Source organism: Flavobacterium beibuense F44-8, from assembly GCF_000769915.1.
Lineage (GTDB): Bacteria > Bacteroidota > Bacteroidia > Flavobacteriales > Flavobacteriaceae > Flavobacterium > Flavobacterium beibuense.
On the sequence record NZ_JRLV01000007.1, the window covers coordinates 115343 to 220361 of the forward strand.

The window sequence follows — 105019 nt, forward strand, 5'->3', positions numbered from 1 at the left end:
TCACCTTCGTTTTAACGACCCTATAGGCGGTTCGCTTGAATTTGCCCTGCCAACAACAGGTTTTGAAGACATAATGGTAAAGTTTGCTACCCGCCGTTCGGGTTCGGGAGCTGGTACACAAAACTGGTACTACTCTACCGATGGCACTACCTTTATCCTACTTACCACAGTAGCACCTAATAACGGAGACCCTGCATTAGCTACTTTAGACCTTACAACAATCACTGCTGCTAACGATAATGCTAACTTTAAACTTAAAGTAGAGTTTGAACAGGGCGACGGAGGTACAGGCGGTAACAACCGTTTTGATAACTTCACTGCCGAAGGTAACGTAGTAGGTGGCGGAGATCCAATTGCTCCGGTTGCTACAATTACTCCAGCTAACGATGCGGTAAACATAACAGTAGCTACCCTACCTACCATTTCGTTTAATGAGGATGTAAGGCTAGCGAATAACACTGCTATAACAAATACAAATATTGATGCTGTAGTAGAGCTTAGGTTAAACAACGAGTCGGGAACAGCAGTTCCGTTTGATGCTACCTTTGCCGATAACACCATCACCATCACTCCTGCTGTTGCATTATTAAACAGTCAGCAGTACTATGTTGCGCTTCTTGCCAACACTATTGAGGATATGAGCGACAATGCCATAACCGAAACACAGTCTTCTACCTTTACTACTATATCTCTACAAACAGAGTTTACTGCCGGAGATATGGCTTTTGTAGCCTACAGGATGAATGCCAGCGGTACAGAGGATGAAGTAGCCCTTATGACTTTTGTAGATATCGCAGCGGGTACATTTATCACCCTTACCGATTCTAAATATACAACTAACGCACAACCACAATGTACCGACGGTGTTGTATGGACAGCTACAAGCTGCGTTCCGGCAGGTTCGGTTATAACCATACAAACCTCTACCCTTGTTAGCAACACTGGTACTGTAACAGGTGGTGATTTCGGACTAAGCTCCGGCGGTGACCAGGTAATTGTTTATGCCGGTACTACAGAAGCTCCAAACTACATTACTGCCATGTCGTCTAACCAATGGCTTACAGAAAATACAAGCTGTGGTGGTAGCAACTCTATGCTTCCTGCCGGTTTAACAGACGGTACAAGCTCAATTAACTTAAGCACTGCACCGGGTAATGATGCCGGTAATACTGCTAATGCTTACTATAACGGTACTCAGGAAGGTACTCCTGCCGAACTTAAAGCTGCGATACTTAACCCTGCTAACTGGGTGGGTGCTGCTGCCGGAACCGATGCTCAGGAATGGCCTACATGGGGCTTCCCTAGCTCGCCAACAGTTCAAAACGTAACTGTGGTAAACGCAACAACCATTGAACTTACTTTCAACCATGAGCTTAATGCTACAAGCGCGGCATTAATAACAAACTATACAGGTATTAGCGGACTGACAACTGCTGTTGCAGAGGGTAACATGGTAACGCTTACTTATGCTACTGCTTTTGAAGCCGGTATGGAATACACTCTTATGGTTAATGGTATTGCCGATGTGAATGATGTGGTAATGACATGTGAGTACACTTACACTTTTACATACAATACACTTATATCTTTTGATGAGACATTTATGGTAGTAAACGAAGATGCAGGCACATTAGACCTTGTACTTAATCTTGAAGGCCCTGCTACTGCTTCGGTTGACTTAGTGGTTAAAGCGGCTCCGTTTAGCACTGCCGATGAAAACGACTTTACCTTTACTACTCAAACCCTGAACTTTACAGGCACTAGCGATCTTACTCAGGTAATCTCAATCGCTATTACAGATGATAGTATTGAAGAACAGGCTGCCGAGTATTTTGTACTTAGCCTGGAAAATCCTGTGGGTATAGAAATTACAGGAGATAGTTTTACTACTATCTATATTAAAGATAACGACAGAATGGCTCCTGTGCCTAACCATAGCATTGAGCTTGACTATATAGGAAGTTTTGATCCTTCAGGAACTAACGAAAGTACTTGCGAAATTGTAGTACACGACCCTGAAACACAAAGATTATTCACAACAAGTGCTGCTGCAGGTTTCCTTGACATTGTGAATTTTTCAGACCCTACTACCCCATCGGTAGTATCATCTATAGATATGAACTCTTATGGTGGAGTAACAAGTGTAGCAGTACACGACGGTATTGTAGCCGTAGCTTCTCCAAATGCTGAAGAACACCTTGACGGTAGCGTAGTGTTTTTTGATACCGATGGTACCTTTATCGCTCAGGTAACTGTAGGCGCTTTACCTGATAATATTTCTTTCACTCCGGATGGTACTAAAGTACTTACGGCAAACGAAGGTCAGCCAAAAAGCGATTACTCTGTAGACCCGGAAGGTTCGGTAAGTGTTATTGATATCTCTGGCGGAGTTGAGTCGGTTTCACAAACTAACGTGACTACACTTTACTTTACTGATTATAACGCTCAGGAAGCTGAACTTTTAGCAACAGGTGTTAGAAAAGTATATACAGGCAGCACACTATCTCAGGATCTTGAGCCGGAATATATCACATCAAGCGCTGATTCTCAAAAGGCATGGGTTTCCCTACAGGAAAACAATGCAATTGCAGAGATTGATCTTGTTAATATCGCTGTAGCAGATATATGGTCACTGGGTACTAAAGACCTTAGCATTCCTGGTAATGGTTTTGATATTTCTGATAATAACGATGAAATACTTATTGCCAACTGGCCAATACAGGCATATTACATTCCTGATGCTGTGGCAAACTACAATGTAAACGGTGTAAACTATATCATCACTGCAAACGAAGGTGATGAGAAAGAGTACGACAACTTTGAGGAAAGAACAACAATAGGTAACAGTGGCTACAATCTTGATGCTACTGCATACCCACAGGCAGAAATGCTTAAAAAGAGCTTCAACGCAGGTCGTATGAGAGTAACCAATGCAAATGGTAATCTTGATGAGGATACAGAATTCGAACAGATATACTGCCTTGGTGCACGTTCGTTCTCAATATTCAATGCCGATACTAAAGCAATTGTTTTTGATAGTGGTGACGATTTTGAAATGTATACTTCTACAGATGCTTCAATAAGTGCCCTGTTTAACTCAGACAGTGAGGAAAACGAACTTAAAGGAAGAAGCCGTGCTAAAGGTCCGGAGCCGGAAGGTGTAACAGTTGCACAAATTCAGGACAGAACATTTGCCTTTATAGGTTTGGAGCGTATAGGTGGTGTTATGGTTTATGATATAACCGACCCTAACGATGTAAAATTTACAGATTATAAAAACAGCCGTAGCCTTACAGCTTATGAAGGTGACCACGGACCGGAAGGTATAACTTACATTAGTGAAACCAACAGCCCTGACGGAAAAGGTTATGTGATTATTGCTAACGAGATAAGCGGTACATTAAGTATATATGAGGTAAATGCCGAAGCTCTTGGAACAGGTGATTTCACTTTAGCACCAAAAACCTTTGTGGTATTCCCTAACCCGGTTGCCGATGGTACAGCCTACTTTAACCGTGCTGCTGATATTGAGGTGTATGACCTTAACGGAAAACTGATACATTCTGCCAAACAGGCATTAAAGATAGATACAACAAAAATGACGTCGGGTATATATATCGTGAAAACATCCGAAGGCATTGTAAAGAAACTGGTAGTTAAGTAGTGTTAAGTAGCAGTTAAGTAGTTTCGTGTTTTTTTTCAAAAAAAAATCCTGCCGGTGGGCAGGATTTTTTATTAGTAGTAAACACAATTAATTAAATACCTATTTCTACCTGAAAACGTACTAACCAAATTTGTCTTGAATCACCATTATAGTAATTAAGGTCGTCCATTGAAACTTCCATTTGGGCTTTAAATGTATGCTCCCAAATATATTTTGTTACACCAACGCTGTACTGGTTAATGTTTGGTGTAAACGTTTCAATATCCTTATGTACCTTTTGTGTAGAGAAACGACCTATAAGCTCATAGTCAGACGGGAAAAGGTAGCTTAACTGATAGTCAAGTCCGTGTCCTGTAAACACATATTTAAAGTCGGTTATATCATCAGGATTGTAAGTCACAGGATCTTTAGCTGTTCTTTGCATATAAGCCGTTTGGAACGACCATCCGTCATACTTAAACATAGCGTCTAAAAGTAACGACTGCATATCCCTTTTCTCAAACAGGTAGTTACCTAACTGTCCCTGTGTTTTTCTTGCTTTGTTATTAAACTGGTAAGCCCCAGAAACCATTACTTTTGGTTTGTCCTCTCTTTTAAGGTCACCTTCAAAAAAGGTTCCGTTGTTTTTAAAGGCACCAAACGGATAAAGCTCTACTTTACCTGTATAGGCAAGTCCGTTATCAGGTTCTTTGGTAGAGTTCCTACCCTCACCCATACTTATAGCTCCTTTAAAGTTGTATGAAAATTTATCAAGGTATTCGTTTAGGTTGTGCACCTGAAAACCGAAATCCCTGTCTATTGTAAATCGTGCATTGTTTATAGTACGGTCTGTTAACTGTAACGCTCCCGATGAGTTAATACGCTGGCGGTTACCCGGTAGTTTTGTTTGACCAAAACCGATATTCCAGTGTTTGTTAGGACGGTAAAATACAATCGCATCACGTATAATATTTACGTTTTCACCTTCGTGCGCCTGGCCCACATCGCCCGGAGCAAATGAAAGCTGAATAGCATAAAGGAATTTAGGATCCCCCACATAACCGTCAAAACGAAGCCTTAACCTACGAATCTGTCCGTCAATGGTACTCTCTCCTTCAGATTCTACATAAGACATCCTGTTTTGCATCCTGAAACGGATATTAAACTGGAAAAGACTATCGGGCGTAGTTAAACCTACTCCCTTACCATAACTATAGTATGGAAGAGCCGAAAGCTTTAGGTCATTATTATTTTTGGTCTTTTCGATTGTCACCTGTGCCGAAGCCGCAAGACCTACAAATAATAAAAGTGTGATTAATGTTTTTTTCATTTCTGTGTTTCGTGTGTATTTTTTCGTGTTTTTCTTAACTTTACATTAATGCAGATTTTGCTTTTTTATCAGCAAACATTTGGTAATTTTAGCGCTAATTCACTACCATAAGGCACCTTTGTAAAGTTTGCGCAAACTTAATATTAATTATCACTGCCTTATGTTATGTTAATGTTACCTTTGCGGAAAATTAAAGTTATGTCAAACATATATATAGGTTATCATTTTTCGGTTGAACCGAAAGAAACCGGAACAGAAATTTTATTAGCCGAACTTGGCGAAACTCCCTTTGAAAGCTTTATAGAGACTGAGGAAGGCCTTTCGGCTTATATCCAGAAACAGTACTGGAACGAGAACGTTCTTGATGACATATTCATCTTAAAATCACCTGAGTTTAAAATTGAATATACTTTTGAAGAGATTGAACAGGTGAACTGGAACGAGGAATGGGAGAAGAATTTTGAGCCAATTGAAGTAGGTAATTCCTGCTATGTGAGAGCTCCTTTCCACGAGAAAACAAACGCTCAATATGATATTGTAATTGAGCCAAAAATGAGTTTTGGTACAGGGCATCATGAAACGACTTTTATGATGATACAGCACCTGCTCGAAACCGATCTTGAAAATAAAAAAACACTGGACATGGGTTGTGGTACTGCAATACTGGCAATACTTGCCGAAATGCGCGGTGCTAAACCTATTGACGCTATTGATATAGATAACTGGTGTTACCTTAACTCTATTGAAAATGCCGAACGCAATAACTGTGAACACATTAGCGTTTATGAAGGCGATGCTTCACTGCTTAACGGTAAAAAGTATGACGTGATAATTGCTAATATTAACCGTAACATACTTTTAAACGACATGCAACAGTATGTGGACTGCCTTAACGAAGGTGCTACTCTGCTTTTAAGTGGTTTTTATGAAGAGGACATCCCTGCCATCGATGCTTCGTGCACCGAAAAAGGACTTAAATTTGTTAAAAAATTCGACAAAAATAATTGGGTTGCCCTAAAATACGTAAATTAGCAACCGGAATTAAAACATTGAATATGAGTACAAAAGAAAAAGTATTAGAAGAAGTATTAGTTGAGGAAGCCGTATCGGCAAACAACGAAATAGTTTTGTATAATGACGAAGTAAACACTTTTGACCATGTTATAGACACTCTTGTAAGGGTTTGCGACCATACGCCGGAACAGGCAGAACAATGCTCGCTTATTGTTCACTATAATGGTAAATGCACCGTAAAAACAGGAGAACTGGATAAACTAAAGCCACAATGCACCCAGCTACTGGAAGCGGGCTTAAGTGCCGAAATTATATAAAACGTTACTTATAGAAACAAAAAAGCACGATATATATCGTGCTTTTTTATTTTAGTATATCTACTACCTACCTAGGTGCAGGCTGTAGCGTGTTCATAAGATCGTCCAGTTTTACACTTTCGCTTTTTTGCCTTGGCGGATATTCTTCCAGCGATTTCATAAATTCCATTACATGTCCTAAAGCAGGCTTTAGTGTCCATGTTCGGTTTTCCTGCCATTCATCAAACCCTCTCGAATCATAAAAACGCTCAAACGGATCGAGTTTCAGGTTGGTAATAATAGGACTGGTTAAGTCATTTTGTACAGCATTAAACCATTTGTCCTGAGTTTTGAATAAAAACTTCCAATCCCCATAACGTAGTCCGTGTAAAGTAGTTTCTGTAAAATAATAAAACTCCTTACGTTTGGATTTTCCTTTCTGCATTATCAAATCACTCTGGTCATAGCCATCAAGATGTACCTTATAGGTCATATTCCCTACTTTCTTACCTTTAAGTAGTTCCTCCTTCAGGTTTTTATTTCCAAGCTGAGACATAATGGTAGGAATCCAGTCTTCCATAGTCATGAATTCTCCTGTACTGGTACCCGGCGGAATAACACCCGGCCATTTAACTAAAACAGGAACACGGAAACCTCCTTCATAACCACCTACTCCTTTTTGACCATGGAACGGCTGATTACCACCATCCGGCCAACTGTTTGAAGCAGCTCCGTTATCGGTTGCAAACATTACGATAGTGTTATCTTCAACCCCCAGTTCTTTTAAAAGATCCAGCAGCTCGCCAACAACATCATCCAGTTCCATCATACCATCGGCATAAATACCATAACCGCTTTTACCTTTATATTTCTCGCTCAGGTTTGTTTTATAGTGCATACGTGTAGTATTGTGCCACACGAAAAACGGTTTATCGTCTTTAACCGCATCTTTTATAAAACGTTTGGACTCTGCCAGTATTTCCCATTCAAGGTTCTTCTGCCTTTCTGCCCCAAACTTACCTTTATCTTCAATTTTTTGTTTACCGTTTCCTGTAGCCCACGAATGGATTACACCTCTTTGCGCAAACTGTTTTGCTACCTGAGGGTCTTTAGGGAAATCATACTCTTCTTCATATTCCCCCGCATTAAGATGGTAAAGAATACCAAAAAACTCATCAAATCCATGTGCAGTAGGTAAATGTTCGTCCCTGTCCCCTAGGTGGTTTTTACCAAACTGTCCTGTAGCATACCCCATAGGTTTAAGCAGTTCGGCAAGTGTAGGGTCTTCTTTTTGTAAACCAATAGGAGAACCCGGTAACCCCACAGTACTAAGCCCTACCCTTATAGGATATTGCCCTGTAATAAATGCTGCCCTACCGGCAGTACACGATGCCTGGGCATAATGGTCCATGAAAATCATACCATCGTTAGCAATCTTATCGATATTAGGCGTAGTACCTCCCATCATACCACGGTGATAAGCACTAACATTCCACATGCCTACATCGTCTCCCCAAATAATGAGGATATTGGGTTTCTTTTGCCCGTATGAAACCAGCGTAAGGCACAAAACAAAGCAGCTTAAGTAATGTTTTAATTTCATAATAATTGGTTTTTAAAGGTTGTAAGAATAAGTTCAACACTCATACCTATACCTAAGTTACCCAAAACCAATATATTACAATCTTAAAAAAAAGTTAATACATAAAAAAAGGGACGCATAAGCGTCCCTTTTTTGGTGCATCCAACTTCATTACTTCACATACAAATACTCCACTGCACCAAATGTTAAAATGGCACCACCTGTATCTTCATCCCTGTCTGGGTATGTTCCAAAATCATTAGTATATGTAATCTCATTCCCTGTTTTTACAAGGTTAAGTATTACATCATCATCATTATTATCCTGATAAGTAGCCCTGATAATCACATCACTACCTGATCCGGTTAATATCTCCCATGTACCCGTATAAGTAGCACTGGTACAACCGGAAGTTCCTTCGGTAGTATCTACCACCACTCCGTTTTTCTCAAAAGTAAAAGTGTTATCTGCATTTAAAACCAGTTTGCTTCCGTTGTAACAATCTGTTTCCTGCATCTGGTCACTGTGAGAAGTTCCGTCTCCATCAAAATCGGTTGCTTCAGCTGTGGTAACTGCCGTTAGGTTATAGGTTCCTTCAATTTGCGTTTCATTGTTTACTCCTGATGTATCATCATCACTACTACACGAAGTTAAACCAAATCCTGTAACTAATAATGTACAGGCTAATACTCTAAACTTTTTCATTTTGCTATTTTTTTTTTGATAGGTTAATAGTCCAAATCTATAAAGCTGCCAGCGGGATAATGTTAAGGAAATCGTTAATTAAATTTTGTTTAACAACGCTTTAGGGATTTTAATTTTCACAAAGCTTTGCCTTATAAGACCTTTGGAGTTTATTGTGCATTTTTTGTTAAATTGCCCATTCGTACCATAATTAACACCTATTTAATAAATAACTATACAAACCTATGTGGTTTCAGTTATTTAAACTCAAAGTGAAAAATTTATTTTGTAATCGTATCTTCGTAATAAACTAATAAACTTCCCTTACCCTTCGTGAAAAGAATTATACTACTATTAGCAGCATTATATACGCTTGCAGGTTTTTCTCAAGACCTGCCTCCTATTCTTAAATACAGTACAAACCAGTACAGTGCCGGTAACCAAAACTGGATGATGAGCCAGGATAAGGACCACTTTATGTATTTTGCCAATAACGGCGGACTACTGGAATACAATGGCACAGCATGGACACTTTACCCTTCCCCTAACGAAACGATTATCAGGTCGGTTAAAGTAATAGGCGAACGTATTTATACCGGATGTTACATGGAGTTTGGCTACTGGACCCGCAACGAAGACGGAAGCCTTAGCTATACTTCCCTTAGTGAAGGAATACGTGATAAAATTTTAGACGATGAACAGTTTTGGAATATTGCACAATATGACCACTGGGTTATATTTCAGTCACTAAACCAGATATTCATTTACGATACCCACAAGAAAACCTATAACATAATAAAACCCGACACCGGAGTAAATAAAATTTTTAGGGTAGGCAACAGGATTTTGTACCAAACCTTTGGTACCGGGCTTTATGAAATTGAAAACGGAGTAAGTAAGGTAGTTAATAACACCCCACAGCTAACCAATAATAAAATTATAAGTATATATCCTTATAATGAAGGGCTGCTTATCCAAACACAATACAACGGTTTACTGGAACTGAAAAACAACACTATTACCCACTGGGATACCGAGGCCGACAGCGAACTAAAATTAAGCAGTATATACAGTGGGCAGAAGCTTAGTGATGGTAGTTTGGCTTTAGGAACGGTATCAAACGGTATATTTATACTATCGCCACAAGGAAAAGTGCGTTACCATATTACCCAGAATAAAGGACTTAGTAATAACACAGCACTATCGTTGTTTGAGGATACAGATAAAAACCTTTGGATTGGTCTTGACAATGGTATTAACTGTATTAATTTACAGTCGGCTGTAAGAAGTTTTGTAGACGATACCGGATTTTTAGGTACTGTATATGCCTCTGCACTATACAACAATCATTTATATATAGGTACCAATCAGGGATTATTTTACAAAACATACAATTCTGAAGAGGAGTTCCGCTTTGTTCCGGGCACTAAAGGTCAGGTTTGGTCATTATACCAATATGATGGTGCACTGTTTTGCGGTCATGACTCGGGGACATTCCTTGTTAACGGAAGTCAGGCCAGTTTACTCTTTAACGGATCGGGCACCTGGAAGTTCGAACCTCATCCTACAGACAGGAACAAACTTATACAGGGTAATTACTACGGTTTATCTATACTGGAAAAGGTAAACGGAAGCTGGAAATTTAAAAACAAGATAACCGGATTTGATTATTCCAGCCGCTACTTTGCACTTTCAGGCAATAACGAGATATATGTGAGTCATGAATATAAAGGAGTGTTCAGGATTAAAACCGATAACAACTACACCCGAATAACTAACTTTGAAGCCTATAAAACTCCGGCTAAGGGTAAAAACGCATCGATTACCAGTTTTAATAATACCATATACTACGCTTCAAAAGAAGGATTATTTATTTTAAATAACAAAACGAAAAAATTTGAGAAAGATGAAAAACTTTCCAAATTGTTTAATCATGATGAGTATATGTCGGGTAAACTAACCGCCGATAAATCAGACAGACTTTGGTTCTTTACTAAAAACTACATCAATTACTTCTCTCTGGGTAAACTTAATGCCGAGCTGAAACACAATGCCATAGCCATACCTTCGTCGCTTACCAATTCCATGCTGGGCTTTGAAAACATTACCCAGATAAAAGACAACATTTACCTGGTAGGTACTACAGACGGTTATTATACCCTAAATATAAACGAGCTCAACTTTAAAAGTAATACCATTACCATTACCGGGATTACCAACAATGTACTGAACGGAAAACCAGCACCTGTAATTATACAAAACGAAGGTGAGTTTAAATATGCCGAGAACAACCTTACCTTTTTATATACCGTACCGGAATATAATAAATATGCCAATACCGAATTTCAGTACATGCTGGAAGGCATGCAAAACGACTGGAGTGAATGGACCAGCAAACCTATTACTACTTTTAAAAACCTTCCGGCAGGTACGTATACTTTTAAGGTAAGAGCAAAAACGGGAAGTTCATTGTCTGTAAATACAGCGAGTTACACTTTTGTAATACTCAAACCATGGTATGCTACAAATTTTGCCGTGGTTATTTATATCATTTTTGCTTTTATAGCCGCATTCCTTATTAACAGGGCTTATAAAAACTACTATCAACGCCAAAGTGAAAAGCTTATAGAAGAAAACAACAGGCTACTTGAAATAAAAGAACTGGAAAAAGAGCAGGAGCTGATGAAAATTAAAAACGAGCAGCTTCAGCAGGATTTTGAAAGTAAGAACAGGGAGCTTGCTGCCTCTACCATGAACCTTATTAAAAAGAACGAGCTGCTTTCTCTTATAAAAGACGATTTGAAGAAAACAGGTACGGGTGGTGCCGATAAAAATATCAAATCGGTAATTACTACCATTAATAAAAATATTAATGAAGATGATACCTGGGATATGTTTAAGGAAGCATTCAATAATGCCGATAAAGATTTCTTAAAAAAGGTAAAATCTGTTCATCCTTCCTTAACACCAAATGACCTTCGATTATGTGCTTACCTCCGCCTTAATTTATCTTCTAAAGAAATAGCTCCGCTACTCAACATTTCGGTAAGAAGTGTGGAGATAAAACGATATCGTTTGCGTAAAAAAATGGAATTACCTCACGAATTAGGGCTTGTAGAGTATATACTATCACTTTAGCACACCACATCATTAGTTAAATTTACCTATACATCACCTCAACAACAACGTTGTAATAGTGTATTTTTCGAATTTTATTTAAAGATTTTTTAGCACTTAACTTACTGTTAACACCCACTATTAGGGCAGAGTCATAAATTTTCTTTAAGTTTTTCAGGAATGTATAATTTTTGTTGAGGCTAATTTTATTCTTCGTAATTTATTGTGACATAATTTTAGATAATCACAAAAAACAATTTAATATATGAAGTCTAAATTACTCTTAATTACTTTTATTCTGATTTCATCTTTCTGTTTCGCGCAGGAGGTTGAAGTTAAGGGTACAGTAAGTGAAGTGGGCACCGGTTTAACTATACCGGGTGTTAACGTCATTGTAAAAAATGGTACAGCCTCTACGGTTACCGACATGGATGGTAATTACATCATTAATGCTCCGGTAGGCTCTACCCTTTCATTCAGTTTTATTGGTTATGAAACTGTAGAACAAACCGTAACCGGAGCCGGAGTTATTTCGGTATCACTTAAAGAAACTTCTCAAACACTGGATGAAGTAGTAGTGATAGGTTATGGTACACAACGTAAAAAAGAAGTAACCGGTGCCGTTAGTGTTGTTGGTGCAAAAACGCTGGAAGACATGAACCCGGTTAAGGTAGAACAGGCACTACAGGGTACTGTAAGTGGTGTAAATGTTACTACACAATCAGGTAAACCGGGTGCGGCTCTTGATGTAAGGATTAGGGGTATAGCCACAAATGGTGATAATGCTCCTTTAGTATTAATAGACGGTTATATAGGTAGCCTTAGCGATATTAATGCTAACGATATTGAGAACATTACTGTATTAAAAGACGCTCAGGCAGCTATATATGGTACCAGTGGTGCAAACGGTGTTATACTTGTTACTACTAAAAAAGGCAGAAAAAACTCAAAAGCAACTTTCTCTTATAATGCTTATACAGGTTTTCAGGAAACTACAAGAAAACTACCATTGCTAAACGCTTCGGAATATGCACTTTTACTTAACGAAAAATATGCAAACGGCGGACAGCCAATTCCTTTCCCTAACGTTTCTAACCTTGGTGAAGGTACAAACTGGCAGGATGAAGTGTTTGACAGCGGAGTACCTATTATTAACCATGACCTTTCTGTTTCAGGTGGTGGCGAAAAGGTTACTTATCGTGTAAGTGGTTCACACCTTGATCAGGAAGGTATTATAGGTGGTAGCGACAAATCACACTTTGAACGTAATACCGCACGCGTTTCCCTTAATGCTGATGTTACTGATAAACTTAAAATAAACACTAACGTTATTTTCCTTACTACAGATTCTCAAGGGTTTAACGAAAATGCACTGGGATCAGTACTATTTAACGCTATTAACACACCTTCAATCTATAGTCCTTATGATGCTAACGGCGACTTTACCGTACTTCCTACAGGTAGCTCTACCATCCCGGGAAGTAACCTTGGTAACGAGATTATTAACCCGCTTGCTCAAATTGCTAACACCTATAATGACTATAACCTTAAAAAGTTAAGCGGTACTTTTGGTGCTGACTATGAGCTTATTAAAAACCTTACTGTTACTGGTCGTGTTGGTTTCAATACCCAAAACAGAGATGAAAGGATATTTAACAAACAAATTTCATACGGAGGTAAAGTATTCGATAACGTTAGAAGCAGCGTAAATCAAAATGCTTTTGATGATAACGATTATACTTTTGATGCATTTGCCAACTATAAGTTTGATATTAATGATGCACATAACTTTACTGCAACTGTAGGTACAACAGTGTTCAAAACATGGGGTAAAGGTTTATATGCTACAGGTTTTGATGTACCAAACAACTCATGGGAATTTGCAGACATAAGCCTTACAACTGGTTTTGCAGATAACAAAACTGTTAGTTCTTACTCTTATGACGACAGAAGACTATCTTATTTCGGTAGAATTCAGTACGACTACAAAGGGCGCTACCTATTATCAGGTATGCTTAGAAGGGATTCATCTACTAAATTCGGGGCAAACAACCGTGTAGGTTACTTCCCTTCTGTTACAGGTGGTTGGGTACTTTCAGAAGAGTCTTTCTTCAAAGAAAACAACATTCTTAACTTCGCAAAAATTAGAGCAAGTTATGGTGTACTTGGTAGCGACAGGTTTGATTCTAATCTCTACTTAGGTTTACTTAGCGGTGAAGCTACTTATATATTTGACGGTGCCCTTGTAAACGGTTTTGCCATTGGTGCTTTACCAAACCCTGATCTTAAATGGGAAGAAGCAAGGAAGTTTGACTTAGGTCTTGATCTTAACTTCTTTAACGATAAGCTTGAATTTGTTGCCGATTACTTTAAAGACACAAGAGCTAACCTGTTAATCCCTAACATCCCGGTATCTGGTATTGTGGGTACTTATGCTCCGGGCGGGCAAAACCCTACACTTAATGCCGGTGATGTGGAAAACAAAGGTTTTGAATTCTCTCTTACTTATAACGACTATATAGGAGATGATTTCCATATCAAGGCAAGCTACAACGCTACATTTATTAAAAACACTGTAACTTCGGTTAACAACGGAACCGGATTCTTTGCTGGAGGTGAATTTGGAGTTGGACAGCCACAACCTACAAGAATGGAAGTAGGACATCCTATGGGATACTTTTACGGTTATGTAACCGACGGTATTTTCCAAAATGCTGAAGAGGTTGCTGCACACCCTGACCAGTCGGCTCTTGGAGCTGCCGCTCAACCGGGTGATATACGTTTTGTAGACGTTAACGGCGATGGTGTTCTTAATGCCGATGACCGTACTGAAATTGGTGATCCTATCCCTAATGCAACTATGGGTTTCAACCTACAGCTTGATTATAAAGGATTTGACTTTGCTACTTACTGGTTTGCCTCTATAGGTAACGATATGGTAAGAAACTACGAAAGAAACCTTACCGACGTAAACAGAATGAGTTATACACTTGATCGCTGGACAGGTGAAGGTACAAGCAATAGTGTTCCAAGAGCAACTACCGCTGCTACATCAAACAATATTTTCTCTGATTTCTTTGTAGAAGATGCTTCTTACCTTAGAATACAAAATGTACAGCTGGGTTATACTATTAATCCTGATTTTACAGAGAAAGCAGGTATTACTAAACTAAGAATATATGCAGGTGTTAACAACCTATATACATTTACAAAATACAGAGGTTTTGATCCCGGTGCTTCAAGCGGTGCTCCGCTATCTTCGGGGATAGACTTTGGTTTCTACCCTGTTCCGAGAACATATCTAATCGGTTTAAACCTAAACTTCTAAAAAAATGAAAAGAAAAATAATTACAGCCATTTTGGCTTTCAGTATAGTTGCAACGGTAAACATATCGTGTAGCGACGACTTTGTGGAAAGAGATCCTGTTTACAGTATATCATCAGACAATTACTTCAACTCTGAAGAAGATTATAACTATGCGCTTATCGCGGCTTATGATATACTTCAGTCAACCTATGTAAACGTAATATTAGGCGAAATAGCTTCAGATAATACCTTATCGGGTGGTGAAAGTGCTAACGACGTAATTGGATGGCAACAGGTTGATGAAATGACCCATACTCCTGTTAACTCAAACCTTAGGGATGTATGGAACTGGATGTTTGCCGGAGTAAACAGATCGGCTTACATACTTGAATTTAAGGACAAGACTGATTTTGAAGGAAGAGCACAAATTGTAGCCGAAGCCCGTTTTTTACATGCTTACTATAACTTTGAACTTCTAAAATGGTTTGGAGGTATTCCTTTAAAAGGTGATGAACGTTTTGCACTTGGTGATGAAACTTCTATCCCAAGGGCTTCAAAAGATGATGTATATGCTTCTATTATAAGCGACCTTGAAATGGCTATTGCAGATTTAGCTGTTACAGCTCCTCAGGTAGGCCGTGTTACAAAAGGTGCTGCACAGGCACTACTTGGTAAAGTATACCTTTACAAAGGAGACTATGCGTTAGCTGCTTCAATGCTTGACAATGTTATTAACAGCGGGCAATATGCTCTTACTCAGGGAGACGATTACCTAAACCTTTTTGAGGAATCAGGTGAAAACGGAACAGAATCTGTATTTGAAGTACAGTATACTGATGTTGAAGGTGCCGGTTTTGGTTGTCTTCAGTGTAGTGAAGGTAACGTTGCAGTAGGTTTTAGCGGACCAAGAAACTATAGCGGACCTATGTTTACCTCTGGTTTTAGTTTTAACGTACCTACAGAAGAAGCTGCCTCTATTTATGAAGACGGTGATATGAGAAAAGAAGTTACCATTCTTGATATGGCTGCATGGGGTGCTGAAACAGGTGCTACTTACGGTCCTGGTTATAAGGATACCGGTTACTTTAACCGTAAATATATCCCAAGGGTAAGAAGCGAGGAAGCTGCGGGTGACTTAAACCTTACCAACCCTAATAACTATAGAGCTATACGTTATTCTGATGTACTGCTTATGGCTGCCGAGGCTTACAGCCGCACCGGGAATGCTTCTCAGGCATTAGAGTATGTTAACGAGGTTAGAAGAAGAGCTTTTGGCGATGAGAACCACGACCTTTCGGGGGCTGGTGATGCTTTAACAAGCGCTATCCTTTTAGAGAGAAGAAGAGAGCTTTTAGGTGAAGGGCATCGTTTCTTCGATCTTGTAAGAACAGGTCAGGCTGCTTCAAACATACCTGGCTTTACGGCTAATAAAAACGAATTGTTCCCTATACCAATCGAAGAGATTCAGTTCTCCGGCGGACTTTGGGAGCAAAACCCTAACTACTAATACGCTACAGATATGAAAAGTTTAAAATATATATTTACACTAGTATTTGTTACGGCTTTGTTTACAGCCTGTAACGACGACGAGTTTGACTCGGGGTTTCTGGACAATGCTCCTGCCCCTGCAAGCCTTTCTGCACTGTTTACCATTTCTCAGGACAATACAGGTTTGGTAACCATTCAGCCTAATGGTGAAGGCGTGGGTAACTACAGTGTTTATTTTGGAGACGGTACTCCTGATCCTGCAACTGTAATACCAGGACAAAAAGCACAGCACAATTATGCCGAAGGTGTTTATGATGTTACCATTGTAGGTAACGGTATTACCGGAAAACAAACAGAAATTACAGAACAGTTAACGGTTACTTTTGTAGCTCCCGAAAACCTTGCAGTAAACATCGCAACTGTAAACGGAGATCCGTTTAGTATTAATGTTAGCGCTACTGCCGATTATGAAACTTTCTATGAAGTTACTTTTGGTGAAGATGAAAATGCTGCTCCTGTTCAGTTTAACGAGGGTGACGAGGTTCCATACACTTACTCTGCCATTGGTACGTATGATGTAACAGTAACTGCTTTTAGCGGTGGTGTAGCTACTACAACAGTAACACAACAGGTTACTATCACTAACCCGCTTTTATTACCTATAGAGTTTGAAAACAATACTTTAAACTATGCATTTGGTGATTTTGGTAATGCTACAACATCTGTAGTAGAAAACCCAGATCCTTCTGGTATCAACACCAGTTCTATGGTAGGTCAGCAGGTTAAAAATGCAGGTGCCGAAGTTTGGGCAGGTACTTCCCTACCGCTTGACGCTCCTATTGATTTCACTTCGCTAAACCAAATTAAAGTTAAAGTATGGTCGCCAATTGCAGGTGCTACAGTTAAATTCAAATTAGAAAATCTTGGTAATGCCGATATTAACTATGAGGTAGATCAGGTTACTACAGTTTCTAACGAATGGGAAGAACTTACTTACGACTTCTCTGAAATAAGCCTTGACAACGAGTACGGACGCATTGTACTGTTCTTTAACTTTGGTGTTAACGGTGGTGGAGAAACCTACTATTTTGACGACATCAGACAAGCCGCTCCGGAACAGTCGGTATCACTTCCGTTAAACTTTGAGTACGATATTGAGTACACATTTAATGGCTTTGGTAATGCTTTTGGATCTAAAGTAGCAAACCCAGATGCATCAGGCATCAACACAAGTGGTTTTGTAGGACAGGTAGTGAAAAACAACGGGGCAGAAACATGGGCAGGTATAGCTATGCCACTTGTAGCGCCTATTGACTTCTCTACTCAGCAAAAAATAAAAATGAAAGTTTGGTCACCTCAGGCAGGTATTACCGTACTTCTTAAATTAGAAAATAACGGGGCAACTATTACTACCGAGCTTCCTGCAACTACTACGGTAGCTAACCAGTGGGAAGAGCTTGAGTATGATTTTACCGGAATCGATAATTCTGCCAACTTTCAAAACGTAGTAGTGTTCTTTGATTTTGATCAACCGGGTACAGGTGCAACCTACTATTTTGACGATATAGAACTTACAAACTAAAAAAGAGCTTATGAAAACATATATAACTAAAATAGGAATCCTGTTTGCCTTTGTAGCTGTACTATGGGGGTGTCAGGATGACGATTCAACCTTTGGGGACATCACTGCCCCTACTAACCTTACGATTAACTATGATATCGTAGGTCAGGACGCCGAAAATCCTGACGGAGACGGTAGCGGCTTAGTAAACTTTACTGCTACTGCAGATAATGCTATTAGCTATAAATATTTATTTAGTGACGGTTCTTCTGCTGTTTCTGCATCAGGAGTATACGCAAAACGTTTCACTCAAAACGGTGTTAATACATATACTGTTACGGTACTGGCAAACGGTACAGGTGGTGTAACGACAAGTACAAGTATTGAGGTTACTGTATTCAGTAACTTCTCTGACGACGAAGCTGTACAATTTCTAACAGCAGGTACTTCTAAAGTATGGTACTGGTATGCAGCAGCACCGGGTCACCTTGGGGTAGGTCCTAACGACACATCAGAAAATACAGGTGTACCTAGCTACTATGCAGCAGCTCCGTTTGAAAAAGCGGGAGCTCCTTCAAGCAGCTGTTTATACGATAACGTACTTACTTTCTCATTAGATAATGGTATTATTAAGTATACACTGGATAATGGCGGAAATACTTTCTTTAACTCTTCATTTAACAGTGTAGGTGGTAGTACCGCTACAGACGACCAGTGCTTGGCTTACGATACATCTGGTGAGAAAGTAGTGAGCTTAGGCCCATCTAGCTCTCTTGTACCGGAAGATCAGAAAAGAGGTACTGTAATGGACTTTAGCGATAACGGATTCATGGGATACTACATTGGTACTTCTACTTATGAAATCCTTTCTATTACAGAAAACGAAATGCACGTAAGAGCCGTAATGGGTGGTAACGATGCACTTGCATGGTATCATATATTTACTACTACTCCTGTAGATGAGCAGGGGAACTCGGGTGGTGAAGAACCTGATTACGATACACTTGTATGGTCTGACGAATTTGATGTAGACGGTGCTCCAAACCCTGATAACTGGACTATGGAAATAGGTAATGGCGATAGCGGTTGGGGTAACAACGAAGCGCAGTACTACCTTGCAGATAATGCTGTAGTAGAAGGTGGTATGCTTAAAATCACTGCTAAAGCAGAGAGTTCAAACGGATTTGATTATACATCGGCCAGAATGAAAACCGAAGGACATTTTGACTTCACTTATGGTAAAGTAGAAATCAGGGCTAAACTACCTACAGGCGCAGGTACATGGCCTGCACTATGGATGCTGGGTTCTGACTATGCTACAAACACATGGCCGGGTTGTGGCGAAATAGATATTATGGAACATGTGGGTAATGACCAAAATACCATTCACGGTACCCTTCACTACCCTGGTAACTCTGGTGGTAATGGAAATACAGGTTCTACTACGGTAGCCGGAGTATCGGATGAGTTCCATATTTACAGTGTTATTTGGAGTCCTACAAAAATCAGATTTTTTGTAGACGATGTAGAGTTCCATAGCTATGATAACGTGAGTTCATCACCGTTTAACAGCGACTTCTTCCTTATATTTAATGTTGCCATGGGTGGTAACTTTGGTGGAGAAATAGATCCTGGATTTACCCAGTCGACTATGGAAGTTGATTATGTAAAAGTATATCAGTAGTGTTTTCTCATAAATAATTTACTTCAAAATTAGTAATTACTAAAGGCTGGCTGGGTCAGCCTTTAGGATTACTATTATCCAAAATTTATAATGAAATTAAACGTACCAAAATATGTTTTGGCAGCCACTCTTATAGCCATAGGCTGCAGTACTGCAAAACAGGATATGGTTTCCGTTAAGGAAAAACAACTTCCCATAGACCGTAAAGTAGACTCTGTGCTTAACCTTATGACACTCGAGGAAAAAATAGGACAGATGAACCAATACAACGGTTTTTGGAATGTTACCGGCCCTGCCCCAAAAGATGGTGATGCTGCTGTTAAGTATGAGCATATCAAAAAAGGATGGGTAGGCTCTATGCTCAATGTAAGAGGTGTTAAAGATGTAAGAGCACTACAAAAAATTGCTGTTGAAGAAAGCAGGCTTGGTATACCCGTAATCTTTGGCTACGATGTTATCCACGGATATAAAACAATAAGCCCTATACCACTTGCCGAAGCTGCAAGCTGGGATATGGAAGCCATAGAAAATTCTGCTGCCATTGCTGCTGCCGAATCGGCTGCATCGGGTTTAAACTGGACGTTTGCTCCAATGGTAGATGTAACTCGCGATGCCCGATGGGGACGTGTTATGGAAGGATCGGGCGAAGATACTTACCTGGGCAGCGCTATTGCTGTAGCCAGAGTAAAAGGTTTTCAGGGCGATTTAGGAGAATTTAATGTAGCGGCCTGCGTTAAGCATTTTGCCGGATATGGTTTTGCCGAAGCCGGTAAAGACTATAATACCGTAGACGTAAATAGAAATACTTTACACAACATAATACTCCCCCCTTTTAAGGCAGCTGCCGATGCTGGGGCGCTAACATTTATGAACTCTTTTAATGATATAGACGGTATTCCTGCAACAGGAAACACTTATCTGCAAAGAGAGGTTCTCAAAAAAGACTGGAACTTTCAGGGCTTTGTAGTTTCTGACTGGGGTTCGATGGGTGAAATGGTAAATCACGGCTATGCTAAAGATCTGAAACAGGCGGCAGAATTTGCTGCAAATGCAGGGTCTGACATGGATATGGAGTCGCACGGTTATGTGATGTACCTTGCCCAACTGGTTAAGGAAGGAAAAGTATCTGAAGACAAGATAAACGATGCGGCCCGCCGTATACTTAGGGTTAAATTTCAGCTGGGACTGTTTGACAACCCTTACAAATACTGCGACGAAGCCCGTGAAAAGGCTACCGTAGGCAAAAAGGAATTTCACGATGGTGTGCTGAATATGGCAAAAAAATCTATCGTGTTACTTAAAAACGAAAACAACCTGCTTCCGTTAAAGAAACAGGGACAAAAAATAGCGGTTATCGGGGCATTGGCAAACGATAAAACGAGTCCGCTTGGAAGCTGGAGAATTGGTGCAGATGACGGTACAGCAGTATCGGTAATGGAAGGGCTTTCACAATACAAAGGCAATGAACTGGTATATGCAAAGGGTGCCGATGTTGCATTGGGCGCTCCTGCATTTACCATAGAGACCAAAATAAACATGACCGACAAAAGCGGTTTTGAAGAAGCGGTAAACGCTGCTAAAAATGCCGATGTGGTGGTTATGGTACTGGGTGAACACGGTTTACAAACAGGTGAAGGCCGCAGCCGTGTAAATTTAGGTTTACCGGGTGTACAGCAGGAACTGCTTGAAACGGTTTACAAAGCCAATCCAAATATTGTTTTGGTATTAACTAACGGAAGACCTCTTGAAATTGTGTGGGCCGATGGTAACATTCCTGCTATTGTAGAAGCGTGGCACTTAGGTACCGAAAGCGGTAATGCTATCGCACAGGTACTGTATGGCGACTATAACCCAAGTGGTAAACTACCTATGAGCTTCCCTAGAGCTGTAGGACAAATGCCTCTATATTACAACCATAAAAGCACCGGCAGGCCTAATTATAATGGCGGAGACAGTGTTTTCTGGTCACATTATACCGATGAGAGTAACGAAGCTCTTTATCCGTTTGGGTATGGGTTAAGCTATTCATCATTTGAGTACAGTAACCTTAAACTAAGTAACAATACACTTAACCAAAACGGAAAAATCACTGTTAGTGTAGATGTGAAAAACACGAGCAGTGTAAACGGTAAGGAAGTTGTACAGCTATATTTAAGAGATTTATTCGGTTCGGTTACAAGGCCTGTAAGAGAGCTTAAAGGTTTTGAACTGGTTACTATAAATGCAGGACAAATCAAAACAGTAAGTTTTGAGATTGACGAAAAAACAATAGAGTTCTATACCGCCAATAACAAGTGGGAAGCCGAACCTGGAGACTTTAAGGTTTTTGTGGGCGGAGATTCAAAAGCATCACTTGAGGCAGAATTCACCTATTCTAAATAAACCAGTATGAAAAAAACAGCTATAGTATTCCTTTTTTCGGCTCTTGCCCTATCGTGTGGCAAAAAAGAGAAAGAGCGTGAACTACTTTGGGAAGAGAATTTTGACGGATCGGAACTTAATGAGTCGGTTTGGAATTTCGAACTTGGTGACGGATGCCCTAACATTTGCGGATGGGGTAATAACGAGCGCCAGGTGTATACCAAAGACAATCACAAACTGGAAAACGGTAACTTAATAATTACCGCAAAAAAAATAAACGATTCTACCTATACCTCAACTCGTTTAACCACAAAGGGTAACAAAGAGTTTAAGTACGGATATATTGAAGCAAAAGCAAAAATTCCTACCGGACAGGGAATTTGGCCCGCTTTTTGGATGTTAGGTTCTAACATTGACCAGGTAGGCTGGCCTATGGCAGGAGAGATAGATATACTGGAATATGTGGGTAAAGAACCACATATGGCTTTTACCTCTCTCCACACACAGGACAGTCATGGTAATACCATAAATACAAAGAAAACTGAGATTAAAAATATAGAAGAGGGTTTTCATACCTATGCTATAAACTGGACAGAAAACTTTATTGAGTTTTTTATAGATGGCAATTCGGTTTACAAATTTGAACCGAAAGACAAAACAACAGAAGTTTGGCCATACAACCAGCCGTTTTACTTTTTAGTGAATGTAGCTATAGGCGGAAACTTTGGCGGTCCCGAAGTGGATGACAGCATATTCCCTCAGGAATTTATAATAGACTATATTAGGGTTTACTCTAATTAATAATTAGTTTATGTTTGAGTTAGTTAGTTAAAAAAAGGGCGCTTATAGCGTCCTTTTTTTATTTATTTCCAATTGTAGTAAACCATGTATGCACCTAACGCACTAAAAAATAGTATTCCTAAATTGTAATAGTCAAACTTATTATCAATAACTGATTTATGAGGTTTTTCAGGGTTATAATACACCTTTATTTTTTCTCCCTCAATAAATCTGCCATTAGGCACTATCGATTTTAAGTTGCTTCCAAATATTAGGTTCTTGGTATGCCTGTCGTTATTCTGATAATATTTACCATCTACTGAATATTCATAAATGATATAATTTCTCCATACCCCATTATTATTACCCCTTCTCTTATCCCATTTTACAATATTTCTCAATATCATGCCTTCGGTAGTTTTCCATTTTTTTATGGTAACTTCATAAAAATAGAATATTGCTCCCAGAACGATAAAAGGAAATATTATAAATGCCAGTCCGCCATAAAATACTGGTTCCTGTTCAAAAAACATTAATGCGGTAATTTATTTCTTAATAGTCCGTACAGGTAAGTCCCTACTAAAGCGCCAAGCAGCACTACCCCTATTCCGTAAAAACCTGCACCTATAAGTATAAATATTGGGCCTGGGCAGGTACCTATAAGTCCCCATCCTAAACCAAACAGTATACCCCCTGTCATGTAGTTAGTAAACCCTTTATCCTTATTAGGAATTACAATAGGCTGTCCGGTAATGTCTTTTACATTATTGCGTTTAAAAAGCTGTATGCCCACTACCCCAACCACAACGGCTGTCATTATTATGCCAAACATGTGGAACGACTGAAAGTGGAACATTTCGTATATACGGTACCATGAAACGGCTTCTGACTTGGTAAGTACGATACCAAATACTAATCCAACCAGTAAATATTTTAGGAATTTCATGTTTCTGTTAGTTTAAAATTAATGGTAACAGCAGCCACGACATTATAAGGCCACCAATAAAAAATCCGATAACCGCAATAAGCGAAGGCAACTGCAGGTTACTTAACCCCGATATAGCATGCCCTGATGTACATCCGCCGGCATAACGCGTACCAAAGCCTACCAGTATACCACCAAGAAGCAGTATTAAAAGTATTTTAGGCGATTGTAACGCTTCAGGACTAACAAGCGCATCGGGTAATAGCTTACCGTTAGGCTCATCTATATTCATTTGCCTAAGCTCTACTAATGTTTGCGGGTTAAGGTTTACGCCACTGCCATCACTCAGGTAATGTGTAGCTATAAATCCGCCCAGCATGGCACCTAGTACCACTGTAAGGTTCCAGCGTTGTGTTTTCCAGTCAAACTTAAAGAAATCGGCTGTTTTACCTGCTCCAAGTGCAGTACACATAGTACGCAGGTTAGATGACATCCCGAAGTTTTTACCAAAATAAATAAGAGCCAGCATTACTGCTCCAATCAAAAAGCCGGAAACATACCACGGCCATGTACCATAAAAACTATACATAATGGTGTTTTTTCAAATTTCTACAAAAATAGCAATTTAGAGTTTTTAACCTGCATATACTGTATAGCTTCTTAAAACATAAAATTTCCCTTACCTTTGAGGTACATTTCAACTACTTTTTATGAAAAAAATATTCCTTACCATTGTATTGGCTGCTTTTACTGCATCGTGCATAAGTACGCGCAATACCATAAAAAATATTGACAACACTGCCAGGATGCCTAACCTCTCTAAAGAGCGCACCTTTATTATTACCGAAACGGCACAAAACAACAAATACGGTTACGACCAAGACTGGCCTGTTAACCTTGGCTTCCTGCCGGTACAAACCGCCGAGATTAACGTAAAACGCTATTTTGACGCACTTACCGGACCAGAGGGACAAAAAATAACTTATACAAAACAGGAAGCCTGCTGCCCGTTCCCGTCTGAAAGAAACAGTATGGGTGCCGGACTACTGGATGTATATGAAGTAACCTGGGACGGACTGGCAACTCCTGTAAAAATATACATTAACCTTTATGAAAAAGGTAAGATAATGGCTCCTGCCGGATTTGGCATAAAGGAATTAAAATAACCGTAAAAGCCTTAGTGTACTACTAAGGCTTTTATTTTTTATCTTTGCACCACAAATTTCAGTATCTATGAACTTACAGAATATACCTCAGATAAAACATACCGACAGCGGCAACTTTTTTGTACTTGCCGGGCCTTGTGCCATTGAAGGTGAAGATATGGCACTTCGAATTGCCGAAAAACTGGTTGGGATTACCGACAGGCTACAGATTCCTTATGTATTTAAAGGATCGTTCAAAAAAGCTAACCGTTCCCGCATAGACAGCTTTACAGGCATTGGCGATGAAAAAGCCCTTAAAATACTTCAAAAGGTATCGCAAACTTTTGGCGTACCTACCGTTACTGATATTCATGAGAATGAAGATGCGGCAAAAGCTGCCGAGTATGTGGATGTACTGCAAATACCTGCCTTTTTGGTAAGACAAACCGACCTTGTGGTTGCTGCTGCCGAAACCGGCAAAACAGTAAACCTTAAAAAGGGTCAGTTTATGAGCCCGGAAAGCATGAAACATGCCGTACAAAAGGTATTGGATTGTAATAACGAAAATGTAATGGTTACAGACAGGGGAACTATGTTTGGCTACCAGGACATGATTGTTGATTACAGGGGCATTCCTACCATGAAAGAGTTTGCCACTACTGTGCTGGATGTTACTCACTCCCTACAGCAGCCTAACCAGTCTACCGGTGTTACCGGAGGTAGGCCTGACATGATTGAAACCATCGCAAAAGCCGGTATAGCGGTTGGTGTAGATGGTATTTTTATTGAAACTCACTTTGATCCTGCTAATGCAAAAAGTGATGGTGCTAATATGCTGCACCTTGATTACTTTGAAGGTTTAATGGAAAGGCTTGTAGCGATCAGAAAAACGATCAACAACTTTTAATACCTTATTTTTTTAATTATTTTATCGTGAAACAACCATTATTACTGGTTGTACTATCTTTTTGTGTTTTTTCACAGTACACCTTTTCCCAGGAACTAGTAACAGCCCCTGAAAAATACACAGCTCACAACAAAGGAAAGTTTTTTATACTTTGGGGAGGAAACAGAGAATCTTTCTCAAGATCAGACATTAATTTTTCCGGACCGGGGTATAACTTTACCCTACAGGACGTAGAAGCGCATGACAAACCTAAAGGATGGCATGTAGACTATGTTAACCCTACTAAAATGACCATACCGCAAACAAACCTGCGCATAGGTTATTTTATTAGCGACCATTACAGTATTTCACTTGGTATAGACCATATGAAGTATGTAATGACCCAAGACCAGGTAGCTAACATTAACGGCTATGTGGACATGGACGAAAGTCAGCCCGGTGCTGCTTTTAACGGCATGTATAACAATGTGCCAATTACGCTTACGGAAGATTTCCTGACATTTGAACATACAGACGGACTAAATTACATAAACGTAGAGTTTGCCCGTGTAGACGATGTTTCAAAATATTTAGGCATTACCAATACTGATACGTTTCAGGTAAACATTACCGAAGGTTTAGGCGGAGGCTTTTTATACCCTAAAACCAATGCGAAAGTACTTGGTATGGACAGGCACGACGATTTCCATATCTCAGGTTATGGTGTAGCGGCTAAAGCAGGTATTAACCTAACCTTTTTTAAACACTTCTTTATACAGGGAGAGCTTAAAAGCGGTTATGTAGACATGCATGATATACGTACCACCCATTCGGGTGCCGACAGGGCTTCACAACATTTTACATTCTTCCAGAGAATAGTAGCTATAGGCGGTATCTTCAGGATATAAAACCTATACCATTTATAATACAGGCGCTCCTCAAAGGAGCGCTTTTTATATCCCCTTACCTAACCCTTCCGATTTTTTTATCTTTTTTTGGAAATTTCAGAAAATTCATTAACTTTGTATTTCAAAGTACTTTACTATGGAAAACTACATAAAGGACATTCAGGATATAAAAAAGATGATGGACAGGTCGTCACAGTTCCTATCCCTTAGCGGAATATCGGGAATTATGGCAGGAGTTTATGCACTGGCCGGAGCTTATTTAGCACACCATGTTGCCGAAGAAAAATATACTCTTGAAAGTTTAACCTTTAAGTACATGCTGTTAATTGCTGCTTCAGTACTAATACTATCTGTTTCAACAGCACTATTGTTTACTTTGAAAAAAGCCCGTAAGAGCGGGGATATGATTTGGAGCTCTACGTCAAAACGACTGTTAGCTAATTTTATGATTCCGCTTTGCACAGGAGGTATTTTTGCACTATTATTAATTAAGAATCATTACTATGGCCTTATAGCTCCTATAACACTGATTTTTTACGGACTATCGTGTGTAAATGCCAGTAAGTATACATTAAGGGATGTACGCTATTTAGGTTTAACAATGATTATTATAGGCTTATTTGCCACGTGGTTTATGGGTTACGGACTGGAATTTTGGGCACTGGGGTTTGGAGGATGCCATATAGTATATGGAACCGTAATGCATTTTAAATATGACCGAAAACAGTAAGTTTGAAGAATATATTACAACATATAAATAAGGCCTTTGACCACAGGATACGTCTCGGCATCATGTCGGTACTTGTGGTAAATGAGTATGCCGATTTTACAACGCTTAAAGAGTTACTGGGTGTTACAGACGGTAACCTTGCCAGCCATGCAAAAGCACTTGAAAGTGAAAACTATATAACTATTGAAAAACAGTTTATAGGCAAAAAGCCTAATACCCGCTATATAGCGACTAAAGAAGGTCGTAAGGCCTTTAAAGATCATATTGATGCCCTGGAAAAATTAATCCAGAAAAAGTAAACCATATTTTTTTATCCATTTACTTTGAAAAACAAAGTACTTTTAAAATGAGAAAAATGAAAACATTAAAGTCTGTAATTAATGATCAGTTCAGGAATAACGCCCTCCTGATAATCATGGCTTGCTTTGCCGTTTGTTTATTGATAACCAGAGTAGCCATTGCACGATCTGAATTTTATTTCTTTTTAGCCTGGAATATCTTTTTAGCTTATGTGCCATTAGGGATAACAGGATACATGATAGACAGGCCACACTTTATAGAGAAGAGACACTATTTTTACCCCCTTTTCTTTACCTGGCTCATGTTCCTGCCTAATGCGCCTTATATAATTACAGATTTTATCCATCTAAAAAGAGAAACAAGTATACCGGTTTGGTTTGATGTACTGTTACTGATAAGTTTTTCCCTTAGCGGATTGCTGTTTGGTATCAAGTCAATGAAACAAATGTTCCTAATGCTTGCCGTAAGATTCAATTATTTTATGACATGGGGGCTCATGCTCGTAATAAGCTTTTTGACTGGCTTTGGTATCTATTTGGGGCGTTTTTTACGCTATAACAGTTGGGATATATTACATAAACCTTTAGAACTGGTACAATGCATATTTGAAAGTTTAACGGTTTGTCCGGAATGCAAAACATCATGGGGAATGACAGTAGGCTTTGGCGTATTTATGTTTCTGGCCTTTATTATGTACCCCGAACCGGAATAAAAAAATTTATAAATCTACTTTGAATTTCAAAGTAAAAAAATACACACTATGAAAACATTAGCATTAATAACAGGCTTTACAGAAAAGCCGAAACACGATATAACACTGGAAGATTTAATAAGCTACCCGAAAGGCAGTTTAGGTAATACACTTGGCAGATTTCTGTTTGACAACAGCAATGAAACCTACCCTGTACCAGAAAAACAGGATATACTAAGGATACTCATAAATAAAGATGTAAATAACAGGGAAGAGATTGCCATGCATTACTACCTGTTAGGAAACGGAGATGTAAGTATTGTTACTGTATTCTCTGCCATTACAGGCTTATTGTTGCGTCCGCTGGCACTACCCTATTTCATAAGGAGATACAAAGAGGGCAAACAGGCACTAAGGTTTTACGACCTTGATTATTTCAGGATGCTGCATTTGCCGTTACAAAGGATAAAAGACACATTTTTAATACAGTAAATAATGATAACCACACCTTCAGCCAAAACCATAATAATTGTAATACTGCCAATGGTTATCCTTACCGCAACCCTTAGTATTGGTACTACCCTACTGTTCTACTCGCTGCATTTGGATAAAGAGAGTTTTAACGAACATTATCGCAGCGGGTTCCTGTGGGGAGTTGCCATACTAAACACAGTGGTTGTATTGTTGCTCTTAATCCTTTCGTCCTTTTACAGGCCAACAGTAAACCTATGGCGAAATGTATTAACACTGGCAAATATACCGCCGGCTATTGTTTACCTGCTTTATTTCTCAACAACATTTCCTTATAAGCCGTAAGTTATGAAAACAGCAAGTACAAACCAAGTACCTAAAACAGTACAACTTATATGTGACATCTGTAAAAAAGCAGCGATGATAACCTTTACAATAGCAACATTGTTATTTATAACAACTGCAATATCAATACATGATGAAAAAATATCATTAATACAAAACAGTAAACCATTTTATGAAAATGACACATCATTAATCTTAGTTGTAGTGAGCTTTATATTCATAGCAATTGCAACATTAATAAATGTCCTTATTCTTTTTATAGCGCTAATAATAGCAATAAGCAGTAAAGGCTATAGTAAAAAGGTATTCCGTTCAATGGCATATATGCTTATAAATATTCCAATTGCAGTCGCATATGAAATACTGATAACAGAACTATTATAATAATATGACTTGTAGTAAAAATATACCCGATGATAGTGAGCAACTTTTAAGGCTAACCAAAATAATATATCTAATAACATTGGTTACCGGAGTAATAGCCTTTACAATTTGTATGACAGGCAATTATTTTACAGGTGTTATAACATTATTTATATACATGCTAAGTGCCGCCTTTTTCAATATGGTAATGATAGTAAACAACCTAATAAACATAAGCTATTACACAAAAAACAGAACAAAACTGATACTAAGAAGCCTTATGCTGTTATTAAACATGCCAACAGCTCTATTAATAATATTCATAAACAATTAACCCTAACAAAATCAATTATGGAACAAAATGTAAATAGAACACAAAACAACGAAAAACCTCAGGGCTTTTTCCAGTCCAACACCGCAAAAATAATCATGGTGGGACTATTGGTTTTTATCCTCTTAATTCCGCTTCAGTTTGTAAAGAGTTTAATATTTGAGCGTGCACAACGTCAAAAAGAAGTGATACAGGAAATTAATGAAAAATGGGGAGGTGATGTGTACTTTTACGGACCTATAATTAAGGTTCCTTACACTGTATACGAAAAAACAAAAATAGTAGACGAGAAGACTCGAAAAGTAACCTATGAAATCACTCCGTATACAGAGTATGCTTATTTCTTTCCGGATGAGCTAAAGGCTAATATTGACGTAAATGTTGATACTGAAAGTAAAAAAAGAGGTATATACAAATCGGCGGTATATACTTCAGATCTGGACTTTAAAGGTACTTATTCCCTACCTGATTTCTCATCTAAAAAAGAAACTGAAAAAATTGAAGAGGCAGATATCCACTGGGATCAAACGCGTCTAACAATAAAAACTACAAACATTAAAGGCATACAGGGCAGTGCAAACATTACTATAGGTGGTAAAAAGCTTTCATTTGAACCTATTGCTCAAAACACAAAAAGGGAGCGCGAATCTGTAATGGAAACCGCTCCTGTAAACATCAAGGAGCTGCTAGCTAACAATAGCGCTCCTTTTTCTTTAAATATAAAATATCAGGGTAGCGAGAGCCTTAGCATTGTCCCAATAGGTAAACAAACCGAAGCTACCATGACCTCAAACTGGCATTCGCCAAGTTTTAAAGGAAACTTCCTTCCTAAAACTACAGGGACTCAGGGACAAAGCTTCCCTGCTCACTGGAGTATCTCTTACTTAAACCGTCCTTTTGCACAACAGTATTTTAATGGATTGCCCGATCTTAGTGACTATACTTTTGAAACAGGCTTTATAACACCTGTAGATGAGTACCAGCAGTCTGAAAGGACTGCAAAATACGGTTTCCTTGTAATAGGACTTACCTTCCTGGTTTTCTTCCTTATTCAAACCATAAGTAAAATAAGTATTCATATTTTCCAGTATGGCATGATTGGACTTGCACTTATTATGTTCTATACACTCCTTATTTCCATAACAGAACACAGTAGCTTTATGTTGGGTTATTTTGTTGCCGGTGCAGCTGTTGTGGTCATGATAGGGTTGTATTCTGTTTCCATATTAAAAGGAATTAAGTTCCCGCTGTTTATCGCCATTTCACTCAGCGCACTGTATTCGTTTATATATGTAATCATACAACTGGAAGACTATGCATTGCTTGTAGGCAGCATTGGCCTGTTTGTAATACTTGGGGCAGTAATGTTTGTGTCAAGGAAAATTGACTGGAACAACAGTTCGTCATCAACCGCCAAAGCCTAACAAAAAAGCCCCCGCAAATGCGGGGGCTTTTTATTTATATCATTAAGGTAACTGCCTTAAAGTAATTTTGTCCTTCCATTTCCCAAAGCGTACCGCTTACGGTAATAATATCATCTTTTTTAACCTCCCTGTACATATCAGGTTCCTTAAGGTTTGGTATGCTTATAATAATTGAATATTCCACGCCGTCATCATCTACCGCCTTTGCAGTAACACCATCCTTACCATGCTCTACAGAAAGCACCGTAGCTTTTATAGTTACCTGTTTTTCTTCAGCATTTTCGGGAACTTCAGGCACAACTATTTCTTTCGTTTCAGCCTCCTGATTAGTTGTTTCCTCTCCGGATTTATTATCGTTACAGGCTATTAAATTTACAGCAACTGTAAGGGCAGCTATAACTACAATTCTTTTCATAATGTTTTATTTTTTAGTTGACCAAAGATAATCAACCTCATATCAATAACAAAAAAAGTCCTGCCATGTGGCAGGACTTTTTTAAAGCCTAAGCTTTATATATTTTAGTGGGCTCCGCCACTTATTTTAGTATTTAAATCAATACCCTGACTTTTAAGAATACCCTGTACTCTCCAGGCATAAAACACAAGGTAAGCGAAACAGATTACACCTACAATGTAACTCGTATGTATAGAAGTTGCATCAGCAACAAGACCCTGAATCCAGCTTACAATACCACCACCCATAATCATCATGATTAGGTAGTTACTACCCTGGTTGGTTTGTTTACCAAGTCCGTTGATTGCAAGGGCAAAAATACATGGCCATAGTGTACTACAAAATAGACCGATACTTGTAAATGCATAAACACTTACCATACCTGTTGTAGACATACCTATTATACTGGCAACAATACCCAGTGCAGAGAATAATAAAAGCATTTTTGCAGGATTACCTTTACTGGCAATATCAGCACCAATAAGTACAAGTATAATTACTGCATATACATAGAATGGTTGTAAGTCATGCTCTGCAATGGCATTTACACCTAAAAATACACCAAAGGCTAAATAAGGAGCTACAAACTTAAGCACTTTCAACATTTTTTTATTTTGTGTAAACACTTCTACAGCGCCTGTCCAACGCCCTATCATAAGGCTGGCCCAGTATAACGATACATATGGTGCTACATCTTTTGTACTAAAGCCCATTCCTTTTTCAAGGTAAGCAGGAAGGTTACTTGCGGTTGCAACCTCAACACCTACATAAAGGAAAATAGCTACCATACCTAAAACCAGCTGTGGATACTTTAAAGCCGATTTACCTGCAGAAGATATTTCTTCTACAATATCTTCTTCTGTAGCAGGGTGATTAGGCAGTGATGAAACTTTTAAAAGTATAGCTGCCAATAAGAATATACCTCCTAATATAAGGTAAGGAGCTTTAACGCTCTCTACACTAACTTCTGTTGAAGGAGATGAAACCGAACCGAAAATTGCAAAACTTACAATAAGCGGACCAATGGTTGTACCAAAGTTATTGATACCACCGGCAAGCGTAAGCCTTTGTGAACCTGTTGAAGGAGAACCTAAAGCAATAGCAAGCGGATTAGCAACAGTTTGCTGAAGTGAAAACCCAAGTCCTACTATAAACAGACCAGACAGCATTAATGGAAATGACCCTGTATTAGCAGCCGGATAAAATAATAATGTTCCTAAAGCCGATATTACCAAGCCTACTGCAAGGGAATTTTTATAGCCTAATTTATTAACGATATCCTGCTTCATTAAAAAAGAAATCCCTATATAAATTAAGGAACCTATGGTGTATGCCACATAAAATGCAACAGCTACCAGCTGGCTTTGGCTTTGGGAAAGCTCAAAGGCTTCCTTGAATACAGGAATTAAGATGTCGTTACTTGCGGCAACAAATCCCCAAAAGAAAAATACTGACACTAAGGGAATAAACTGACCCCAATTTGTGGTCTGTGAATTAGTTGAACTCATAAATGTACTTATTATTAATAGTTGTTATTCTGATTTTTTGATCTCGGTACGCGGACCAATACCGTTATTATTAAATGCTTCTATTTGAAAATAATATGCGTCTGTTCTGTCAAGGCCTGAAAAATAGTATTCGTTTTTACCGTATACCATAATAGAGCCATACATTTTATCGGGTGATTTACCAAAGTATATCACATAACCGTCGGCATTAGGTTCCTGCTGCCATTTAAACCATACGTTCCTTCTCTCCCCTTTCTTTCTTGGTGTCGATCGTAACGGAGCGAAGTTTTTTACCTCACCCGGTTTCACTCCCTGCCCTTTACCGAATATTCGTAGTCCGCTAATGGCAAACTTGCCCGTTGGCATTTGTATGTTTTCCAGTTTTATGTAACGTGCTGTTGCTGCTTTTTCAAGCTGAATGTAATCGTGTGGTACATCTTTAGTATTATTACTTTTATCTACCAGTACTTTCCACTTCTTACCGTCGTTAGAACTGTAAATAATGTATTTATGTCCTGTAGTAGTTTCAGGTTTACCCATAATATCCACATCCTGATCGGCATAATTAATCTGTATAGCGTTAATGGTACTTTTTTCGCCAAGGTCGGTAATGATGTACTCACCCTTATCGGCGCTTTTTGCACTCCAGTACGATTTAATATCTTCATCAACCGCATAGTTAGGCTGAAAACCTCCCAATGTAGACGATACCTGTACCGGCTTGTTGTAGTTAAGTAACATCCATCCGGTAAATGAGTTCAGTGCGGTATGATCTTTATGCTGTGAAGGCAAATAGGTTGGATAATCGCCATAAGCTGTATTAGAATACATAACACCATCGGTATCAAAACCGGCAGGCCAAATACCTAAACGCCTTTCAAAGTTGTTTTTTGTAGAGATTACTATGGTAGAAACATGCCAGTAATCGTTGTTATGGTCCTGATAGGTAGCACCATGCCCTGCTCCTCTTGCAAAACCTCCCGGTTTGTATGAGAATGGGTTGAACGACTGATATTCAAAAGGTCCAAGTGGCTTGTCGCTCACAAATACACCATCGGCATATCCGCTAAATTCGGTGCCAGGGGCACCATATTGCAGGTAGTATTTTCCGTTATGTTTGGTCATAAAAGCACCTTCCATAAACGGCTGCATGAAAGTATTGTCGTTGTATTCGCCAAAACGCTCCCATCCGTGTTCGTCGTCATTAAGGGCTATAAGCGGAATTCGTTCTCCTTCCGGCTGGAATGTTTTTCTGTTAAGCTTTACGCCATATATAGGGTACAGGTTGCTTGAGCCATAGTACAGGTATAACTCATCGGTATCTTGATCCCAAAATATTTGCGGATCCCATGCACCGGCTTCAAATTTATGAACCAGTTCTTTCCAGTCATCTATTTTTGGGTTGGTACTCATCCATATAGGGAATTCGTTACCGTGTGTAGAACCAACAACTAAAAGCGTATCATTTACATAAGATACCGATGGTGCACAAAGCTCATCATACACTTTATGTTCGGGTCTTAAAAACTTACGCGGAATAAACTTCCAGTCAACCATGTTATCACTATGCCAGTAACCCCATTGGTTAGTAGAGAATAGGTAGTATTCATCCTCAAAAAATGTAATAACGGGATCGGCAGTTGCACGATGCTTGCCCTGAGTTACAAAATTAGGTATAGGGCAATAGCCGTAATCTACATTTATGGGATTACAGTATGTTGTTTGCTGGGCATAGCCCGCAGATATTATTAATAGCGCGATAACTAATGTTACAAATTTCTTCATGTTGATTAATTAACCGGAATTAAATTACGGCTGTACTCTTCTACCCGGTATTGAAGGACAACCGGAGGTACTTAGTTTATAACTAAACGGTAATCGCTTCTGGAGCTAGTGTAACAGCCATACGGCCGGTTAAATTTTCCCGCAGTGAACCCTATGGGATAACGTGAATTTTTGTTCGTTAAAAATTTCATAAATATACATATAACACGTTTCACGACAGTAAATGAATATGCTAAAAATTGTGCTAATTTTTGACCAGTATATCAATATTACTTGGCATTATACTGCGTAAATTGCATTTTTAATAAATTCAAAGGTTTTCGGAGGTCGCAAACCTGTATAGACTATCAAAAAGTTATGGCAGTAAATACCTTTAGTTCAATTTTAGCTTTAATTGAAAGAAAACATACTTTAAAAAAGCATTTATAATCAAAAGGCTGCCACAGGGGCAGCCTCTTGGTTAAGCAAAAACAAAGTCTAAATTACCTAACTAACACAAATTTATCTTTGGTTTCTGTTGTTGAGCTTCCGCCAACGAATACTTCAAAATCGCCCGGTTCTGCAACAAAATCCATATCTATATTGTAAAAACGAAGATCGTTTGATGATATCTCAAACTCTACTGTTTTCTTTTCTCCTTTTTTAAGAGCTACTTTCTTAAAGCCTTTAAGTTCTTTTACAGGACGTGTAACCGTACCTACATTATCCTTAATATAAAGCTGTACAACCTCTTCTCCATCATAATTACCTGTATTACTAACTTCTACCGATATTTTTAGCGTATCGTTAAAATTAATTTGGTTTGCAGACAGTTTAAGGTTAGAATAATCAAATGTAGTATAGCTTAATCCGTAACCAAACGGGTAAAGCGGACTGTTATCTACATCTGTATATCTTGATTTATACTTCTGCTCAGGATCAGTAGGACCTAAATAAGGTCTACCTGTATTTTTGTGGTTGTAATAAATTGGCACCTGACCTACGTTTCTTGGGAAAGTCATAGGCAGTTTACCACTTGGGTTATTTATACCATAAAGAGTTTGTGCAATAGCAGCACCACCTCTTGTACCAGGGTACCATGCTTCAAGTATGGCATCCATGTTTTCGTTTTCCCACTCAAGGGTTAACGGTCTGCCGTTTAGTAATACTAAAACGATAGGTTTGTTTAGTTTTTTCAGTTCGGCAAGAAACTCTTTCTGGATACCAGGGAGGTCAATGCTTGAACGCGATGCAGCCTCACCTGTCATATTTTCAAACTCACCCATAACAGCTACAATAACATCGGCGTTACGCGCACTTTCAATAGCTTTAGCCATCATGCTTCTGTCATTCTTAAGTATCTCAACACCTTTGTCAAAAGTTACATTTTTATTGTTTGCCACTTCCATAACACCTTCTTCCACACTAGTTGCATAACCGTAACGGTCGCCCGTTGCAGCCCACGAACCAATAATGTTCCACTCGTCACTTACAAGCGGACCAACAAAAGCTACCTTTTGGTTTTTGTTTAAAGGAAGTACACTGTTCTCGTTTTTAAGCAGTACCATCGACTCATTTGCTACATGTAGAGCAGCATCAAGGTATTCTTTTTTATAGATAGTCTGTTTCTCTCTTTTATCGTCGTTGTAACGGTAAGGATCTTCAAACAGACCTAAATCGTATTTTGCATTAAGTATCCTGCGGCAGGCATCGTTAATTTGTGCTTCGGTAACATTACCTTCCTGTAATGATTTTTTAAGGAATTTTAAGTACACCGCACCTACCATATCCATATCAACACCTGCTTTTAAAGCCAGCTCTCCTGCATGGATAGAATCTTTAGCCACACCGTGAGGTATAAGCTCATTGATAGCCGTATAGTCGGTCACAACAAAACCGTCAAAGCCCCACTCTCCTTTAAGAACATCTCTTAAAAGGAATTTGTTTGCTGTAGCAGGCACACCTGCAATCTCGTTGAACGATGTCATAAATGTAGCTACACCGGCATCTACAGTAGCCTGGAACGGTGGCAGGTACGTTTCCCTAAGCACACGCTCACTCATATCTACCGTATTGTAATCACGACCAGCCTCGGCAGCACCATAGGCAGCAAAGTGTTTTGTACAGGCTAATATGGTATTTAAATCATTTAGGTTTGTTCCCTGAAATCCTTTTACACGGGCTATAGCAAGCTGAACACCTAGGTAAGTATCCTCACCCGAACCTTCAGATACCCTACCCCATCGTGGGTCGCGTGTAATATCAACCATTGGAGCAAACGTCCAGTGAACCCCTGAGGCAGCTGTTTCCTCGGCAGCTACACGGGCAGAAAGTGCAACTGCATCGGTATCCCAGGTAGCAGCTTCCCCTAATGAGATAGGGAATATTGTTTTATAACCGTGGATAACATCGTACCCAAACAGCAACGGAATTTTAAGCCTTGAGTTATCAAGGTTCATTTTTTGAAGTTCTCGTGTGTACTTAACACCGGTAGCGTTAAGTATAGAACCTACATTTCCTTTTTTAATTTCGTCAATATAATTAACTCCCGCTTTTGGACCTGTAACAGTACCATCGGCAGTAAACTGAACCAACTGACTTATTTTCTCGTCAATGGTCATTTTACCCATCAGTTCGGTAACGAACTCTTCACGGGTTTGTGTTTTTTTGGCATTTTTTCCCTTTTGCGCATAGGCCGTAAGTGAAAAAGCTAATAGTAATAGAGCGGTTTTAGTGTATTTCATTTTAAAGTAAAATTGCATGCTTCTTTTTCACGAATGCATTTTTATTGTTTTTTCTGCTTTAGCATCCATTCATAAATTTCGGGGTTATCATAAACCCTTGTCCAGCTGTCGTGATTGGCATCATCAAAAATGGTAAGTTTAATGTCTTTACAGCAAGGCTTTAGCTTTTTGTAAATAATTTCAGAATAGCTTACATCAACCACATTATCCAGCAGTCCGTGAAATATGCGAATAGGAATGTCTTTCACTTTACAGTTCTCAATCATGGGAACCCTGTCTACAAATCCGGCAATAGGTACAAGTGCAGCAAACATATCAGGATGTGCAAAAGCCAGATTCCAGGCACCCCAGCCTCCCATGCTTAGACCTGTTAAGTAAATTCGGCTACTGTCTATATCATTAGCCTTTTGTATGCTTTTTATAAGCGAATATAGCGCCTCGCTGTTCCAGTATTCCCCTTCAGGGCATTGCGGAGCAAGTACATAGGCATCTAACTCGTGCGTTTTTAAATACTTAAACGGACCATGAACTTTTACTTTCTCAAGATCATTGCCCCTTTCGCCCGAACCGTGAAGAAAAACAATAAGCGGTTTAGCTCCGTTTGTATCTTGCGGTTTATATAATAAATAATCCAGCTGTTTTTCCTGCTTTATTTTAATAGAAAACGAACCCTCTTCCGTCTTTTGGGCAAAAGAAGGCACGTTTATAAATAATGCGATCACAGCTGCTTTAAGTAAGCTCTTCATTAAAATCCGTATTTACCTGAATGAAACCCTAATTTGTTTAACCCTTCCTGAACTTCAGGAGCGTTCATAAACAAATCCCATAGTAATCCTGTACGGTAGTTTTCTATCATTGCTACCATTGGTCCCTGGTCTATAGCCAGGTATCTTTTTGCTGCCCAGTTATCATACTCTGCACTGTGTGCATCATAAAATCCTGCCGGACCCCAAATGGTAGATTTATAGTTCTCATAAAAATTACGCATTGCTGCAATAGACTCTTTAGGTGTATATACTATAGAACTTATTGCTGCAGTAGGAGAAATAACTCCCCTGTCATTACTTGGCATGTGTGCTGTATAGCCTACAGTACCGTCTTCACTACGGGTATATGAAGCTGTAAGCCCCCAGTAGTTTTCGCCATACCCTTTATATCCTTTAGGGTTTTCCACACAATACAAATAGTCAATTTTTGTTTGGTTGTAATTTACATCCCAGTAATTGGCATATTTATCGGTTAGCTTATTAGGATCAAGCCCTACATAAGAATAATGCGCCCAAAATAAAGGTCCGCCAAACTCTTCAGCTCCGTTGTGTTTTAAAATTAAAGGCAGGTCGTATTTTACATTATCTGATTTTATTCCGCCTCCGTTTCTTGCCCAGCACTCATGGTAAACCTCAGGTTTAATAGCATGATCTGGTGAAGATGCGCCTAATACATAAGTAATAAGGCATTCATTATATCCTTCAAGGGCAAAGTTCATTTCCCAGTTATATTCGGGAGACCAGTGCCAAAAAAGTTTATTCTGGTTATTAGTATACCAGTTCCACTCTACACCTTTCCATAGTTTATCAAATTTTTGAGACAGTGCTTTTTCCTCATCAGTACCATCTTTAAAAAATTCTCTAACACAAATAATTCCTTCGCATAAAAAAGCGGTTTCCACAAGGTCACCACCATTGTCTTTTTTCCCGAAAGGCTGTACTTTACCTGTGTTACCGTTCATCCAGTGTGGCCATGCACCATGAAAACGATCGGCTTTATCAAGAAAATCTGCAATTCGGGTAAGCCTTTCAACACCCTGTTCGCGGGTAATATATTCCTGATTGATACCTGAAAGTATTGCCATCAAACCAAAACCGGAACCTCCTGTAGTTACTACATGAGCATCGTTTTGAGGATAATTCCCATCCGGATGGTAACGCTCGCGCGCCAATCCCGAATTAGGCTCGGCATAATCCCAAAAGTATTTAAACGTTTCCTTTTGTACTACATCAACCAGTTGCTCATCTGTTAGCTTTTCTGTAGTTTCTTTTTCTGTAGCGGCTTGTTCCTTCTCTTCTTTAGAACCTCCCCCACAGGCAACAAACAACAAAGCCGGTATGGCTATAACTAAACTTTTAAGACTTGTATTTTTTATTTTCATAGTAAGATATCTTCCCCTCATATTACTATGAGAGGAAGATGTAATTTATTTATTAATAACCAGGATTTTGAACCATTTCAGGAGTTTGTATCAACTGATTGTAAGGTATTGGAAATAACTCATGAGTACCTACAATAAAAGTTTTACCGTTTGCCTGCATTGCAGCCTGAGCCTGACCTGTTCTAACAAGATCAAACCATCTGTCGTGCTCAAAAGCAAGTTCAAGTCTTCTTTCTTTCCATATTGCCTGTCTAAGAGCATCGCCCGAAACTCCTTCTACAGGATCAAGACTAACTCTTTCTCTAACAATGTTTAGGTTTGAAAGTGCTGCACCTGTGTTACCTAATTCATTTGCAGCTTCGGCAGCAATAAGGTAAATTTCACCAAGTCTCAGCACACGGATATTTTTATCACCGTCGCCATCACCGGCATTAGCACTAGAGTACGCTTTTTCATTGTACATTGGGTTTTCAACCGATGCACTTACTTCACGACCGTCAAATAATGTTTCACCTGCAAAAATGATGGTAGCATCTCTACGAATATTATCACCTTCGGCATTAAATGCATCAAGAAGGTTTTGTGACGGAGTATTGAAGCCCCATCCCCAGCCGCTGGTACCACGGGCACCCTGAGTTTGAGAATATTGCTGTACACCATGGGCTACTGATTCACCTCTTGCCTGTACTTCAAATATAGATTCAGTACCATTTTCACTGCTTGCTCTCCAAAGTACTGAATAGTCGGTTTCAAGTCCGTACTCACCTGAAGTGATTACAGTTTGAGCCATATCATAAGCTTCCTGCCATCTTTCCTGATACAGGTATACTTTAGATAATAGTGCCTGAGCAGCACCTTTTGTAGCACGGCCTAAATCGGCAGCTGTATATTCACTTTTTTGTGGCAATCTGTCGATTGCATCCAGTAAATCCTGCTCTATATAATCATAAACTTCCTGCTTAGGTACCCTGTTCACAAGGCTTATGTGTTGTAACGGAACATCGCCCCATCCTCTTACAAGGAAAAAGTAGTTGTAAGCTCTAAGGAATTCAGCCTCACCTATTAGGCGGCTTCTGTGTTCATCTGTTATGCCTTCATAAGTTTCTGTCAGTTCAATAGCTGCTGTAGCACGACCAATGGCTTTGTACCAGTTTGCCCACATAGCACCAAAAGACCCCGAACTACTTGTAAACAGTAACTGATCCAGTTCCTGCTTATCACCTCCCGTATCTGAAGGTGAGCTTCCTTTATCAGCGTTATCAGATAAAATTTCGGTAATTCCAAGGTATGAGAATGCATAATCCCACTCGGTAAGCTGTCCGTAAACACCTATAACTAGTCCGTCTGGGGTAGCCTGATCCGTTGTAAGATTTTCTCTTGAAGGTACATCAAGATAATCTTCACTACAGCCCGCTAAAAAAGCTGCTGCAAAAAACATACAAACTATTTTTCTATATTGTTTTTTCATAATGCCAATTTTATAATGTTAGAGATACTCCAAAAATGAAACTCTTAGTATTAGGATAAGCCGAAAGCTCTATACCTGTAGTTTCTGCCGGTCTACCATTACTGTTAATCTCTGGTGTGAATCCAGAATATTTAGTAATAAGGAACGGGTTTTGAGCAGTACCATAAATTCTGATAGACTCGATACCGTTAAATACCTCGTTGAATGTATATCCTACTGTAATATTGTTGATTCTAAAGTAATCTCCGTCTTCAAGATAGTAGCTTGATGCTCTTGAATCTCTGTTAGCACCCGGTTTAGAGTTTGAAGTACCAGGACCTGTCCAACGTCCGTTAAACATCTCTGTAGAGAAATTCTCACCTCCGTCAATACGTGTACCGTTAAGACCGTTGTAAACCTTGTTACCACCTACACCATAACCATCAACAGAGAAATCAATGTTTTTGTAGTTAAACCCTACGTTAATACCATAAGTGAATGTAGGTATGTATGAACCGAAATTCTTTTTATCTGCATCGTCAATTTTACCATCACCATTTTGGTCAACATATTTTAACTGACCCGGCTGTGCTCCGGCAATGTGCGGATTAGCATCAATCTCATCCTGAGTTTGCCATACACCATTTGCCTCATACATCCACCAGGAGTAAATAGGTTGTCCTTCTGTAAGTCTTTTAGTTATCTGACCGTTAGCTAAGCTACCACCTGTGTAACCATCATAAGCCGGTTTAATGTTTTGAACTGTGTTTTTGTTATTAGCAAATGTACCACCTATAAAGTAGCTAAAGTCATCACCAATAGTATCTCTCCAGTTAAGGCCAATTTCAAAACCTTCGTTTAATATATCACACGCCTCATCATAGAAAGAACTACCAAAAGGAGAGTTAAGTACAGGGTTAATTAATAAATTAGCACCATCTGTAAGCCTGTGGTAATAATCAAAACTACCTGTTAATCTTCTGTCAAGCACCTCAAAATCAATACCTGCATTCCATTCTTTTGTAGTTTCCCATGATATTGGGAAAGCAGGAGAACTATAATAGCCACCAAAAGCAAGATCCTGGTTTGGTCCGAATACATAGTTATATGAACCACTACCATTTCCGGTTGTAAGAGTTTGAAGGTTAAAAGGAACAGCTGCATTACCAAGCTCACCATAACCACCTCTTACTTTAAGGAAATTAATAAAATTAACATCGCTTAGGAAGCCTTCTTTTGAAAGCACCCATCCGGCAGAAAACGAAGGGAATGTACCCCAATACTTTTCATTTTGTTTAAATGTACTATTACCGTCTCTTCTTATATTACCTGTAAGAAAATACTTTCCGTCGTAATTATACTCAATACGCCCAAAATAAGATAACATATGAACAGGTGTACTATAATATTGAGTAGTTTCAGCTGTATAAGCAGTTGAACTACGTATATTCCAAAACTGCTCTTCATAAGGAACATTCCAGTCTTTCACTCTTATAGTGTAAACATCATTTCTTTTATCTTTTGTAATACCTCCAATTACTGTGAAGTTGTTATTCCCAAAAGACTTGTTTACTGTAAAGAAAGTATCCCAGTTATAACGGAAACTTTCAACGTTTTCATACTGTAATGAGTTGTTAGCCCATGTTACAGATTCAGGGTTATTTTCCTGATTATCTAAAAACTGCTGCTCCGTTCTTGTAGGATCAGCGGTTAACCAACGACCTTTAATATCGTCAAATATTCTTGTTTTAGCAAAACTCTTAGTAAGTCCCAATCTTGAATTAACTTTTAGCCAGCTTGTAACCTTAAGTTCAGCATCAAACATACCCTGTAGGTAATCAATATTAGTTTCCTCATTTTGATAATAAACATTTGCTAACGGGTTACCTATAGAGTTTAATCTACCTATACTCTCGCCATCACCTGCTTCATAACCTACAACACCTGTTGTAGTGTTATAAAACGACTGACCAAAAGCACCATTTGCATAATGAGTAGGTACTATAGGAGCCTGTCTGTAAGCATCATTAAACGCGCTAAAAGGTTTAGGGTTTGTTTTAGTGTGTGTGTAAGTAAGATTTTGACTTAACTTAAGTTTGTTATCAAGCAGTTTAAATGAAGTATTTGAACGTAATGTGTTTCTTGCAATTTTTTGCCTGTCAAGAATACCATCTTCAGCATAATTATTATAGCTAAAGTAATAATCAGCATTATCACTACCTCCAGAGATAGCAACGTTATTGATTGTAGTTTTACCTAAATCAGTAGTTTCATCTAACCAATCAGTATCATACGGTTGGTTTTCCTGTAAAAATCCCGAAGTTCTACCCTGGAAAGTAAGGTTTTCATTAAAGTAGGTTACATATTGGCTGGCATTAGCCATTTCTACTTTATTAAGTAATGATTTTACTGCATATGATGAATTTGCAGTAATGTTCATTTTACCTGATTTACCTTTTTTAGTAGTAATAAGGATTACACCATTTGCTGCATTAGATCCATAAATCGCTGCAGATGAAGCATCTTTTAATATATCCATGGTAAGTATATCACCAGGGTTAATATTATCTATACTTCCTACAACAATACCATCTACTACATATAGAGGTGTACTACCACCTACAGCAGTACCTAATCCCCTTACTCTTACCGTTGGAGAAGCTCCCGGAGCATCATTATTAATAATATTAACACCGGCAACTTTACCCTGTATAGATCCCATAGCGTTATACTGTGGCTGCTTAGCAAACTGCTCAGCTTTAACAGTACCTACAGCACCGGTTAAGTCAGATCTTTTAGTGGTACCGTAACCCACTACAACCACCTCGTCAAGAACAGAGTCTGAGCTTGGTTTCATAGCCACACTCATATTATTAGTAGCATTTACAGTTAGGTTATCATAGCCTAACATTGAGAAAGTAATAGGCTCTCCCTCTTTAGCCTCGATGATAAATTTACCATCTAAATCAGCTGTGGTGCTTGTGTTAGATTGTGTAGCCACAATATAAACATCAGGAATCGGTAGTCCGCTTTCATCGACAACCGTTCCTGTTATTTCCTGTGCATAGGTTATGTAACCACCCAGCATAAGAAACAGCCCAAGAATAAAGTTTTTCATAAATCGATTATGTTAAAGTTAGTTGAGACTAAATTACCAACTATAACGATGTAGTGTTAGCTTTTTAAGTATATCTTAACTACATCATACTACAAAAAAATCAATTTAAAACACTATAAAACAAATAGTTAAAAAGAAACAAAGTACATCAACAAAACTGTTAATGATGTAGTATTGATGAGTTATAATATGATAAAACAGATCCTTTAAAATTAGATTTTAGATAAAAAAAGCGCCTTAATTATAGATTAATCATAAACCTATAGAGACTTTCCTCCTTATCTATGTCCAGTTTTTTCCTCAAACGGTAACGATGTAGTTCTACCCCACGATAGGAAATATTCATTAGCGGAGCAATTTCCTTTGATGATAAATTCATCTTTAAGTAGATGGAAAGCTTAATATCTTTTGGAGTAAGTGAAGGATACAAATGAGACAATTTATCTACAAATTCTTCGTGGCTTTTAAAAAGGTTTTTCTCAAAACTTTGCCACTCATTTTTACTAAGTGAACTCGTTTTTATAATTTTCCTGATTTTGGATTTCAAATCATCCCCCTCTGCTTTGCTTTCCAAAACTTCCTGAATGCTTTCAATCATTTCACTGTGCTTCGCTATAGATAATGATTTCCCCGCAACTTCAGATGCTTTATTTTGCACCTCCATTTCAAGCATATGTTTTTCGTGCTCCTGCTGTCTAAGCTTATTTTCGGCATCCATCTCTACCTCCAGTATTTCCTTTTGGTGTTTCAGTTCCTCTTCGTGTAGTCTTATTTTTTGCAGGTAGCGCACTTTATTCCATCTGTAGTATAAAAAGAATACGGTAGACACTACAATAATATAAACTAAAATCATCCAACCCGAAAAATACCACGGACGGGCAACTATAAAATCAAAAGAAGCTGTTTCAACATATTCCCTACCATTATTATAGTATACCTTGAAATCCTGACTGCCGCTACTAAGGTTATTAAGGATTACACTCCCGTTTTTAACAGGAATATAATCACCCGAGTCATTAAGCCTGTAAAATAAGTCTGGTTTGCTGTAACCATAATAATCGGCCACCACATTTATCTCTACAGGTAAATTGTATTTTACTTTAGCTCCAGATGCTAGAAGCTTATCATTATAAAAACTCTCCAATAATACTGTTGCCGATTTTTTATTGGTATAGGCATCATTAAAAGTCAGGAATCCGTCATCAAGATTAATGAATAATTTTCCTGCATCCTTAAATACACGTGTATCTTCCATTATCAGTTTACCCTCATAGTATTTTTCAGGTAATAATTGCCATACGAACCTTTCGGCTTCACGTGTTATTAAATATAAAAGTCTGTCTTTTATAACTAAAAATCTGTTGTCATCAATCGCCGAAACATCTGATATATCTCTAAAAGAGGCATTGAATACTGCACTCTGTTCCAGTTTTGCAGTTATACTATTATAGGTATACCAGGTATTATCTATATAAAAGAGTATCTCATCCCTAAAGCTGAATATCTTTACTGCATAGTCATTATTAATATTATTTTCTTTAGAAATATCGGCAAAACGAATTGTATTAAAATCCGAATCATAAGTTATACGGTATAGCCCCCTGTAATTATCGGCAGCCCAAATTTCACCAGGCTTATTTTGAGCCATATTTTTTAGCGGCTTGCTAAGACTGTCTATACGTTTATAATGAGAAAGATTATCAATATCCCTGTAAACTGCTAACCCGGCATAATTAGCCTGAAAGTAGGCATTGTCGTAATCACTTTTTATAAAACGCCAACCACCGTTTATAGGGCTTTTTTTGATGAAAGATGTTCCGTTATACACAAACGTACCTCCGTTATGACCTATAATATACTCATCACCATGCCTGTAAATGTCCCAAACCTGATCCTGCGAGCCCGGTATAGCCCTTAAGTTATTATTTTTATACTCAAATAATCCGTGATTTGTTGCAAAAAGATAATAATCGCCGGAAGCCGAAAGCGAATATACCGACCCTAGTACTCCCGAATTGTCCTGAAAAACTGATATAGGTGAGTTTACCTCAATGTGAGCAATACCATTATCCAGTCCAAGCCATAAATCATTTTCTCTGTCAAGCGTTATACTAAGTACGGCGTTATTTTTTAAAGTATTTTGCCTGTTAATATTATAATACTCTCCTGTATTTACATTAACCACATAAATTCCTTTAAGGGCAGTACCTATAGCCAGCCTGTTATCATCAATAAACTTAGCACATAAAATTACATTTTGTTTTAAAAGATTGTTTAACGGAGAGTCCCATGCAGCAATACCATTTTCATTTCCTGTAAATACTCCCTTATTCTTAGTAAATACATATATTTTACCCGAAGCCTTATTAAGCCCCATACCATGAATAACGTTAAGGTTTAACTCTGGCCAGTTTTCAAGGTGTACAAACTGCTCCCCTTCCATTCTGTACACTCCGTTTTGCACAGAAGCAACATAAACCGTATCATTTAAAACATAACAGTAAGAAACTAACGACGGAAACTTAAGCCTCTCAATGGTCTTTCCGTCGCTTACATACAAAGCATTAAATGACTGAAAGTATAGCTTATCATTGTGTTTGAATATTTTCCAAATTTCCTCATTATCCCAGCCACCGGCAAAAACATCTTTCCCTTTAGACAGGGATACATACTTCATTTTTCCATCTACCCTTTGCCAGTAACCAAATTCACGGTATGAACCACAATAAATCCTGTCGCCATCGGGGTAAATAGAGCGTATAATAGTTTTATTAGGCAGTGAATATTTTTCCCATTTTACACCATTATACCGCAAAAAGTAATGATTGTTTGCAAAATAAAGGGCATTATCATCTCCCTGGCAACTACTCCACACCTGATTATCTCCGTTATAGTCTGACTTTGTAAAGTTCTCTACAAAAGGAAGTAAGTCCTGGGCGGCAAGTTTAATTGTAGTAAATAATAATAGGGTAAGCAGTACTCTTACTTTCATTATGAGGATTGTTTAGCTTACCAAATTTAGCAAACAAATATGTTATAAAAAAAATGCCCCTTAATTATGGGGCACTTCGTTATTCTCATTTATAAAGTCTTCAAGATATTTAAACCTATCTGTCAGGCTCCCGTTGTGGGTTATAAGTGCCCTTTGCAGCACCCCATTAGCATCATTATTAAAGAAAGATGGAATTACATGCTCAAGGAACATATGCCCAAAACCTTCGCTTGCGTCTTTTGGTAATTCGCATGGCAAATTATCTACCGCCATAACAGTTATGGCACTTGGGTGAAATAAATCGACTTCCTTACTCTCTGAGGGAAGGTAACCATAAAACGGATTTGCAATAGTAGATGAGCGTATGGTACAGGCTACAGGACCATCTATATCACAGGAAATATCGGCAACTACTTTAATTTTGTTGTCCTTATCTGTAAGCATAGCATTAGTTAATATCGCCGGAGCTCCGTTACCATAAAAATGACCTGCTATAAAAATATCAGCCACTTTAGCATATTTCCCAAAGTCTGACTCATACTTGTCGGGGTTTACATAGAAATCCTCCTTAGTAATCTCTTTACCGTCTTTCCTCTTATTATAATCGGTCACATCAAGCTGTGTATACACAGGTTCTGTATAGGTTTTTGTAAGGAAATTTTCGGGCGATACCTCTTTTATCCTAACAGCATCAAGTATAGCCTTAGCCCCCTTACCCACTTTACCTTTACCGGTAAGAACTATTTTGACAGGAGGTAATGCTAGCCTTTTAAGCTTTGTTATCAGTGCCTGTTTATCTGTTAATGTTTCGGCTTTTGGCAAATCAAAAAGTTCATATTTAACACCAAAAGCTCTAAAACAATTGTAAGCTCCTACTATACCTGCATATTCACCAAAACCTATAAGCCTTTTGTTATTAGCATCAACAATAGTTTCATGGTCATATAAATCAATATGCTTATTAATAATAGCCTGTAGTAGCTTTTTATTATACTGTTGTTTTTTGATTGTATGCGAAAAGAAAAAATATTTTTTGCCCGGTATAAGTGCATCAACCGGAACTTCTTTAACACCTAATAATATATCACAGTCGGTCAAATCGTCACTCAATTCAAAACCAAGGGCTTTGTACTCCTCATCTTTAAACACCCTTATATCAGATGGTTCCACCTTAATTTCCGCATGCGGAAACTGTTCCTGCAGCTCTACCAGCTCCTGAGGTGAAAAAACTACTCTTCTGTCTGGTGGAGACTTCCTTTCTCTTATTATCCCGATTTTCATGATGGCTCTTTTAACAATGAATTATGTTACTATACTATCCACGAAAACGTTTTTCATGAAATAATATAACTTTACATCCTAAACAGTGCTCAAATATAACAAAAATAGAATGTAAGGACAATGGACTTATTAAAATAAAATTCGTTAAATTTGCAATCTGTTTGGTATTGTTTTTGACAGTATTAATACAGAAACTTACTGGGGTCGACTGGTTTTGACAGCAGGTCGAATTGAACAGTAAGCACGCCGAGAAGGAGACGATTCTCGTTAATCCCAAGTCTCAACTTTTTATAAACGGCGAAGAAAACTACGCTCTTGCTGCTTAATCTGAATTATAGTAAGATTTTAAGCCTCGTTCCTACTAGGTAGGAAGGCGGGATTCTCCTGAAAAGCCCTGGTTTATGGCGTTTCGTATAGGAGAACCGTAAAAATAGACCTGGAGACCTTTTTGCTTCGCGAAGGTTTCGAGATTTAAGAAGCTAAGTGGTTTGTGGCAGTTTCCGGCCTTGCAGACTATCGAAAATCCAAGCGGAAACTAAGCGTGTAGAAAGCTCTTTAATTGCTTGTTTGGACCCGGGTTCGATTCCCGGCGATTCCACAAAAGCCTTTTGCTAATAGCAAAAGGCTTTTTTTTATATGAGTAATAAAACCAAATTAATTTTAGAGAGTTACAAATTTTATGACTTACAAAAGAGCGCCATTGATAATTCTCGTGTTCGATTTCCTGTTAGCATAAGATCAAATGTTAATTAGAAAATTTACAAATCTTATAATTCACTTCGACTTAGAATTAAGTTTAATGAGATTTTACCAAACTATCTGCACTTATTAGTTCTTCGGCAATGATCTTTTTTGTTATGAGATGATGTACTTATATTCTTCAGAAAAATTTGTATTTTCAGACTCCTCTGTAATACATACTGTCAAACTGATGAATAATACTGGTTCAGTACCAATACAAAGGAAATTCGTACCTATATTATTTCTAAAAACAGAATGTAATACTGTATCAGACAGTACTAAATAGGCTTAAAAATTCATAAGAATGGAATAGTATTTAACATAATAAACTAAATCTCAAAGTTAAATCCCTTTTCTGTTAGTTTATCATATATCTTTTGGTCAAACTCATATAATTTGGCTGCCCTATGCGAAACTTTCTTTTGTTTTTCGTTAAGTTCAACAAGTAGTTTCATTTTAAGTATCTTCCTTCTGAAATTGGATTTATCCATCTCAACACCTAAAATTTCTTCGTACAAGCGCATTAGTTCCAAAAGAGTAAATTTATCTGGTAAAAGGTTAAAACCTATAGGAGCCTGCCTTACGCGGTTACGTAGACAATCTATGCTGTAATCAAGTATGGTGTTATGGTCATAAATCAGGTTTGGTATTTCATTTATCTTATACCATTTTGCATCGGAAGCAGTAAAACCGGGCTGAATAGTATAATCATCACGCATTATTAATGCAAAGTAACCTATGGTTATTACCCTACCTAAAGGAAAACGATCTGGCTTACCAAACGCTTTCAGCTGTTCCAAATAAACATTATTAAGACCTGTCAGATCAGCAAGAAGCCGCTTAGCGGCATTATCAATACTTTCCTTTTCTCTTATCCATCCTCCTGGCAAACCCCACTCCCCTTTACGTATACCTACACCATGTTGAACAAGAAGTACTTCAAGTCCGTTTTTATTAAACCCAAATATTACACAGTCAATTGTAATGGAGTTCATTACTGATCTTTCTGTGGCCTTTCCTGACTCTTTATTAATTTTTTTTTCCACTTTGTAAATCATTTAAGGTGTTATAGCTGAGTATTCACAAGAGGCTTTTGAATATTGCCAAATAAATAACAAAGTTTATATAGCTGAATTAATAGTTATTATCCCTTATTTGGTTTATTACAGTTTTAACCGAAATAGCAGTTTCCGTCAATGAATTGTAGTCTTTGTTTGTAATTATATTTTTAGTTATCAGTTTACTCCCTAATCCTACAGCCGATACACCGCTTTTAAACCATGAAGTAATATTCTCCTGATTAGTTTCGACACCTCCTGTCACTATAAAATCAATATCATTAAAAAGAGGTCGTATTGCCTCAACAAATGCTGGTCCCAGCACATTTCCGGGAAACAGCTTTATAGTAGTACATCCGGCAGCTACGGCAAGGTGAATTTCCCTTGGAGTCATACATCCCGGAAGGTACGGGATCTTTGCTTTTACTGCGGCTGTATTAACTGTTTCATCAAAAAAAGGGCTTACTAAAAAATCAGCTCCAAGCTCAATGAATAAACGGGCTTCATCGGCATTGATTACTGTACCAACACCAATAAGAAGTTCCGGCATTGAACTATCACGTTCCTTTATAATAGCCTGCAGATTTTTTATGGCATTTTCGCCTCTATTAGTGAACTCTATTATTGAAACATTCGCTTTAAATAAAGCATTTGTAACTGCAATACAAACTTCTGTATCGTCATGATAAAACAAGGGAAGCAGTCCCTCACTTTTTATACGATTATATATAACTTTTTTATCTCGCATCATTTAAAATTCTTTTAATCTGCTCAACTGATTGTTTTGTTGCATCGCCGGGTTCAGCAAGTTTACCTACTGCTGCTGCTGCTGCAAAATTAATTATGTCCTGAGAAGGAAGATTATTATATATACCGTAAATAAGCCCTGCCATAAAACAGTCACCACTGCCTACACTGTCTGTAACTGTTATGTTTTCAAAAATATTTGAGGCAAAAAAAGTATTTTCCTTTTGGAGTACACCAAAATAAGACTCTTCTAACCTATAGGTAAGAGCAATTGTACAAACCTTTTCATATTTTTCCTGTATTTTTTCTATACTTATTAATGCTGCTTCCTTCAATTCACTGTGAGAAACATTTTTACTATCAGAAAGAGGTGCAGATATCCCTAAAAGACTCTCAACAGCCCAAATATTTCCCATTATTACGTTACAATTACGAACTAAATCAGGCATTATTACATCAGGCAATTCGCCATACTTCCATAATTTATTTCTGTAATTGAGGTCTACTGATATTGTTATACCTTTTGCAGATGCAGCAGTAACAGCTTCTTTACAGATAAGGGCAATATTTTTATTAAGAGCAGGGCTAATAGCACTAAAATGAAACCAGGTACAGTCTTCAAAAACTTTATCCCAATCAATCATACCAGGTGTTAATTGTGAAAAGGATGAGAAATCCCTGTCGTATACTACTCCATTATTTTTAACTTCGGTTCCATAAGGCAGGTAATATACTCCCAATCTATTCCCTGAATAAAAAACTTTATCAGTATTAATTCCTCTTTGTTTAATCTGATTACTTATATCCTTTCCAATATAATTTTCGGGTAAGGTTGTAAGATAATTTACAGGAATTCCCCATAATGCCAGTGCAGTTGCAACATTGAGCTCTGCCCCACCTATATAATAAGGAATAGACGAATCTGAAACCCAGCTGTCTTTTAACGCAAAGCGAAGTAATACTTCTCCAAAGCAGAATATCTTATGGTTTTGTAAAAGAGTTATTTCATCCAAGTTTTTACAATATTTTTATTAAGGCAACTATTTTATTAAGTTTAGCCTTCTCTTCAAAAATAAAATATTTAAAACAGCTATACTTACAGAAGCTGTCTAAACTTACGAATACGTTTTAGCTGAAATATTTGTAATAAATAACCTTTCTTGAATTTTAAGGGTAATATTGAATATTGAAAAAAGATTATAAACCAATATTTTATCTATGGATATTTTAGACTCTTTTTCCTTAAAGGATAAAGTTATAGTCGTAACAGGTGGAACCGGTGTTTTGGGTGAATCATTTATACAGGCAATTGCACAGGCCGGAGGAAAAATAGCTGTTTTGGGGCGTAATAAAGAAAAGGCTGATGCAAGAGTAAAACTGGCTGCTAAATATGGGGCAGAAGCTATTGCAATAATAGCTGATGTGCTTAATGAAACTGATGTTATAAAGGCCAGAGATATTATATTAACTCACTTTGGAACAATTGATGGTTTAGTAAATGCTGCAGGGGGTAATATTCCGGGAGCAACTTTTGAGCCAAATCAAAATTTTTTTGATTCAAAAGTGTCAGACACCATAAGAGCTATAGAGCTGAATCTTTATGGCACTATAATCCCTACTCACGTTTTTGGAGAAATAATAGCTAAAAAAGGTAAAGGCTCAATCATCAATATTTCCTCCCTTGCAGCCAGTAGATCTATTACGCGTGTTTTAGGTTATACTGTAGCAAAACATGGTATAGACGGCTATACTAAATGGATGGCTACAGAACTGTCACTTCGTTACGGTGATAAAGTGCGTGTTAATGCTATCGCACCCGGTGTATTTCTTACCGAACAAAACCGTACCCTTTTAACAAACGCAGACGGAAGCTTTACACCACGTGCAAAGAAATTTGTTGATAATACTCCTTATTCGCGACTTGGTAATCCTAAAGAACTACAGGGCACCCTAGTCTATTTATTAAGTGATGCTTCCGCATTTGTAAATGGTGAAACAATTTTTGTTGATGGAGGCTTTAATGCATGGTGTGGTGTATAATTATATTGATTTATGAATAGTTATAAAAATAAACTAGAACAAACCTGGAGGTGGTATGGACCCGATGACACTGTTAGTCTTCAGGATATAAAACAGGCTGGAGCTACCGGAATAGTATCTGCACTGCATCATATTCCGCATGGTGAGATTTGGACTGTAGAAGAAATTCAAAAAAGAAAAAAACAGATTGAGGATGCAGGCTTAACCTGGTCTGTAATAGAAAGTGTCCCTGTTCATGAAGCCATAAAAACACGTGGTAAAGATGCAGAAATCTATATGTCTAATTACAAAGCATCACTAAAAAACCTAAGTGCCTGTGGCTTAAAAACTGTCTGCTATAATTTTATGCCGGTTTTAGACTGGACCCGCACAAAACTGGACTTTGAACTCAATAATGGTGCAAAAGCTCTTTACTTCGAATGGGCCTCAGTAGCTTATTTTGACATTTACCTTCTTAAAAGAAAAGATGCAGAAAAAGACTATTCTGACGCTGTTTTACAGCAGGTAAAAAAAATAAAAGATACAATTACTATACAGGAAAGTAACACCTTAAAGGATATTATCCTTATGGGAGTACCTGGAGAAAGCAGTACTACTCTTGAGAGTTTACAGCAAAGTATAGAAACCTATCAGTCAATTGGTCATAAAGGATTAAGGCAAAACCTTATTTATTTTCTCAAATCAATTGCTGATGTCTGCAAAGAGGAGGCAATAAAAATGACAATCCATCCTGACGACCCTCCCTACCCTATATTGGGGCTACCAAGAATTGTAAGTAATAAAGAAGACCTTGAATATATAATTAATGAGGTTAAAGACGATTTTAATGGTATATGTTTTTGCACCGGTTCATTAGGTGCAGGTGCTCATAATAACATTCCTCAAATATTTGAGGCCATAAAACAAAGGGTATATTTTATACATTTAAGAAATGTAAAAAAGGATAAGTCAGGTAATTTTTATGAAGCAGATCATTTAGACGGTGATGTCAATATGTATGAAGTTATGAAAGCTATCGTAAAAGAAAATAATAACCGTTCTATCCCTATTCCTTTTAGGCCCGATCACGGACATCAGATACTTGATGACCTTAAAAAAACATCACACCCCGGATATTCGGCCATTGGAAGGCTCAAAGGGTTGGCAGAACTACGGGGCCTGGAACTTGGAATTATGGGACAATAATCTTAAAATTACACTATGTCATTCTTTTTAAAAGATAATTTCATTCTTGAATCTGATATTGCAGAGCAGTTATACTTTAATTATGCTCAAAATAAACCTATAATAGATTATCATTCTCATCTATCTCCCTCGGCTATTGCTAATGATATAAATTTTGAAAATATAACCCAAGCATGGCTAAAAGGTGATCATTATAAATGGAGAGCCATGAGAGCCTTGGGTATTGAAGAAGAATATATAACCGGTGCTGCCTCTGATTATGAAAAATTCTCAAAATGGGCACAAACAGTGCCTCATACCTTAAGAAACCCGTTATTTCACTGGACACATATGGAACTTAAAAACACCTTTGGTATAACGGAACTTTTAAATCAGGACACTTCCCGAAAAATTTATGATACAACTTCCGAAAAACTTCAATCACAGTCCTTTTCAGCAAAAGGATTACTAAGTAATTTCAATGTGGAAATGGTTGGTACTACAGATGACCCTATTGATTCTCTTGAAGATCATCTTAAAATACGTCATGATAATTCAAAAGTCAAAGTACTGCCTACTTTTCGTCCGGACAAAATATTTAATATTGATTACGGAAATAAATTCAGAAACTATGTACAGAAGTTAGGAGAGCTTACCAATATTACAATAACAGATTTGGAATCCTTACTGCAGGCATTTAAAGTAAGGGTTGATTATTTTGATAAAGCAGGATGTGTATCTTCAGATCATGGATTAAGTGCCATACCTCATAAAGGAAAGTCTGGTAAATCTGATATTGAGAAAATATTTAAGGAGGTTTTAAATGGTAATGACAGTAAAGCTCCTGAAATAAAAGAAAGTTTTACCTATTTCATGTTGGTTGAGTTTTGTAAAATGTACCACCAAAGAGGATGGGTACAGCAATTTCATTTAGGAGCCTTAAGAAATAGTAATGCATATAAAGTTTCCGTTTTAGGCCGTGATACCGGTTTTGATTCAGTAGGAGATTACAAGCAGGCTGAAACATTGTCCCTATTACTAAATGAATTGGAAACTAACAATAAATTATCTAAAACCATATTATACAATCTTAATCCGGCTGACAATACACTATTTGCGACAATGACAGGAAACTTTCAGGGCGAAGGTATCAGGGGGAAAATTCAATACGGATCAGGTTGGTGGTTTTTGGACCAGCTTGACGGAATGACAAATCAAATAAACGCACTCTCTAATCAGGGCCTGATAAGTACTTTCATCGGGATGCTTACTGATTCAAGAAGTTTTCTTTCCTATTCACGCCATGAATATTTCAGGAGACTGTTATGTAACCTTTTTGCCGAGGATATGAGAAAAGGCTATCTGCCTAATGATATTATCTGGATAGGATCTGTAATTTCCGACATCTGTTACTACAATGCAAAAAAATACTTTAACCTTAACCAAAGTTAATATAGATGGATAAAACAAAACTCATAAACAATATTGGTAATTATCGCTGGACAATTTGTACACTGCTCTTTTTTGGTACAACCATAAACTATCTGGACAGGCAGGTACTAAGCTTATTGCATCCTATTCTTGAGGAAGAATTAAAATGGACCAATACTGATTATGGGTTGATTACTGCCGTCTTTCAACTTACTTATGGGTTGTTTACCCTATTCTCAGGTCGGCTTATTGATAAAATAGGTACAAAAAAAGGATATGCCATAGCTTTAATAATCTGGTCTATAGGAGCCATATTACATGCTTTTGCTATTCCCATAGGAAAGGGTACTTCAGATCTTTTAGGAATATTAGGTATCACGGGGATTTCTGTTTCGGTTGCTGGCTTCATCATAGCAAGGGCAATTCTTGCAATTGGTGAATCAGCTAATTTCCCTGCTGCTATTAAAGCAACTGCAGAATATTTCCCTAAAAAAGAACGGTCGTTAGCAACAGGTATATTTAACTCCGGGTCAAACATAGGGGCTATTCTGGCACCACTTACTGTGCCCTGGATTGCTTATCACTTAGGTTGGGAGAGTTCATTTATCATAATAGGATCTTTAGGTTTTGTATGGCTTGTTTTCTGGTGGATCTATTATGATGATCCTTCAAAACAAAAAAGATTAACTGCTGAGGAATATGAATATATAACAGAGGGTAATGAAGTTAATGATATAGCTCCTGAAGAGATAAAGGAAACTAAAACTTCATGGTTTAAATTATTGGCTTTTAAGGAAACATGGGCCTTTACATTGGGTAAATTTTTTACAGACGGAGTATGGTGGTTTCTGCTTTTTTGGCTTCCCTCCTATCTCACTTCACAATTCGGGTTAAAAAACACCGATATTACTCTGCCATTGGCTGTATTATACAGCATGACCATGGTAGGTAGTATTTGTGGCGGATGGTTTCCTTTATACTTCATTAAAAGAGGGTACGATACTGCACCTGCAAGACGAAAGGCAATGTTTTTTATAGCTCTTATACCGTTGGTTGTGTTATTAGTTCAGCCGTTAGGCGAAATAACATTCTGGATTCCGGTACTTTTAATAGGAACATGTGCTTCTGCGCATCAGGCATGGTCTGCAAACCTATACTCTACAGTATCTGATATGTTTCCCAAGTATGCAATAGCCAGCGTAATAGGCATAGGAACCATGGCCGGAAGTATAGGAGGAGCTTTAACATCTTTTCTTGTAGGTAGGCTTTTTGACGTCTATAAAGCTACGGGCGACCTAACTTCGGGCTACACAATAGTGTTCGGTTTTTGTGCAGTAGCCTATTTGTTTGCCTGGTTTATAATGAAACTTTTGGTGCCTAAACTAAAATAAATACTAATTACAGGGTTGTAGATTTTCTTATATTTATAGAGGTTTCAAGTAATATAGTTTCATATAATGATGTCCTTTTTGTATTTGATTCACACTCTATAAGCTCAATAAGTTTTTTAAGCGCTAAATACCCCATGTCTTTTGCCGGCTGCCTTATTGCAGAAAGCGAAGGATTAAGGGAAAAAGCAATATCAGTATTTGCAAAACCTATTACTGCAATTTCTTCGGGTACTTTTATTTTTAATTTTGCCAAAATACCCAAGCTTCTGGTAGTAATAACATCTGTGGCACCAAATATGGCATTAGGGGCTATATTTTGTTCAATTAACCCCAGTATGGAATTACTTATTTTGGCATCCATTTCATCAGTGTTTTCGAGACTACAAAAAACCATGTACCTCGTATTAATTGGTATATCTAAATTCTTTAACGCCTTTTTAAACCCCTGAATTCTTTGATTATTATCACCAAATTTATCTCCGGTTATAAATAATATTCTTTTTCGGTTAATATCTATAAGATGCTGGGTAGCCTCCAGTGCGCCCTTGTATTCATTTACTCCAATCTTAGTTGTTTTAATTTCAGGATTTAACCTGTCAAACAAAACAACCGGACAGTGCTTTTCATTAATAAGATTAATATAATCAGAATTAGAAGTTTCGCTAACAGGAGACAATAAAATACCATCAACTCCTTTAGAGATCAAAGAGTCTAAGCACGCTTTTTCATTCGCTACATTTTCATAACTCTGCATTATAATAATATCACAGCCCACCTCGTTAGAAGCCTTGTGAATGCCATCTAATACCTGAGCCAGAAAAGTACTGCTGAAAAAAGAGTTTACAATTACACCTATTGAGTTAGTATGCCCTATTTTAAGACTCTTTGCCAGTCTGTTTGGCCGGTAATTATGCTGATTAGCATAATCAATTATTATTTTTCTTGTTTCAGCGCTTATTTCATAGCTATTATTTAAAGCTTTTGAAATGGTTGAAACAGAAAAATTAAGTGCTTTTGCTATATCTTTTATTGTAATATTAGCCATTTATAATTGTATTGATTAATTGGTAAAGCAATTATAATAATTTTCAATAAAATATTGATTAATTAACCATTTATAGGAATAAATTATAACATTTTTTTTATCGATATAAAAAATTAAACCTGCAACAGTAGCTGTCACAGGTTTAAACTCAACTTAACACAAACTAATTTAATTATATCCCGGATTTTGATAATCTTGTGTATTCCCTACCATAGCATCAAGCTGTCCCTGAGGAATTGGTCGTAAATAAAGGTAAGGTTCTATATTACGCTGAATTGTTTGTGGTGTGTGATCACCAGTATCTGAACCACAAATAGTATAGGTTGAAGCTAACTCATTCCATTTTTGTGTACGTACAAGATCGAACCAACGATAACCTTCCCCATAAAATTCACGTGAACGCTCGGCAAGAATATAGTTAATATCAATATTTGTTGGTGTAGCAGCTACCATTGCCGCGCTATTGTCTTCATTTTTAACCATATTACCATTGTTATCCCAACGCCACATACCTGCACGGGCGCGAATAACATTTATCAAATCATAAGCTGTTTTACCTCCCTGTGGTGATGCACCTTTTACATTTGCCTCTGCTGCTATAAAATACAGTTCGGAGAATTTTGCTATATTGAAAGGACGTGTACTGGCCGCATTAGGCTGCCCTAAACCACTTCCATTATCAGTACGGTAAGTCCCCAGTTTCCATAACCCCGGATAAGTAAGCCTGCTTATACCCTGTGGTGATATTACATAGTCTGCCCTGCCAGGTAAGACCCCTGCACCAATATTACTTTTATATGTAGAGTTCGAATAATCAATTAACTCTGTAGGTTCTTCATTCAGAAAGGTTAATATGGCATCACCGGGATAAACCTCCATGTTATTAGCATTATATAAAAATTCATTAGTTACTCCGCCTTTCTGCCAGTTACCACGATAAACAGTTGTAAAAGTGCCGTCATATCGTGAGTCATTTGTTTTATCTGCAAATGTATTTGTAATTACTTCAATAGTAGGACACATACGTGTCCAAGGACGTCCAAGAGGCTGTGAAGCTTCTCGTTGTACCGAGCTTATAAGGGTTTCTTGAGTTTGATCGGCAGCACTTCTAATATTGGTATAGTTCCAGGTCATCATCCATCCTGCAAAATTATCAGGTGCTGTACCATTACTGTAAGTTAGACTTGCTCCATTATAAAATTCACTAGCCTCAGTATGATCTGCATATAGGAGTATCTCATTATTACGGTCGTTAGAACCTAAATTAACATCATAATAGGTTTGCTGTAAAGCAAATGGTCCCGGATTATCTATAGCCTCTACAGCAATATCATAAGCCTGCTGATAATACCATTGTGCACTCTGCCCATCAGGATCTACTCTGGAAGTATCAGGATAGGTTGGAATATTGTTAGGATTTTCAAGCCACCATGCGTAAGTTAAGTATGCTTTTGCCAAATAAAGGCGCGCAACTGTTTTGGTAACTCCGCCAGTAACGCGTCCTGCTTCCGGTAAATCATTAATAGCTGTTAATAAATCAGGAAATATTACTTTAGTATATACTTCGGGAACTGTATTACGAACAGATGTTCTTACCGGATTTGTATTAAACTTTAGCTCTCCGGTACCTAAATCTAACGGAACGCCGCCAAATGTTTGTACCAGCATAAAATAATCAAAAGCACGAAAGAATCTTGCTTCGGATATAAGTGCCTCTGGTATTGTACCTACTTCAGTGGCATTTTCTATTATACCATTTGCTGTATTAATATTAGGAAAAGCAGCACCCCACAAAACATCGGCACGACTGGTAACACTAGTTACCTGCCCAACCCCCGAAAGATCCATATCTTTAAAGTTTGCATCAGCACTTTGGGCATAGGTTACTTCATCAGTCCCCGTAAGACAACTATTATAGTAATAAGCCTGTCCGTATATATATCTTAAATGAGCATACATTGATGTTAATCCTCCATAAACCCCTTCTTCTGTCTTAAAATAATCAGGGGTATAAATACTACGTGGCTGTTCCTCTAAAATTTCATCACTACATCCCACAAACATTATAGTTGTAAAAAGTGTAGCTGCTATAGTTTTTATTTTTAAATTTTTCATAATAGTTTTTTTAGAATGTTAGATTTAAACCAAGCATAAAAGTACGTGTGGCAGGTGTATTAGTTCCTACTGTAAGTAACCTGCTTTGATAAGCATCAGTCACAGCTGCGTTTTGATTACCATATGAATTAGGTTCCGGATCAAGACCGGTTTCCTTATGATAAGGAGAGTATAACACAAATGCATTTTGCACCGTAGTATAAAGCCTTAATTTATCTATACCTACCTTTTTAATAAAGTCCTGATTAAAGGTATAACCAAGTGTAATAGTTCTTATTTTTACATAAGAAGCATCAAAATAACTTAATGTACTTCCGTATTTCGGGTTATCACCACTAGTTATACCTCCGGGTTTAGGATATCTGACATCTGTATTTTCAGGAGTCCAATAATCAACGTCAACATTCCCCCTGCGCCCATTAAGCATATTTAAATATCCTGTAGAACCGTAAAGTGTACTTATAAGAATACCTCCGCTCTGAAAGCCTCCTACAATACCTAAATCAAAATTCTTATAGTTTACATTAGTATTGAAACCTCCCTGAAAATCAGGATTAACATCTAAAACCTGACGATCATCCGGACCAATAGCTCTTGTTGGTGTACCGTCTTCATTATAATCTCCGGTATATTCTACCTTAATCATACCAACATTACCTCCCGGCTCTAATATATCCAGATAAGGGTCTCCTTCCTGCCATAATCCAAGCCTGTTATAATCATAAATAACATTTATCGGTTTACCTACAAACCACCAGTTGGCTTCGTCTTCCTGCTGCCCTGATGCTAGTGCTGTTAGCTTATTTTTATTAGAATAAAGGTTGAAACCGGCACTCCATGTTACACCATTTGGATTATCTAATATTAAACCTTTAAGGGAAAGCTCAAAACCTTTGTTTTGGGTCTCGCCTATATTAGCGGTATAACTACCTACTCCAGCTGTTGGTGGTAAGTTAACTCCTAATAATACATTATTTGTATTTTGTACATAGTATTCTAAAGTTCCAGATAAACGATTATTAAATAATCCGAAATCAAGACCATAATTCCATGTTTTTGAAAACTCCCATCCCAGATTTGGATTTGGAAGTTCAGATACATAATATCCGGTAACGAAATCACCTCCGAAGTTATACGGACGTGTACTTAGTAATCCTAAAGTTTTATATGGGTCAACTGCCTGGTTTGAAGTTTCACCATAACCCACCCTCAATTTTAAAAGACTAATTTCATCCAGTCCGTTCATAAAAGATTCATTAGCAATATTCCATCCTGCAGAAACAGCCGGATAAGAATGCCACTGATGCCCCGGAGCAAGTCTTGAAGATGCATCTGACCTAAAAGTTGCGCTTACCATATAACGGTCATCATAAGAATACATTAAACGTCCCATATATGAAACTAACCCACTCTTTTGATAGCTCTGATTTGCCGGATTTATAGTTATTTCCCCTTGTGCCTGTCCTAAATTGAAAAACTGGAAAGCATCTGAAGGTATTTCTCTTGCTGAAATGGAAGAGCTGTTAAAGAAGTTTTCCTGTGCAGAATAAAGAGCAATAGCATTTATTGTATGCTTACCTCCAAAAGTGCGATCATAACTAAGTATATTTTCAACAGCCCAGTTACTATTAAAAGAATTATTAATTGTAGCTGTTGATGGCGTATCTGGATTGGTGCTGAATACTCCCTCTCCTGTATAAGTACCTCCTGTACTCATCCTAATGTTTCCTCCTAAGTTCAATCTGTATTTTAATCCTTCAACCCCCGGAATTTTCACCTCACCATATACTGTATTATATGAGGCAAAAGCCTTATTTTGATCTAAAAAACTATCACCAAGATTATTCATTATATCCCTGGAATATACCCATTGCTCGTCTAAAGGCATACTTACCGTTCTTTTCCATGAACCGTCTTCATTATAAGGATTTGCCAGTGGTGACATACTTAAAACACCATAAGTGCCTAAAGTACTTCCGTTAGTAATTGAATAATTGTTATTTGTATTAAAACCAACTCTTACATAATTACCTATTTGCTGATCCAGAGAACTAACCAGTGAAAAACGTTCATAATCCTGAAGTGGTATAACTCCTTCATCTTTATAATATGTTGTACTAAAACTATAGCTGCCCGTAGCAGATCCTCCCGATACATTAAAATGATGATTTTCTACAGTTCCTGTTCTGTAAAACAAGTCCTGCCAATCAGTATTGATATCATCAGACTCATCAATCCCATTTGAGAACATTCCAGCATCAGCACGTAATTTTGCATATTTTGCTGCACCCATCATTGGATAATCTGAAAAGACATTTCTAACCCCATAATATGAGCTATAGGTAAATTTGGCCTTTTGACCTAGTGTTCCTCTATTAGTTGTTATTAAAATTACACCATTAGCACCCCTGGAACCATAAATAGCAGTAGCAGATGCATCTTTTAGTACATCTATACTTTTAATATCATCTGTACTTATATCTGTTAAAGAACCCGGAAATGGAATACCATCTAATACAATTAAAGGGTTATTACTTGCTGTTAAAGAACGTGCACCCCTTATACGTATTTGCATGGACGCACCAGGTTGCGATGAAGTCTGATTGATTTCGACCCCTGCAAGGCGACCTTGTAATGCTTGTGTAATATTAGGAGCAGGTACCTCTCTTATGGCATCTCCTTTTATAGACACTACAGATCCTGTTACAGCTTCTTTGCGTTGTGCACCATAACCTACAATCACGACCTCGTTAAGCTCCTGTGCCTCCTCCTGTAATACTACATTTACAGTATTTCCGGTAACAGTAACTTCCTGAGACTGGTAACCTATAAATGAAAACTGTAATACAGCATTTAGGGGTGCCGATATAGTATAGTTACCATCTATATCTGTAGCTACAGAGTTTGTAGTGCCCTTAACTGCAACCAGAGCACCCGGTATCCCCATACCATCATCCCCCGAAGTAACTGTACCACTTACATTCATATCCTGAGACCAGCACAAGTGCGTACTAAAGACTAAAGCCAAAACCAATAAAAGGCGATGAGGTTTAATTGATACTTTGTAGAGTTTTTTCATAATAGTTAGTAGTTGGTTATTAATAATATTTGTGTTTGTTTTTTGAGTATTCATAGAATACTGTTTACTAAATCGATTTCGTAAACTAAGCGTAAGAAACCCTCTAAATTTTTTAAGTAATGATTTAAAAATCTATTTTTTAATTATTTAAACCCCTTATGGTGTTATAGACCAAAAGTAAAATTTTCTTATTTTAAGTTAAAAATCTAAAACATAAAAGCTACGAATACGTTTTAGTTGAAAATCCAACAAAAACATTATCTTCAAAAAAATAACACCTAATTTGTGAATATTTTATTTTAAAGCTATTAATAGAACAATAATTAAATTATAGTACTTAAAAAGCATTAAAGAAGTAGATTTAAAAAATACATTTATAATAGCCTATATAAAAAATGGAATTATTGATTGAAAAAACTATTCTATTTTTAAATCAATATAATAGCTTAATGGCTTTTCAGGTCTTTCCAGTTCTCCCGGAATAGGCATTTTTGAAAAAGTCTGAAAATAAAGTACGCATGAGTTTCTCCAAATCACAGCTTCCTCCTGCTGCTCTTCAAGCAGCTGCTTTACTTTAACAAACCTCTCTTCATCAATAAAAGATTTTAGTTTATTCCACGAAGACTGCATTTTCCTTACTTTATCTACACCATTATAATAATGCTTGCACATTTCATCCCACAAAGTTTTACCTGATTTCATTTTATGTTTCCAGCTAACATGATGAAACCATAATAAAAGATTTTCGGGACATGTTTCAATAGAGTTAAAGGTGTCCCTTACAGCAGGAAAATATTGTGATACCGCATTAGAACCACTTGTAGTTCTATCAAAACCAATACCTATACTATCTGCCCTGTGATAGTATGTAGATTTCCAGTTGGGTTGCGCTGCAGTATCAACCCATGGTCCCGGCCCTCTATGTGTATCATAAGCCATTATATGGTTCAGTCCTAAAGGTGTCATATAATCTACAGTAGTTTCCCTGGATTCTAACATCATTTTTTTTACAGGCGCAATAAATTCTTTATCGTTTGAAAAAGTCATACGTATCCAGTCGTCTGCTATGCTTTCCGACGATGTTTCAGGATTCCAGGCCAGCCTTCCTAGACTATACCAGTTAGACTGGGCAAAAGGATGCCCGCACCAGTTTCTGCTATTACCAATATTTGACACCCCTGCCATACCTGTAAGCTTATTAGAGGAATATTTCCCTTCAATTACGTTTGCTACTGTACTTCCTTTTCCTTTAGCATAGGTATCAGAATCCAGCGTTTCTTCATATAAGGTGGAGAGGAAAACCAAATGATTTGAGAATCCCAAATATTCCTGTGTAATTTGAAACTCCATCATGAGTGAAGTATTAGGCATTGCACCGAATAGTGGTGAAAAAGGTTCTCTTGGCTGAAAATCTATAGGACCGTTTTTAATCTGCACAAGTACATTGTCTTTAAACTGACCGTCAAGAGGTTTAAAACTATTATAAGCCTGAAGGACCCTGTCTTCTTCAGGGTCACTATTGTACACAAAAGCCCTCCACATCACAACTCCCTTATGTGGTTCTAAAGCCTGAGCCAACATATTAGCCCCATCTGCATGTGTACGTCCGTAATCCTGAGGTCCGGGCTGTCCTTCTGAATTTGCTTTTACCAAAAAACCTCCAAAATCAGGAATAAGCGTATATATTTCTTTTGCTTTAGCTTCCCACCAGTCAATTACTTGTGAGTTAAGTGGATCTGCAGTAGGTAAACCTCCCAGTTTTATTGGAGAAGTAAATGAAACAGACAGATATACCTTTAAACCATATGGCCTGAAAACATCTGCGAGAGTCTTTATCTTTTCAAGATAGCTTTTTGTTAAAATCTTAGGATTGGAGTTTACATTGTTTAACACTGTAGCATTAATTCCTACAGAAGCATTTGCCCTTGCATAATCAATATATCTTTTATCAACTGTATTAGGTAATTCATCCCACTTCCATAAGGAATTACCTGCATAACCGCGCTCTATACTACCATCAAGATTATCCCAGTGATTTAAAGCCCTTATATTTAATTTAGGTGTTTCAGTAATAGTTAGCTTATTGTTTATTTGCTGTGTTTGTATAAGTTTTATAAAATGAAAAACTCCATATAAAATACCAATATCTGTATTAGCAGTAATTAATGTACAGGTTTTGCTGTTAATTTTTACCGACCTAATTATAAAGCCTTCTTTTCCTAATACTTCATACTCTTTGGCAGATATTTGACCATTAAGCACCGATTCATTTTTTGTTGCCAGGACAATGCAGTTATTTGTAATAGAATTCAAAACTTTAGGCTTAGTGCCCAGTAATCCTGAAAAAGCACGTTTAAGTTCATTTTCAGCAGCTTTTAGAGTCTCAGAATTCCCTGTTATATAATAACTGTTAAATGCTTTGCTATATTTATCAAGTAGTGTTTTATTTTCAATTTTTCTGTAGTTGAGCCAAAGGTCATAACCGTCATTGGCTTTAAGACATAAAGGAATTAAAAGGATTAAAATAAATAAAAATCCTCGGGAGAATTTTGGTGTCATATTTATGTGGTATTGCAATTAAATATAAATGTGAGTTCGTTATCTGGTCTCTGGCGGACCTAAGTAGCTTTTTTTCATACCTCCAAAATCCAATATGATTTTTTGAAGTACTACGCCCGGATCAACCATCCATATCTTAACTGTATGTTTTCCGGATTTAAGCTCCTTTAATGTGGTTTCTTTAATAATGATATTGTTTGCTACCCAACCAGCCCATGCCCTCTCTCCTTTCTCTCTGTTTATGCTAAGAATAACAGGTTGGGAATCATCTACCGAAACAGCATAGAGTAATCCGCTATCCGTATTATGGAAATTAAGTGTTGGCGAAAAGTAGGTTTGTATATTTACCGGGCCGTCCTCATAGCTGTAGAAAGTATATTCCAGACTAGGCCCGCCCGAATTTGGATCTTGGGCAGCAGCCGTTACCGGAAAAGGACTAACTCCTGATGCAGTACGCCCTATATCTGGTATTATTTTCCATTCAATACCATTTGTGTTGTTTGCTTTACTGTAGTTTTCTGCATTGATGGAAACATAACCATCCTTTTCATAAAAAACAGTATTAGTATCCATTATAGCCTCTTCTTTAGAAGATTTAATAACCTCAATAATCTCGTTATTGGGCTTAATTTTAGCATCATCTGAAACATAAGATACCGATGGCATTATATTGTTTTTAGGATCAAACCAAGAAGTATAACCTATATGTGTCTGATCCATAAAATGATTCCATTTTCCTCCCGACAGCTCTTTATTATATTGCTTAGAAATAAGGGAATCTTTTATAAATAGTTCTTTCACTAAATCTGCATAAACATTGGCTTTTACATTGTTTTGAGATGTATACTTTTTATTCAGGGCAACAGTCACATACATTTTATGTAAATTTTCATTGGCTTGTATAGGGTGTAAAACCAACTGATAATAAGCATCTTTATAGTCCTTTGGTAATTGTTTCTCAATTTTTTCTGCTTTTTCTAATAACTTTTTGTATTCGTTAACTACCCTGAAAGCCTCGTCATAATTTTCAATACTGTACGTATTTTCATCAACCAGTTCAGGTTTTCGCCTTGAAGCCAGTTGACCGTATTCTCGCAAAACAACACCTATCTCTTTGGCATAGGTATCTCCAAACTGACCTTTAGCCCACTGTGTATAATAACCCCTTAAATTATCAGGTGTCCACTTATCAGGATTCCACGCATAATCCAGAAAGAAAGAAATAGGAAACTCCATCGGTTTTATATCACCTACATTTACAATCCATATTTGTTTTACATTGTATTCCCATGCTAAATGCATTTGTTCCCATACCCTTGCTATATTATTGGTATTTATCCATTTGTAATTTCTTGGTCCTCCCACATAATCAAAATGATAGTATATACCGTATCCGCCCTTTCGTTCCTTTTCATCCCTCGCCGGTAATTTTCTTATATTTCCCCAATTATCGTCACACAGTAGTAATGTAACATCATCGGGCACACGCATACCTTTATCATAGTAGTCCTGAACCTCCTTATACAGTGCCCAAACCTGAGGTGTTACTTCTGCAGGCCTTCCGGTTACCTCTTCTATAATATTGCGTTGGTCTTTAACTATTCTCTCTAAAAGCGCTGTAGCAGTACCTTCAGTCATAGGTTCATCACCATCACCACGCATACCAATTGTTACCAAACTTTCATGAGACCCCATATTCTCGATACCCTTTTTCCAGAAATTTTTAAGAACTACCTCATTTTTTGTATAATCCCACGCTCCGCTGCCATATCTCTTCCATTCCTCCTGAGCTCTTAGCATTGGTTCATGATGGGATGTTCCCATAACAATCCCCCATTTATCGGCCAATATCGGATTAAGCTTATCGTCATCATTAAAAGCCCTGCCCCACATTGCAGGCCACAAGTAATTGGCTTTATTTCTTAGCAATAGTTCAAACACTTTAGTATAAAACTCATGATTAAACTTCCCAAAATTCTCTTCCACCCAACCACTTAATGCAGGTGCCTCATCATTTATAAAAATCCCTCTGTACTTTACTTTAGGAGCATCATTAATATTTACATTGCTTTTTATAAAAACCTGTTCTTTTTTCTTTACCGGTACATCTGCCCACCAATACCAGGGAGAAACCCCCATTTGTTTAGTCAGTTCCAAAGCACCGTAAGCTGCTCCACGCTTATTGCTACCTGCAATAATCAATGCCTTATCAACTCCTTTAAAAGGATTGTTAATCACCTGAATCATATACCCATCCCATTTTCCTTTTAGGGAGGAAAAATCTATTTTTTTATTTTTTTCAAGTTCCCTAAGAAAACTGCATTTCTCTACGGTACCTATTATAATGATATTCTTTTCTTTGTTAATCTTTGTAAGCTGTTGTGGCCTTTTCCCTGTTACACGTTTAATATCATCTGTAAAAAGGTTTACTGCTATTGATACAAGTGAATCTTCATTCTTATCATAAAATACAGGGGTAACAGTTTCGGTTGTAACAACCGGAAAATCTATTCCGTTATTAATATCAGTTATAACTTCCTGTGCAACACTATTTAAAGAGACTAAGGTTATTAAAAAGGTTATTATTTGTTTCATTATATTTTAATTAATCCCAGGATATACCGTAAATATTAAACTTTTGTATTTCAATAATACCTTTTAAATTTCTTAATTCTCATATTTTTTTGAAATATAAGCGCAAACGTATTCGTAACTTTCATTTTGTTTCGGCTAGAGCACTATAATTATGTTATATTTTTGAAATATGCATTTTCTTTCTCTGCACTGAGAAAACAAAAAAATCATATAAACTTCCTCATAGATAATCTTTCAAATTATTTAAAAATGAAATTTAATACGCTTTATATATTCCTGTTCTTTCTGTATGCAAATATTGGCCTTTCGGCATTTGCACAGAATCAGCAATATCCGTTTCAGGACTACAACTTAACTTTTGAGGAAAGAGTAAATGATCTTGTTGGCAGACTAACCCTTGAAGAAAAAGTATCACAAATGCTTAATTCTTCTCCTGCTATCGAGCGTCTTGGCATACCAGCTTACGACTGGTGGAATGAAACACTTCATGGTGTGGCTCGTACTCCCTATAATGTAACAGTATACCCTCAGGCAATAGCTATGGCTGCCACTTTTGACAAAGATGCACTTTTTACAATGGCCGATTTTTCGGCCACAGAAGGACGCGCCATATATAATATTGCGCTGGAAACAGGACAAAACAAAGAGCGCTATTTGGGACTTACCTACTGGACTCCAAATATTAATATATTTAGAGATCCACGCTGGGGACGCGGACAGGAAACCTATGGAGAGGATCCTTTTTTAACAGCACAGTTGGGTGATGCTTTTGTAAGAGGACTACAGGGTGATGATCCTAAATATCTAAAGGCTGCTGCCTGTGCTAAGCATTATGCGGTGCATAGTGGTCCCGAACCCCTTCGGCATACTTTTGATGTTGATGTTAGTCCGTATGAATTATGGGACACCTATTTACCTGCTTTCAAAAAATTGGTGACCGAATCTGATGTGGCGGGAGTTATGTGTGCTTATAATGCATTCAGAACACAACCGTGTTGTGCCAGTAATACCCTAATGATTGATATTTTACGTAACCAATGGGGGTTTACAGGATATGTTACCTCTGATTGTTGGGCCATTGATGACTTTTTTAAACATCACAAAACACATCCAAATGCTGAATTAGCATCAGCAGATGCTGTATTTCACGGTACAGATCTGGAATGTGGAACAGATGTATATCTTTCACTAATCGAAGCGGTAAAAAACGGTGAGATTACCGAAGAGCAAATAGATGTTTCCGTAAAAAGATTATTCATGATTCGGTTTCGCTTAGGGATGTTCGACCCGGTATCTATGGTAAAATATGCAAAAACACCAACATCTGTACTGGAAAGTAAACCTCATTCAGACCATGCATTAAAAATGGCAAGAGAATCTATAGTGCTGCTTAAAAATGAAAACAAAACACTCCCTTTAAGTAAAAAACTAAAAAAAATAGTGGTTTTAGGTCCAAATGCTGATAACAAAATAGCCATACTGGGTAATTATAACGGAACCCCATCAAGAACAACCACTGTACTACAAGGTATAAAAGACAAACTTCCTAAAGACTGTGAAGTAATTTTTGATAAGGCTGTTAACTTTACAGATAACACCATTCTTGAATATAATAATCTTAATGACCAATATTTTTATGATGGTAAAAATGGGTTTAAGGCAGAATATTATAATAATGTCCTTTTACAAGGGAATCCTATTGTAAAAATGGAAAAAAGGCCTGATTATAACTGGCAGGAAGGGCAAACTGTTATAAACGACACTAAAGCCTACAATTTTTCTGTTCGCTTTACTACTGATTTTAAACCTCAGGCAGACGGCACTGTAGTGTTTGAACTGGAGGCTGACGATGGTTATCGCTTTATTGTAAACGGGAAAACTGTTATTGATGCATGGGACAGAAACAGATGGGGAGCAAAAACTTATGAATTAATTGTAAAAAAAGATTCTGTTTACAACTTACAGATAGAGTACTGGCAAGGAAAAGGAAAAGCTAATGTAAGGTTCAGCACAGGTAAATATACTAATACCAGTTTTGAAAATATTGCTGACCGCTATAAGGATGCCGATGCTTTTATTTTTACAGGAGGTATATCACCTCAACTGGAGGGTGAAGAAATGGAAGTTAATTACACGGGGTTTGAAGGCGGTGACCGCACCTCTATTTTACTGCCGGAAATACAGACAGAGCTAATGAAGGCATTACAAAAAACGGGGAAACCTGTAATTTTTGTAATGATGACCGGAAGTGCCATAGCGACTCCCTGGGAATCAGAAAACATACCTGCTATTATAAACTGCTGGTATGGCGGACAGGATGCCGGCACAGCCGTAGCTGATATCCTTTTTGGAGATTATAATCCGTCCGGTAGGTTACCTGTAACTTTTTACAGAGATGATAAGGACCTCCCTGTATTTACAGATTACAGTATGAAAAACCGTACCTACAGATATTTTTCCGGAAAACCTCTCTACGGTTTTGGGTTTGGGCTAAGCTATTCGTCTTTTGCTTATGAGCACTTAAATATACCTACAGAAATAAATAAAGGAAAAGAAGTTGAAATATCAGTAAAAATAACTAATACAGGAGCTATACAAGGAGATGAAGTTGCCCAGTTATACCTGATAAATAAAAACAAAGAAATAAAAACAGCCTTAAAAGTCCTTAAAGGATTTGAGAGAATTAACCTAAAATCGGGAGAATCTAAAACCGTAATCTTTAAACTTACACCTCAAGACCTTACCTATGTTACCCCTAACGGAGAATTAAAGCCATTATATGGTGAATTAGATATTGCTGTTGGAGGCCATCAACCGGGAGAACCCAATAAGAGTACCAGTAACATGGTAACCAAAACGATTTATATAAATTAAAAAATACTGTTTAGAGAAACAGTTACAGTAACATAACTTTTAAATAGTTAGAAGTTAGTTAGCGTTCGTTAAAAAGCCTGTAGGATTGAGCTCCCTACAGGCTTTGCTATTTACTAATCAAAACTATTTATTTTGCAGTATCTAGTATTGCTTTTGCTACCTCTTTTTTAAGGGTGTAGTCCCTGTTAAAAGGTAAAGGATAATTGGTTCTACCTCTAACAGGCCAGTTATTTAACCAAGTATCAGCATCGGAGAGCCCCCAAAAAGTAATCCTGTCAATATGTTTTTCATATTTTACGAATAACTTAAATATACTTCCGTAGCGTTGTGCCAAACGGTTTTCTACTTCTGTAGGTAACCCGTCTGCATATGGGTTAAGTTCTTCTTTATATATTTCAGAATTAGCCACATCTGCTGTAGCATCTGCATTTGCTTCAGGCAATACAGAAATATCCAGCTCAGTAAAATTTACATTTACCCCGGCTTTTATAAAATCCTGTATTGTAGCCTCAATATCCTGTAAAGAGGCACGATCTAAATTATAGTGTCCCTGTTCCCCTACTGCTTTTATTGGTATTCCTTTTTCCTTTAAACTATTAACTATCTTAATTGCCCCGCTTCGTTTTTCTGTCTTATATAAATTATAATCATTGTAATACAGTTCAGCTTCAGGATCTGCCGCATGGGCAAATTCAAAAGCTTTTTCTATATAGTCATCCCCTATTATAGTTCTCCATTTAGAATCTCTTAAAGAACCATCTTCATTAAGGGCTTCATTAACAACATCCCATCCTTTTATCTTCCCTTTATATCGGGAAACTACTGTATCTATATGGTCTTTCATTCGCTTAAGTAACTCCTCACGGGTAAGTAAATTTTCTTGTTCATCGGTAAATACCCAATCAGGTGTTTGCGAATGCCAAACTAAAGTATGCCCTATAATGAACATGTCCGACTCCGTTCCTGTTTTTACATAACTATCAGCAGGATCAAAATTATAAATTCCCTGTGAAGGGTGGATGTTCTCCCATTTAAGATCGTTCTCCGGACTGATACTATTAAAGTATTGCTTTATAAGAGTAGTTTCCTTTTCATTTTTTTGCAAGGCTTGTCTACGGTTTATTGCTACCCCTATATAGAATTTATCCTTAAAAGCATCTTTAAATGTTTTCCCCATGGTATCATCCTTAACCTCAGCACCATGTTTACAGGAAAACAACAGTATTGAGCACAAACCTACAGCAGTGATTAAACCAATTTTCCTTATGCTTTTCCTTATGCTTTTACTTATATACATCACTAATTATCTTTTTATTACGGATTAATTAATTCCAAACTACCATCAGCATTATGAGTCAGTTCTGTCACCTTTACATTGCGAAGATGAGTTTTACCTGATAGTTGCGTATCATGATAAAAGATGTACCATTTTCCGTTAATTTCAACTATTGAATGGTGGGTTGTCCAACCCTGTACAGGGGTCATAAAATGTCCTCCATAAACAAATGGCCCGGTAGGCTTGTCTGATGTTGCATAAGCAAGGTAATGAGTATCTCCTGTAGAATATGTAAAATAATATTTGTTATTGTATTTATGCATCCATGAACCTTCAAAAAACCTTCTTTCATGATCTGAAGTAAGAAGTGGTTTGCCATTACTGTCATTAATAACAACATCCTGTACAGGTCCGTCAAAATGCAGCATGTCGTTAGAAAGTTTAACAACTTTACAACTTAGCGAAGGAATATTTGGGTCTTCTAAATCGGTTTTCGAACCATTTGCATCAAACTTGCCTGAAGCCCATTGCTGTAACTGACCTCCCCAAATGCCTCCGAAATACATATAAGATGTTCCGTCGTTATCGGTAAACACAGCAGGATCTATACTAAAGCTTCCTTTTATTGGCTCTTTTTCGGGTGTAAAAGGACCTTGCGGAGATTTACTGGTAGCCACTCCAATTCTAAATACATCATCTTTATCCTTTACAGGAAAATACAGGTAATATGTTCCGTTTTTATATGCTGCATCCGGAGCCCATAATTGTCGCCCGGCCCAGGGAATATCTTTAATATCGAGTGCAATACCATGATCAGTAACCTTTCCGCCTATACTATCCATCGATAAAACATGATAATCTCTCATATCAAAATGGTCGCCATTATCATTTTCAGGAATACCGGCATCAATATCATGAGAAGGATAAATATATATTTTGCCATCAAACACGTGTGCTGAGGGATCTGCGGTATAAATATGAGAAACCAAAGGCTGAGTTAAAAATTCTTTTTCTGTTGTCTCTTTTGTTTCCTCTACATTAACTTCTTTCTCCTTTTCCTCTTTACAGGAAGTAAATGTTACTAGTGAAGCTGCCGATATAATTGCTACATACGATGTTAGTGTGTATTTTTTTTTGTTCATTATAGATTTTAGTTTTAGTTGATAAAAGAAACCACTTTAAATAAAAATATTTAAAGTGGTTTAAAAGTTTAATATGCATTTGCTATTATCTGTTCAAATAATTCCTGCCTGCCACTTCTTGGTTTAGGATTCCCATTTTCACGGGCTATGTCACTAAGATTTTGAAGCTTAAGCTTGCCATTTTCAAATGCTGCACCGTTACCACTGTCAAATGACATATATCGAGTGGCTTTTAATTCGCTATAGTTAGTATTGTTAAGTATATGGTCTGCACAAATAAGCCCTCTTGCAAAAACATCCATACCACTTATATGAGCAATAAACTTATCTTCATAATCTATTGAGTTACGGCGAACTTTTGCGTCAAAATTTATCCCTCCGCCTTTTACTCCTCCGTTTTGTAAAAACACCAGCATAGCCTGTGTTATCTCATAAATATCTATAGGAAACTGGTCGGTATCCCAGCCGTTTTGATAATCGCCCCTATTGGCATCTATACTTCCAAGCATACCTGCATTAGCAGCAACCTGAAGCTCGTGTTCAAAGGTATGCCCTGCCAGTGTAGCATGGTTTACCTCTATATTTAATTTAAAGTCATCTTGTAAACCAAATTTGTTAAGAAACCCTATACATGTGGCCGCATCAAAATCATACTGATGCTTCATGGGTTCCATAGGTTTAGGCTCAATAAAGAAAGAACCTTTAAAACCTTCATTACGTGCATAATCCCTACACATGGCAAGAAACATTGCCAAATGTTCCTGCTCACGTTTCATGTCGGTATTTAAAAGGCTCATATAACCTTCACGACCTCCCCAAAACACATATCCTTCACCATTTAAGGCTATGGTTGCATCTATAGCTATTTTAGCCTGCCCTCCGGCATGAGCTACCACATCAAAGTCGGGGTTGGTTGAGGCTCCGTTCATATATCGCGGATTACTGAAAAGGTTACTTGTTCCCCAAAGCAGTTTTATTCCTGTTTCCTTTTGTTTTTCCTTTGCATAAGCTACCATTGCCTGTACTCGCTGTTCAAACTCTGCAAGTGTTGGAGCTTCGTCTACAAGATCTACATCATGAAAACAATAATAAGGAAGACCAAGTTTTTCCATAAACTCAAAACCTGCATCCATCTTGTCTTTTGCCCGGGCTATGGCATCTTCCTTTGAATTCCATGAATTTTTTATTGTACCCGGACCAAAGGGATCATCACCCGTATTACAGAGGGTGTGCCAGTAGGCCATCGCAAATTTAAAATGTTCTTTAAGTGATTTTCCGGCAACTATTCGGCTCTCGTCATACCATTTAAAAGCAAGCGGATTATCGCTATCCCTTCCTTCAAACTGTATCTTATCTACAGTCTTAAAATAAACCTGTTTTGTAGTGTTCATATTTTTAGTGGATTGTAACATTCTTGAAAATAAGTACTTATTCTCAAAAGTAAGTGTACTATTCCTAAAGCCTTAGAAGTAAGAATGAAAATTTACGAAAACGTTTTCTGTATCTTTTATTGATATTGCAAGACAAACTGATTAAAAAAAATAACTTTACAAATAATGCTTTTTATCTTATTCGTTTAACTCCAAATTCATAAATATTTAAAATTTAAACCAACTAAACTATGAGAAAAGCCCTGCTTTTATTTTTCACTCTTATACTTTCAATTTCCGCTAAAGCACAGATAAAACTTCCTGAGATAGTAAGCAATGGTATGGTATTACAAAGAGAAGAACCTATAAATATTTGGGGTTGGGCAGCTCCTAACGAAAAAGTAATAGTTCGGTTTAACAATAAGAAATACAAAACCATTACTGCAAAAAACGGTGTATGGAAAGTTACCCTGTCTCCTATTAGGGCTGGAGGTCCGTATAGTATGGAAATTGAAGGCAGTAATAAAATTATACTTAATGATATTCTTGTTGGTGATGTGTGGCTTTGTTCAGGTCAGTCTAATATGGTACATCAAATGCGTTTACATAATGTGCTTTATGCCGATGAAATAGCAAATGCATCTTACAATGAAATAAGGCAGTTTTTTGTTCCTAATACAGTAAATCTTTCAGGTCCTCAAACAAAACTTCCCGAAAGCTCATGGAAAAAAGCTATAAATCCTGACGTTAATGAATTTTCGGCTGTTGCCTATTTTTTTGCTAAAGAATTATATCAAAAATATAAGGTGCCTATTGGAATTATCAATTCCAGCTGGGGCGGTACGCCTATTGAGGCATGGGTTAGTGAAAAAGGATTTAAGGAATTCCCTAATGTGCTTGAAACTATTAACAGAAACAAAGATACTTTATACATAAACAGCCAAAATACATTGCCGCAAGCTGAACCCCCTTTACCTAAAGATAAGGGGTTAGAAGAAAAATGGTTTGATACAATTTATAAACCTAAAGGATGGAGAAATATAGCCATACCCGGCTATTGGGAAGATCAGGGAATAAAAGGCTTAGACGGTACAGTATGGTACAGACGGGAAATTGACATTCCTGAAGCTATGACAAAGAAAGAAGCTATGGTGTTTTTAGGACGCATAGTAGATGCCGATGTATTATATATTAATGGTAAGCGAATTGGAAACACAACATATATGTATCCACAGCGTCGCTATCCTGTTGCAGATGATGTATTAAAGCCCGGTAAAAACCTTTTTGTTGTGCAGGTTACCAATAATTTTGGTAAAGGTGGTTTTGTACCCGACAAGCCCTATTATATTGTTGCAGGAAAAGATACAATTGATCTTACCGGATACTGGCAATATAAAGTAGGAAGGGTAAATATGCCTTTTAATAAAAACTATAATAAAATAGCACTGCACTATCAGCCTACTGCTCTTTATAATGCTATGATTTCCCCTTTAATAAATTATAACATTAAAGGTTTTGTATGGTATCAGGGAGAAAGCAATACCGGAAATGCCAGTGAGTATTCAAAGCTGCAGGCTGCACTTATAGACGACTGGCGTAATAAATGGAATAAACAGCTTCCTTTTTTATACGTACAGCTTCCGGGATTTATGGACTATAACTACCTTCCTTCCGAAAGCCAATGGGCATTGTTTAGGGAAGAACAGGCTAAATCTTTATCAATACCAAAAACTGCAATGGCAGTAGCAATAGATTTAGGCGAATGGAACGACATTCATCCTGACAGAAAAAAAGAAGTAGGTGAACGGCTAGCTTTAGCAGCAGAAAAAACGGCATATAATGAACCTGTAATAAGCTCTGGCCCTTCTTACAAATCATTACAAATTAAGGGAAATAAAATAATAGTAAGCTTTAATAATACAGGGAATGGACTTTCCACAACTGATGGTGAGGCTCCATCTGAATTTGCCATTGCGGGAGCAGACAAAAATTTTGTTTGGGCAAAAACAAAAATTGAAGGAAATACAGTGATTTTATGGAATGAAAGCATTGAAAAACCATTGTATATACGATATGCCTGGGCAGATAATCCTGTAAATCCTAATTTGATAAATAAGGAAAATTTACCGGCTGTACCTTTTCGAACTGATGAATAGTTTTATAAATATTTAAAAAATCTAATATTATTATTTTGATGAAAAAAATAGCAATAACAACTCTGTTAATTATTTTATCATTTAATCAGTCTTCAGCTCAAAAGCCTAAGACAAATAATAAACAAGAGCCAGTCTTTTCAGAATTCACCTATCTGGGAAAGGATGATATTTATGATGAAAACCCTTTAAAGGCCGATGAATTTTATACTCCCATACTACAAGGCTGTTATCCTGATCCAAGTATTACCCGCAAAGGAAATGATTACTATCTGGTAAATTCTTCGTTTGCTATGTTTCCGGGAGTGCCGATTTTTCATTCTACCGATTTGGTAAACTGGAAACAGATAGGACATGTACTGGACAGGGAATCCCAGCTTAAAGTAGAAGATTCACGAATATCGGGTGGTGTCTATGCTCCTGATATTAAGTACAATCCCTATAATGATACTTTTTATATGATAACTACAGAGATTGCAGGGGGAATGGGGAATATAGTGGTAAAAACAAAAGACCCTTCTAAAAGCTGGAGTGACCCGTTTAAACTTAATTTTGAAGGAATAGATCCGTCATTATTTTTTGATGATAATGGTAAAGCTTATCTGGTACACAATGATGCCCCGGATAAGGGAACAGAACTATATCAGGGACACAGGGTAATAAAAATATGGGAATATGATTTGCAGAAAGATCAGGTGATTCCTAATTCAGATAAGATTATTGTTAACGGCGGGACAGACATTACTCAAAAACCTATTTGGATTGAAGGACCTCATATCTATAAAAAGAACAACAAATATTACCTTATGTGTGCCGAAGGCGGGACAGGTGACTGGCATAGTGAGGTAATTTTTGTAAGTGATAATCCTACCGGTCCTTATATTCCTGCAAAAAACAACCCTATACTTACCCAACGTTATTTTGCAAAAGACAGGACAAATAAAGTAGACTGGGCAGGACATGCAGATCTTGTGGAAACTGTTGACGGAAATTATTACGGGGTATTTCTTGCTGTTCGTCCTAACGAAAAACAACGTGTAAATACAGGTCGTGAAACATTTATTCTCCCGGTAGACTGGAGCGGAGAGTTCCCTGTATTTGAGAACGGTCTCGTACCTTTAAAACCTTCATTAAAATTACCTAATGGTGTTGAGAATAAAACAGGAAAAGCAGGATACTTGCCTAATGGAAATTTTAATTTTACTGATAATTTTACTTCTAATGAGTTAGATTATCGCTGGATTGGCGTAAGAGGGCCAAGAGAAAAGTTTATAATAACAGGAAAAAATGGTTTAACTATCACTCCTTTTAAAACAAATATTAAAGCAACTGCTCCTACCTCTACCCTGTTTTACAGACAACAACATACCTCTTTTGAAGCAACAGTAAAACTATCATACAAACCCAAATCAGAAAAAGACCTCGCTGGTATTACTTGTTTTCAGAATGAAAAGTTTAATTATGTATTTGGGGTTACCAAAAAAGGACAGGATTATTACCTTGTACTAGAGAGAACAGAAAATGGAAAATCGACAGTTATTGCCAGTCAAAAAACAGACATAAACAATCAGTTATATCTGCAGGTAACTGCAAAAGGAAATGACTATAGCTTTAATTACTCCTTTAACGGCAATACATTTAATAACTTTGGAGGAACCATGTCTGGCGATATTCTTTCAACTGATATTGCAGGAGGATTTACAGGAAATCTTATTGGTTTATATGCTACGAGTTCAAACGATATTTTGCCTTAAATTATATTAAAATAAACAAGAACATTAAATCTCTAAAAAATTAAAACTTATCTTACATAAAGCAGGCTAATTTCTTTAATCATGCATAAAATGTTTTGAAATTTGTGCTGTAAGGTTCACTCTACGGGATAATCGCTACCTCATATATGTTTATTAATACGCCATAAAATTATCTTAAATTATAAATACCATTGTTCTGAAAGCTTTACCAGCACTAGCAAATCTTTTATAAAAAGTTCGACATTAGTCCCGTTGACTCCCCAAAAGCCTTTTGCTAATAGCAAAAAGGCTTTTTTTATTGCATTAAATATAAAACTAACATTTTATGAGTTTTAAAAAAAATTTAATAAAAAACTCCGTTCCCATATAAGAAAACGGAGTTCAATTACAGCTTAAAGGGACTCTTACCTTATCATACAACGTGTTTGGTAAACTTTACCATCTACAGTTGTCACATTCATCATGTAAATCCCTTCGGGAAGATTAATGTTAGCTAAAAGCAGTTCTTTTCCGGAAGTTTGTTTTTTATACCCGCTGCTTACTATAGTTCTTCCTAACATGTCTGTAAATGTTACGTGTTTCACCTCAGTATCTTCCGGCAATACTATAGTGGTGAATCCTTTAAAAGGATTGGGATAATTAAATATATTTGTGTGTAGTGTTTCAAATTCAGGAACCGATAGAGTTTGAACTCCAAAGCTCATGTCGCTCACGGTTATGTCAAAATTTTCAGTAGCCGTGTACCCACTTATTACAGAGAATACAATGCTCCTTACCCTCTCCCCGTTAAACGACTCTCCCTGTAAATTTTGAAAAGCCGATAAAGGTATACTAACTCCTGTACCCTCACTGTGAGCAGGTAACTGATAGATTAACCTGTTTTCCCAATCAGTTAGGTTTTCTGTAACCAAAACTACCTCAACAGTATGAGAGTTTTGCAGGGTAAAATTAAGGGCTTCATAATCACTTACATCCAGTGTAAGCTCTCCCGCCAATATATTCCTGAAAAGATTTACAGTACCGCTGGTCTGTCCGGTTAAGGAAGCATTTCTTTCTATATTATAACCCTCCTGCGCTACCTGTTCATAAGGTTGTACAGTGAAGGAAGTAATACCGGTAACCTGAGCATCATAATCAACTCCCCAAGGACCATCTGCCAGATACAGCGCATCTGTTCTAACCGATTCGGGTGTGTTAACCGAAAAACCAATATCAAATAAGCTTCCTGTTTGTACCACAAGACTTTGATTATAATCTCCTGTAAGTATACTTCCTTCGGTAATATTCTCTACATCTGCCTGTTCTGTTATTCTTTTATTTCCTTCAAAATTCAGGTTTAACGATGCTGTTTTGTTTACTATTTCAAGGTCAAGGCTACCATCCTTATAAATACCGTTTTTCACAAACACCTGCGGTATTCTGTTTTCAACCTCAACATAGGTTACTGTATTATCTTCGGCTAACTGGGTTAAAATATAGTTGGTTATACTGCTTACCTGCCCCATATTACTACCCCATACCTGAAAGTTAAGATAATCTCCTGCCGGATACTGACCTATATTCCAGTAACTGTGTAAATAGCTTATCGTTTCGGTTTGCTGTATTGAAAAAGTAAGGGCATATTCGGTTATGCCGTTAGCTCGTTTTATTTTAGACATAATCAGTTCATGCCCCTGAAGTTTAATAGTGCGGACATCCTCCAGAGACGAACCGTTAAGCCTGTCGCATATTGCTTTAGAGTGGTCGTAAACACCACCTGTAGTTTGTGTTGCCAGGGCTGCAGCTACCCTTTCTGCCCCCGAATAATAATCTACCGAAAACACCTGCTCTGCATTGGTGATTTGGGTTAAATCTTCAGGGCTTGAAACATAAGGTGTTTCTGTGCCAAACATCCCTGTTGTTGGTAACAGTGCCGAAAAGTTTACTGTTTGACCGTTTTTTAAAATGCTGTTAGATGACACATACGGGTTTTGTAATTGTTTCCTGTTAAGGAAACTATTGTTTTTAGCCCTTGTAAAGTTCCTGTTAGCAATAAGCCCTGCCAGGCTACCGTTACTTTCAAGTCCGCCATCGTTGGCAGAAGAAACGTCATTAGCGCTATCCACATCGGCTACATTAACCAGTTTCATAGCCGTGTAAGGATTTGAGGTTACATAAAAAACCACATCATTAAAATCGTTATCACAGCTTTGGTAATCCCTTCTTATGTCTTCAAAACTTAAAAGTACTCTTTCATTTTCAGGATCAGAAAGTAATACATTATGATGACGTAATTCGGGATCTGCTTCGGGGTTAAAATCAGGGTTAGAAAACAACTGCCACGCACCTCCGGTTACGGCACTTCCGTTCCATCCGTTAGCAAGCAGTACCCAGCCAATCCCTGTACCTGCAGGAAAGGTTCCTATTTTAACCTTGTTTCCGGCAGATAATCCGCCACCATATCCACCTTCGGAGGCATTAGGGAAAATAATAGTAATGTCTTGCGGCTGCGGAGCCGATGTATACGGATTGTTTATATCATAAGTATAAAACCCCAATACGTTTTTATAACCGGCACCTTCCTTTACAAAGGTTACCCACACATCGGCAGCTTCCAGCAGCTCAATATCAGTATCATATCCTGCCGATATATATTGTGGGTTGTATATTGGTACCGGATAGCTTTCCGGTAATGAATTGTTTACTAAATTGTGTGTTGCCTGTGTTACCACATCACCCGGTGACTCCAGATATAAGGGAACTCCTAAAGAGTTATACTCTCCTAAAAACTGGTAGTTTTGCCCAAAAGCAAAAGAACAGCACATCATTATAGATAATAGTAGTAATATTTTCATAATCATATACTTTTGAGTTTGTTTGTTATAACAAATTTATATAGCTAAAGTGCTGACGGTATGATTATTCGATTATACAAAAGCTGTTAAAGACGAAAGGCTTTTATCTTTCGTTTAACGGACTTATTTAGCTTTACCCCTGATAAACAATGGTTTGGAAGTAAGGTACCATTTTAAACGGAAACCAAGCTCTGTATAAGTAAAACCGGCTGCCGTGGTAGAAGCAATATTACTGTGTAGTCCATAAAGGTTTATAAGCAAACGATGGGAGAACTTATAGCCTATTTTTCCCTGCAGCCTGTAAGTAGCCTGTTTTTGGTCGCTTTCTATAAACTGATACCCTACAGCCCCATTAAGGTTATAAAACAAACTTTTAGGTTCGGCTACCTGTTCATCCTTTAGGAAATCTACAAAAACCTCCCCTACATTAAATCGTTTTGGGCTAAAGTATACCTCCGGCCTGCGTTCCTGAAAACTGATATACTGGTAATTTATACCTGCCTTTAAAACAGGAGCATACATAAAGTTATAGTACAGCGAAGTGAATAACAGGTTGCGGTCGTTACCGTCACTTTGGGAAGTGTAATAGTATTGTGTAAACCACCCCAGGTTAAAGTTTGTACCTACGTTGTAGTTTATATACATATTATCGGCAGTAATTTCACTATCAATCAGGTCGGCATTAAAGTTTTGTATATCGCGTTTATATCCTATTTCGGCATCGTGCATTTTAAAAGGCTTTACTTTAAAAAACACATCGGCAAGAAACTGACTGTAGCTGTTATTAAACGAACTCGCATTACTGCTACCCAAAGCAAGGTTAAAGCTAAGTTTTGGCAGTGCCTGAAACTGCATTCCTATTTTAAAATCGTTAGTTTCGGCCTCAACATTCGTATTATCGTTTTTTGTTTTCCTGTACTGATAAAAACCGTTAAATGTAATTTTTGTACTCACAGGGACTGACAATGAAGTATTAGTATAATAAGCCCTGTTCTTACCATTATCAAAAGAATATCCCAACTTCTCTTCCACAAAAGGAGAATAAGTAATATTAAGCTTTTGAAGGAAAGCTTCGGCATCTTTTTGATTCTTGAATATATCCAGGGTTTTATTAGCAGCCGAATAAGCCTCTACAGGTTTACCATCGGCAAAATAAGCATTAGCTATACCAAGGTTCCCATCAAACGAAAGTGAATCCTGAGCCAGTATGTTCTCGTAATCATTAATACTTTGCCTGTAATCGCTTTTATACATGCCTAAAGTAGCCGAAGCAGCCAGTACATAACCTTCGTTAGGGTTTACAGCCCTTTCCTTTTCAATGGCTGCTTCTGCCTCTTTAAATTTACGGTTCCAGATAAGCGCCTGTATGTGCCTTTCTTTAGCTAGTTTTAAGACCATCTCATCATTAACATTTTTAGCTTTTTCTAAAGCCTTGTTTGCCCATACCAGTGCTTTTTTATCTTTACCGTTTATATGATCTGCCAGAGAATATCCTGCCATTGCGACAACACTGTCGTTAGCATTTACAGCTATTTTAGAATAGGTATCTTTGGCCACATCTGTTTGTTTGGTAATCAAATATATGTTTGCTTTATTTAGCAGTGTATCCTTATCATTTGGAAAATCTTTCAGGTTATCATCCAGCATAAGCTGTGCTTCCTCATATTGTTTTTCCTGAACCAGCATAGCCGAATATCCCAAACGAATGTATTTTCTGGAAACCATAGCATTTGCATTGCCGGGAGAAACATCAAGAGCCTTATTTACATAGCTTAATGCTTCGGGATATTCTTTAAGATTGGATAATGTATTAGCATAGCCTAAAAGTGCCGGAAAGCTTTCCGGCTGTTTTTCTATAAGCCCCGCGTAAAAAACTTTGGCTTCACTGTATTTTTTATTCCACAGCAGTGATTCGGCATAATTAAGTTCTATTTCAAAATCATCCGGATACTGCTCCAGCATTGTAGTAAAAATAGCATTGGCTTTAGCGGGGTTACCATTTAAGCCCACAGCCCTGCCGTAACAAAGGTTGGCAGTTTTATTATCGGGATAATTCTTCAAAACATTTTCAAAGAAAGTTTCGGCCTGTGCAAACCTGCCCGTTTCAAGATGAGTAAAGCCTTCCTGCATATTTTGTGACCATGCAGTTAAACAAAACAGGTATGATAATACATAAGTAAGGTGTTTAAAATACTTCATAATACTGTTTTTTATTTGGTTTGATAACTGCAAGTTAATTACTAAGGTTAAAAAAATAATCCACAGTAACTTACCACTCATCGGATCTAAAAAGCATTTTACAGAAAGATAAGTAATTATAACTGCTTATACTACAGCTTCTCTCCTTAATTTTTGATAAAAAATTATGTAAATAACTGATATACAAACCAAATATCAGCTTATTTATATAGCCTTAATGATTATTACAGTGCTTTTCAGCTACACTTATTCTTTTATCATTACTCAGGTTACATTCATCTAAAGTAACCTTCCGCTAAACGAAAACAGGCCGTAATGCCTTCTACACAGCAGTAACTTTAAACTAATAATCTTAAATACAAACACTTATGAAAATCGCAGTTGTAACTTCTTTCCCCCCAAGTAAAGTAACTTTAAATGAGTACGGGTATCATTTAGTAAAGAATTTTGTAAATAAGAATGATATTACCGAACTACTATTACTAACCGATAAAACAAAAGCTCTCAAACAGCTTGATTTTGATAATAGCCATAAGGTAAAAGTGAATGAATGCTGGTCATTTAACAGCTACCTTAGTTTTTTCACTATACTGAAAACAATTTTAAAGGAAAGACCCGATGCAGTACTGTTCAATCTTCAGTTCTTAAAGTTTGGAAGTAAAAAAATACCGGCAGCAATGGGACTGATGCTTCCTATGTTGTTAAGACTTATAGGTATTTCAACTATTGTACTGCTACATAATATAATGGAAGAAGTAGATTTAACCAAAGCGGGTTTCTCTAAAGGCGGACTACAGAAAAAAATATACTCCTTTATAGGTACAAACCTCACAAAATGCCTCCTTAAATCTGACAGGGTAGCTGTTACCATTCAAAAGTATGTAGAAACATTAAATGAAAAGTATAAAGCTGCTAATGTTACACTTATCCCTCATGGTTCTTTTGAAATGGTTAAGTCACCTAATTTCGATTTGCAGCAGGGGCCTAAAAAAATAATGGCTTTTGGTAAGTTTGGTACTTATAAAAAAGTTGAAATAATGATAGAAGCAGCCCAACAACTTCGTGAAAGGATAAATGAAGAAATTGAAGTTGTTATTGCAGGAACCGATAGCCCTAACACACCGGGATATCTTGACTCAGTGCAAAAAAAATACAGCCATGTAAAAGGTATAACCTTTACAGGGTATGTTGAAGAAAATGATGTAGAGCGTATTTTTACAGAAAGTACAGTTGTAGTATTCCCTTATACCGCTACAACCGGTAGCAGTGGTGTATTACACCAGGCAGGAAGTTATGGTAAAGCTGTTGTAATGCCTGATTTAGGAGACCTTGCTTTACTGGTGGAAGACGAAGGTTATAAAGGCGAGTTTTTTAACCCTACGAGTTCTTCTTCCCTATCTCTTGCTATTGAAAACATTTTAGTGAACGACAGCTATCGTAAAGAACTGGCTGTAGCCAACTATAAAGCTGCAAAAGCACTTTCGATGGAAAGAATTACCGAAATGTATCTGGAAGAATTCAGAAACATTGAAGAAGTTAAATTTGGTAAATCACTTATTAGTAATATATAAAAATGATGGTTTGGGTTTACCGTGTTCATCTAAAAACCCAAACTTTTTCTGTTTGTTTTTAATCCAGGGCCATTTACCAGCTACATTATTTGGAACAGCAGGAAAATCATAAAGTGTCCATGATAAGAATGCAAGTTGTTTTTCCTTAAAAACGGCTTGCATTTTTTTATGATACTCAGCCTGACCATTCTCCCCTTTTCCAAACCAACTCCAAAAACCCCTGTAAGACGAAACGCCAAACTCCTGCAGTACTACAGGTTTATTTGTTTGTACTTTTAAGGCATCATACTTATCCAAAAAATAATTTGGGTTAAGGTAATAGTGATAAGATACAAAATCTACCTTATCCTGTAATAAAACCGCATCATGAGGGTTAGACCAGCCTATGGTAACCAAATGGTTAGGATCCCAGCTTTTAATTAAAGGCAATAGCGTTTGCAGCCATCCTGTAACGTTATCCTTATCTCTGTTCATAAAATCAAGGTCGGGTTCATTTTTAAGATCCCAAGCCAATATAGCATTATGGTTTTTAAAGGTTTCTACAATCTTTTCGGCATGTCTGTGAGTTAAAGTCCAGTTTTGCGGAGTATAATCACTATAAAAGTCAAACAGAGTTACTATAACGGCTAATTCCTTTTCTTCAGCTAAATCAAGCACCTGCTCCAGTTTATCCAAACGATCTTCCTGAACATCAGCCTTACCGAAATCTTCATACGGCACAAAAATCCTTACCGTGTTTAGTTCTGCATTTGCTATTATATCAAAGTCGGCACTTATGGTATCTGTCGAGAATTTATCGCCATACATATCCCACGCCGAGTTTTTAGGATAATAATTAATACCTTTTATAAGGTAGGTTTTACCATCCTTCATTATACTGTCTCCCTTTACCTCAAAATACTTATGGGGTTTTATACTATCCTGCACTATAGCTTGTGGTGACATTCTTTTAATATGACGTATTCTCCAAAAACCGTCTTCTAAAAGCATCATTACTTTATAACTGGCAGTATCGGTAACCGTATTGACAAGTTTTTTATCCTGATATATTTTCTGGTATTCAACAATATTCCTGTCGGTAAACACCACTAGCTGACCATCGGCACTATAAAAATCAATAGCCGGGTTATGTTCTATAGTTGTACCTTCTATACTTATTTTATTTGCTTTATTATAATCAACCAACTTAAACAGGTTCACTCTTGCACTATCAGTATAAAAATCGGCAATACCTTCGGTAGTATTGGTTTTAAGAGCGTTATTTTTTACATACCACGAAAACAGATAATCTTTCTCTATTTCCTTTAACGCCTGCTGTTCCATTTTACGCCCCGGATTATCAAGGCTGCTCCAGTTTATCTTAGGCAGATAGGTTGTAATAGTTTCTTTTTCCAAATGTAGCATATCACTACGCTCTGCTCCCGAATTAAGGTATCCCAACACCTTACTTAGCCCAAATAACAAAAGCGCATTAAGTGCTATGAAACTGATAATTATTGCTGTTCTGTATATGTTTTTATTATTCACTCTCATACTGAATCAAACCTGTTTTTTGTGTATGTCCCATTACACTTATTTCAAAATTGTATGCCTTTCCCTTATACTCTCCTTTTGGTAAGCTAAATACGGCTTCTCCGTTTATGGTGTATTCCTCTATAGTGCTTACCTCCTGCCCTGATTTATTATACAGTTTAAGTGAAACCGTGGTACCGTTAGGCACAAGCTGTTTCATAAAACTTTGTAAAGGACCTACTTTTATTGTCCTCTTATCTTTAGAGAAAGTATAGTTTATTTCACCTTTTAATGCCGATTTGTAACTAATTTTAATCTCATTACTTTCGGCTATACCTGTTATATAAGCTTTTATGGTATAGCTGTCTTCTTTTTCCGGACTAGGTATTTTACTTTGAGCTATTCCGTTAATAGTATTTCCGTAGGTTTTCAGCAGGTTTCCATCACTTTTATATATCATAAAGGTGACCGATGTTCCGTCGTTTATGGTATTGCCATACTTATCTTTCAGTTCAGATGTATAAACCGTAGTTAATTGGTTGCCATCGGCATATTCGTGATTTCGGGAAAAGTTTATGGTAAAATTTACCGGTAAAGCAGCATATACATCTGCTTCAAATTCTCTTGTAGCTACAGTTCCGCAATTTGAAGATAATAGGATCTTTCCTGTTTTTTGGGGTGCTGTGATTCTTTTAAAAGCAATAAAGTTTTCAGTGTAAAGAGGTTCTTCATTTATACTTTCCCTAAACTGATGTTTAAGCGTAATTGCTGTACTATCGGCTACAGGATTATCAAACGCATCATGGGGTATGGTTACCATCATGGTATAATTTTCATTGCCCGCATTAACGGTACGCGGCCCAAGATAAGTTTCTATACCTGTTGTAACAGCGTTAGGAACAATGGTAAAGTTTCCCTGTAATTTCAATTCGTCATCAAAAAAAAGATACCAGTGTACCTGTCCGGTTTTGGCTGCCATAAAATCAGGAAGTACAAACTCATTCCCTTTTGCTTGTAGTACAGTACTCCCGTAAGATGATTTCACCATCATTACAGTTTTGTTTAAACTATCAGCATTTGTAAAAGACAAAGCAATAGCACTCCCGGCAACATATTCCTGTTGAGGATTTGACAATGCAATTTTTGTATCACTACTATCTGACTGTTGCAGCCCGAAAGACAGCAATACAAAAACTATTGCGATAGCTAATACTATGTAACCTGATTTAGTTTTTATCACCTTGGGTTAGCTATATAGTTGTTAATCTCTATTTTGATGTATGAGTATCCTTTTCCGTTTACAGATATAAGTTCCTTATCATTATGTCCGTCTATTCTTAAAGGTACAGTTTTTCTTGCCATTTCTTCATTAGGGAGTCCGTTAACATAACAGTTTTCCGTACCCGATTTCAACAGTATCAGTTTACTCAAATCAATCAGTTTATACCTGAACCTTTGCTTACGCTGTACTCTTATTCCTTCTCGGATAAAAAAATGATCTGTATAAACAATCTCCCTGTTTTCATTGTAATAGCTTACCAACAACTCGGGTATGGTAACCTCCTGAATACCATAATTAAATAAAGTACCCTGTACAGTGGTATTATCAATATTCAAATCGTTTAAGGCAACCTCTTTGTATAGATCGGTCGTAGCCACATTACCCGCACTTTGTATATCAAAATTAACGGGTACACTTTTCAGTTTGGCAGGTGTAAACTCATCGGGGTTAAACGTCTCCGGTTTTACCTCTCCGTTACTTTGCCAGGCAATATCTTCAAAATTAACCTTAAACGTAGTGGTTTCCTTAGGCATCAGTTTATGCTTTATAACATACTTGGCATTATGTGTCGCCAGCCTTTTATCTTTTTCGTCATACAGGGTTGCCTTTACAGCTACATCTGCAGGGATGTTATCTATGTTTTGCAGTTCGCCCACTATCATATATTTATTATCCTGAAAAATCATCCTTGCCGAAAGTATTTCCAGTTCGGGCTGTTTCAATACATCATCATGATAGGTTTGCTGGGTAGTTATACGCCTGCGTCCGTGTTTATAAAATTGAGTGGTATTATCGGCAAATATCTGATCTGGCGGAATATCAGGATCTTTCTTATCGGGTACTATATACCACTTTGCTTTTTTCTTTACCAGCCTGTGTACATATTCTCTGTCAATAATTTCAAGCGGAGTTACCCATTTGGTTTTCACTTTTACTCCTGCACTGTTTTTGGTTTTATCTGTAACATTTACGGTTATAGCATCTAGCTTGGCATACGAGTTCACAATACCATCTGTTACCGAAATCTCCAACAGATACTGTGATAACGGATAATCATCATTAGGGGTAATATAAGAATAAGCTCTTTCGAACTCCTTAAAGTCGAGCGCATCATAATAGGACTTCACTACATTATCAGGACTTATTTGTGGTGATATGCCATAGTAGAGTTTATACAATCCGTAAGACGAAATCACAACCATAAACAGTACCCAAAACCTGTTAACCCTAAGCATACTCTTAGAGAAACCGGTATAGTCTTTTGCATGTAAAAAGAAGTCGGGTTTTGGGATTTTACGGGTTTTTAAAGCATGTATCCATAACATTTGTATATTAATTACAAATGCCAATACCACCGTTAATAACGGAATAATACCCCACATTAAACGAAGAGGTAATGGTGCCTCCTCTTTAGGTATTACTTTTGGCATGGGTGGTACATTGAGCTTTTCCCAAACCATAATACCATTCTCTAACTGATTGAGTCGCTGCCATCCGCTAAAATACAGTATGGGGTCATAAAACTTATCGTTAGAGAAAACATATTTAAGGTTATACTTTTCGGGTACGGTAAGAAACTGCTGTAATGAACCAATCCCTTCCATCCCTCTAAACTTTGAGTTTTCCAGTCTTTCTACCGCTCTGGATGTAAGCTCAGGCAGCCTTCTGGCAGAATGGTAATTGCCATCTACAGTCATAGCCCCTGTTTGTGTAGACAGGTAAGCCATTTGATCGCCAAAACCAAGAGGCAGAAAACGCCATCGGTCATGCTGATCCTGATTGAGGAAGTTGACTATTGGCAGCATATTTATTTTTTGTGGCTGAAACGGACGGAAATAGCCCAACGATATGGTAAACAAAGCGAAACCAAGGAAAGCCCCAGCAAAAACTCCGCTTATAATACGATGATACACTGTCCCATACCTTAGCTGTAAACTCTGCTTCAGATCACCTTCTACCAATCTATATACAAACTCACCAAACATAGGTAAGCTAACTATAGATGCCCATAGCGTAAATCTGTCTAACGTTAATATATTAAAAGCATTGGTACCTAATAGTTTTAAAGGGATTGGAGTTGTGCCACCTGTTCCTAAAATTGCCAGCATACTTAATGATAGCCCAAAGAATATATACCTCTTGCTAAAATACCTGTAAAACACATATGGCAGTATAAACAGTATTATTCCCCACGGAATAAGGAAAAACATAAGTCCTGATGAGGTAACTTCCAAAAAGTTATCCCTACTGCCATGTGGTATAGGCACCTGGGTTATAGGATTTTTTCTTGAGTTTACCCAGTAAGGCAGTATACATACTACTACAAGAGTTAACAGCCCTATACCAAATACAACAATACGTTTAAGGGAACTTATTAGGGTAGCTATAAAAAGCCTGAAGGTAATACTGCTGTAACTGTCTGTCCTTTCACGGGCCATATCCATAACGGCTACTCCTATTAAGGGGAGTATAAAAAATACCATCCCAAAAATAGGTGTAACATGATGTGAGGTTACCGTTACTGCAATTAGGGATAATGACGTTAGTAAGTAGCGCTTTCTCCCTGTTTTTACCCACAAGTAAATTTCAGGTAGGGAATGCATCAATATTGATATACCCATAATACTTGGTAACTGCCCGAAAATGTGCAGCGTTTCCAAAAAAGATGAGGAAAAAACCGCTATAAGTGAAGCATAGCCGGCTACGGTGCGGTTACCGGTTAACAGCAAGGTAAATCTATATACCCCTGTTATGAAGAGTATAACACATATAATGGTAACGGCAAACAACCCGAATTTGAGTCCGCCAATAAGTGAAAATAATCCAATTGCCTGATGTACCAATGGAGGGTATCCCATAACGGTAAACCCTGTATACCAACTGGTATTCCATGATTCAAACCAGTTGTGGGCATAGTGATTGGCAAAAAACAAATGAATTAAGGCATCATAAGTGTTTTCCAGCGTAAAGAACATAAGGGATGCATGGAAAACTACCCCTATAAGTAAGGCCGAAATAAGGTATTTGTTTGTGGTTTCCCTCACGTTATGATGTGGTTATTTGTTGTAAAGTAAAGATAATAAATAAAGTAGCTAATGTTAAAATAAGCGTCTATACATCCTTACCATTCACCGAAAGAAATCTTCTGTTCAACTAAAACGTTTCATAACACCCTCATTATCAATATAAATTTGAAATAATAAATCACAACAACTAATACGCTGAATTATGAATAAAGTTTTAATTGTAGACGATCAGCAACTGGTGTTGCTGTCTCTGGAGAGATGCCTTACAGAATTGGGCTATGAGGTTAAATGTTCAAACAACATTTATGATGCTATAGAGCAGTATGAGGTTTTTAAACCCGATCTTGTAATTACAGATATTAACATGTCTGCCCAATCCAACCATGTTCCCCTACAGGATACTTATAATGAAATTGTAAGTAACGTATCGGGGCTTGAAGTATTAAAGTATATACGCTTTGTAAAAAAGCAGCATACACCGGTTATAATACTTTCGGGCAATGTTGATGAAGACATAATAGTTACGGGCTTTGAGCTTGGTGCTAACGATTACATGAAAAAGCCCTTAAGTCTTCGTGAAATAGGAATTAGAGTGGGCCGACTACTGGGAGATACTAACATTAAAAGAAAAGAGAATATAAAAGAGCAATACATTCAAAACACCTGTATTGGTGTTGTTATACCTTGTTATAATGAAGAAGAAAGACTGCTAAGTGAAGAATTTAGAAGCTTTGTGCGCAAAAACCTTGGTTACCATTTATGCTTTGTAAACGACGGAAGTAAAGACAATACCCTTGCAGTGCTTAAAGAGCTTCAAAAAGGAAATGAAAGTCATATAAGCGTTTACGACTGTCCTAAAAACGGCGGAAAAGCCGAAGCGGTACGACTTGGAATGCTACATCTGGCAGAACAGAAACAGTTTGATTATATCGGTTTTCTTGATGCCGATCTTTCTACCGACTTTGATGATTTCTCTGATTTGGTAAAAACCATAACCAATTCAAAATACAAAATAGTAAGCGGCTCCCGAATAAGCAGAATGGGTGCCGATATTACTAAAGAATCGGCCAGAAAAATAATAAGCATGACCATTAATTTTATTATCAGGAAAACACTGGGAATGGAGTTTAGAGATACTCAATGTGGTGCTAAGGTTATGACTACCGATGTGGTGGAGAAAACATTCGGCAGGAAGTTTTTAACCAAATGGTTATTTGATGTAGAGATATTTATGCGAATGAAAAAAGTATATGGTAACAAACAGGTACAGGAAATGCTTTGCGAAAAACCGCTAAACAGATGGATTCATGCCGACGGGTCTAAACTTTCATTCAAAGATTCGTTTAAAATTGTTGGACAAATTGGACAAATTGCCCTTCATTACAGATAGAATAGCAGTAAATTTTTTCATAATGTTGATTTGGTTTTTATGAAAACACCCATAATGCGCAATTATGGGTGTTTTTCTTTTTAGTACTTCTGGTCAAAAGCCTCAACTATATTGACTAAATCTTTTTTTTTAAATACCCGTGATTAACACTGTTAATAATACCTTTTTTAATTAAGCCTTGAGTGTCTAATAATAACTTTGTTTTCTTTATTAAAAGAAACCTCTATTGAGTCTCTGGATATTTTATTAACAGTAACTCCACTTCCATTTTCACCTACATGCATTTTTTTTACAAATCCGTTTATGTTTAAAAGCACCAGCTCTTTGTTATCTCCTGATTTTATATAACCGTAATATTCAATTTTGGGCCAATATGTTTTTATTTCGGTACTAGAATGTGTAACAACCTGTTTAGGCTTCACAGTATTATTTGTCGAATTATTACGAACTAATATCGACTTAGAATCACTTTTAATTTTATTAAGAAACGGATCTCTTTTAATAGGTTCCATAACAAAGGTATCCCGTTGTACAAAAATATTATCGATATCTGTATTCGAATCAAAATTTGTACTCAATACGGGTTGATCTGGAGTAAAAAAATAATTACTCAAAAAGCGATACCCTATACCTCCCCAAAGAGCTATAACAACTATAATTAATATTACATTTATTTTTTTCTTCACTTAACTATTCTGTTACTGTTATCGTAAAATAATCACTGTAACCCGTTTCATTACCAGCCTGATCTTTGGTTTTAACTCTCCAATAATAATCTCCTCCGGATGTAAAAGTATACTCAAAAGCAGGCGTAGTAACATTTCCTGTTTGTATTATAGTATTAAAACTTACATCGTTTGCTATTTGTATTGTATAAGATAGTGGCGAAGTTATCACCCCTGTATCACCCGGTGCAGTCCATGCAAAATTTACCGCTGTATTTTGTGTAATAGATGTACTATTAAGAGGTAAAGTGTTTTGAGATTGATTTGGAATAGTAGTATCGATATAAAAATTCCTGCTTGCAAATTGTGTTTCGGTTTGATTTTCCGAATTTACAGCCTTAACCTTCCACGAGTATTGTGCGTCTTCAGTTATAACACCGCTTGCAAGTGTAAAAGAGCTATTATTTAACTGTGGCTCTTCGTGTATTAAAATATTACCTGCTGTAACGTTTATTAACTGGAAAACATAATATTCTGCAGCATTAACAGGTGTCCAGGAAAAGGTTAACGATGTATTTTGTGTATAGAAGCCTGACGAAGGATATGATAAAACTATCTGCTGATTTGTTAAGTCATCAGATGTAGTTAATGTAAAGGTAGCAGGAAAAGTATAAGCCGTTTCGTAAGCAAAATTTTCTCCTCTTACCCTCCATTGATAAGTCCCCGGATTTAAAGGCTGTATAAAATGATTCGTGCTAACAAGGGAGTCAAGTACCATGTTATTACTTTCTGAAAAAACCTGAATACGGTATTCGTCTGCACCATCAAGTGAAGCCCATTGAAAGTTAACAGCATTGCTCTCTATCTCTGCATTATTTAATGGATAATACATTGTTATGTTGTCATTGGTAATATCATCTTCCAATATATCTTCACAACCGTAAGTAAATATTACAAGAATGGCAAGCAGTATGTTATTTTTTATTTTCATAGTTCTGAAATATAAGTTTTAAATGTAAAATGTCACTTTGATTAGTTTTTCTCGCTGTGTAGAAGTCCATGCTTATTAAGCGGGAATTATTAAATTTTATTTCAAAATCATAGGTCAGCTTTAACAGATCATTGAGTTCTCCTGTTATATCTACCTCATTTGTATATATATGGTAATTATCATCAGAAAATTCATGAATTGACTGCAGGTGGTATATAGAGGTTTTTTTACCGTTACTGGTAATAAAGTCAATAATATCCTGCTGTATCTTTTCTTTATTTATCCCTTCTTTTCCTATTATCTTATCTATAGCTGCTATTTGAGATTGCAGCAAATTATAATCAGAAGAAGTATTTTTTAAATCGGCTACTTTATCTTTTAGTTCAGAATTCTCCTTAACAACCCCTATAAGAGTACTAAAAGACCTTTTATAGGAAGTGAACAGCAAAATGAAAAATATTGCAATAAGTGCCCTGAATTTTATTTTAAACGAATATTTATCAAACATCACTTACTAATATTTTTATTTCAAAATGCTGCATATTTTTTTTGTCTTTTTTAAAAGACAGCACCTCAAACTCCTTTATCCAGTCTACCTTTTTTAATTTTCTTAACCAGTCGTTAAAAGACGATTCGTTAAAAGTGGCTCCTTTTAACATTATCTGATTTGACTGTAATTCTATCTTTTTATTTTGTTTTACTTCGCCTATAACTGGGAAAACCTCTATCTGGCTTACTGATAAATCCTGAGGAACTGAGGAAGACAATGTATAAACGTAGTAAGTAAGAAACTTCTCTGAAAGCTGACCACTATCGTTTAAAATTTTAAGTTTACTCTCTTTTTGCTCCTCTAAGTTTTTAATATATTGATATGTTTGGTTGGAATAAACATTTTCCTGATTTAACGCATTATTTTGTCCTGAATAATATTGTATCCCAAAATAACTTATTAGTAAGAGGGTAAAAAACAGTCCCAGCATACCTATTGCAAGATAATTAAAGCTCTTTTTATAAATAAACTCTTCATTATCTATAAGGTCACTATAACTTTTAGATATTTCCTTTTGTTTTATAAAGAAATGTATACCTGCGCCATATGATGATAACTGTACCGAAGAAAAATGTATATCACCAATAGCATAGTTTTTTTCCTTGCCCTCATCTTTTGTAAGATTTATAAGCGTGCCCTCTTCAAACTCTAGTAATGAATTGTTTGAAGTTATTAAATTTTCATCAATAGCATTTTGCAGTAATGCAGTGGTAAGCGGACCTAGGTAAAAATCTAAAATATGTATTCCTTTTTTTTGCAGTAATGAAATTACTTCATCAACATTATGTCGCCGTGTAAATGATAAAAAGGTGTATTGAGAAGTAACAAGTTCAGTAAAATATACCGTATTAAAATCTATATTTTTTTTCCAGGTTAAGTCGGTTGTATTTTTAGTATCTATTTTTTTATTTAAAACACCTTTTCCGTCCAATAATAATAAAACCGGAAGTTTACTATTATAATTATCAAGAAAATCATCCAGGCCTTTATAATTGTTAGTAGAGACCACACTGAGACTATTACCCTTTTTCCTCAGGGTAATAGTACGGCAGTCTTCGCCTTCATCTGTTTTAAAATAACTTAAAACAGTTACATTATTAATTTTTATAACCTTTGATAAAAATGACAACATTTAAATTAGTAAATTATGGTTGGTTTAATAAAAATATGAAGTTTGGAGTTTGACTTCGACTTTCTTTTTCCGCTAAAGAACCAGCTTATAACCGGAATCCTTGACAATAATGGTGTACCAGAGGCTGTATTTTCTTTTCGCAATTCATCCAAACCTCCTAATAAAATCATCTCATTATTTTTCACCCTTACAAGAGACTGAAACTGTTGTGTTGCTTTTCCCGGAGGAGCTGTTTGACCTACTCTTCCTAAAAAAGAACTTTTCTCCACTGCAACATTAAGCGTTACCGTTTCGTCTGTAGAGACATATGGTTTGATTGAAACACTCAGGTTCGCCTCGGTAGATTTCCATGTACCCGACTGTAATATATTATTATTGATATTGTTTGCCAGTAACTGATTATTTTGTTCAAAGTAATAATTTGTTTCCCCTATAGCCAGTTTAGCCTCATGCCCACTAATTGTAGCAATTTTAGGGGTAGATTCTATTTTTATAATAGAATTATCCTCTAAAAACTTCATATTAAGATAAAACGCATTTGTTACCTTTCCTATCTTTAATACTCCAAGACCGTTAAATGCATCTATAAGACTGTTTACCGATGTAGCATTTAAATTAACATCGCCCGAGGGAAACAGTACCCCACTTGTTTGTGGATATTTAGTTTTATCCAAACCGGCAGTAATACCTGTTTGAATATCATAAGCCTTATTATACTGTACAATCATTACATCTATTTGTACTAACGGAACAACCTTATCTATTTGTTTAATATAAGTTTTAAGTTCATCTATGGTTGTTTGTGCACCGGAAACTATTAAGCCGTTAAGCTCTACAAACTCCTTTATTTCCACATTTTCAGAAAATACTTTTGGTAACGACATCATTACTGATTCTATTGACCTGTTCTCTAACTGGATAATTTCTGTTTTACGTAAACCTTTAGTTGATTCTTCTCCTATAAGGTAAAAATCACCTTCTTTTTTATAGGTGTATTTCTTCCCTTTAAATATATGTTCCAGTAAATCATCAAAAGTTATATTATCTGCCAGAAGTGTAGTTTTTTCATTTTCCGGTTTATTATAAAGAAAATAGGTAATGTGCAACTTACTGGCAGCTTCAATAATAAGTTCGGCAGCATCTGCACCATATGCCTCAACTGAAAGATAACCGTATTGATTTAACTTTACATCATAATATCCCTGTTCCCCTATGTTGGATTTCTTTAACTTCTTACTTCCTGTGCTACCCAATGCATCAGGTGTTTCAATAGGTGCAAGGTTTTTTTCTATATAATAAAACCCATTGTCATCTTTTGTAACTTTTAATTCATTTGATTTAACCATCATATCCATTACCTGATCAAACGGGCGGTTTACAATATAGGACGTAATTAAAGCATTTTTAACATTAGGCGCAAGCACTATACTTTTATTAGACTTATCAACAATAGCCTTAGCCACACTTACTAATGAATCGTTTTGAAGTCGTACTGTTAAAAAATCATTTTTAGCGTTGTATTCAACATCAATTAATTTTGGCTGTTTTTTCTCTACTATTTTTACCTCTTCCCTCTTTTTAAAAATGATAATATTGCTCATAAAGCTAATATCAAGCTGATACTTTTCGGCTAAAAACAGAAATACATCTTTTACAGTTACATCATAAAAGTTATTATCTACAATTTGATTTAAATCTCTGTCAACACTAACATTTAAGTGATGTTCAAAAGCAATTGTCGATATAAAATCATGCAGGGAAAGCCCTGAAACATCAATTTTAATTACCTCGTTTATCCCCGGTTTTTCTTTAGCAAACTCATCAAGCTGAGCACTTATAATTGTAGGATCTTGCTGGGCAAGTAATGTTAGATTAATCAAACAGGCTACAATAAGGCAATAAATTTTTTTAGGCATGGTTTTTTATACGTTTACAAGTATTGAATAAATTTCTTCTAATGAAGTCTCCCCTTCTGCCAAAATATCAAAGGCTTTATCAGAAAGGCTCTTATACTCTTCTTCATTATAAAGTTTATCTACATTGTTATTTTTAATTGCCTGAGCTATAATATGATCAATATTCACAACTTCATAAATGGCTCTTCTGCCTTTATATCCCGTGTGATAACATTTATTACAGCCTACAGGTTTATATATTTTCTCTAGGTTATAAGGTTTTTTATATGTTTTAGGGAAATCTTCTTCCTCACAGTTAACTTCTGTTTTACAATCCGGGCACAGTTTTCTAACAAGCCTTTGGGCTACTGAAAGATTTAGGGTTTCTGCTATAAGGTATGAAGGTACCCCCATATCAATTAGTCTTGATATAGTACCAAAGGCAGAGTTAGTATGTATGGTAGACAGAACCAAATGTCCCGTTAGCGATGCCCTGATAGCCATTAATGCTGTCTCAGAGTCCCTTATCTCACCAAGCATAATAATATCAGGATCCTGCCTTAAAAATGACTTCAATGCAGACGAGAATGTTAAACCTATATCTTCTTTAAGCTGAACCTGATTAATCCCTTTAAGCGTATATTCAATAGGATCTTCAACAGTTACTATATTACGCTTACTATCATTAAGAAGCCTTAGTGTAGCATAGAGAGTAGTTGTTTTACCTGAACCTGTGGGACCGCTAATTAATATTATTCCGTTAGGTTTTTTAACAGCTTCCAGGTAATAGTAAAGTTCTTCTTTTTGAAATCCTAAAGTTGAGAGATCAATATTAGAAGCATCCTGTCCCAAAAGCCTCATCACAATTTTTTCTCCAAAAAGCGTAGGTAAAATGGAAACTCTTATATCAAAAGTATCATTTGTAATCCTGCCATCCTGAGGTAATCTTTTCTCTGTAATATTTAGTTTAGACCTGATTTTTACTTTATTAACCAGTTCCAGATAATTTTCTTTTTCTACTTTATACCTCTCTATAAGTTGTCCGTCAATCCTAAATCTTATTCTGGCATTTTCCTCATATACTTCAAAATGTATATCACTACTTTTTAGTGACTTTGCTTCCTGAAGTAAATTCTCCAAAAAATCTCCTTTATCTATGGTGAAATCCTTAGCAGTATTCGCAGCTCTTTCCTGCCGGTAATAAACCGAAAGCGCTTTTTCAATTTCACTATTAGGGAAAGAAAATAAAACTACTTCCTGTCCTAAAAGCAATTCTAGTTCATCTTTTACTTCATCGGTATTATTAGCCTCATCTATATATAAAGCCATATTCCCTTCTAAACTGTCTTTAGGCAGTACACGGTAATGGTTGGCTATATCACCCGAAATTAAGTGCTGATTTTCCTGACTTACAACAATCTCCATAACTAGCCTAATAAAGATATATGTGAATAATCAAGTAAAAAATCCGCAGCTATAATAAACAGAAAAAGAACCGAAGCATAACCTGCAAGCGGAATTGTTTCTTTTTTCATAACCTTCTTAAAAGCAAAGTAAAGTACTATAGAAAAAAACATAGAAACTATAAAGTATACTATATAATTTCTCAGAACAAAAAACGGGGAAAGAGCCATAAAGAAAAGTAAATCTCCAAAACCAAAATAGTTTTTAAACGGATTAAGTATTCTTTTTTGCTTAGCACTCATATATAAAACCAATACAGAGAAAACGAACACAAAAAAAAGAACATTCAGAAGCATAACATTTAAAAGAACTTTTATGCCCGCTTTTACAAGGTATAAACCAGAACAAAATATAATAACAGGTAATATTACATGAATATACCTGTATTTAATGTCCTGATAAATAACAAAACAAAGAGATAAAAACAATATTATTATAACCAAAAGTTCCACTATTCTTTAACTACCTCTTTAAGTACTTTTTTATGATCTATTTCCCAAGTATTAAAATTGCCGTCTCCATCAAGGTCAGAAACAGAGGTAGCTCTTGCTAAAAATGAGTTATTACTGGCTTCAATAATTTCAATTTTATAAACAGCCTGTCCGCCTTCGTCTACCGTAAGCTCCTGTTCAAAACCAAGCTCCTCCAAACTATTTGAATATTTAGAAAAACGATAAAAATTGCTTTTTTGCAAACCATAAACCTGGTTAAGCATTGCCTGAGCCTCAATAGCTTTTGCCTGTCCTATTACAGATGTTTGGTTTGGCAGCACCATTAACAATAAAATACCTATAATACAAAGCACTATAAGTATCTCTGTTAACGAATATGCCTTAGCTTTGAGGTTTTTTAGTTTTTTTAAATATTTAAAAAATAGATAATTTTTTCGCATAATTTAACTTTTAAATAACAAGAAAATCATTAATAAGACAATCTTAATGCCAAAAATACAAAACTATTGATAACTATAGTTAATTGCGTAAAATTTTACTTAAATCAAACATTGGAGCATACATTGAGATCATTATTATACCTACCACAAGTCCAATTACTATTATAATCATAGGTTCAAGAATTACCCCTATCATCTTGGTTTGATGATTAATTTCTTCATTGTACTGATCACTTAATTTCTCAAACATAACATCAAGTTGATTAACATGTTCAGAAACTTCAATCATGGTTACAAGCCTGTCTTCATATATTTTATGCTTTCTAAGACTTTCACTTAAAGATGCTCCACGGGTAATATCATTCTTTATATCCTCAATTGAATTTTCAATAGGATAAAATCCAATCATTTTTGATGTAAGATTAAGTGAAGCAATAAGAGTTGTTCTGGAAGATGTTAAGAGGTTCATTGCCTGACAGAACCTTGAAATATAAATTTTCCTGATAAGACTCCCAAAATATGGAATTTTCAATACCAACGATGCCATAAGCCCCCGGTAGCTATTTTTATTTTTTAAATAATAGTGTCCTGCTACCAAACCGGCAATCACAATAGCAATTACAGTAAAAAGATAACCTGAGTTGTTTGACAGTTTAATAATATACTGAGTACTTTTAGGCAACTCACTACCAAACTGACGGAATACCGAACTAAACATAGGTACTACTTTTGTGAGCATAAAATACAGCACTAAAAAAGTTACCAGTAAAACAATTACAGGATAAGTAAGCACACTAACTATTTGCCTGCGCATTTGTATTTTTCGGCTAAAAAACTTTTGTAGTTCAGTAAGTACATCCTCCAGTTTTCTTGTTTCTTCACCTATTTGTATGCTATAATATTCATAAGGGGAGAAATGTCCCGAAACCTTCATTGCCTCATAAACTCCTTTACCGTCAACTACTTTATCTTTTATAGCATCAATAATATCTTTTTCAAATTTATTTTTGTTTTGATTACTAAGTATCTCAAGAGCTTTTTTAAAATCAACCCCTGCTTTTAAAAGCATACCAAGTTCACGGTAAAAAAGTTCTTTTTTCTTATCTGAGAACTTCTTTCCAAAAGTTACCTGTGTATTTAAATTGAACCCATGTTGCTTTTTTTCTTCTTTCTTATATGTACTTAAATCAAAACTCATTTTTTTGGTAAGGCTTTAAAAGTTCTTCAAGATATACTTTTTTATAAAAAAACATATCTGTTTTTTGTTGATCTACTATAAGTTCCCAATGTAGTCGCTGGTAGCGAAAAGGTTTGTTTTCTGACTGTAATTCTTCTATAAACACTCTTTTTGTTTGTAAATGAAAGGTATCTGTAAAATCTCCCTGTGCTCTCACAAAGTATTCCTTCATAATAAAATATGTTACATCATTCTCTTTATAATCAGAAAACACTAACCTATCTCCCGAAGGCATTTGCATGCTACTACTTTCAAAAACAGCTTTATTTAAACTATAGCTCATTCTGTTAAGGTCTGATATGCCTTCGTTTTGTTTTTTAAAATCGTCTAAACGCTGTGATGTAACAGAAAATATGATAAATACTATAGTAAGTATAATAGCCGTTACAGCCATACTTACCACAGCTTCTACAATAGTAAACGCCGGTATTTTATTTCTCTCCGGGTACATAAAAAACTTTTTCAGGGTATTCAGTAATACTGTCACTGTATTTAATGATGATTTTTTTACTCCCTTCGGTAAACTCCTCTTCTATAATCCAGTTTTCATTATCATATTTTTCTTTTAAAGAATCAAGCCCTATCTGCATATCAAAAAAAGCAGCCTGTATCTTATTTTGAGAACTGTAAAACTTCATTGATGTATTAGGCGCAAAAACAGCCGAATATACCATTATTGCTATATACAGGCACACCGATATTATAGTAAGAGCTATAACCGATTCCAGTAACGAATTTGCCGGTACTTTACATAACCTTTTTAATTGTTTCATAGCTTTTATTACTATTATCAAGTAGTGGTAATGGTATAAAGAATTGCGGACGCTTTAAAACATTTATCTCAATATCGGCCAGGCAATTATCATATCCGGTAGATGCTGTTTTGTGCACAAACCAGTTTGTATAAACAGATCCTTTTACATCACTTTGCAATACAAGTCTACCTGTACAATATATACTACCGGTTATCAATCCTTCTTTCTCAATAAACATAATGTTGTTTTCTAACATTTGCATTTCATTTCCGCATAAAACCAATGCCCCGTTAACCACGCTCCCCTCCTTTAGCAAAATACCTCCCTTATTAGCAGAGGTATTATTTACACACAATGCAGAAGGATAATTAAGCCTTACCCCTTTTGCAGTTTCTATTTTTGTTCCTGCAAAAGCCTGGAGTGTGCCTTCAAAACCTTCTTCAAAATATATTTTTGATGCCTTTATAATAACATCTTCAAGTCTTGCTGTTTTTTTTATCAAAATAGAGTCGGTACCCGTAATAAGCACATTACCCTTTATATTTACATTACCAAGCTCATTACCTTTTAGCCTGAGTTCAAGCAACGGATTGCGAAATGAATTAAAAAATACCGAATCACTCTTTACCACTTCCTGCAACTCAAAGCTTTGTGCTGAATTAATCGAGAAGGCATCTTTTAGCTGTTGGTTCATATCTGGAAGCTTCGTCTCGGAAACCTGAACCTGTCCTACATTTTTTTCCAAATGATTAGGGCGATTATCAATATGTACCGGTTTTATAAAAGTAGAAGGCAGTTTTTTGTTACCTACAAGCACCACATCTCCCGAATAAGTGAGGGGTCGGTTTGTATTTGTTAAAAAAACACACGTCTTATCTACAGTATTAGGAACAGCAAAATGAGATGACGTAACCGTATCTCCCTTTATAAAGGAATGAGCGATTATAAGCTGTAAAAGTCCGTATGGTTTTGTTTCGTAAGCCGACTCTATCCCCTCATTTTCATCCAACGGCAATGAACCCGATTCCTGCATTTCACCTAATGCATAATTTACCAGAGACTGATTATGGATATAAAGCTCTTCGTGAGTATTATAATAAACATTGAGTTGATTATAAAGGTTTGCCGCATAGAGCAACCCCGCACATAATACAGCTACAATAAGGCATACAAAAATGGCATACAGTAAACTGTGAGCCCTAACCATTACTTACCTGCTTTTTATCTTTTTTACCAAAGAGTCTTTTAAAGAACCCCGGTTTATCATCCTTAGGCTGAGATTGCTTCTTAACCTTTTCTTTTTTTACTTTTTGTTGTTTTGGTTGTTTGGTTTTATCTGCTTTATCTTTTTTTGAGAACAGCCTGCCAAAGAAGCTCTGCTTATCTTGCTCACCAGCCTGCTGTACTGCCGACTTTGGTTTAACCTGCTGTTGGGTTTTATTAACCTCTTTCTCCTCAGGTTTATCCTTTTTACTAAACAAACGCTTAAAGAAACCCGGTTTTTTATTCCCGTTGGTAAGTGTGTCCTTAACTTTAACTTTTTTCACTACCAGTTCACCATGCTTGTATTTAAGGGTATCCCCTTTAGTATGGTTAATCCAGCGTCCGTGCTTTTTATTGTTTTTATAACGACCTTCTTCAACAAGGTTTCCTGTTTCGTCATAAGCATAATAACTTCCGTCAAGTTGCCCGTCGTTCCAGTAGGCCTTTGATTGTAATGTACCGTTTTCAAACCACGACTTCCAGTATCCTTCTTTAATACCGTTTTTAAACTTACCGGCTTCAGCTAACTGATTGCTGTGATAGTATTTAAAAAATTCGTCGTGAAGCAGTTCCCCGCCCGTACCATATTCACTACTGTGAATACGCCCGCCTTTAAACCAGTAGTAGTGTCTGTCAGACTCCGGTTTAACAACTTTATCTGTAGTATAGAATTCGTAACGAAAATCAGGATCGGAAATTTTCTTTTTTAATGAAACTCCAAAAGACAAACAGCAGAAAGCTGCTATGAGTAATAAATATTTATGCATTTGTGTGGTTGGTTTTTTGGCTGTGCCAATATAACCATTTTTTGTAACCTAAAACAGAGATTATTTTATATCTTTAGCATAAATAAAACGAATAAAAAAGTGCTTTATTAATGTGTTTTTTGTGCCAATTTTAGCATTTTTAGGCATAAATTATAAACATAAAAAAAGCCATACGTTCTTATATATAAAGGAAAAAGAAGGGGTTAGATTACTATCCTTTCGGAATGCAGATGCCGA

General features: G+C 36.9%; 75 protein-coding genes and 1 other RNA gene (1 of these 76 only partly in view). 31 read left to right on the forward strand and 45 right to left on the reverse strand.

Translation table 11 applies throughout. From position 1 onward, the window contains the following. Positions 1 to 3664: the 3' portion of a choice-of-anchor I family protein gene (locus Q763_RS17450; protein WP_052123307.1), read on the forward strand. It extends 269 nt beyond the left edge of the window; 3664 of the gene's 3933 nt are visible here — the last part of the coding sequence; its start codon lies beyond the left edge, outside the window; its stop codon occupies positions 3662 to 3664. A 91-nt stretch (positions 3665 to 3755) separates the two neighbouring features. On the opposite strand, the gene Q763_RS07835 is transcribed toward Q763_RS17450, so the two are convergent. Continuing rightward, positions 3756 to 4973, reverse strand: a complete 1218-nt coding sequence (locus Q763_RS07835; protein WP_035132935.1) for a porin — start codon at positions 4971 to 4973, stop codon at positions 3756 to 3758. 198 nt (positions 4974 to 5171) lie between these two features. On the opposite strand from Q763_RS07835, the gene prmA reads away from it, so the two are divergent. Beyond that, on the forward strand, positions 5172 to 6005 hold the full coding sequence (gene prmA, locus Q763_RS07840; RefSeq protein ID WP_035132937.1) for a 50S ribosomal protein L11 methyltransferase: 834 nt from the start codon (positions 5172 to 5174) through the stop codon (positions 6003 to 6005). A 23-nt stretch (positions 6006 to 6028) separates the two neighbouring features. Beyond that, entirely contained in the window at positions 6029 to 6304 is a 276-nt protein-coding gene (locus tag Q763_RS07845) for an ATP-dependent Clp protease adaptor ClpS (protein ID WP_035132939.1), read from the forward strand. A gap of 67 nt (positions 6305 to 6371) precedes the next feature. Here the strand turns inward: Q763_RS07845 and Q763_RS07850 are convergent, their stop codons facing one another. Both Q763_RS07850 and Q763_RS07855 read right to left on the reverse strand, forming a co-directional pair. Continuing rightward, positions 6372 to 7886 carry an arylsulfatase gene (locus tag Q763_RS07850; protein WP_084596033.1) on the reverse strand — a complete coding sequence of 505 codons (1515 nt, stop codon included), beginning with the start codon at positions 7884 to 7886 and terminating at the stop codon, positions 6372 to 6374. 150 nt (positions 7887 to 8036) lie between these two features. Further along, positions 8037 to 8570, reverse strand: a complete 534-nt coding sequence (locus Q763_RS07855) for a hypothetical protein (RefSeq protein ID WP_035132940.1) — start codon at positions 8568 to 8570, stop codon at positions 8037 to 8039. Between the two features lie 312 nt (positions 8571 to 8882). Between Q763_RS07855 and Q763_RS07860 the strand changes: the two genes are divergently transcribed. The 7 genes from Q763_RS07860 to Q763_RS07890 all read left to right on the forward strand — a co-directional run bounded on the left by Q763_RS07860 (position 8883) and on the right by Q763_RS07890 (position 22868). Further along, positions 8883 to 11687, forward strand: a complete 2805-nt coding sequence (locus Q763_RS07860) for a triple tyrosine motif-containing protein (protein ID WP_035132942.1) — start codon at positions 8883 to 8885, stop codon at positions 11685 to 11687. A 244-nt stretch (positions 11688 to 11931) separates the two neighbouring features. Then, complete coding sequence (locus tag Q763_RS07865) at positions 11932 to 14994, forward strand: SusC/RagA family TonB-linked outer membrane protein (RefSeq protein WP_035132944.1); 3063 nt, start codon at positions 11932 to 11934, stop codon at positions 14992 to 14994. 4 nt (positions 14995 to 14998) lie between these two features. Then, positions 14999 to 16480, forward strand: a complete 1482-nt coding sequence (locus Q763_RS07870; RefSeq protein ID WP_035132946.1) for a RagB/SusD family nutrient uptake outer membrane protein — start codon at positions 14999 to 15001, stop codon at positions 16478 to 16480. A 12-nt stretch (positions 16481 to 16492) separates the two neighbouring features. Then, positions 16493 to 18043, forward strand: a complete 1551-nt coding sequence (locus Q763_RS17455) for a hypothetical protein (RefSeq protein ID WP_052123311.1) — start codon at positions 16493 to 16495, stop codon at positions 18041 to 18043. A gap of 10 nt (positions 18044 to 18053) precedes the next feature. After that, the gene (locus Q763_RS07880) at positions 18054 to 19706 is read left to right on the forward strand and encodes a family 16 glycosylhydrolase (protein WP_035132948.1); all 1653 of its coding nucleotides are present in this window, start codon (positions 18054 to 18056) and stop codon (positions 19704 to 19706) included. Between the two features lie 90 nt (positions 19707 to 19796). Continuing rightward, on the forward strand, positions 19797 to 22088 hold the full coding sequence (gene bglX / locus Q763_RS07885; RefSeq protein WP_035132950.1) for a beta-glucosidase BglX: 2292 nt from the start codon (positions 19797 to 19799) through the stop codon (positions 22086 to 22088). Between the two features lie 6 nt (positions 22089 to 22094). Beyond that, the gene (locus Q763_RS07890; protein WP_035132952.1) at positions 22095 to 22868 is read left to right on the forward strand and encodes a glycoside hydrolase family 16 protein; all 774 of its coding nucleotides are present in this window, start codon (positions 22095 to 22097) and stop codon (positions 22866 to 22868) included. Between the two features lie 62 nt (positions 22869 to 22930). Here Q763_RS07890 and Q763_RS07895 read toward each other — a convergent pair whose 3' ends face one another. The 3 genes from Q763_RS07895 to Q763_RS07905 are packed head-to-tail and all read right to left on the reverse strand — an operon-like array spanning position 22931 to position 24361. Then, positions 22931 to 23380, reverse strand: coding sequence for a DUF3592 domain-containing protein (locus tag Q763_RS07895; protein ID WP_035132954.1), 450 nt, complete (start codon positions 23378 to 23380; stop codon positions 22931 to 22933). After that, on the reverse strand, positions 23380 to 23793 hold the full coding sequence (locus Q763_RS07900; RefSeq protein WP_035132957.1) for a DUF6691 family protein: 414 nt from the start codon (positions 23791 to 23793) through the stop codon (positions 23380 to 23382). Before Q763_RS07900 ends, Q763_RS07895 begins: the two co-directional genes overlap by 1 nt. 7 nt (positions 23794 to 23800) lie before the next feature. Beyond that, a complete protein-coding gene (locus tag Q763_RS07905; protein WP_035132959.1) occupies positions 23801 to 24361 on the reverse strand; it encodes a YeeE/YedE family protein in 561 nt (186 codons plus the stop codon). 121 nt (positions 24362 to 24482) lie between these two features. On the opposite strand from Q763_RS07905, the gene Q763_RS07910 reads away from it, so the two are divergent. From Q763_RS07910 to creD, 11 genes are all read left to right on the forward strand, one after another. Further along, positions 24483 to 24938, forward strand: a complete 456-nt coding sequence (locus Q763_RS07910; protein ID WP_035132961.1) for a hypothetical protein — start codon at positions 24483 to 24485, stop codon at positions 24936 to 24938. 67 nt (positions 24939 to 25005) lie between these two features. After that, positions 25006 to 25824, forward strand: coding sequence for a 3-deoxy-8-phosphooctulonate synthase (gene kdsA, locus Q763_RS07915; RefSeq protein WP_035132963.1), 819 nt, complete (start codon positions 25006 to 25008; stop codon positions 25822 to 25824). A gap of 26 nt (positions 25825 to 25850) precedes the next feature. Continuing rightward, complete coding sequence (locus Q763_RS07920; RefSeq protein WP_035132965.1) at positions 25851 to 26711, forward strand: hypothetical protein; 861 nt, start codon at positions 25851 to 25853, stop codon at positions 26709 to 26711. Positions 26712 to 26847: 136 nt separating this feature from the next. Then, positions 26848 to 27441, forward strand: a complete 594-nt coding sequence (locus tag Q763_RS07925) for a hypothetical protein (protein WP_035132967.1) — start codon at positions 26848 to 26850, stop codon at positions 27439 to 27441. Positions 27442 to 27443: 2 nt separating this feature from the next. Beyond that, on the forward strand, positions 27444 to 27740 hold the full coding sequence (locus Q763_RS07930; protein ID WP_035132969.1) for a winged helix-turn-helix domain-containing protein: 297 nt from the start codon (positions 27444 to 27446) through the stop codon (positions 27738 to 27740). Between the two features lie 56 nt (positions 27741 to 27796). Then, positions 27797 to 28453 carry a DUF1361 domain-containing protein gene (locus Q763_RS07935; RefSeq protein ID WP_198133448.1) on the forward strand — a complete coding sequence of 219 codons (657 nt, stop codon included), beginning with the start codon at positions 27797 to 27799 and terminating at the stop codon, positions 28451 to 28453. A gap of 48 nt (positions 28454 to 28501) precedes the next feature. Beyond that, on the forward strand, positions 28502 to 28924 hold the full coding sequence (locus tag Q763_RS07940; RefSeq protein WP_052123315.1) for a hypothetical protein: 423 nt from the start codon (positions 28502 to 28504) through the stop codon (positions 28922 to 28924). 3 nt (positions 28925 to 28927) lie between these two features. After that, complete coding sequence (locus Q763_RS07945) at positions 28928 to 29248, forward strand: hypothetical protein (protein ID WP_035132971.1); 321 nt, start codon at positions 28928 to 28930, stop codon at positions 29246 to 29248. 3 nt (positions 29249 to 29251) lie between these two features. Continuing rightward, on the forward strand, positions 29252 to 29632 hold the full coding sequence (locus Q763_RS07950) for a hypothetical protein (protein ID WP_035132973.1): 381 nt from the start codon (positions 29252 to 29254) through the stop codon (positions 29630 to 29632). Between the two features lie 4 nt (positions 29633 to 29636). Continuing rightward, entirely contained in the window at positions 29637 to 29945 is a 309-nt protein-coding gene (locus tag Q763_RS17815; RefSeq protein ID WP_157499384.1) for a hypothetical protein, read from the forward strand. 17 nt (positions 29946 to 29962) lie between these two features. Further along, the gene (gene creD / locus Q763_RS07955; RefSeq protein ID WP_035133072.1) at positions 29963 to 31366 is read left to right on the forward strand and encodes a cell envelope integrity protein CreD; all 1404 of its coding nucleotides are present in this window, start codon (positions 29963 to 29965) and stop codon (positions 31364 to 31366) included. A gap of 34 nt (positions 31367 to 31400) precedes the next feature. Here the strand turns inward: creD and Q763_RS07960 are convergent, their stop codons facing one another. The 10 genes from Q763_RS07960 to Q763_RS08005 form a co-directional block, all read right to left on the reverse strand. Continuing rightward, positions 31401 to 31781, reverse strand: coding sequence for a hypothetical protein (locus tag Q763_RS07960; protein WP_035132975.1), 381 nt, complete (start codon positions 31779 to 31781; stop codon positions 31401 to 31403). Positions 31782 to 31885: 104 nt separating this feature from the next. Further along, a complete protein-coding gene (locus tag Q763_RS07965) occupies positions 31886 to 33328 on the reverse strand; it encodes an MFS transporter (protein WP_035132977.1) in 1443 nt (480 codons plus the stop codon). A gap of 24 nt (positions 33329 to 33352) precedes the next feature. Further along, positions 33353 to 35113 (reverse strand): family 43 glycosylhydrolase, encoded by a 1761-nt coding sequence (locus Q763_RS07970; protein WP_035132979.1) that lies wholly within the window; start codon positions 35111 to 35113, stop codon positions 33353 to 33355. 482 nt (positions 35114 to 35595) lie between these two features. Next, on the reverse strand, positions 35596 to 37836 hold the full coding sequence (bglX, locus tag Q763_RS07975; RefSeq protein WP_035132981.1) for a beta-glucosidase BglX: 2241 nt from the start codon (positions 37834 to 37836) through the stop codon (positions 35596 to 35598). Between the two features lie 41 nt (positions 37837 to 37877). Beyond that, entirely contained in the window at positions 37878 to 38582 is a 705-nt protein-coding gene (locus tag Q763_RS07980; protein ID WP_035132983.1) for a carboxylesterase family protein, read from the reverse strand. Further along, a complete protein-coding gene (locus tag Q763_RS07985; protein WP_035133073.1) occupies positions 38582 to 39985 on the reverse strand; it encodes a glucoamylase family protein in 1404 nt (467 codons plus the stop codon). The genes Q763_RS07980 and Q763_RS07985 overlap by 1 nt, the downstream gene beginning before the upstream one ends. Positions 39986 to 40037: 52 nt before the next feature. Next, positions 40038 to 41453 carry a RagB/SusD family nutrient uptake outer membrane protein gene (locus tag Q763_RS07990; RefSeq protein WP_052123318.1) on the reverse strand — a complete coding sequence of 472 codons (1416 nt, stop codon included), beginning with the start codon at positions 41451 to 41453 and terminating at the stop codon, positions 40038 to 40040. Between the two features lie 10 nt (positions 41454 to 41463). Continuing rightward, the gene (locus tag Q763_RS07995) at positions 41464 to 44550 is read right to left on the reverse strand and encodes a SusC/RagA family TonB-linked outer membrane protein (protein ID WP_035132985.1); all 3087 of its coding nucleotides are present in this window, start codon (positions 44548 to 44550) and stop codon (positions 41464 to 41466) included. A 241-nt stretch (positions 44551 to 44791) separates the two neighbouring features. Continuing rightward, entirely contained in the window at positions 44792 to 47542 is a 2751-nt protein-coding gene (locus Q763_RS08000) for a histidine kinase (protein WP_035132987.1), read from the reverse strand. 60 nt (positions 47543 to 47602) lie between these two features. Continuing rightward, entirely contained in the window at positions 47603 to 48823 is a 1221-nt protein-coding gene (locus Q763_RS08005; protein ID WP_035132988.1) for an NAD(P)-dependent oxidoreductase, read from the reverse strand. Positions 48824 to 49023: 200 nt separating this feature from the next. Between Q763_RS08005 and ssrA the strand changes: the two genes are divergently transcribed. Then, positions 49024 to 49424: a transfer-messenger RNA gene (gene ssrA, locus Q763_RS17705) on the forward strand. A gap of 469 nt (positions 49425 to 49893) precedes the next feature. Here the strand turns inward: ssrA and Q763_RS08010 are convergent. The 3 genes from Q763_RS08010 to Q763_RS08020 all read right to left on the reverse strand — a co-directional run bounded on the left by Q763_RS08010 (position 49894) and on the right by Q763_RS08020 (position 52382). Then, a complete protein-coding gene (locus Q763_RS08010; protein WP_232297512.1) occupies positions 49894 to 50559 on the reverse strand; it encodes an NUDIX hydrolase in 666 nt (221 codons plus the stop codon). A 139-nt stretch (positions 50560 to 50698) separates the two neighbouring features. Continuing rightward, entirely contained in the window at positions 50699 to 51373 is a 675-nt protein-coding gene (locus Q763_RS08015; RefSeq protein WP_035132993.1) for a bifunctional 4-hydroxy-2-oxoglutarate aldolase/2-dehydro-3-deoxy-phosphogluconate aldolase, read from the reverse strand. After that, on the reverse strand, positions 51360 to 52382 hold the full coding sequence (locus Q763_RS08020; protein WP_232297510.1) for a sugar kinase: 1023 nt from the start codon (positions 52380 to 52382) through the stop codon (positions 51360 to 51362). The genes Q763_RS08015 and Q763_RS08020 overlap by 14 nt, the downstream gene beginning before the upstream one ends. A 205-nt stretch (positions 52383 to 52587) precedes the next feature. On the opposite strand from Q763_RS08020, the gene Q763_RS08025 reads away from it, so the two are divergent. From Q763_RS08025 to Q763_RS08040, 4 genes are read left to right on the forward strand one after another with little or no spacing between them, the layout of a single operon-like run. Beyond that, positions 52588 to 53409 (forward strand): SDR family oxidoreductase, encoded by an 822-nt coding sequence (locus Q763_RS08025; RefSeq protein WP_035132995.1) that lies wholly within the window; start codon positions 52588 to 52590, stop codon positions 53407 to 53409. 12 nt (positions 53410 to 53421) lie between these two features. Next, positions 53422 to 54594, forward strand: a complete 1173-nt coding sequence (gene uxuA, locus Q763_RS08030; RefSeq protein WP_035132997.1) for a mannonate dehydratase — start codon at positions 53422 to 53424, stop codon at positions 54592 to 54594. 15 nt (positions 54595 to 54609) lie between these two features. Further along, positions 54610 to 56025: a glucuronate isomerase gene (uxaC, locus tag Q763_RS08035; RefSeq protein WP_035132999.1), complete on the forward strand. Its 1416-nt coding sequence runs from the start codon at positions 54610 to 54612 to the stop codon at positions 56023 to 56025. Positions 56026 to 56030: 5 nt separating this feature from the next. After that, on the forward strand, positions 56031 to 57395 hold the full coding sequence (locus tag Q763_RS08040; protein WP_035133001.1) for an MFS transporter: 1365 nt from the start codon (positions 56031 to 56033) through the stop codon (positions 57393 to 57395). Positions 57396 to 57402: 7 nt separating this feature from the next. Here the strand turns inward: Q763_RS08040 and Q763_RS08045 are convergent, their stop codons facing one another. From Q763_RS08045 to Q763_RS08065, 5 genes are all read right to left on the reverse strand, one after another. Next, positions 57403 to 58440 (reverse strand): LacI family DNA-binding transcriptional regulator, encoded by a 1038-nt coding sequence (locus Q763_RS08045; RefSeq protein WP_035133002.1) that lies wholly within the window; start codon positions 58438 to 58440, stop codon positions 57403 to 57405. A gap of 168 nt (positions 58441 to 58608) precedes the next feature. Beyond that, positions 58609 to 60555, reverse strand: coding sequence for a RagB/SusD family nutrient uptake outer membrane protein (locus tag Q763_RS08050; RefSeq protein ID WP_035133004.1), 1947 nt, complete (start codon positions 60553 to 60555; stop codon positions 58609 to 58611). Positions 60556 to 60565: 10 nt separating this feature from the next. Then, a complete protein-coding gene (locus Q763_RS08055) occupies positions 60566 to 63634 on the reverse strand; it encodes a SusC/RagA family TonB-linked outer membrane protein (RefSeq protein WP_035133076.1) in 3069 nt (1022 codons plus the stop codon). A gap of 417 nt (positions 63635 to 64051) precedes the next feature. Continuing rightward, complete coding sequence (locus Q763_RS08060) at positions 64052 to 66193, reverse strand: alpha-glucuronidase family glycosyl hydrolase (protein ID WP_035133005.1); 2142 nt, start codon at positions 66191 to 66193, stop codon at positions 64052 to 64054. A 39-nt stretch (positions 66194 to 66232) separates the two neighbouring features. Beyond that, on the reverse strand, positions 66233 to 68788 hold the full coding sequence (locus Q763_RS08065; RefSeq protein WP_035133007.1) for a glycosyl hydrolase 115 family protein: 2556 nt from the start codon (positions 68786 to 68788) through the stop codon (positions 66233 to 66235). A gap of 249 nt (positions 68789 to 69037) precedes the next feature. On the opposite strand from Q763_RS08065, the gene Q763_RS08070 reads away from it, so the two are divergent. Continuing rightward, complete coding sequence (locus Q763_RS08070; RefSeq protein ID WP_052123323.1) at positions 69038 to 71662, forward strand: glycoside hydrolase family 3 C-terminal domain-containing protein; 2625 nt, start codon at positions 69038 to 69040, stop codon at positions 71660 to 71662. Between the two features lie 127 nt (positions 71663 to 71789). Here Q763_RS08070 and Q763_RS08075 read toward each other — a convergent pair whose 3' ends face one another. The 3 genes from Q763_RS08075 to xylA all read right to left on the reverse strand — a co-directional run bounded on the left by Q763_RS08075 (position 71790) and on the right by xylA (position 75471). Beyond that, entirely contained in the window at positions 71790 to 72959 is a 1170-nt protein-coding gene (locus tag Q763_RS08075) for an endo-1,4-beta-xylanase (protein ID WP_084596035.1), read from the reverse strand. A 17-nt stretch (positions 72960 to 72976) separates the two neighbouring features. Then, entirely contained in the window at positions 72977 to 74080 is a 1104-nt protein-coding gene (locus Q763_RS08080) for a glycoside hydrolase family 43 protein (RefSeq protein ID WP_035133009.1), read from the reverse strand. 68 nt (positions 74081 to 74148) lie between these two features. Further along, a complete protein-coding gene (xylA, locus tag Q763_RS08085) occupies positions 74149 to 75471 on the reverse strand; it encodes a xylose isomerase (protein ID WP_035133012.1) in 1323 nt (440 codons plus the stop codon). A 230-nt stretch (positions 75472 to 75701) separates the two neighbouring features. Here xylA and Q763_RS08090 point away from each other — a divergent pair, with 230 nt between their 5' ends. Then, entirely contained in the window at positions 75702 to 77606 is a 1905-nt protein-coding gene (locus Q763_RS08090) for a sialate O-acetylesterase (RefSeq protein ID WP_035133014.1), read from the forward strand. Positions 77607 to 77644: 38 nt separating this feature from the next. Then, entirely contained in the window at positions 77645 to 79357 is a 1713-nt protein-coding gene (locus Q763_RS08095; RefSeq protein WP_035133017.1) for a glycoside hydrolase family 43 protein, read from the forward strand. 404 nt (positions 79358 to 79761) lie between these two features. Here the strand turns inward: Q763_RS08095 and Q763_RS08100 are convergent, their stop codons facing one another. Then, positions 79762 to 82191, reverse strand: a complete 2430-nt coding sequence (locus Q763_RS08100) for a DUF4114 domain-containing protein (RefSeq protein ID WP_035133081.1) — start codon at positions 82189 to 82191, stop codon at positions 79762 to 79764. A 123-nt stretch (positions 82192 to 82314) separates the two neighbouring features. Beyond that, positions 82315 to 84390, reverse strand: a complete 2076-nt coding sequence (locus Q763_RS08105; protein ID WP_035133083.1) for a tetratricopeptide repeat protein — start codon at positions 84388 to 84390, stop codon at positions 82315 to 82317. A gap of 368 nt (positions 84391 to 84758) precedes the next feature. Between Q763_RS08105 and Q763_RS08110 the strand changes: the two genes are divergently transcribed. Next, positions 84759 to 85961, forward strand: coding sequence for a glycosyltransferase (locus tag Q763_RS08110; protein ID WP_035133018.1), 1203 nt, complete (start codon positions 84759 to 84761; stop codon positions 85959 to 85961). On the opposite strand, the gene Q763_RS08115 is transcribed toward Q763_RS08110, so the two are convergent. The 3 genes from Q763_RS08115 to Q763_RS08125 are packed head-to-tail and all read right to left on the reverse strand — an operon-like array spanning position 85941 to position 91799. After that, complete coding sequence (locus Q763_RS08115; RefSeq protein WP_035133020.1) at positions 85941 to 87494, reverse strand: glycoside hydrolase family 2 TIM barrel-domain containing protein; 1554 nt, start codon at positions 87492 to 87494, stop codon at positions 85941 to 85943. The genes Q763_RS08110 and Q763_RS08115 overlap by 21 nt on opposite strands. Continuing rightward, a complete protein-coding gene (locus Q763_RS08120) occupies positions 87481 to 88713 on the reverse strand; it encodes a hypothetical protein (RefSeq protein ID WP_052123321.1) in 1233 nt (410 codons plus the stop codon). The genes Q763_RS08115 and Q763_RS08120 overlap by 14 nt, the downstream gene beginning before the upstream one ends. Then, entirely contained in the window at positions 88710 to 91799 is a 3090-nt protein-coding gene (locus Q763_RS08125) for a membrane protein (protein ID WP_035133022.1), read from the reverse strand. Before Q763_RS08125 ends, Q763_RS08120 begins: the two co-directional genes overlap by 4 nt. Before the next feature lie 184 nt (positions 91800 to 91983). Here Q763_RS08125 and Q763_RS08130 point away from each other — a divergent pair, with 184 nt between their 5' ends. Then, complete coding sequence (locus Q763_RS08130) at positions 91984 to 93171, forward strand: glycosyltransferase (protein WP_035133024.1); 1188 nt, start codon at positions 91984 to 91986, stop codon at positions 93169 to 93171. 167 nt (positions 93172 to 93338) lie between these two features. Here Q763_RS08130 and Q763_RS08135 read toward each other — a convergent pair whose 3' ends face one another. From Q763_RS08135 to Q763_RS08195, 13 genes are all read right to left on the reverse strand, one after another. Then, positions 93339 to 93857 (reverse strand): hypothetical protein, encoded by a 519-nt coding sequence (locus tag Q763_RS08135; RefSeq protein WP_035133026.1) that lies wholly within the window; start codon positions 93855 to 93857, stop codon positions 93339 to 93341. Between the two features lie 4 nt (positions 93858 to 93861). Next, the gene (locus Q763_RS08140; RefSeq protein ID WP_035133027.1) at positions 93862 to 94827 is read right to left on the reverse strand and encodes a phage tail protein; all 966 of its coding nucleotides are present in this window, start codon (positions 94825 to 94827) and stop codon (positions 93862 to 93864) included. After that, on the reverse strand, positions 94811 to 95338 hold the full coding sequence (locus tag Q763_RS08145; RefSeq protein ID WP_157499386.1) for a hypothetical protein: 528 nt from the start codon (positions 95336 to 95338) through the stop codon (positions 94811 to 94813). Before Q763_RS08145 ends, Q763_RS08140 begins: the two co-directional genes overlap by 17 nt. Beyond that, complete coding sequence (locus Q763_RS08150; RefSeq protein WP_035133032.1) at positions 95328 to 96509, reverse strand: PilN domain-containing protein; 1182 nt, start codon at positions 96507 to 96509, stop codon at positions 95328 to 95330. The genes Q763_RS08145 and Q763_RS08150 overlap by 11 nt, the downstream gene beginning before the upstream one ends. Positions 96510 to 96514: 5 nt before the next feature. Then, positions 96515 to 98425 carry a type II secretion system protein GspD gene (locus Q763_RS08155; RefSeq protein WP_035133033.1) on the reverse strand — a complete coding sequence of 637 codons (1911 nt, stop codon included), beginning with the start codon at positions 98423 to 98425 and terminating at the stop codon, positions 96515 to 96517. 6 nt (positions 98426 to 98431) lie between these two features. Continuing rightward, the gene (locus Q763_RS08160) at positions 98432 to 99829 is read right to left on the reverse strand and encodes a GspE/PulE family protein (protein WP_035133034.1); all 1398 of its coding nucleotides are present in this window, start codon (positions 99827 to 99829) and stop codon (positions 98432 to 98434) included. 2 nt (positions 99830 to 99831) lie between these two features. Next, positions 99832 to 100110, reverse strand: a complete 279-nt coding sequence (locus Q763_RS18085) for a hypothetical protein (RefSeq protein ID WP_035133035.1) — start codon at positions 100108 to 100110, stop codon at positions 99832 to 99834. 209 nt (positions 100111 to 100319) lie between these two features. Further along, positions 100320 to 100760, reverse strand: a complete 441-nt coding sequence (locus Q763_RS08170; RefSeq protein ID WP_035133036.1) for a type IV pilin protein — start codon at positions 100758 to 100760, stop codon at positions 100320 to 100322. 79 nt (positions 100761 to 100839) lie between these two features. Continuing rightward, positions 100840 to 101958 carry a type II secretion system F family protein gene (locus tag Q763_RS08175; protein WP_035133037.1) on the reverse strand — a complete coding sequence of 373 codons (1119 nt, stop codon included), beginning with the start codon at positions 101956 to 101958 and terminating at the stop codon, positions 100840 to 100842. Continuing rightward, positions 101948 to 102448: a PulJ/GspJ family protein gene (locus tag Q763_RS08180; protein WP_035133038.1), complete on the reverse strand. Its 501-nt coding sequence runs from the start codon at positions 102446 to 102448 to the stop codon at positions 101948 to 101950. Before Q763_RS08180 ends, Q763_RS08175 begins: the two co-directional genes overlap by 11 nt. Next, positions 102429 to 102770 (reverse strand): hypothetical protein, encoded by a 342-nt coding sequence (locus Q763_RS08185; protein ID WP_035133039.1) that lies wholly within the window; start codon positions 102768 to 102770, stop codon positions 102429 to 102431. The genes Q763_RS08180 and Q763_RS08185 overlap by 20 nt, the downstream gene beginning before the upstream one ends. Further along, positions 102745 to 103959: a hypothetical protein gene (locus Q763_RS08190; RefSeq protein ID WP_035133040.1), complete on the reverse strand. Its 1215-nt coding sequence runs from the start codon at positions 103957 to 103959 to the stop codon at positions 102745 to 102747. The genes Q763_RS08185 and Q763_RS08190 overlap by 26 nt, the downstream gene beginning before the upstream one ends. After that, positions 103952 to 104782, reverse strand: coding sequence for a toxin-antitoxin system YwqK family antitoxin (locus tag Q763_RS08195; RefSeq protein ID WP_157499388.1), 831 nt, complete (start codon positions 104780 to 104782; stop codon positions 103952 to 103954). The genes Q763_RS08190 and Q763_RS08195 overlap by 8 nt, the downstream gene beginning before the upstream one ends. Positions 104783 to 105019 lie beyond the last annotated feature (237 nt).

Bases quoted from the DNA above. Each gene is read 5' to 3' on its own strand.
- Q763_RS08065 (WP_035133007.1), bottom strand. From the start codon at position 68,788: ATGAAACAAATAATAACCTTTTTAATAACCTTAGTCTCTTTAAATAGT.
- Q763_RS08170 (WP_035133036.1), bottom strand. From the start codon at position 100,760: ATGCGAAAAAATTATCTATTTTTTAAATATTTAAAAAAACTAAAAAAC.
- Q763_RS07870 (WP_035132946.1), top strand. From the start codon at position 14,999: ATGAAAAGAAAAATAATTACAGCCATTTTGGCTTTCAGTATAGTTGCA.
- Q763_RS08150 (WP_035133032.1), bottom strand. From the start codon at position 96,509: ATGTTGTCATTTTTATCAAAGGTTATAAAAATTAATAATGTAACTGTT.
- Q763_RS07865 (WP_035132944.1), top strand. From the start codon at position 11,932: ATGAAGTCTAAATTACTCTTAATTACTTTTATTCTGATTTCATCTTTC.
- Q763_RS07890 (WP_035132952.1), top strand. From the start codon at position 22,095: ATGAAAAAAACAGCTATAGTATTCCTTTTTTCGGCTCTTGCCCTATCG.
- Q763_RS08015 (WP_035132993.1), bottom strand. From the start codon at position 51,373: ATGATGCGAGATAAAAAAGTTATATATAATCGTATAAAAAGTGAGGGA.
- creD (WP_035133072.1), top strand. From the start codon at position 29,963: ATGGAACAAAATGTAAATAGAACACAAAACAACGAAAAACCTCAGGGC.
- Q763_RS08190 (WP_035133040.1), bottom strand. From the start codon at position 103,959: ATGGTTAGGGCTCACAGTTTACTGTATGCCATTTTTGTATGCCTTATT.
- Q763_RS08045 (WP_035133002.1), bottom strand. From the start codon at position 58,440: ATGGCTAATATTACAATAAAAGATATAGCAAAAGCACTTAATTTTTCT.
- Q763_RS08010 (WP_232297512.1), bottom strand. From the start codon at position 50,559: ATGAACTCCATTACAATTGACTGTGTAATATTTGGGTTTAATAAAAAC.
- Q763_RS07855 (WP_035132940.1), bottom strand. From the start codon at position 8,570: ATGAAAAAGTTTAGAGTATTAGCCTGTACATTATTAGTTACAGGATTT.
- Q763_RS07970 (WP_035132979.1), bottom strand. From the start codon at position 35,113: ATGAAGAAATTTGTAACATTAGTTATCGCGCTATTAATAATATCTGCG.
- Q763_RS18085 (WP_035133035.1), bottom strand. From the start codon at position 100,110: ATGAGTGCTAAGCAAAAAAGAATACTTAATCCGTTTAAAAACTATTTT.
- Q763_RS07980 (WP_035132983.1), bottom strand. From the start codon at position 38,582: ATGAAGAGCTTACTTAAAGCAGCTGTGATCGCATTATTTATAAACGTG.
- Q763_RS08195 (WP_157499388.1), bottom strand. From the start codon at position 104,782: ATGCATAAATATTTATTACTCATAGCAGCTTTCTGCTGTTTGTCTTTT.
- Q763_RS08160 (WP_035133034.1), bottom strand. From the start codon at position 99,829: ATGGAGATTGTTGTAAGTCAGGAAAATCAGCACTTAATTTCGGGTGAT.
- Q763_RS07835 (WP_035132935.1), bottom strand. From the start codon at position 4,973: ATGAAAAAAACATTAATCACACTTTTATTATTTGTAGGTCTTGCGGCT.
- Q763_RS08185 (WP_035133039.1), bottom strand. From the start codon at position 102,770: ATGAAACAATTAAAAAGGTTATGTAAAGTACCGGCAAATTCGTTACTG.
- uxuA (WP_035132997.1), top strand. From the start codon at position 53,422: ATGAATAGTTATAAAAATAAACTAGAACAAACCTGGAGGTGGTATGGA.
- Q763_RS07925 (WP_035132967.1), top strand. From the start codon at position 26,848: ATGGAAAACTACATAAAGGACATTCAGGATATAAAAAAGATGATGGAC.
- Q763_RS07945 (WP_035132971.1), top strand. From the start codon at position 28,928: ATGATAACCACACCTTCAGCCAAAACCATAATAATTGTAATACTGCCA.
- Q763_RS17455 (WP_052123311.1), top strand. From the start codon at position 16,493: ATGAAAAGTTTAAAATATATATTTACACTAGTATTTGTTACGGCTTTG.
- kdsA (WP_035132963.1), top strand. From the start codon at position 25,006: ATGAACTTACAGAATATACCTCAGATAAAACATACCGACAGCGGCAAC.
- Q763_RS08100 (WP_035133081.1), bottom strand. From the start codon at position 82,191: ATGAAAATATTACTACTATTATCTATAATGATGTGCTGTTCTTTTGCT.
- Q763_RS08115 (WP_035133020.1), bottom strand. From the start codon at position 87,494: ATGAGAGTGAATAATAAAAACATATACAGAACAGCAATAATTATCAGT.
- Q763_RS08070 (WP_052123323.1), top strand. From the start codon at position 69,038: ATGAAATTTAATACGCTTTATATATTCCTGTTCTTTCTGTATGCAAAT.
- Q763_RS08105 (WP_035133083.1), bottom strand. From the start codon at position 84,390: ATGAAGTATTTTAAACACCTTACTTATGTATTATCATACCTGTTTTGT.
- Q763_RS17815 (WP_157499384.1), top strand. From the start codon at position 29,637: ATGACTTGTAGTAAAAATATACCCGATGATAGTGAGCAACTTTTAAGG.
- Q763_RS08000 (WP_035132987.1), bottom strand. From the start codon at position 47,542: ATGAAAGTAAGAGTACTGCTTACCCTATTATTATTTACTACAATTAAA.
- Q763_RS08155 (WP_035133033.1), bottom strand. From the start codon at position 98,425: ATGCCTAAAAAAATTTATTGCCTTATTGTAGCCTGTTTGATTAATCTA.
- Q763_RS07965 (WP_035132977.1), bottom strand. From the start codon at position 33,328: ATGAGTTCAACTAATTCACAGACCACAAATTGGGGTCAGTTTATTCCC.
- Q763_RS08050 (WP_035133004.1), bottom strand. From the start codon at position 60,555: ATGAAAAATTTAAAAATAAAAACTATAGCAGCTACACTTTTTACAACT.
- Q763_RS08040 (WP_035133001.1), top strand. From the start codon at position 56,031: ATGGATAAAACAAAACTCATAAACAATATTGGTAATTATCGCTGGACA.
- Q763_RS08180 (WP_035133038.1), bottom strand. From the start codon at position 102,448: ATGTACCCGGAGAGAAATAAAATACCGGCGTTTACTATTGTAGAAGCT.
- Q763_RS07995 (WP_035132985.1), bottom strand. From the start codon at position 44,550: ATGAAAAACTTTATTCTTGGGCTGTTTCTTATGCTGGGTGGTTACATA.
- Q763_RS08080 (WP_035133009.1), bottom strand. From the start codon at position 74,080: ATGAACAAAAAAAAATACACACTAACATCGTATGTAGCAATTATATCG.
- Q763_RS08110 (WP_035133018.1), top strand. From the start codon at position 84,759: ATGAAAATCGCAGTTGTAACTTCTTTCCCCCCAAGTAAAGTAACTTTA.
- Q763_RS08095 (WP_035133017.1), top strand. From the start codon at position 77,645: ATGAAAAAAATAGCAATAACAACTCTGTTAATTATTTTATCATTTAAT.
- Q763_RS07850 (WP_084596033.1), bottom strand. From the start codon at position 7,886: ATGAAATTAAAACATTACTTAAGCTGCTTTGTTTTGTGCCTTACGCTG.
- Q763_RS08075 (WP_084596035.1), bottom strand. From the start codon at position 72,959: ATGTATATAAGTAAAAGCATAAGGAAAAGCATAAGGAAAATTGGTTTA.
- Q763_RS07950 (WP_035132973.1), top strand. From the start codon at position 29,252: ATGAAAACAGCAAGTACAAACCAAGTACCTAAAACAGTACAACTTATA.
- Q763_RS07845 (WP_035132939.1), top strand. From the start codon at position 6,029: ATGAGTACAAAAGAAAAAGTATTAGAAGAAGTATTAGTTGAGGAAGCC.
- bglX (WP_035132950.1), top strand. From the start codon at position 19,797: ATGAAATTAAACGTACCAAAATATGTTTTGGCAGCCACTCTTATAGCC.
- Q763_RS08025 (WP_035132995.1), top strand. From the start codon at position 52,588: ATGGATATTTTAGACTCTTTTTCCTTAAAGGATAAAGTTATAGTCGTA.
- Q763_RS07880 (WP_035132948.1), top strand. From the start codon at position 18,054: ATGAAAACATATATAACTAAAATAGGAATCCTGTTTGCCTTTGTAGCT.
- Q763_RS08175 (WP_035133037.1), bottom strand. From the start codon at position 101,958: ATGAGTTTTGATTTAAGTACATATAAGAAAGAAGAAAAAAAGCAACAT.
- Q763_RS07910 (WP_035132961.1), top strand. From the start codon at position 24,483: ATGAAAAAAATATTCCTTACCATTGTATTGGCTGCTTTTACTGCATCG.
- Q763_RS07960 (WP_035132975.1), bottom strand. From the start codon at position 31,781: ATGAAAAGAATTGTAGTTATAGCTGCCCTTACAGTTGCTGTAAATTTA.
- prmA (WP_035132937.1), top strand. From the start codon at position 5,172: ATGTCAAACATATATATAGGTTATCATTTTTCGGTTGAACCGAAAGAA.
- uxaC (WP_035132999.1), top strand. From the start codon at position 54,610: ATGTCATTCTTTTTAAAAGATAATTTCATTCTTGAATCTGATATTGCA.
- Q763_RS07905 (WP_035132959.1), bottom strand. From the start codon at position 24,361: ATGTATAGTTTTTATGGTACATGGCCGTGGTATGTTTCCGGCTTTTTG.
- Q763_RS07935 (WP_198133448.1), top strand. From the start codon at position 27,797: ATGAAAACATTAAAGTCTGTAATTAATGATCAGTTCAGGAATAACGCC.
- Q763_RS07940 (WP_052123315.1), top strand. From the start codon at position 28,502: ATGAAAACATTAGCATTAATAACAGGCTTTACAGAAAAGCCGAAACAC.
- xylA (WP_035133012.1), bottom strand. From the start codon at position 75,471: ATGAACACTACAAAACAGGTTTATTTTAAGACTGTAGATAAGATACAG.
- Q763_RS08130 (WP_035133024.1), top strand. From the start codon at position 91,984: ATGAATAAAGTTTTAATTGTAGACGATCAGCAACTGGTGTTGCTGTCT.
- Q763_RS07985 (WP_035133073.1), bottom strand. From the start codon at position 39,985: ATGAAAATAAAAAATACAAGTCTTAAAAGTTTAGTTATAGCCATACCG.
- Q763_RS07895 (WP_035132954.1), bottom strand. From the start codon at position 23,380: ATGTTTTTTGAACAGGAACCAGTATTTTATGGCGGACTGGCATTTATA.
- Q763_RS08060 (WP_035133005.1), bottom strand. From the start codon at position 66,193: ATGACACCAAAATTCTCCCGAGGATTTTTATTTATTTTAATCCTTTTA.
- Q763_RS08090 (WP_035133014.1), top strand. From the start codon at position 75,702: ATGAGAAAAGCCCTGCTTTTATTTTTCACTCTTATACTTTCAATTTCC.
- Q763_RS08140 (WP_035133027.1), bottom strand. From the start codon at position 94,827: ATGAAAATAAAAAATAACATACTGCTTGCCATTCTTGTAATATTTACT.
- Q763_RS08005 (WP_035132988.1), bottom strand. From the start codon at position 48,823: ATGAAAATCGGGATAATAAGAGAAAGGAAGTCTCCACCAGACAGAAGA.
- Q763_RS08055 (WP_035133076.1), bottom strand. From the start codon at position 63,634: ATGAAAAAACTCTACAAAGTATCAATTAAACCTCATCGCCTTTTATTG.
- bglX (WP_035132981.1), bottom strand. From the start codon at position 37,836: ATGAAATACACTAAAACCGCTCTATTACTATTAGCTTTTTCACTTACG.
- Q763_RS07990 (WP_052123318.1), bottom strand. From the start codon at position 41,453: ATGAAAAAACAATATAGAAAAATAGTTTGTATGTTTTTTGCAGCAGCT.
- Q763_RS07900 (WP_035132957.1), bottom strand. From the start codon at position 23,793: ATGAAATTCCTAAAATATTTACTGGTTGGATTAGTATTTGGTATCGTA.